Here is a 115,343-nt window from a genome sequence, read left to right on the forward strand (position 1 = left end):
CCTGCGCCCCTCCTCACCCGAGATCGCGCAGATCGCGGCCCGTGCGGTTCGCGCGGCGGGCGCGCAGCCGGTCCGGTTGGGGCCGCTGCCCACGCCCGCCCTGGCGCTGGCGGCCCAGGCGCAGGGGGCCGGGGCCATCATGGTCACCGGCAGCCACATCCCCGCCGACCGCAACGGGCTGAAGTTCTATCGTCGCGGCGGATCGGAGATCGACAAGCCCGACGAGGCCGCCATCGTGACGGCCGCCCGCACCCCCGCCCCGGTGCTCGGGGAGGGGGTGGAGATCGACCGGGCGGCCGCCGCGCGGGCGCTCACGGGCTATCGGGCGCGCTATCTCGACGCCTTCGGTGCGGGCGCGCTGCGCGGCCTGCGGCTTGGCCTCTACACCCATTCCAGCGTCGCGCGCGATCTGCTGGCGGAGATTTTGCGCGCCTTCGGGGCAGAGGTCACCGAACTGGGCCGCGCCACCACCTTCGTGCCCGTCGATACCGAAGCCGTGGATCCTGCGACCCGCGCGCGGCTCAAGGCCTGGGCGGCGCAAGGGCTCGACGCGATCCTTTCCACCGACGGCGACGCCGATCGTCCCTTGCTCGCGGACAAAACCGGAGAGGTCATCCGCGGCGACCTCCTCGGCGCGATCACCGCCCGGCATCTCGGCGCGACCCACGTGGTGACGCCGGTGACCTCGACCACCGCGCTCGACGCGATGGGGTTCGCGCAGGTGCGGCGCACGCGCGTCGGTTCGCCTTACGTCATCGCGGGCATGGCCGACGTGGCCCCCGCACGCGTCGTGGGGTTCGAGGCGAACGGCGGCGTCCTCTTGGGCTTCGACGCGGGCCCCCTGCCTGCCTTGCCGACCCGCGACGCGGTGCTGCCGCTGATCGCCCCGCTTCTGGCCGCGCGCGGCGCGCCCCTCTCCACGCTCGTCGCCGCCTTGCCGCGCCGCGTGGCCCTGGCCGACCGCCTGCAAGGCATCGACCGCACCCGTGCCGCGGCCTGGATTAAGACCTTGACCCAAGACGACCGGGCCCGGGCCGCATTTTGGGACGGCGCGCCTGCGGCGCTCGACGTGACCGACGGGCCACGGATGACCCATGCGTCCGGCGACATCCTGCATTTGCGCCTGTCCGGCAACGCGCCGGAACTGCGCGTCTATGCCGAGGCGGAAGACCCGGAGTTGGCGCAAGCGCTGCTGGACAAAGGGTTGGCACTGGCGCGTGCCGAGGTGGTCTGAGCCCATGCGCGCGGCGTGATCCGGCCCGGCGCCGGAGAGAAAGACCGGTCGCCTAACTCGGGAAGACCAGGCCGGGGCGATCCTTCATGGTCCGCAAGACGATGTCGGATCGCACCTGCGAGACCTGCGGATGCGGCAGCAGGAACGTGTGGATGAAGGTGGCGAAGGCATCGAGATCGGCGACGCGAATGTCCAGGACGTAATCCGCATCGCCCGAGACGGAAAAGGCCATGGCGATCTCTGGGCGTTCGGCGATGAATCTGGCGAACTCGTCCTCGCGCTCCTGCCCATGGTGGCGCAGGTTGATGCGGGTCATCGCCCGCATGCCGAAGCCGAGTTTCTGCGGATTGAGGCGGGCGGCGTAACCTTCGATCACCCCGGCCGCTTCCAGCGCCTGACGGCGGCGCGAGACCTGGCTGGCCGACAGGTTCACCCGTTCGGACAGCGCGGCATTGGTCATCGCGCCATCGTCCTGCAGGGCCACGAGAATCGAGATATCGAATTGATCCATGCGCATTTCGTGCATCCTGGCACCTCAATCGGGCGAAGTCATGCATAAAGGCGCGCCACCGTGCATCACTATACGCGGACCTTGCATGGTGAACCAGCTAAGATCGACCGGAACACTGCGAGGAGACAAAGCCATGGGACCCTTCCCCCACGACGCCCCGAAAGCCACGATCACGCCCGAGAACCCCGCTGGCACCGATGGCTTCGAATTCGTCGAATTCGCCCACCGCGCGCCCGAGCAACTGGACAAGATCTTCCGGCAGATGGGTTTCGCAACCGTCGCGAAACACAAGACAAAGGACATCACCCTCTACCGCCAGGGCGACATCAACTACCTTCTGAACGCGGAACCGGACAGCCATGCGGCGGCCTTCGTGGCAGACCACGGCCCCTGCGCCCCCGCCATGGCCTGGCGCGTTGTGGACGCGAACCGGGCGCTCAAGCGGGCGGTCGACCTCGGCGCCACCGAGTACACCGGCCCGGGCAAGTCGCTCGACGTGCCCGCCGTGATCGGCATCGGTGGATCGCTGCTGTATTTCGTGGATACCTACGGTGACGAAGGCAGCTGCTACGACCGTGAGTTCGACTGGCTGGGAGAGGCCGATCCCCGGCCCGAGGGATTCGGGTTCTACTACCTCGACCACCTGACCCATAACGTAATCCGCGGCAACATGGACACCTGGTACCGCTTCTACAGCGAGACCTTCAACTTCCGCGAAATCAAGTTCTTCGACATCAAGGGCAAGCAGACCGGGCTGGTGTCGCGCGCGCTGACCTCGCCCGACGGCAAGATCCGCATCCCGATCAACGAAAGCACCGACGAACATAGCCAGATCGAGGAATACCTGCGCGAATACAAGGGCGAGGGGATCCAGCATATCGCCATCGCCTCGGAGGACATCTACGGCGGAACCGACAAGATCGCGCAGGCCGGGATGGAGTTCATGCCCGCCCCGCCCGCGACCTACTACGAGATGTCCCACAAGCGCGTTCAAGGCCACACCGAACCGTTGGAGCGCATGCAGAACCGCGGCATCCTGATCGACGGCGAAGGCGTGGTCGACGGCGGGACGACCCGCATCCTGCTGCAGATCTTCTCGAAGACCGTGATCGGGCCGATCTTCTTCGAGTTCATCCAGCGCAAGGGGGACGACGGTTTCGGCGAAGGTAATTTCCGCGCGCTCTTCGAGTCGATCGAGGAAGACCAAGTGCGTCGCGGCGTGCTCAAGGCCGAGCCGGCGGAGTGATGCGGGCAAGGGGCCGGTTCGCCGGCCCCGACTTCGCGGAACCGCCCGTGCCCTGGACCGATTACGCCTCTGCCCCGCCTGCCGGAACCTTTGTCTGCGCAAGCGATGCGGTCATGTCCGTCACGTCCGTCGAGGTGACCAGCCCGAACGGCGCGCTGCCGATGATCCTTCTGCGCAAGGCGGAAGGTCTGCGGGCCTACGTCAACGCCTGCCCGCATCAGTACCTGCCGCTGAACTACCGCGGCGATCAGGTGCTTTCGGCCTGCGGAACCAAGCTTTTGTGCACCGTCCACGGGGCGAGTTTCGACGCCGACAGCGGTGCGGCCGTCGAAGGAGCGCCCTGCGGTCTCGACCCCGTGCCGGTCAAGGAAGAGAACGGCGAGATCCGGATCGCGCCCTGACGGGGTGCTTCCACAGCATTGGCCATGCGCGCGGTGCGACGAATATTGAACCGGGTCGACCTTCGTGTGATCCTGTCGGCAGACCTACGGGATCGGGTCAGGCTTACTGCGGCAAGGACCGGGGGGCCTGCCCATATATCGCAAGATGCCGGTCATCTGCCGTATCTTGTCCGGCGATCCGGCAGACGGGTAAACGGTAAGGAAAGTCCGACGCAAATGGCACATGACCACCATCACGCTAAGACTGCGGACGATCGCTGGAAACACGACGGGATCCGCGTCATCAAGGGCGATCAGCTGGACGACAACACGGCGCAGACGCCGGGCATGTACCGGCAGGCCGCCATCAATCACGCGCGCGTCGGGGCACAGAAGATATGGGCCGGCACGGTCGCCATCGAACCCGATGCCAAGACCGGCGTGCATCACCACGGTGAGCTGGAAAGCGTGATCTACGTGCTGCGCGGCAAGGCGCGGCTGCGCTGGGGCGAGCGTCTGCAATTCGTGGCGGAAGCCGGACCGGGCGATTTCATCTTCGTTCCCCCGTACTGCCCGCATCAGGAAATCAACGCCGAACCGGACAAGACGCTCGAATGCGTGCTGATGCGTTCGGACAACGAAGCGGTCGTGGTGAACATCACCGACGTGGATCCCGTAGAAGAGCCGAGCGAAGTCTACTGGGTGGATCCGATCCACCAGGATCCCAAGGGGTGAAGTGCCCCGACTGAAGTGGTCTACTTCATGGGTTGGGCTCATCCCGTTCTCGGACGGACTGCGGCCGGGGCGAGCGCCCGGGTTACCTTGCGGCCGTGCGAAACGGGATTACCCGGGCAATGGGTGCGCTGTTGTCGTGGATCTGACCGCAGCTCGGGGCAGGTCTGCCGGACCTGCAACAGTCGGTCGAAGTTCGAAATGGCAATCGACCCCGCGGGCATGTGAACGCCCGACGCGTCGCTTGCTTTGGTACCGGACCACCGGCGTATCTGCCTGCTCGACGCAATCAACCAATCTAGCCGCGAAAATACCCCGGCGAACATTCCACCGCGGCGAAACACTCGCCGGGGCAGGCTAAAAAAGATGACTGAAATTCATTCTTTGTTAATATATTATGCATATCATCCGGCGGCTTAAAAAACAATCAAATGCTGCCGTTGCGCCCCATTCCCGACATAATCTGGATAAGTCTTTCGATTCCAATCGGCTAGGCCTGTCGCGCTGGTGACGGTCGGTGCGTTCACCATTGCGCGAGACTTGCGTGTCTTCCCGAGGTTGCAAATTTGAAAGCGAATCACCCGCCCCTGCAGATCGGCACCCACTAAGCAGACGAAAGACGGTGCAACCTTCGGATTAGATTGGTTGTTCTGGATCGTCTGAAAGTTGCGCGCCCGTTCGCCTTGGCTTGCCCCTGCATGTGCAGACCTTCACGACACCGGAGCAACATCATCACTTTCGCGGCAACGCAGGCCCCGCGCCCCGGCCGAATCGTCTGATCGGGATTCACCTTTCCCCCGGGCAAGTTCCTCAGTAGGGCGCGGCCCGGTTCCAACGATGTGTGTAGCAGCGAGGCGAGCTTGCGGGTGGTCCGGGATTACGTGCTGCCGATCGTCTGCTGCATGGGCCGCAACCTGCTTTCGCGCCTGAACCGCAGGTAACGGGCGCCGTCCGCCCAACGCGGTCCGCGCGCCGGGGCAGGGGCCGCGTCCGTCCGAAGGGGCAGGGGGTCCGTCAGCTTGCCTGCGCCGCAAGCGGGGCAGTCCGCTGCCGGGCGGCCAGGATCAACTCTGCCGCGCGCGCGCCGATCGCCATGGCGGTTGCGTTGGTGTTGCCCGACACCGGCGTCGGCATGATCGACGCGTCGGCGACGCGCAGTCCCTTCAGGCCGTGAACCCGCAACTGCGGATCCACCACGTCGCTCGCAGGATCGGGTCCCATCCGGCAACTGCCGTTCCCGTGAAAACCCGACGCGACGGGGACCTCGACCGCGTCGTCGACGCCCGCGACCGATGCGTGGCCCTGTGCCGGCGGGACCTCGGCGCCGAGGAAGGCAGACAGCGCGCGGGTCCGCGCGAAGCGCCGGATCTCGTGGACGATCCTGGCGTGGGCCGCGCGATCTTCGGAATGGGCGGTCCAGTCCATCGCGATTTCGGGCGTCGCGCGGTGATCGGGCGAGGCGATCTCGACCGTTCCGCGCACCTTCGGGCGCAGCAGGTAGCCCAGGAACATGACCGCGGGCCGGGTCGCATTGCGTTTGCGCGACAGGATCCCGCGGCGGGGGTGCCGATCCTCGACCGCGATGGGGACCATGCCAAGCTGGATGCCCGGCCAGAGCGTGTCGCCACCGTCCGACATCATGGCCGTGACCGGCACCGCCCCCGTCGCCATGAACCCCTTCAGTCCGAGGTAATATTGCAAGACCCGCAAGTAGAGCCTGTAAGTGGTAAACTCGCGATGCATCTTCTCGTCGTTGTCGAGCTCGAAGGTGATGGAGACCATCGGGTGATCGCCCAGGTTCCGTCCCACCGCCTCCAGCGGGTGAACCAGCGGAACGCCGGCTTTCGCAAGCACCGCGGCGGGGCCGACGCCCGAGAGTTGCAAGATCTTGGGCGACTGGATCGCACCCGCGGCCAGGATGATCTCTCCCCTCGTGCGGTAGATCCGCTCGCGCCCGCCGTCGTCGCAGACCAGGCCACGGGCGGTGCCGTCCACGATCTCGATGCGCTTGACCTCGATCCCGTGGCGTACGACCAGGTTCGGGCGCGCCTTCACCGGCTTGATAAAGACCGAGTAGCTGGATCCCCGGCGGCCCATCCGGTCGATCGAGAACTGCGAGAGGCCGACCCCTTCGGTATCGGGCTGGTTGATGTCCTCCAGGACGGGCAGGCCCATTTCCGCCCCGGCTTCGAGCATGGCCTCCACCACCGGCGAGCGATAGACGCTTCGCGTGACCTGCAACGGGCCGTCCACACCGCGCGAGGCATGCGCCCCGCAGTCCCTGTAGCTTTCGAGGGATCCATAGACCCGCTGCATGTCGCTCCAGCCCCAGCCCGGGTTTCCCGCCGTCCGCCAAGCCTCGAAGTCGGAGGGCGTTCCGCGCATGTACCACATGCCGTTGACCGCGCTCGCACCGCCGTATCCCTTGCCGTAGCGCCAGGTTTCGGGTGCGCGATCACGGGCGGGCCTGAGCTTGTATTCCCAGAAATAACCTGGCTTGGCCGAGATCCTGTGAAAGCCCCTGGGCATGGCCACGAAAGGGTGGGAATTGGGGCCGCCCGCCTCGATCAAAAGCACGCGGACGTCCGCGTGATCGGACAGCCGTCGGGCAAGCACGCAGCCGGCGGATCCCGCCCCGACAACGATATAGTCGAATTCTTCCAAGAAATTAGTCCTTTTGCAGATCGGAAGACCTGCCTGAATCGATATTGAAATATATCATGCCGCGGCGAAATAATGGCGCGACACCGCCGGAATGCTATGACCCCTGCCCGAAAAGGACAAGTGTCGAGCAGGAACCGCAGCGGGAAACGGGGCAGGGACACATTCCCGGCCCACAGGCGTGATCCGTCGATTGGCGACGGGGGATAAGGCGGCATTGCCAAGCCCAGCATGCATTCGGAACGACACGCCGGGAAGTCCAATGTGTTGCGCCGATCGAACAGGCAGATTTTCGCTATCCGCGTTTTCCGAAGCAGCGCGGCAAATCTGTCCCTCGGCGTGCCTCGGTACGGAATGCCGAAGGCCTATTTGTATTCAATGAGTGACGATCTTTGCCCGATCTTGCGGCGGATGTGGAATTCCGCGATTCCCAGCGTTTCCGGCAATTTCCCCAAGGTCAGGAAGCAGGCGGACACCAGGGCGTTGCGTCCACCGCCGTCGCGTATCGTCATGCGCAGGATCTGCGCGGGGTAGGCCAGAAGCAACAAAAGCGCCCAGGGCGACACCAGCGCTGCACCCGCCAGCGCCACGACGGGCAGGGCACCCCCCCAGAACAGCGTGCGGCGCAGCTCCGCCACCTTGAGCCGTTCGGGACCCGCACCGTGCAGGAAGGCACCTTCCGCAAAGGCATGTCCGCTGCGCTTCGACCGGCGCCACCATTGCGAGAACCGCGTCATGGCGGCGTCGTGGAGCGTCATCTCCTCGTCGATGCGCCAGACCGACCAGCCCGCGCGGGCCAAGCGCATGCACATCTCGGGCTCTTCGCCCGCGATCAGGTCGTCACGGAAGCCACCCACCGCGCGCACCGCGTCCAGGCGGACCAGCGCGTCGCCGCCGCTGGTCTTGGCCTGTCCCACGGGGGTGTTCCATTCCTCGTCGCAGAGCCGATTGTAGACCGAGGCATCGGGCCGCCGCTCGCGCCGTCGACCGCAGACCACCGCGCAATCGGGGTGGGCGTCGAGGAAGGACCGTGCCGCCGGCAGCCAGCCGGGCTGCAAGGCGCAATCGCCGTCGAGCAGCTGGACGTAGCGGATGCGATCCTCCGGCAAGGCCGCCATGCCGGCGTTGCGCCCCCGCGCCGCGGTAAAGGGGCGATCCTCCGCCAGCCGCACGATCTCGGCCCCGGCGGCTTCGGCGATGGCGATGCTGTTGTCGGTGGAACCGGAATCGACATAGACGATGCGCCCGAACTTCCCCTGCAAAGAGGCCATGCAGGCCTTCAGGCGGGCCCCCTCGTTTCGGCCGATGGCAACGGCCGCGATCTGTGCCGTGGTGACAGGCTGCGAAACGGTCTGGCCCACGCGGTCTTCCGCTTTCCGGAACGGCATGATGATCTCGTGCTAAAAAATAATTCAGGTATTCCCGCAATCTGCACGGGCACCGGGCGCCGCGCAAGTTTTCTGTTCGGTAAGATGCACCTTGACGCAGCGAGCGGTGGACGCTGGAATGGTCCCATTCATTCCAGGCGCACTCATATTCTCGCGCCGCAGCCCGCCCGTATTTTGCCAAGGATCTTTTCGATGAAGACGTCTATCGCCCTCGTGTTCGCTCTTCTTCTCACCGCACCGACTGCAGCCGACCCGGTCGACACGGATGGCGACACGCTTTTCATCGGCCATTCGCTCATCGCCTTCGACATTCCGACCATCGTGCAGGCCTTCGTGGCCCATGCGGGCGGGGCCGGTCGCACCGAGGCGCAGATCACCAACGGCGCGCCGATGCTGTACAACTGGCAGCACAGCGCCCAGGCGCAGGGGGTCGACGCGCGGGCCGTGCTTCCCTCCGGCCGCTTCGACGCGGTGGTCCTGACCGAGGCGATCCCGCTGGCCAACCATCTTGCATACAGCGACAGCGTGGGGACCGCGGCGAAGTTTCACGCCCTTGCAACCGGCGCGAACGCCGGCGCGCAGGTGTTCCTCTACGAGACCTGGCACGATCTGCGCAGCGGCACCGGCGTCGACGTCCAGTGGGACGAGGGGGACGACGTGGCCTGGCGCGCGCGGCTCGACGCGGACCGCGGGCTTTGGCAGGGAATCGTGGACGAGGTAAATGCGCAAAGGGCCCCGGGAAGCCCGAAGATGCGCGTCATTCCGGCCGGACAGGCGATGGGCGCATTGGCCGATGCCATCGCGGCCGATCGCGTGCCCGGTGTCGCCGCCATCGACGATCTGTTCGACGACAGCATCCATACCAACGCGACGGGGGCTTATTTCGTAGCCTTGGTCATGGTCGCCAGCATCTATGGCATCGATCCAGTGGGCCTGCCGCATCGTGTCCCGCTTGCCTCGTACAACAGGCACGCGGTGCCACCCGAAACCGCCGCCGCCTTGCAACGGGTCGCGGCCGATGTGCTGACCGACCGAGGCTGACGGCAGGCCGCCCGGCTCAGATCCTGTTGGCCGACGGATCCTCCGGCGGGCATGGGGTCTTGTTCTTACCGGTGCAGCGCCGTCTCAATCCGGAGACGCGGGCCGCCCAGAGTGCGGATCCGATCGCGACGAGCGTGCCACTGGCGACAAGGCCCACAAAACCCGCCGTCCAGCCATATCCCGTGACCACAATCACAAATCCGACGATATACCCGGCGATGGCCCCCAAGATGACGTGTCCCAAAGGTGCATTCTCCAGTCCAGGTTCGCCCCGTTGCGGACGTAACGTCGTCGATAAATCCTTAACGCAACGCTAGAAAGCAAACCCTAACAAAAATTTAACAAGCGCTCGAATGGTGCACCAACCCTTGCCATGCGACAAGAGGCGCGAAGTGTCGCGGGAGGCCGATCGGGCAGTTTCCGCCGTCCCGTTCGAATATCTCCCGCATGTTTCCGCCGATGTTGCGCGTCTGGAGACAATCGCTTGTCGGAGGCCCCGAGAGCCGATTCGAAGAAACTGCGAGATGGCCGGAAATTCGGCCGACCCGACGCCGCTCGTAGAGCAGAAGGGCATCATTGTTGCGCCATACATACTATATGTAGTGATATTAGACACTATGAGCGTAGATGTGGTGCAAGCGAAATATATGTTCTCACGGAAAATTGACCTATAGGTCGTGTCGGATTTATGGTTTAAATACGTCTTATTGAAGGCGTAAGCCGGCATTTTATTTGAGCGACCGCCCTGCCAGGCGGATATTTCTTGGCAGGTCGAGCGACCCATTTTTTCGGGGCGCTCTGCCAAAAAGACTATATTGTGGGGACTATTCGTTTTGGCTGATTTTGAATCTCAGGTGCGCCTGTGTGATTACGGCACGCAGGTCACTGCCTCTCATCCCGACTACCATTCGTCGCTTGCGCAACCGCGCAAGTTCTACGGTCGGTTGGGCAAACCGATCTTCGACATCTTCTTCGTGCTCCTGCTGTTGCCGGTGCTCGTTCCTGTCATCTGCGTTCTGGCCCTGATCGTGTCGCTTGACGGGGCCGCCCCGTTCTACACGCAGCGGCGGGTGGGCCGGAACGGCCGGCTCTTCTGGATCTGGAAGTTGCGGACCATGGTCCCGGACGCCGACGCGCGGCTCGAGGCCCATCTCGCCGCCGACCCCCGGGCCCGCGAGGAATGGAACGACAAGCAGAAGCTGACCGACGATCCCAGGATCACCCGGTTCGGCCGGATCCTGAGGCGCACGTCGATGGACGAGCTTCCCCAGTTCCTCAACGTGCTCTCGGGCCAGATGAGCGTCGTCGGACCGCGCCCGATGATGGCAGGACAGGAAGTGCTCTATCCCGGTCGAAGCTACTATGCCCTCTATCCCGGCGTGACCGGGTCCTGGCAGGTGTCCGATCGCAATGCCACGTCCTTCGCCGCGCGCGCGGCCTATGACGACGCCTACGCACGGTCCGTCTCATTCCGCACCGACCTTGCCGTGATCCACAAGACGGTGCGCGTCGTTCTGCGCGCCACCGGGTGCTGAGGGGCGCGGCCGAGCGCGGTCACGAGGCGGCCGCGCGGATGTGCTGCGCGATCCGCGCCGCTTCGCGGTCGATGTCGTGACGGGCCAGGGCCCTGGCGCGGGCAGCGGTGCCCATCCGGGCCCAGACCTGCGGCCCTGCGGCGGCGATCCGGTCGAGCGCGCTGGCCATCGCCTCCGCATCGGAGGCGGGAACGAGCCACCCCGTCTCGGGCGTCACCAGCTCCGGGATGCCTGCGATATAGGTCCCCAAGACGGGGCGCCCCATGGCCATCGCCTCCATCATGACCATGGGCAGGCCTTCGGCAAAACTGGACATTGCAAGAAGATGCGACCGACCGATCAGCTCCTCGACGTCCCCTTCGGACACCCAGCCCGTCAGGGTGACAGCGTCCTTAAGGGACAGCGTTGCGATCCGTGCCTCGATCAGGGCGCGCATAGGACCGTCGCCGACCAGCGTCAGCGTGGCATGCCCCCCCGCCGCCCGGTGCCGCGCGAGCGCATCGAGCAGCACGAGCTGCCCTTTCTGTTCCACGAAACGCCCGATCGAGATCACGCGCAAGGCGCCTCCGGGCAGGGGCACGGGCTCTTCGAAGCGCGTGGGGTCGATCCCGCAGTGCACGATCTTCAGCTTGTCCCAGCCGTCGGGGTCGGTCCAGCGGCACAGCTGGCTGCGCCCGAAGGCGCTGACCCCGACCGCGAAGGCGCAGTGCGCAAGCTTGATCGGAAGGCCGATACTGGTGGGCGCGTCGAATTCTTCCGGCCCGTGCACCGTGAAACTGTAGGCCGGCCCGCCGAGCTTGTGCATCAACAGCACCACGCTGGTCGAGTTGGTGCCGAAGTGCGCATGCGCGTGGGTCAGCTCCCGTTGCGCGAATCGCCGCAACAGGTAGCTCGCCTCGCCGAGGTAGATCAGATGGCGCAGCACGCCGCGGTCCGAGCGGCGTCCCAGGGTGACCGCCAGCCGCAACGCCTGCGCGAACCGGCGCGGATCCCGCGACAAGGCGCCCAGCAGGGACCGCGCAAGCCCCAGACTTCCCGCGCGTTCCAGGACCAGTTCGGTCTTGTCCAGCTCGGCCAGATCACCGGGATCGACCAGCCGGTCCCGGTCCGTGCGCATCGCGAAACGCGCCACCTCGACGCCCTGCCGTTCCAGCGCGAGGATCTCGCGGCGGATGAAACTGTGCGACGGCATCGGATAGGAATTGATGACGTAACCGATTTTCATGATAAAATCCGATCTTGCAAAAAGTGCTTCAACCCGGACCGCGCCGGACCGCGTCAGCGGCGGATCGGACCGGAAACCCATATTGAATACCGGAATTTCATGACCCGGGACCATACGTAATTGAATTTTCGATAACCCGCGACCGATGACGCATTTCCAGGCACGGGTCGCTTATTTGAAACAGGGCTTTCATGGACCAGATTTCGATCATCCGCGATCTTTTCCGCATGGTGATGCGGCGTTTCTTCCTGTTCTGCCTGATCGCAGGCTTGGGCAGCCTCGGGGCGGTGTGGTACGCGCTGAGCCTCAGCCAGGTGTTCGAAGCCGCGGCGGTGGTGCAGATCCAGCGCCCGCAAATCGCCACCGACCGGGGCGATCCCGGCACGATGCAGACGACCGCCCAGCGGATCCAGCAGATCGAGCAGCAGCTCAGTTCCCGCGACAACCTGCTCGAGGTCGCGAACAAGTACGGTCTCTTCGAGGCTGCCGACATCACCACCGCGGAGCGCATACATCTCATGCGCCTTGCCTTCCGGTTGGAAAGCGTCCCCGGGATGCGGCTGCCCAACGGGCTGGCGGGCGAGCCTTCGGCGCTGATCATCACGACCCGGCTGGCGGAGGCCGAGCAATCGGCACTCGTCGCGAACGAATTCGTGAGCCGCCTTATGGAGCGCAACCTGCGCGACCGGGAAACGCGCACGGCCGAGACGCTGGCGTTCTTCCGGCGAGAGGAGGAACGCCTCGCGCAGCAGATCGCCGATCTCGACACGCAGCTTCTGGAGTTCAAGTACGCCAACGCGAATTCGCTTCCCGAGGGGCTGGAATTCAAGCGCGACGAGATCGTGCGCCTCGACGAAGACGCGCGCGAGATCTCGCGGCAGCTTCTGGCGCTCGACCGGCAGGTGGCGATCCTGGAGCAGGGCGACATCGGCCCGCTGGGCGACACCGGCGCGCCCGATCCCGTGAGCCTCGAGATCAGCCGGCTGAAGATCGACCTGTCGCGCCTGCTGGCCACCGCGCCGGGACATTTCAACATCCCGCGCCTGCGCAACGAGATCGCGGCCCTCGAGGAGAACGAGACCGCCCTGTCGCAGCAACGCACGGACAGCCAGCGCGTGCTGATCGAGGACGAGGTCGCGCTTCTGAACGAACAGATTGCGTCGATCGCCGATCGGCGGGCCCGGTTGGACGAGCAGATCCAGACCACGCCCGGGGTCGAACAGGAGCTGGCCGCCTTCGCCCGCCGTCGCGAGCAGTTGCAGCAACAACTCGACGCCGCGATCCAGGGGCGCGCCGAGGCGGAGGTCGAACAGCGGCTCGAGGCCAACCGCCAGGCCGAACGTTTCGAGGTGCTCGAAAGCGCGCTCGTCCCCGACCACCCGGTCGAACCCAGCCGCAAGAAGATCGTGCTCGCCGGAAGCATCGCCTCGATCGCGCTGGCCTTCGGGGTGATCTTCCTGCTCGAGCTTGCGAACCCGGTGATTCGCTCGACCAGCCGGTTCCAGCGCGCCTTGGGCACAGTGCCCACGATTGCGCTGCCGCATGTGGCGACGATCTGGGAAACACGCCGCAGGCGCCTGGGGCGAGGGGTGGCCCTCTTGTTCGTGATCGTGGGAATTCCCGCGTCCTTGATGCTGATCGACCAGAAGGTGCTGTCCTTCGAGGAGATGGCCGAAGTGGTGGACACCTGGGACCTGCCGATCTTCTGATCGCGGAGGGGATGTTGGCACCGCCCCGGTCCCTCACCGCGCCGCGGTCACGCCAGACGGTCGGCGCGCCCGTCAGGAGCCGGGTCTCGCGCGTCGAGAGCAGGGCGCTGCAAATCTGAATTGCCCGCACGAAAGGGGCATCGTCCATGCCGAATATCTTTGCCTACCTCGTCTTGGCATCATGGCCCGGTGTGTCGCTGTGGCTCTTCGCGCGGTTGAGCGTCGAGCGGGCTTTGATCTGGACTATCGTCGGCGGCTACATGGTGCTTCCCCCGACCGCGAGCTTCGATCTGCCGGTCGTTCCGGCCTTGGACAAGTACGGCATCGCGAACCTCTCGGCGCTGATGGGGTGCCTGATCTACGCGGGACGACGGTCGATCGCCTTGCCCCGATCGCCGCTGATCTGCCTCTTGCTCGCGGCGTTCGTCTTCAGTCCGCTCGCGACCACGTTGACGAATGAAGACGCGCTTTACATCGGGATTGGCGCGCTGCCTGGTCTGAGGCTTTACGATGCCGCCTCGATCCTGGTCTCGCAACTGCTGTTCGTGTTGCCGTTTTTCCTGGCGCAAAACCTCTTGCGCACGCCCGGTGCCCATCGCGATCAGCTGAAGATATTCATCGCGGGCGCGTTGATCTACTCGGTCCCGATGCTGATCGAAATCCGGCTGAGCCCGCAGTTGAATACCTGGATCTACGGGTTTTTTCAGCACAGCTTTGCACAGATGATGCGGTCTGGCGGTTTCCGGCCGATCGTATTCATGCCGCACGGGCTTTGGTTGGCCTTTTTCATCATGACGGCGACCGTCGCTGCTGCGACGTTGTCTCGTGACAATACCGATAATTCCCGTTCTCGTTGGCTGCTGGCGACGGGATATCTGTTCGTCCTTCTGTTCCTGTGCAAAAGCCTTGCGTCACTGGTCTATGCGCTGGTCTTGCTGCCATTGGTTCTCATGGCGCCGGTTCGGATCGTCTTGATGACGTCTCTGGGCTTCGCGGCCGTCGCGCTGAGCTACCCGATCCTGCGCGGGAGCGATCTGGTCCCTGTCGTTCAGCTGTTGAACTGGGCCGAAAGCATCAACGTCGACCGCGCCCAGTCGCTGGCCTTTCGGTTCACGAACGAGGACATGCTTCTGAGCAAGGCAAACGAACGCCCCATCTTCGGATGGGGCACCTGGGGCCGGAACCTGATCTACGATTTGCAGACCGGGGAGAATATTTCGGTCACCGACGGGCGATGGATCATCGTGATCGGAACATTCGGCTGGCTCGGTTACCTGGCCGAATTCGGACTACTGACCGCGCCGATCTTCGCTCTGTTCATGACTTCGCGTCGCAACGCGATACCGGCGGTTGTTGCAGCAACGGCGTTGCTGCTTGGTATCAACCTGATCGACATGCTCCCGAACGCGACGTTGCTGCCGATCACCTGGATGATGGCCGGCGGTCTTCTCGGGTATGTAGAATGCAACGCTGTCGAAGAGCCGAACAGTAGTGCTCCGATCCCCGAAAGATCGGTTATTCGACCTTTGAATTCGATCCTTTGATGGAGTGGGGGGGAGCCTAGTGAGAAGACAGTTTGAGAAGCGGACCTGCGAAACTTACGGCATCGAACTTATAGGGGCTCACGTCGAATTTCATCAATCGAACCTGCTGAAAGCGGCCTTACTGGAAGTGAGAAAATAAATTGGGCCGGAACTATACTCTGAACCCGCCTTTTAGATAAATACCCTTTTTAGCGATGAATTATGCACGATAATAATATCATAAGTCCGAACGAAAATCGGAGTTCGACCGGTGAGCGTTGAGGCCGGCATGGGGCAGGTCGCATCCACGGGGTTTGGCCTACGCGCTCGATTGATCAGAAGTTCCGGATGGTCCGCTGGCGGTTTCCTGATTTCGCAGGGTCTTCGACTTGGCTCCAACCTCGTGCTGACTCGGCTGCTTTTTCCGGAAGCCTTCGGTTTGATGGCACTGATCACGATCTTCATTGTCGGCCTGACCTTGTTGTCGGATATCGGCGTTTCGCCCTCGATCCAGCAAAGCGCTCGGGGCGACGATACCGATTTTCTCGATACCGCGTGGACCATCCAATGCATCCGCGGCATCGTGCTTTGGCTGAGCTGCTTCTTTCTTGGAACCTTCGCGGCCTGGATCTACGACGACACGCGCCTGGAGCTCATGCTGCCCGTTGCCGGATTGACGCTTCTTGTTTCAGGCTTCAATCCCACGCGGATCGAAACGGCGAGCAGGCACCTGATGCTGGGCCGCGTCACGATGCTGGACGTGATAGCGCAGGTCCTTTCCCTGGCCGTGATGATCGGGCTTTCATTTTCCATGCGGTCGGTCTGGGCCTTGATCATCGGTGGGGTGATCGCGGCCGTGATCCGCCTGATCATCATGCAGTATTACCTTCCGGGGCCACGGAACCGCTTTCGTTGGGATCAGTCCGCCGCAGTCGAACTCATCAACTTCGGGAAATGGATATTCCTCAGCACGTTGTGCGGTTTCGCCCTGACACAAGGCGACAAGGCCATTCTGGGGAAATACCTCAGCCTCGAGGTCCTGGGTATTTACAACATCGGGTACTTCATGGCGGGATTTCCGCAGGCGATGATTTCCAAGATCATGTCGCAGGTCATGATCCCACTGCATCGCGAGTGCCCGCCGGGCGCGTCCGACGCGAACTACGCCAAGGTGCGCAAGCTTCGCGCAGTGATGACGGCCCTGGTATTCGCGGCACAGTTTAGCTTGGCGTTTTCGGGATTGTGGATCATCGCGCTTCTCTACGACGATCGGTTCCTTGCCGCGGGTGCGGTTGTGGTCGCCGTCGCCTGCATGAACGTCCCCTTTCTCATAGGTATGACCTATGATTTTTCTGCCCTCGGGCAGGGGGACTCACGCGGTGTCTTCCGGCTTTTGTTGGTCAAGGCCACGGTTCAGACGGTCTTCTTCATTGCGGGGATGGAATATTATGGGCTTCTTGGCGCGTTCGCAGGGCTTTGGGTGTCGCAGGTACTTGTCCACCCATTCGTGATCCAGTTGGCACGCCGGCATGGTGCCTGGGATCCGTGGCACGATCTATCGTATGCCGTGCTGGGCGTGATCCTGACGGCACTCGTCCTTCATGTCCACGGCGATGCACTGCTTTCGTTGCAGTCCTTGACGCTGGACCAATAGCTTTCCCAACGTGCCTGCAGGTCAGGCTTCATCCAGGTCTGAGACCTGAGCTGTTTGCCGGAGAATCGGCTGAAATCCGAGGGATGCGCGTTGGTATCCCGCGTCCCCCACGTGAGCATGGCCAAGCCCGCATCGGCCCAGACGTTTGCCAGATCGGGATCGGACTTCCGATGCGACAGGGCGCTTCGATAGGCCAAGTAAGCATAGCCGAGCTCGGGACCTGCGGCGCGGCGCATCCGCATCGCCCGCGCCGCCACCCGGTGCCGCAGAGCAATCGGCGGGGAACGGCGCAAGGGCGGCAGTGGCATGTCCGGATCAGCGATTCTCTTGCCCTCGAGCACGCCGGGAAACATCCGCTGCATCTGGTAATGGTAATAGGCCCGCGGCCCGTCCCAATAGTGCTCGACGAGATCCTCGCAGGTCGACACATGCCCCTGGTCGAACACCAGGGACGCAGCCAGCTGAACGGCGGTGAACATGTCGGAGGTCGCGCGGATGTCGATCATCGCGGCTTCGACATCGTCTAGACGGTCGGCATCCGACGGACAAAGCCCCAGGATGCCCGCGTTGTACATCACGCTGTCGGGCGTTACGGCTTGCCCGCCCACACGCCCACCGCTGCGGTCGATGAGGGATCGCCATTCGGGCCAGGCATCGCTGTCGCGCAGGGTTCCTTCCCGCGCGTGCATCAGCATCTTTCCGGGGCCGATCCGATCGAAGAGCCTTCGCGGGTGGTCATGAAAGATCGTGTCGCTGTCGACGAGGATCACGGGCGCATCGAAATGGCGAACCGCATGGTGGAGCGCGTAGGCCTGGATGGCGTGATTGTAGGTTCCGCCCATCTGCCATCGATGCAGCATCTCCGGCGTCATGGTCAGCGCCTCGACGGGAAGATCCGGCCGACTGTTGGCCTCGTCAGATGCAAGGACGACGCGGATTCCGGCCTTATCTTCCTTCAGAAAACGAAGGACCGAAAGTATGCTGTATGTCAGCTCCAGGTGATAGACCCGCCGGTTGCCGTAGATTTGAAAGAGAATGATCATCACGACCCTTCCTGTGATCGCGGCACCGGGGGAAACGATTCGTAGAACGTCTTTGAACACGTCAGGAAGTTCTGTTCAGCCAACTGCGAAGCGTCACGGAACCGGTAAGCCTGCTTGCAGGCAAAGCGAAAGGACGAATCTTGGACAACGGCGATCCTGTTTCGATCTTCACCATGCTGCCAGACCTTTTTGGCCACCTGTGCGCGCTCCCGTTCGGCAAAATTTCCCGCGAATTTGTAATGCCGCAGCAAGAGCGTGAAATCCGCGCATCGAATATTGCTGCTGCAATGCGGGTGCGAGTATATCTCGATGTCAGGCGCATTCTTGACCATGCGGTGATTCGTCAAGGCGCAATTTTCGCCGAAGAGCTCTTTCCGAATACCGCCGAATTTAAGGTGGATCTGCGGGTTCGATACTGTGTTGTTACGCAGGAACCAGGAAAACCCGACGGACGGGTCGTGATAACTGAAATCCTTGATCGCATTCAGGCTATATCGATCAAACCGCTGGATCGATTGCGCGTAATCCCAGGTTAGCGTTTCCGACAAGGGCAAGTCAGAGAACAGGTCAAGGCACTGACCTACGACGGCGTCGTATTCGTTGTCGTTGCAATAGCGCGCGTAATCCCGGAACGTTCGGCCCGTCGCATTGACCATGTCGATCAACTCGTCGCTGTCAACGAAGAGGAACCATCCCCCCTTGATGAACCTTCGGGCGATCTGCGAACGCAGGAGTGCCTCGTGGGTCGCGACCGGAAGCGTATTGATCACGACCGTGATATAAGGGTGACCCGCAAGCATCTCTCGGGTTCTATCGTCGGACCCATTGTCGATGAACAGAAAGTTTCTGATGCCGAGCGCCCGGTGATGCGTCAGCAATTCGTCAATATAGTAGGCCCCATTTTTCAACATGCAAACCAAGGCGACATCATCGTCGTCCTGGAGAATGATTCCGGGGCCGGACAGATGGCGAGTATTCCACCGGATACGGAGCCGCGCGTTTATTCCGTCCGCAACGCTTCTGGCTTTTTTTGTCGCGCGGTTGAATTGATGAGAATACATTTTTTTCTAGTGTATAAAACTTATTTATAATTGAGCAGCTTCTCAGGGGAGGATCTGATCGGCCTTTTTCCTAGTTAAATCGTTTGATGTTTTACTGACGCTTCATGCTGAATGGCACGTAAGCGTTGCCGAGGCCTTCAAGGGTATAATACAAATTCGGCGACAGAAGTTCGAATGATTTCTTGAAAAAATCATAACTGATGCTCCTGACGATATCACCGTCGGGCAGTTCGATCCATCATAAATTTCACCCGATCCATTGACCGATATCATTCGGGATGGGGCATTTGAGCTGGTGAAGCAGGCTGCCGAGGCGATGATTCCAACATTGCCGACGGCCCTTGCCGACGACCGTCGGAGGATCGACACGCCCTTGGTATCTCAAAGAGTACAACGTCGTGATCTACGTCTAATCAGCTAAGGTATAGTGACACCTATGCTAACACGCAAATTTACGAAGGAAGGACGACGTCAACGCAGAGCAGACCGATGCAGGAAGTCACTCGAAGAGATGCGGCCTTGGCTCTTCCATTGTCGTATGTCTGCCGGTGAGCTGAGCGAGGCGCACGACGGTATGCTGTAACGGCGCCGATCGCCATGCAAAATGACCCAACAGTCAGCAGAGTTTTCCGAGCAAAGGCGGGAACCGCGAGGGATTTTTTAAAACGGAGCCGCCTGGAAACGAACCCATGTTCCTCCGTCACGTTTTCTCCAAAGCTCGCTTTCAGCTTCACGGAGTAAATACGCGAAGCACCAATTTTTTTCTCGATGGAAGTTGCGCGTTAAAACTGACCGTCTAATCAGAGTTATGTTATATATTTGGCGGGACGGGGTCATACGCAGGCTGGGCTGCGCGTCGTTCGGTCGACGAGGATGAAGCTGAAGAACCGCCTTTCGGTGCGTTTCCTTCGCAGTTTGAATTGCGTTCCGCTTTTATTTGTCCGCGTTTCGCGGCTCGATTAGTGTGTGCAAAGACCCCTGCGAAGCGGACCAGTTGCCGTGAATACGTCGGGTTCAGCCAGGTTTCCGGTCCTGCCGCATTCTCTGCCGGCTACTCAACGAACCACGTGCACGATGGATCTCGGGTCGGAGTTGAGAACGTTTCCGCTTTGCCGCACCATGTCGCCCGACGTGTGCAATTGGCCTGCGGATGGACGTCGGGAAGGCGAAGACATGAAGCGATCCGAGATCAACGAGATTTTGGCCGAGACTGCGGCCACGATCCGGCGGCACGGCTTTGCCCTGCCCCCTTTCGCGGGTTGGTCGCCCGACGACTTCCAGGCCCGCGCGGCGCAGGCCCGGCACGTCATCGACGCCCGCTGCGGCTGGGACATCACCGACTACGGTGCCGGTCGCTTCGATCAGATGGGGCTGAGCCTCTTCACCCTGCGCAACGGCCTGCTCTGCGATCTGCGCGCCGGTGGCGGGATGTGCTACGCCGAGAAGCTGCTGATCTCGAAGCAGGACCAGCTCAGCCCGATGCACACCCATGTCCTCAAGGCAGAGGACATCATCAACCGTGGCGGGGCCACGCTGGTGGTGGAACTTTACGGCTCCGACGACGCCGGGCACTTTTCCGAGGACCGTGGTGGAGAGGTCCTCTGCGACGGCATCCGGCGCGCTTACGCCCCGGGCGAGCGGCTGCGCCTGAAGCCGGGCGAAAGCGTCACGCTGCGCCCCGGCGACTGGCACGCCTTCTGGGGCGAGGGCGGAGAGGTGCTGATCGGTGAGGTCTCTACCGTGAACGACGACGAGACCGACAACATCTTCCGCGATCCAATCGGCCGCTGGGCCAGCATCGAGGAGGACGAGCCGCCCCGGCACCTTCTGGTCAGCGATTACCCTTCCTGGCTGCCTTGATCGCGGGTTCGGCCCCCGCGCCGTCCTGACGGATCTGTTCGGGAAAGCGGTGTTTTGGGCGACCCGACCCCGCCCGTCCCAAAGGCTGCATCGTCAAGGTCGAGGCGGAAAAAGCCCATCGGCGCGCAACGGCTCGTGAGCGCCGAATGCCGGACAGAGATGCTGCAAAGCCCGTGTGATGACACCTGTAGAGTCGAAGAAAGGCAGACAACCGTGATGCCCTATGCCCTGCGAAATGGCGGAAGGTGAATGGGATCGCGGGGTAAAAATGACGTCGGTTCGGCCACGGCACGGATGTTTGGATCAGATTTCTTCCACGCCGTCCGATGCCGAAACAGACCGCAAGAGTCGATTGCCTGCGGATCCCGGGTGCGGTGCGAAACTCCGTCGGGGACGCGGCGCGGGGCAAACATACTCGAAACGACCGCTCATTCGCACTTGTGGCGCGTCGTCCAAGGGTGCTGCGGGTGTCGACGGATTGCTCGACGCCAGGGCTTCGGTTGGAAGATCGCAGCGGAAACCAGCCGTGACTGCATCGCCACTCGAAACCATTTGTGTGGTGGTGCAGCGATCAACGCCGATCACCGCGATCCCGCAAAAGGCATACGTTCACTCTAAGGCAGGTTCCGGAAACCATTTCCGAACCGCCGGTATCATGACCTCGGCTTCGACGTGCCAAGGGATGATCCAAGGTTTGTCCGCACCGCCGGGGCGTGCCGATCGTCGACAAGGCGGGAAAGCCGCGGTCGCGGCTTTCCCTTATCTTGTGATGCACCGGGTCTCAGTCGTCCCAGACCGGAAGGTTTTCCATCTCTTCGGGTGTCATGGCGGTCGTATACTGCCCATTGTCCCAGGTCAGGGCATCCATTTCGACCACCACCTCACGGTCGCCGAGGTCGAGAAAGCCGTCATCCACTTCCACGACGAGTGCGGCGGGCATACCGGAGGCGTTGATAAGGACGGTTTCCACTTCGCCGATCCGTTCGCCGGCCGCATCGACGACCTTGATGTCGTCCGCCTCCATGTAGCCGGACAGATCGGCCGATTGGGCGGAGGCGGCGGTGGCAAGCGGCAGCATCATTGCGCCGATGATCAGATTCTTCATGGGTCATATCCTTCACTGTGTTCAGCGTCGCAACGTTGGCCGAAACAGATCGTTCCAATGAAGGTCATTGCCGGTTCCGAAAGCGGCGGTCTTCCGATGTCCTGCCCTGCCCTGGCGGCATCCGGATCCTGCCCGCGACACACCCTGCATTCGAATGACCGAGGTCTTGAAAGGGGTCTGCCGTGATCTTCTGCGAAGCGTGCGCCTCGACCGAAGGTCAAGACCTCGATTTTTGGATGGCTAGCGCCTGACGCATCTTCTCCGGTACGGCGCCGGGGTCGATCCGCGCTCGACCTTACCCGGCTGTTCGACGTCGGCCCGGAAAGGGCGCGCAGGGCCCGAGGCCCTTGCGATGTCATGCATTTCCGTAGTCCCGCCCTTTCACAAAACTTCGCGCAGAAGATTTTCCGTTTCCGGCAGGAGTTTCAGGCTCGACGCGATGCGCTCTCGCCAGCGCGGCCCCTGCGACAAGGCGTGCGCGAAGGCCTCTGCCAGGTCGTCGGGGCGATCCTGTGCAAGAACCCGGACAAGAAACGCCGCCTGTGCCCGATCCTTGCGGGCTTTCGCCTCGTCGGGTCCGCCGCGGCGCCGGCTGGCCACGATCAGCTTGTGAATCGCGAACCGCTCCGGGCGCGGGATCTGCACCAGAACGCCGGAGCGGTAGAGGGCCAGGGCGGGGATCGGTTCGGCGATCAGGAAGTTGAGGTAGTTCAGGGCCTGCGCGCTGACGCCCAGGGCCGGAAGTTGCTTGATGCCCTCCTCTCCGAACGCGGGCGTCAGGAATTCGACCATGGCCTCGCCGCCGCTCTGACGCCACCGCCAGACCTGCCTGTCCCAGACCCCCGGAACCGCGTCGAACTTCATCGCACGCAGGATATCTCCGGGCGCATCCTCGACCCGGTCGCCCAGAGCCACCGAAAGCCGCTCGAAGCTTGCGAAATCCATGTCCCCGGTCTGCGCGAGCTCATCGGCATCGAAGCGGACGCCAAGCTCTCCCTGATAAAGGGCATAGGCCCCGGTCCCGATCAGGGTGCCGCCCAATCGGAAGACACCGGCGCGTGCGAAGGCCAGCAGCAGCGAGCCGGTTTCGCGATCGGTCGCGATCATGCCTTCGGCCCGCAGCACGCGCGCAAGACGCGACATGCGGGCCTTGCGCTCTTGACCCTGCGCCTTGAGGTTCGCCGCGCGGGCCAGGCGATCGCGCAGGTCGGGGCTGTCCTCACCGAGGTAACGGCTCTTCATCTCGGTCCCGATCCGGAACCGATCGTAGAGATAGGTCCGTCCGTTGCGATGCCGTTCCTCGATGCTTCCCACGATCCCGGACGCCGCCTCGTCGAGGTGCAGGCGCAGGAGATCCTGGTACGCGACCTGAGCCGCGCGCGAGTGGGATGCTGGGTTCATGGAGGGCCTCCGACGCGTGTGTGCATCAAATTTTATATTGATACCCATCTTCGCCAGATGCTGCAACACGTCTGACGCCCCTTGCCCCCAAACGACGGCACAAGGCTGCGGCGGAGAAAGGGGCCTACAGACCGGCGCCAGGCGGCAGCGACGTTCCCAAGGGGCCATTGAGCGTATTGCCCTCATGTGACCAGCCTGCGACGAGCGTTCAGCGGGGCATTGCAGGCCGGACCGGAACCGCAAAGCGACCGCGACGTTCTGTGGTGGCCGGGCCGCCCGGTTGGGCCTGGAGCTCGATGCTTCCGATGCCGAAGCGATTTGCGAGACGGTCACTCGGCCTACCATGCGCTTCGTGCCGGTGAGGTCGGCCGAGCGGCAGGTGGCCTTGCTCGACAACAAAAGTCTGCAAGTCGGATCTCGATGTCGGGCTTACCCATCTGGTGCGCGTAGGCGGACGCAGCGGTTCCGGATCGCTCGAACGCCCGGCGTGCGCCTTGCAAGGCTCGGTGGACCGGGTCGCGCCGCGGAAGGGATGAATGAGGGTCCCGCTGTCAAACAAGTCCTCCCGCGCCGCGCCCTTGAATATCCACGCTCCGGCCCCACCGGATCTGTAGCACATGCGATATTGCGCCTCTCGCGAAAACGCTGGCGCGCCCGGTCGGCCTTTGTCGTCAGAGGGCGATCTTGATCGGTTTGCCGTTCGCGGCGCGTGAACAGCAGCTCATCATGCGGCGGCCTTCCTGCCGCTCGGCCCGTGTCAGCACCATGTCGCGATGGTCGATTTCGCCTTCGACGACCGCGACCTCGCAGGATCCGCAAAGCCCTTCCCGGCAGTCGCAGGGCACGTCGATCCCCGCCGCCTGGATCGCATCGAGCAGCGTTCCGTCGCGCGGCACCGTGACGGTCAGACCGGAATCGACCAGCTGCGCCTCGAACGGCACTTCGTTCTCGGGGTCGAGCCCCGCCGCGGTGCTGGCGAAATGTTCGGACCGGAAGGTGCCGGGCGGCAGATCGGCGGTCCGGTCTTCCAGCGCGGCGAGCAGCCCCCCCGGCCCGCAGGCGTAGATCTGCCCCCCCTCCGGCAGATCGGCGACCAGCCGGGAGAGGTCCATCATCGACCCTTCGTCCTCGGCGTAGAGTGTCAGCGCCGATCCGTGATCGCGGTTGAGCCGGTCGAGAAAGGCCATCGACCGACGCGCCCGCCCGCCGTAGTGGAGCGCGTAGGATTTACCTAGCGCCCGAAGCCGGTCCGCCATGGCCAGGATCGGCGTGATCCCGATGCCGCCGGCGATCAGAAGGTAGTGCGGCGCGCTTTCGTCCAGGCGGAACAGGTTGGAGGGTCCGCGCAGGCCGATTTCGGCCCCGGCCCGCAGGGTGTCGTGGATGTGGGCCGACCCTCCCTTCCCCGCGGCCTCCCGCAGGATCGCGACACGGTAGGTGCCGTCGTCGGCCGGACCGCAGAGCGAATACTTGCGGTCGAAATCCCCGACGCACAGCTCGACATGCGACCCCGGTGTCCAGTCCGGCAAGGCGCGTCCGTCCGCCGCTTCCAGGGTAAGGCCAAGCACGGCCTCTGCCTCCCGCCGCACGTCGGTGACGCGGACGGCGCGCGCGACGTCGCGCCGGTTCGGCGCACCCACGGCGAAGTCGCGGCGCGGGCGCGGTGCGGCGTCGGCCTGGCGCTCGGGATTGCGTGCGGGATCCCAGTGCACCCAAAGCGCCTCCGGCCCCCGGAACGACGTGTTGGGCATGTAGCTGAACGTCTGCTCGGCCAGGCGCAGGTGCGGCAGGCGGCGCGAAACCTCTTCGAGGAAGATCCGCATTTCCATCCGGCCGATGTTCTTGCCCATGCACTGGTGCGCGCCGTAGCCGAAGGTCAGGTGGTCCACGGCATTGTCGCGGTAGATGTCGAAGACCTCCGCGTTCTCGAAGTGTCGTGGGTCCCGGTTGGCGGAGGCCTGGACGATCAGCAGCTTGGCCCCTTCCGGCAGGTCCACCCCATTCAGCGCGGTAGGCGCCGTCGTTTGCCTGCGCCAGGCCACGATGGAGCCCGCGTAGCGAAGGCACTCCTCGACCGCGTTGGGAATAAGCGCGGGGTTGGCACAGATGTCGTCCCAGGCGTCGCGGTGGGTCAGCAGCGTCTTGAACATGTTGGCCGAGGCCAGGGATGTCGTCTCGTGGGCAGCCACGATGATCGCCATCATCATCGAGTGGACGTAGCTGTCGGTCACGATGTCCGGTCGTTCCGCGTTCATCCTGATGGTGTGGTGCATCCAGCCGGTGCCGTCCGGCTCTGACCGCATCCGCTCGATCACCTTGCCGGCATAGGCCCAGAACCGTCCCACATCGTGCGCGACCTGAGCCTGCTTCTCGTCGGAGGGGCGCCCCCAGGTGTTCACCGAATGCGCCAGCGAGAAGGTCCGCAAGGTCTCGACCTCGTCCTCGGGCACACCGAGGAAGTGAAGTGCTACCAGCAACGGCACCTCGTAGAGCATCTCTTCCACCAGATCGGCGCGGCCTTCGTCCACAATCGCGTCCAGCCGCTCCTGCGTCAGTCGCCGGATCATGTCCCGGTGCTGTTCGAGGTTTGCGGGAAGGAAATGGTCCAGAAGAAGGCGCCGCCGCTCCATGTGGGCGGGCTCGTCCTCGTTCACCAGCGTGCGGTCCATCGCGTAGTCGTAGCTGAGCAGGATCTTCATGGCCTCCTCGGTCGGGGGCGAGATCTTTTCCAGCACGTTGCGCGGCGAGAACAGGATCGGGTCGCGGAACACGGCCTTGATGTCATCGTAGCGCGATACGACCCAATAGCCGAGCTTGGGGGCGTAGAACACCGGCGCCTGCGCCCGCGCCCAGGCCAGCGCCTCTGCCGGATCGGCTTGATAAGGGGCGTCGAACGGGTCGAAGTCACGCGCCATCGCCGCGGGATCGCCCATCGGGCAGCCGCCTTGGCCAGTGTCATGTTTTGCCATTCCGCACGATCCTCCCCATCGCTCTTGCCGGTTCTCTAGCAGATCGAGCACGTTCATTCAATCCGATACGCGTCGTATGCATTAATTACAGCGGAGGTCCGGGGTCCTGATTGCAGTGAAATAATCGGATCTAGCAGAAACACCTGCCTCGGCACCCCTCTTGACCAATGTTGCCGACTGTATAATACGATACGTAACGAATATAAATGGAGCGAGTCTATGAAGTTTGGACGGATCGCGAGAGAGACGCCGGACGGCAAGAGGGCACGACTCGTCATGGTCGAGCCCGAAAAGAACCGCGTGGTCGATCTGGCGCGGGCCGCGGCTCTGCACTTCGAAGCGACACGCGACGCCGGAGGCGGCGCGCCGCTACGCCCGGACCGCGTTTCCGGGCAGCATGACCGAAGCGCTTGGGTTCGGGTCGTTCCTGATCGATCACGCGAACGACGTCGTGGCGGCCCGTGGCGACGACGCCGCGCTGGAGATCGACGCCGTCGACTGGCTGCCCGCCAGCGATCCGCCCTTCGTGCGCGACGGGTTGAACTTCCTCGGCCATCTCAAGGGATGGAGCGGCAAGATGGGGCGTCCGCTTCCCGACAGCATCGAACGTATCATCCCTTACACCCATCAGGCCGGATCCATGGCGATCGGACACGGGGCGGAGGTCCCCTGGCCGGGCTATATCCAGAAGATGGACTACGAGCTCGAGCTGGGTTGGGTCATCGGGCGGCAGACCTCCAACCTGACGCCGGACAGGGCGCTGGATGCGTTGTTCGGGGTCACGATCTACAACGATTTCAGCGCGCGTGATCTGCAGCACGACGAGTTGCCCATCGGAATGGGGTGTACCAAGAGCAAGAATTTCGCCCAAGGCATCGGTCCGTGGATCACCACGAAGGACGAATTCGACGACCTCTATGCGATCCCCATGCAGGCGCGCGTCAATGGCCAGGTCACCGCGACGGGCGACAGCGGCGGGGTCCTGTGGACGCTGGACAAGATCCTCGCCTTCGTCTCGCTCGGCGAGCGGCTGATGCCCGGCGACGTCATCGGGTCGGGGACCATTCAGGGCGGATCGGCCTGGGAGCATGACATCGCGCTCAAGCCCGGCGACACGATCGAGTTGGAGGCGGGCGGCATCGGAACTCTGCGCAATACCTTCGGGGCGCGGCAGGAGGGCCTGTGGTGGCCCACCCCGCAGCCTGGAACGATCGTCTGAAATTACCCCGCGCTGTCGCAACCGGGCGGAGGTGACGGCGCGCGCTCGCCGACGAAAAGGCGCGATCGAACCGGCGATCCCCACAGGGGTCACCGAACAAACCAAGGGAGAGAGATCAATGGCCGATATGGCACGCACCGCCCAGGGCGACCCGGTGACGCCCGCTGACGACATCGAGGCGCAATTCACCAGCGCCGACCCCGAGCTGCATCGCAACAAGCAGGCAGCCTACAAGATCTTCACCATCCTCGACGAGGCCGGGAATTGGGACCGCGTGAACGAATTCAAGACCGAACGCTATATCCAGCATGATCCATTCGTGCCCTCGGGCAGCGCGGCAGTCGTCAAGTTCTTCACTGAAACCCATGGCGTGAAGCCGCGTCCGGTCGAGGACAAGTTGCGGATGAAGGTCGTGGCGGTCGTGGCCGAAGGCGACATGGTGACCATTGCCTCGGCGCGATACCTCACGAACCCGCATGATCCTTCCGAAACCTATACGACGACGTGGTTCGACATGTTCCGTTTCGTCGATGGCCGGGCCGACGAACACTGGGATTGCGCGACGCTCGACATGAAGGAAGCGCCGAACCTGGTCGGGGTCTAGCGCACGGCGACGCGCCCCTCGACTGCCCCACGTCCATCAGGGCGCGAGATCCCGGAACCGGGCGTGATGGCAGTCTCGACGAAAACGCCTCCTTCGATTGAAGGAGGCGTTCATGTTCGCAGGCGTTCTCACGGGGCCCGCGCGGCCTGTCGCGGGCCCGCCGCGCCTTGCGTCAAAGCGGTTCCGCCATCAGCTTCAGGATGCTTTGCCGGATACGTCCGAGGTCCTGCTGGCTCTTGGCAGTCTCCAACTCCGACGAGCCGTCGATGATGGCCTTCACGCGGTCGAACCGGCGGGCGTTGAAACCGTCGAGCGCCGTCGCGATGTCATCGGGGTGGCGCGCCACTTCGTCGGCCAGCACGATCCCGTCCTCGATCCCCATGGCGGCCCCTTGCGACAGGGACGGGGAATGGACGTGCGCCGCATCCCCGATGATGACGGCGCGCCCCCTGTGCCACGGCACGGGCAGGAGCATCGTGATGACGGGCCGGCACCAGACATCCTCGGGCGAAGTGATGTGCTGCGACAGCTCGGGTACGAAACCGCCGAAACCCTCCAGCAGCTCGCGCATCTGCACATGCAGCGTGTCGTCGTCGCGACGGGACGAATCCTCGCTGCTCTGGCCGATGTAGATATAGGCATCCGTGTCGTCGAGCGGGACGATACCGACCACGCTCTTGTTCTCGCCAATATAGATGTGAGAGCGGTCCAGCCCCTCGATCCGCGGCGTCTTGGCCCGCCAGACGATGGCGTTCGAGAATTCCGGCTCGAGCTCGGGCAGGAGTCGCTTGCGAGTGGGAGAGGCGACACCCTCGGCCGCCACCAGCAGCGCATACTCCCCCGTGCTGCTGTCCGACAGCGTCACCTGCATCGCGTCGCCGATCTCTTCCCAGTCCGTGACGGTCATGCTGCACCGCATCGTGACGCCTGCGTCCACGGCCGCGTCCACGAGGGCCCTGTGCAGGTTCCGCCGTTTGATGTTGAGGTTCGTGGGCAGGTGCGCACCGCCGATCCGCGGCTGCGGCAGGTCGATGACCAAGGTCCCGTCCTGCGTGTGCACCGCCTGGCTGTCCGCCCAGACCCCGGTATCGAGGCACTTCTGAACCGCACCGATCTCTTCCAACGCCCGCAGCGCGTTGCCGACGAGGGTCAGCCCGATCCCGCCCGCGTCCGACAGTTCCGGCTTGCGCTCGACCAGGTCGACTGAAAGCCCCTTGCGGGCCATCGCCGCCGCGGTGGTGAGACCGGCGATTCCGCCGCCGACCACCAGTATCTTCGTATCCGTCATCTCGCATTCCTCCCTGGATTGGTCCGGCCCCCCAGACCGTCCGGTCCGAGGCCTCGGCGCCTCCCGCGTCGCGACTGAATTTAACATACGATACGTGGCGTATCGATACTATCGACGTCAAGCGGCGTCTCTACCCGCTGACAAGATCCGCGACCGCGACGGGGTTCTGGATGTGGGCGTTGTGGCCCATCCCCTCCAAGGCCGCGGCATCGGGGTCGAACCGACGGTGCGCGGCCAGATCGGCGATCGCGTCCTCGGTCCCGCAGGCCAGGGTGAGCGGGCATCGCAAGGCTTCGAACAAGGGTGCGATCGGGGGGCCTACGGCACCGAAGACACCGGGCACCATGGCGAGAACCGCCGCCTCCGCTCCCCTACGGATGCCGCGGGCGGTTTCGGGGGCATCCTCCCGGACGAGGCCGGACAAGCCAGAGATCTTGAGATGACGTGCGCGCGCCTCAGAGGTCGTGGCGAATGCGCGCGGTGGCTTGGCCGCAACCGCCTGGGCCTGGGCAATCTCCGTCGGGGTCCAGTCGAACTTGACGCCGAAGGCCGCCAATCGCGCAGGCGGCGGCCCGAAAAGCCCGCCCGCCAGGCAGGCGCCGACCACGCCGCCGAAGGAATGCCCCAGAACGGTGATCCGATCGGGATCTTCGCTGCGTAGCAACATCGCGATGTCGGCGGCGTGCATGCCGAACCCGTAGGGCCCCTGCCCGGTCGAGCCGCCGTGGCCGCGCAGGTCCGGCGCGATCCACCGGAGGCCCCGGCTTTCCAGAACGCGGGCGACCTTGACCCAGACGGCCGCGGTCGCCCCAATGCCGTGCAGCAGGACGACGACCCGGCCACCGTGTCCGCCGCTGGCGACCCACAGCGGTCCGTCGCCCCGCGGACGATCCGCGCTCAAGTCCATTCTTCGAACCAGGTCTTGGGCGGCGCGGGTCCCCACATGTTCATGTGATACCAGTGCTCGTGCTCGACCGTCGACGGCGTGTAATCGTGACCGACGTAGGCCATCGGACCTGCGACCTCGATCCGGTTGCCGAAAGGATCGCGCACGTAGGCGAACAGCGACCGGACTTCGTAGTGGCGACCGGGGCCGTATTCCACCGGGATATGTTCGCGCTCGATATGGGTGAGGAAAGCGAAGAAATCGTCCTTGTCCATCGAGAGCGCGACATGGTGAAGCCCCGGCTTGCCGGCCAGGATCGCGAGCTGGTGGTGGTAGTCGTTGATCCGGGTGAACTGGATCATGTGATTGTCGCCATCGGGTGTGGGCACGTAGTTGGTCACGCGAAAGCCCAAGGCGTCCTGAACGAACCGGGAGAGGCCCATGACATCCGGGGTCCGCAGTTGCAGATGGCTGGTGCGGATGTCGAGCGCGCCGGGCGTCAGCCCCCGGGTCGACGGCTTGTCGCGCGGAGCGGCCTGCATGATCTGCTTGGTCTGGCCTTCCGGCAAGGTCAGGCGCAGGGCGCGTTCGGTGTCGGGGCGGGTGCGGTCCGCGCTGTCGTCATAGGCGACGCCCGCGGATTTCATCCGATGCGCCAGCCGATCGAGCCCGTCACCCTCGTGCACGCGAAAGCTCATGTAGTCGAGACCGGTGCCGCCTTCCGCCAACCCCAGCACGATCTGTCCGGAAACGGGGCTTGCAAGATACGCGATCCCACCGCGCCGGTCCGCGACGGTCAGGCCCAGGAAACGATTGTACCAATCCGCCCCCTCTACGAGATCGGGCACCTTGATGACGGTGTGGTCGAGCGCGGCGAGGTTGCCGGCCCAATCCTGCTTCGGGGGCAGCATGGGATCCACGGTCGGGATCATGGTGTCTTGTGACATGGGGTCCTCCTCCAGGGCGTGTGTCGGGGTGCGGGCGGTTCACTCGAACGGTGGTAGCCCGAAATGCGGGGTGCGGGTGGTCTGTTCTGCCACCAGCCGGTTGCGCTGGCGGCCCAGCCCGGTGATCTCGACGTCGAGCGTGTCGCCGGCCTTCAGGAACTGGCCATGAACACCGCCGTTTCCGGGGGGAGATCCGGTCATCACCAGATCGCCCGCAAGGATCGGCAGCCGCTCGGACGCGTAGGCGACATAGTCCTCGGGCGTGAAGATCATGTCGTTGGCGGGCCAGTCCTGCTTGATCTCGCCGTTGACTTTCAACTGGATCTGGAAGCCATCGAGCGTGTCGAAGAATGGCTTCGGGACGACGAAAGGCCCGACCGGCTTGAAGGTCGGCGAATGCTTGGCGATCCAGTCGGCGTTCCACTTGATGTCGCTGCGACTGAACATCTCGCAGGTGTGCATGTCGTTGACGATGCAGTAGCCCGCGATGAAATCCCCGGCTTCGTCCGGGGTGATGTAGCGCGGGCTTCCGCCGGTCAGGACCAGACCCAGTTCGGCCTCTCAGTCGTGTTGGTCCCCCACCAGCGGCAGACGGACATCGTCACGAGCGCCAACGAGGCAGCCATGCGTGGCCATCCAGATGAAGGGCATGCCCGTCGCGCGTTTCTGTTCGACGAACTCCATGTTGCGGGCGAAGAACGCATCGTCGCTCTCTCCCTCCTGGCGGGCCTTCTGGTACTCGCCTTCGTTGTAGGTATACATTTCTGCCGCGTGCTTGCGGTAGTTCGACCCCGCCCCGAAGACCTGCGGTCGTTCGGTGGGGGGCAGCAGGTGCAGGTCGTTGATACCGACGCCGCCCGCCGCCTCGCGTTCGTTTAGATCGACGAGCCTGTCGAAGGCCCGCGGCCAGTCCTCGTAGATGTCGTTGGCCCGCGCGTAGGACGCGGTCAAGTCGAGGACTTCCCCGTTCGGACGCACGAGCGCGGGATAGCTCCGCGTACCGTCGCTGACCCGCGCCAGTCCGAAGGTATCCTTGCCAAGGCCGGTGGTCGTGTCGATGTCCATGATGTCTCCGTTTTCTGCTGGGCCCGCGACGTCTGACCGTCGCAAGGCGGGATTGAGATGGGATCGCCGCGTCGATCCGACGCGAAGGGCAAGGTCACGGCATGTCCAGATCGGCCGACCCGCTGCGCCGGTGATCCTGCATGTCCTACGCATGTCTCCGCGTTAAGTTACGTCCTCCCCGTATTGCGAAGCAATATAGAACGGCACGTTTCGTTTTGTCAACGGCGCGCTGGAAGTCAGGTTCAGCGATACGAGGCCCCGCGCAATCCACCGCACGAGGGCGCGGTCGTGCCGGACGGAAAACGACGGACGGGCATGTTGTGCGCCGGTCGCGCGCCGCTTCAGGCCAGCGTCCGGAACAGCCGGTCGTCGACCAGCATCTCGATGCCCCCATCGGCGCCTGGCAAGCCAAGACGGCGGCGTTGGTCCTGAAAGATCTCGGCATTCCGCGGTTGGAAGCTGTCGGGAATTCCGGCAAGCAGCGTGTCCACGACAGGGGCGGGAACGCCGGTCTCCTCCACGATCGCGCGTGCGGGGCCTGGGTTTTCGGAGGCCCAGGCGCGGGCTTCGTCCATGGCACCCAGCCAGGCGCGGATGGCCGGTTCCGCGCGGGCCATCGCGCCGGTGCGCACGGCCAGCCCCTGCCCCGGCATCCCGGGAAAGAGCGTATCGATCCGGGCCAGCGTGTGAAACCCGGCCTGGACCGCGGCGTCTTCGACGAAGGTCGCGAGCAACGTCGCCTGACCGCGTCCCGCCTTGAACGCCCCGAAGCGTTCGCGCACGCCTCCGACGACGATCATCCGGTAGGCCTCCGCGGGAATGCCTGCGTCGTGAAGCAAGGCACGAAGGGCAATGGCAAAGCCGTTCTCGGCCGAATCCACCAGCAGATCGGACCCAACGAGGTCCTCCACCCGGCCCGCATCCGCGCGCGCGACGAGGATGAATCCGGTCGCGGCTTCAATCTGGGCGACGATCCGAATATCCTCTATGCGCCCGCGCCGGTTCCACATCAGGACGTTGTCCATCGCCGTCACCACGGCGTCCGCCTCGCCTGCGCAGAGTGCTTCGAATTGCGCATCGGATCCCGTCGTGACGGTCGCAAGGACCTCGAGCCCCCGCGCCTGGTCGAACCCTCTTGCCTTCGAAATCAGCGAAAGCGGCGGCGGGACGAACCAGTTGACCTTCAGCTTCATCGCGTGTGCCCTCTCCGGTAGTCGATCAGACCGATCCGTCTTCATCGAGCGCCATCAGCACGAAGGCCATGCGGCACGGTGCGTCGGACCTGTTCGACCAACTCTGGTTCGTCGCACGCTGAATCAGGACGTCCCCGGCGGTCATCACCGTTTCGTCCTCGTCCAGAAGGGCGTGGATCTCGCCCGAAAGGCAGATCGCGTAATCCAGGGATTCGGTCTTGTGGAACCAGAAATGACGTGGCGCATTTTCGTCCCGGACCCCGTGGGTGTCCAGAAAATCGGTGAGCCGGTCCTTTCGCGTATAGGTGTCGTCGGGCGGAAAATCGACGATTCTCAGGATCGACCCCTTCGGAGAGTGAAACCCGAACTTGTGCCCCGCGGGGGCAGGCTCTTGACCCTCTGCGGCGCTTTCGCCGGTGGCCCAGAGCACCTGCACGAAGGACGGCGCGTAATCCGCCATGAAGTGGTTCGGCGCCGGTCCGTCCGACAGGATCGTCGATCGACCCTGTGCGTCTTCGCCTGTCACGATTCGCCTTACGCGGCGAGGGCTTACATCTGGCATATCCGACCCTATTCAAACAATTCGATACGGTCAGTATATAAATATCTATCGCCAGGGGAACTGTAAATTTATCGTTTGGCCCGTTCCTTGCGGTGTGACGCGCCGAATTCAGGCCGCCAGGCGTCCGGCCTCGTCCATCTCAAGACCCAGCAACCGGAAGAAATTGATCGGGAAATTGGCGATGAAATCCGCGTCGACAGGCCGGTGACGCCATGACAGCCGCATGTAGAGCGGCGCATAGAAGAGGTCCATGAACTCCTCGACGCTCATGTCGCCGGAGGGCCGCCATTTCTGGAAGAGATCGTCCACGACCTCGCGCACGACCGCCCGTCGGCCATAGTGGAACCTCTCCCGGAACTCGCGCAGGACCTCCGGGTCGCTTTGCCCTTCGGCCAGGATTTGCGCGACGAGATTTCCAGGCCAGCCGGAGTATTGCTCCGCCAAAAGGCGCCAGTGATGCACCAGCGCCTCCGCGGGATGGCAATCGCGTGGCATAGGCGTGCGGACGATATGATTTTCGACGAAGGCGTCGATCACGACCGAAGCCTTCGAGTTCCACCATCGGTAGATCGTGGCCTTGCTTACGCCGGCCGACTTGGCGATGGCCTCGATCGTGATGGTCTGGACCGAATTTTCCCGTGCCAACTCCAGCGCCGCGGCCAGCACGGTCTCCCGCGCGGCCTCGCTTCGTGGTCGGCCACTTCTGCGCTTCTGAACGACGTCACTCATGCGATTCCCCTTACCGTCTTGCGCCCGGCGGCCCATACGAGGCGACGACCGAGACGTTTCGTATCGCATGACCGCCGTCAGAATGATACCGCTTCTCGTCCCTTGAGATCCAGAAGGACCCGTGCCTCCGTGGGGGTCGCAAGCTCCAATCCCAGCTCGTCCAGGATCCCACGCATCTTTCTCACCTGGTCCGCGTTCGACCGTGCCAGCTCTCCGCGGGATATATAGAGGCTGTCCTCGAGACCGACCCGAACGTTGGCGCCCATCAGCGCCGCGGTGACCGCCACGCGGAACTGGTTCGGCCCGCCCGCCATCACCGACCAGCGCAGATCGTCGCCGAACAACCGATCCGCGGTGCGTCGCATATGAAGGATATCCTCCGGGTCCGCCCCGATCCCGCCGGACAGGCCGAAGATCGTCTGGACGTGAAGCGGTGGCTTGACCAGGCCTTCCCGCAGGAAATGCGCGAGGGTGTAGAGGTGGCCGATGTCGTAGCATTCGAACTCGAATCGCGTCCCGCCCTTCTGGCCGATCTCGGTCAGAATCCAGGCGATATCCTCGAAGGTGTTCTTGAAGACCGCGCCCCGTGTGGCCTCCAGGAACCGTTGCTCCCAGTCGTGTTTCCATTCGCGGTCCCGCTGCGCCATTCCCGACAGGTTCAGGTTCATCGACCCCATGTTCAGAGACGCAAGCTCGGGGCTGAGCATATGGGCGGCGTGGGCGCGCTCGCTCACGGGAACGCCCGGTCCGCCGCCGCCGGTCGAGATATTGATGACCGCGTCCGTCGCCTTCTTGATCGTCGGAAGAAACGCCCGGAACACCTCCGGATCCCCCGAGGGTTTGCCCGTCGCATCATCCCGCGCATGCAGATGCACGATCGCGGCCCCCGCTTGGGCGGCGTCGATGGCCTGTTACGCGATCTGCTCGGAATCGACCGGCAGGTATGGCGACATGGAGGGCGTATGGGCGGCGCCGGTCACGGCGCAGGTCAGGATTATCTTCGGTCGGGGCATCTGGGGGTCGTCCTTCTACAAAGAGCGCAGGCCGGACGGTCCCGTAGCACCGCGGCTGCCGGTCGTCCCAAGCCGTGATGTACGGCAACCCGCAACAAGCGGCACCTTTATAACAATACGTTTCGTATCGTTATTTCTATGGAAGATTTTGCATTGTCGGCCCATGTGAAAAATAAGATTTGCGGGAATGCCCGGATCGCCTGCTTCGCGACGGATCCAGCCGCGTCATGTAACAGCTGCTCCCGCTTCGGCAGGATCGGCCAGACTTCCGGGTTCCCCTCAACGCCGATCCCCTCGCTTTTTACCGGCCCGAGGTTCGTCCGGGATGCCAGGGCAAAGATGCTGAACAAGCGTCAGACACACGGACCGGTCTGATACTCGGCGGCATTGAAAACGCCAAAGTTGACGCTGTTTCAGCGACGCGACGGATGCGCGGTGCTTTCGTGCAGGGCAGGCAATACGATCTGGTCGACGAGGCGCACCAGCAGGTCCTTTTCGATCGCGACCCTCAGGATCAGGGCGCGATAGGCCGCCATCGAGGGGATGATCTGGGCGGCCAGTGCGATATCGGCCGCTGCGGGGATCTCGCCGCGCTTGGCGGCGCGTTCCATCAGGATCGTGTTCGCCGCGATCCACGGCGCGAAGATCGAATAGTCGCCCGTTTCCGCAAGGCCCGGCATCTGGCTGATCATCGACACGACCCCCGCCATGGCGCGCGAGGTTCGATCCAGTTGCGCGCTGTCGGAAGGCTGGAACAGAGCCAGAAGATCGCCCCGCAAAGAGCCGGTATCGGGCAGCGCCTCCAGGTCGATCTGCTGTGCCTTCATGTGCGCGACGGCGTCCAGCACGAGATCGGTCTTCGTCGGCCAGCGGCGATACATCGTGCCCTTGCCGGCCAGGGCGCGATCCGCAACTTTCGCCGTGCTCAGACCGTCGTAACCGACCTCCGCCAGCAGATCGATCGTCGCCTCGAGGATGGCGATGTCGCGGTCGGGATCGCGTTTGCGACCGCGTGGGCTAAGTGGAGGATCAATTTCAGGCATCAACATCACCAATTCGATACTGGAAGGTATCGGAACAAGCTGGTCACGTATCTTTCGAGCGGCCGAATGACAAGCAGAGGATACCTATGCGCGACATGACCTCGGACCGAACCGGCCTCTTCGCGCCCGAGACCCTTGTCGGCACCGTAACCCGTGGCGCAGGTGGCGGCGCCTACGCAACCGTTGGTGGCGTCCCGCTCGACGATGCGACGGCGATCCCGTGCCGGACAGTCGGCGCAAGGGTGCGCGGCGTCGTCCATCGGTCCGCGAGCGACGCGGATCGCCCGTATCGGCATGCTCCGGTTTGCCAGCAAGCATCTGGTCGAGCGCATGATCGCGGCGGGCGCGCTACCCTCGACGTTCTGCGCGCTAGGTAATTCACGCAGACAGACGCCGCAGATGGCCTGGCTGACCGAAATTTGGAAGGATTACCGTCGGTTGCACATGATTGATCACCTTCGACAGGGACGAATGGAAAGAAGACGGGCGTGATGGACGGAACGTTTGACGCCCGTGCGGACAGGAAGGGCGACGGATCCGACAAGCACGTTGTCGTGATCGGCGCAGGTCCGGGCGGTCTTGCCACCGCCATGCTGCTGCGGGCGCCCGCGTCACGTTGCTGGAGAAAGAGCCGCAGCCCGGCGGAAGGACAGGATCACTGGTCCGCGACGGGTTTACCTTCGATATCGGGCCGACGTTCTTTCTCTACCCCGAAATCCCGCGCGAGATATTCGCCGCCTGTGGCCGCGACTTCGACGCCGAGGTCGACCTGATCCGACTCGATCCGATGTATCGTCTGCAGTTCGACGACGGCCGTCGCATCGACGCCACGGCCGATCCCGAACGTCTGGCCGAGCAGGTCGCGCGGATCAGTCCCCGCGATGCCGCCCGGGTGCCTGCCTACCTGGAGGCCAACCAACGCAAGTTCGGCACCTTCCGGTCGATCCTTCAGCGGCCGTTTCTGTCCCTTGCAGATCTCTTGCGCGGCGACATGCTGCGGGCACTGCCGCAGCTGCATCCCTTTCGAACGGTGGACGGCGAATTGCATCGCTGGTTCGACCATCCGGATGTTCGGGTCGCCTTTTCGTTCCAGTCGAAATACCTGGGCATGTCCCCGTTCAAGTGCCCGTCTCTCTACACGATCATCGCCCATATCGAATACGGCTTCGGCGTGTATCACCCGCGCGGTGGATGCAATGCCATCACCGCCGCCATGGCGCGCGTGGCAAAGGAGATGGGGGTCGATATCCGGCTCTGCGAACCGGTGCGAGAGCTGATCCTCGACGGACGACGGCCGGTACGAGGCCGACGCCGTGATGATGAACGCCGATTTTGCCCATGCGATGACGACCCTCGTGCCCGATACCGCCCGCAAGCGGTGGACCGACCGGCGCATCGCATCGAAAAGCTTCTCCTGCTCGACCTTCATGCTTTACCTCGGGATCGAGGGCACACTGCCCGAGATGAGCCATCACACCATCGCCTTCTCACCCGACTACGCCCGCAACGTGGCCGAGATCGATGCCGGCCAGGCGCCCGAGGATCCGACGATCTACATACAGAACGCCAGCGTCACGGACCCGTCCCTGGCGCCCGAGGGACATTCGGCACTTTACGTGCTGGCACCCGTCGGCAACCTGACGGGCGGGGTCGATTGGTCCGCCGAAGCCCCGGGCTACCGGGAGAAGATCCTGGATCGTCTGTCGCGGATCGCCGGGCGCGACATCCGTCCGCTGATCCGGACCGAAGTGATGTACACCCCCGACGACTGGCAGTCCAAGATGGCGGTCTATGAAGGTGCCACCTTCATCCTTGCGCACAACCTGGGCCAGATGCTGACCTTCCGGCCCCGCAACCGGTTCGAAGATCTGGATGGCGTCTACCTTACCGGCGGCGGAACGCATCCGGGCTCCGGCCTGCCGACGATCTTCGAAAGTGCGCGGATCGCCAGCCGGCTTTGCGCCGACGACCTGGGTCTGCCGGGACGACGCAACCTGACAACGGAACTCGCACGGGAGGCCGCGGAATGAGCAAGACGGCAGTAATCGGAGGCGGCCTTGGCGGTCTGGCCGCGGCCTGCACCCTGGCCGCACGCGGTCATCGTGTGGTGCTGTTCGAAAAGAACGACTGGCTGGGTGGAAAGGCGGCGGTGCTCGAGGAAGGCGGCTACCGCTTCGACATGGGCCCCACGATCCTCACCATGCCCAGTGTCTTGAAGCGCATCTTCGGCGAGGCCGGTCGCGATCTGCACGAGGATCTGGATCTGCGCCGGATCGATCCGCAGTGGCGGTGCTTCTACGACGACAGCACGGTGTTGGACCTGCGCGACGACACCGCCCTCGCGGCCGAGGAAATCGGTCGGTTGTCGCCCGAAGACAAAGCGGGGTTCGAGCGTTTCATGGAGGTTGCCCGGCGCCTGTCGGACGTGTCGGACCGCTTCTTCTTCTGGAAGTCGGTGGAGGATCTGCGCGACACGATGGACATGCGTGCGAACATGAACCTGTCGACGCTCTCTGACGTGATGGCCCTGCGGAGGCACCGGACCGTGGCCGGCGAGATCAAGCGCAACATCCGCGACCCGCGCGTCACGCAGATGCTGGAGCACTTCATCCAGTATGTCGGCTCCTCGCCGCTCGCCTCTCCGGCGGTGCTGTGCGGAATCGCGCAGATGCAGCAGGGTGAAGGCGTCTGGTATCCGATGGGCGGGACACGGGCGGTGCCTCTGGCACTTCAACGTCTGGCCGAGTCCCTGGGGGTCGAGATCCGCGAGGGCTGCGGCATCGCCCGGATCGAACTGGAAGGCGGCCGTGCGGCCGCCGTGCTGACGGACGCCGGCGAGAGGGTCGCGGTCGATCAGGTCGTGTCGAACATGGACAGTGTGCGCACGTACCGGGAGCTTGTCGGGGGGGACGCATGGGAGACGTTCCGCAAGTCCCGCAAACGCGAAGCGGCCTGTTCCGGCGTGGTTCTCTATCTCGGCCTGCGGAAGGCCTACGATCATCTGGCGCATCACAATTTCGTCTTCTCGCGCGACCCGAAGGAAGAATTCGCGGCGATCTACGACGACGGCGTGCCCGCCCCCGATCCGACGGCCTACGTGGCCGCGCCCGCGCGAACTGAACCGGGCGTCGCCCCCGAGGGCGGAGAAGCTCTCTACGTGCTGGTCCACACGCCTTACCTGCGGCCCGGGCAGGACTGGTCGCAGATGTTGCCGGACTACCGCCGAACCATACTCGACAAGCTCAAGCGCACGGCAGGACTGGAGGATATCGAGGATCGGATCGCGGTGGAACGCACCCTTACCCCGCAGGACATCCATGACCGCTACCGGGTGCTGGACGGCGCGATCTACGGGCTGGCGAGCCATGGCAAGGTGCTGGGGGCGTTCAAGCCGGGCAATCGATCGCGGCAGGTGCCGGGGCTTTATCTGGCCGGCGGGTCCGCGCACCCGGGTCCGGGAATGCCGATGGCATTGATGTCGGGCTGGATCGCGGCGGACACGCTCGACCAGGACGCGGGCGGCATGACCACCGAGGCCGCGAATGTCGCGGCAGGTTGAGCACGATCCCATCGCTGCAAGGTCCCCGGCGGCCTGCCGCTTCTTCTCTGGCGTGATGCGGCGACAGCTTGCCGCGAATTTCCGCGCGGTGAGGCTCGCCCGTCCCGGCCTGCCGGACCTGCCCGTGGATCGCCCGGTGATGATCTACACCAATCATCCGTCGTGGTGGGATCCGGCGGTCTTCATCGCGTTGCATCCGCGACTCTTTCCCGGCCGGCAGGGCTACGGGCCGATCGACGCGGCGATGCTGGAGCGCTACCGCTTCATGACAAAGCTGGGCGTTTTCGGAATCCGAACGGAGGATGCACGCGGGGCGGTCGACTTCCTGCGGCACGCTTTGCGGGTCACCGAAGCGGCGAATCGCGTGCTCTGGATGACCGCGCAAGGCAGGTTCGCGGACGCGCGCCTCCGGCCCTTGGCGCTGCGCCCGGGTGCCGCTCATCTGATGGCGCGGCGGGCGGGGTTGGTGGCCGTGCCGCTGGCCCTGGAGTATCCCTACTGGTCCGAAAAACGCCCGGAGGCCCTGCTGCGCTTTGGCGCACCCATCGAAGCCGCCCCGGGCGAGGGGGCCGCGGACCTGGCCCCTCGGCTGGAAGCGGCCCTGACCGAAACGGCGGACGCCTTGGCGGAGCTTGCCATCGCGCGCGATCCGGCCCCCTTCGATACGCTGATCAGCGGCGCGCGCGGGAAAGGGGGCGTCTACGGCCTGTGGCAGCGTCTCAGATCCGCCGCCGCCGGACAGCACCCTGCGAAGGATCACGCGCCGAAAGAGCAGCTTTGATGGAGGCGGCATGATCCTCGCGCTTTCGATCGCCGGGCTGGCGCTGGCCGCGTTCTTCGCCGTCATGGCGGCCGTGAACCTTGCCGTGCTGCGTCCGCCGCCTTCCGCGGATGGCAGCCCGTTGCCGCCCGTGTCGATCCTGATCCCGGCACGCGACGAAGCGAGGAACATCGCGGCGGCCATTGAGGCTGCGCTGGGGCAGACGGGCGTGGCGGTCGAGGTCGTGGTGCTGGACGACGGATCGACCGACGGCACGGATGCCATCGTCGCCGCCCGCGCGTCGGAAGACCCGCGACTTCGTCTGATCCGGGGTCTGGACCTGCCGCCCGGGTGGATCGGCAAGACGCACGCTTGCTGGCAACTTGGCCAGGCGGCACGCCACCCGATCCTGCTGTTCGTCGACGCGGACGTGCGGCTTGCGCAGGATGCGGCCGCCCGGCTGGTCGCCGGGATGGAGCAGTCGATGATTGACTGTCTCAGCGGTTTCCCCCGGCAGATCACCGCGACGCTGGCAGAGAAGATCGTCATCCCACAGATCTTTACCACCCTGCTGGGCTACCTGCCCTTGCCGATGGCGCGGCGCAGGCCCGACCCGTCCTTCGGCGTGGGCTGCGGTCAGCTGATGGCGGTGCGGCGGAGGGCCTACGATGCGGCGGGCGGGCATGCGGCCTTTGCCGGGCGGATGCACGACGGGCTGATGCTGCCCCGCAACGTCCGGCGCGCCGGCGGCGCCTCGGACCTGACCGACGCGACCCCGATCGCGGGCTGCCGCATGTACGACAGCCTTCCCGGCATCTGGCACGGCTTTTCCAAGAACGCGACCGAGGGGATGGCGACATCGCGCGCCCTGCCCGTCTGGACGGTCCTGCTTTTCGGCGGCCATGTCCTGCCTGTGCTGACCCTTTCCGCCGCCCTCGCGGCCGGCGCGTCCCTCTCCGCCGGCTTGTCGGCGCTGAGCATCGTCATGGTCCTGCTCGCGCGGGCGGCGATGGCGGTCCGATTGCGCCAGTCATGGCTGTCGGTTCTGGCGCATCCCTTGGGGGTCCTCTTCGTACTGGCGATCCAGTGGACGGCGCTGGTCGGCGCCCGGCGCGGGCGGCCCGCGGTCTGGCGCGGGCGCCGCTACGACCCCGCGCCGTCCTCAGCGGATCAGTGAGCGCAGGATCCGTTCCATCGACGCGCCATAGGGCGGTCTGACAAGACGCGACAGCGACGGGCGGGCCGTGACCACGCTCCGCAGGCGGGTCATGGCGCGGAACCCCTCGTCGCCGTGATACGCCCCCATCCCCGACGCGCCGACCCCGCCGAAGGGCAGCGATTGGACGCCGACGTGCTGCACCGCTTCGTTGATCATGGCCCCCCCCGCGCGGATCTGCGCGACTGTCGCCCGGGCGGCGCGAATATCCTGGCCATAGACGTAAAGCGCCAGAGGTGCGGGCCGGTCGTTGACGAAGCGGATCGCCGCGGCGGTGTCGTCGCAGGGGATGATCGGCAAGACGGGTCCGAAGATTTCCTCGCGCAGGAGGGGATGATCGGTGGGGGGGTCGACAACGGCCCAGCCCCCGATGCGGGGGGCCTGCGGCATCGTCTTCATCAAGGGTCGCGCGTCGAGGCCATCCAGCATCGCCTTCAGCCGCGCGCGGTCGGCGGGGCGCGCCATCGCCGTGTAATCCGGTCCGGAAGGATCGGGATAGAGCGTGGCCGTTGCCCGCGCGAGTGCTGCGACCACGTCTTCGACCATGCCGCGGGGCACCAGCAGATAGTCGGGTGCCACGCAGGTCTGGCCCGCGTTCAGCAGCTTGCCCGCCATGACAGATCGCGCCGCTGCCTCCAGGTCGACATCGCCTAGGAAGACGGCCGGCGACTTGCCTCCCAGCTCAAGCGTGACCGGCACCAGGTTTTCGGCCGCCGCCGCCATCACGCGCCGCCCGGTCGCGGTGGAGCCGGTGAAGAACAGGCCGTCCAGCGGCAGCGCTGACAGGGCGGCTGCCACGTCGGGTCCACCGGTCACGACCCGCGCCCGGTCCGGAACCGCGCCGCCTACGAGATCGGCCAGAAGGTCGGCCGTGCGCGGTGTGTGTTCGGACGGGTGCAAGATCGCCCGATTGCCGCCCGCCAGAGCCGCGACGAGCGGCACCAGTGCCAGTTGCACCGGGTAGTTCCAGGGCGCGTGAATACCGACGAGACCCAGCGGCTCCCGTTCGACCGAGGCGGTCGAGGGCCACATGTGCGGCGGCAGGATCACCCGGCGCGGCCGCATCCACCCGCGCAGGTTGCGCCGGGCGTGGCGCACCGACTGGACCACCATCGCTACCTCGGTCAGCAGCGTCTCGGGCCGGGCCCGGTGGCCGAAATCGGCGCTGACGGTGCGGGCGATGTCCTCGGCCGCGTCTTTCACCGCCCGGCCGATGGCCGCCAGATGCGCATCACGCTCCGCCCGTGCGGGAGCGGGGCGGTAACCGCTGAGCGCCTGGAAGGCCGGGTCCAGCGTGGCCGCGTCGTGCGATGCAGCCTCGTTCCGCGACGAAGGGTCGGGCACGGGTGTCATGCCGACAGAAGATGCCGGTGATCGGCCAGATAGATGCGCAGCCAGGGCACGAAGGAGGCGGGCTCCGCGGCGATTTCTCGCTCCAGCAGGGTCCAGTCGATCCAGCGGGTGTCGCCGACTTCATCCGGGTCCGGGTCGGGCGTCACCTGGGTTGGCATGTCGACGGTGAAGATCTCCACCACCTCGTGCTCGATCAGGCCGCCGCCGACGTCGGCGCGGTAGGTGACCCGGCCGCGGTGGTGCACGGTATCGACGGCGATACCCAGTTCCTCGCGCAGGCGGCGTCGTGCGCAGGCCTCGGGCGCCTCGTCCCAGGCGGGATGGGTGCAGCAGGCATTGGCCCAACATCCCGGAGTATGGTACTTGCCAGCAGCACGCTGCTGGATGAGGGTCGAGGCCCCATGGTTCACGAAGACGGACACCGCCTTGTGACGCAGCCCCTCGCGGTGCACGCGCAGCTTCTCGACCGGTGTCAGTTCTCCATCCACCCAGGCGGGAATCAATATCGTCATGTCGTCTCCATCCGCGTCGTCACGTCGTTGTCTGGCTGCCCGGAGGTCTGATGGAACGGGACGCCCGGCCATGCCCCGTAGATCAGCCTGTTGGAATTGCAGAAGTCCAGCAAAAGCCCCGACAACGGTAGCCGGGTTCCACGCTTGAGCGCCAGTTGCCCCGCAACGGCGCCGTAGATCGCGCCGGTGATGTTGGCGGCCACGTCACCCATCGTATCCCGCAGGCCGGACCGCTGGGCATTGGTGCCGAAGATCGCGTCGATCGAGAACTCCATCAACTCCCAGGCGGCGCCGACCAAGGCGGCGAAGCCGACGGCGAGGATGCTGCCGATCCACAAACCGGTCCGAGGCGGCGCGCCGGCGCTCACCAGCAGGACCAGCGCGTGGCCGACCAACGCCAGCACCGCCGCCGACACCAGGTGCAGCGCGATGTCCCACCACCAGTTCCAGGTGTAGGCCCCGGACCATTCGCCCACCACGAAGGCGGCGAGTGAGAAGGTCAGAACACCGGTGGCGAGGCCGGCAGGCATCACGATCCCGGACAGGCGCGTGTAGGCCGGCAAGGCGAGCGCCATCACCATGGCGCCCAAGGCTCCGACCGCCAGGACGACATCGCCCCTGGCCACGCCACCGATCGCAAGGCCAAGCGCGGCACACCAGACGATCGCCGCGATTATCGCACTCGGTCGGCGTCTCCCCTTGAGGTGTGCGAGCGCGATGTTCGTCATGCCCGAAACAATAGTCCGGAACCCGGCGTGGTCACGTCCCGCCTTGCGCGGATTTCGCTTCATGCAATCCATCTCCCTCGAAATGACGATATCGCGCGCGTGTCTTTCGCCTACGAGCCTCGGGCCGGTTCGGGCAACGTCCCGAGTACGGCCCTCGCACTCGCACGGCCGGACATCACGGCGCCTTCCAGGGTGGACGGCAACGGAGAGACGACATGATCGCCTGCCAGGACCAGATTGCGCAGGCCGGTATGCATCGGAAGTCGGGCAGCAAGGCTCGCCGGGGTCGCGGCGAAGGTGGCCGCGGTCTCGCGCAGGAGCCGTGTCGCGTGTGGTTCGCCCTCGATCCGCAGGACCTGGGCCACTTCGGCCCAGAGGCGCGCGGCGTCCGCCCGCGCGCTGCCATGGGCGTCGGCGGCCGAGACCGTCACCGATACCACGTCACCACGCACGAAGATCCACTGCGCAAGCCCATTCAGCACCCCTATCACCGGCGGCGCACCGGCGACGGCGGCAGCCGGCACGCGGAAATGCGCGTTGAGGATCGGCCGCCCGTCCGTCGGTGCGCTGCGCCCCAGCAACCCGCCCGCAATCTCCGCCGGGACTGCGAGGATCACCGCGTCCTGCGGATCGAGCGGCACCCTGGTCTTGTCGAAGATCAAGGCCTGAACAGTATCCCCCGACCGGTCGATCGCCCGCAGCGGTGCGCGCCAGACGACACGGGCGCCCAACGCCTCGATCATGCGCAAGGCCGGCGCGATCAGCGTCGGTCCCAACCCGTGCGGCATCGTGATCGGACGGCAGGCGCGGCCGCCCTTCAGAAGCGTGCGCCGCAGAACGGCGGCAAGAGGAACGGCAGAGCCCGTGTCGGGCGGCTCGTTCAGCACGGCAAGGGAGAGCGGGTCCCACAACCTGTCCCACGCCGCCCCGCGCCGCCGCAGGGTCTGCGCCACCGTCCGGGTTGGATCGGCCGTCAGCAGGCGCGCCAGATCGGCCACGAGACCGCCCGCCCCCACGTCGGGCGGCAGCGCCATCCGGCCACGTAGCAGATCGACCGGCCCGTCGGGGATCCGCAAGGTCCATTCCGCCCCACCGGCCAGATCGTGGAACGGCAGGGCAGCGTCCTGCGCGATATCCAGAAGATCGAAGGTGCCGATCCGGCGGCAATGGTCCAGCACCGCCCCATTGCCGGAAAGGACAAGGTGATTCCCGTTGTCGATCAATCGGTCGAGGCGCGCGTCGTGAAAGCTCCAGCACCGCCCCCCGGCCCGGCCGGTGGCCTCGTGCAGGTGGACCTCGACCGCGCCGGAGCGGGCCAGGTCCAGTGCTGCGGCAAGCCCGGACAGCCCCGCGCCGACGATGTGCACCCGTCTCACGCGCGCCCGCGCAGGGTGCACCGCAATCCGTCGCGCAGCTTCTGCAAGCCGTTGCGCGGTGGCGGGGGTCGGGTCGGGTCGATCTCGATCGCGGTCAGCATCCGCGCGTAGGGACCCATCATCATCAGCGCCGGAAGCAGCCGCAGCCGATTGTGGCTCGGGACTTCGGCCTCGGCCGCCTCGAAGGCGGTCCGGGCACGGGCGGCGAGCAGTGCCCGCACCTGCGGCAGGCCGTCCGCCCCAGGCACCCGCCGCGGGTCGGTCGGAACGCCGGCGCGTTCCATCAGGTCCGACGGAAGGTAGATGCGTCCAATCGCCGCGTCCTCCTCCACGTCCCGCAGGATGTTGGTCAACTGCAGCGCCCGGGCCAGCGAGAGCGCGAACCGGTGCGAGCTCTCGCCCCGCCAGGCCCCGAAGATGTGCATCGACAACAGCCCGACCGACCCCGCGACACGGCGCACGTAGGCGTCCAGCGTCCGCCAGTCAGGGGCGCACATGCCGCCCACGTCCATGCGCATGCCTTCGATGACCAGATCCAGCTCCGCGTCCGGCAGTCCGAAGTTGCGGATCGCCCAGGTGAGCTCTGCCCCCAAAGGCGTGTCGGCCTGACCCTCGCGCGCGAGGTCCACCTCGCGCTGCCAGGCATCCAGCGCAAGGGTCTTGGCTTCGACGTTGCTGCCGCCGTCCGCGATGTCGTCGACGACCCGGCAAAAGGCATAGACCGCGAAGATCGCCCGTCGCCGGTCGTGCGACAGGCAGCGCATGCCGGCCGTGAAGGAACTGCCCGAGGATCTGACGATCTCGGCCGCAGGGCGCTGCATGTCCATGTCCAGCGCCATCAGTACCGGTTCCCCGATGGCATGGCGACGAGCCGCAGCAGTCCCGCCGCACCGGCCCGCGCGGCATCCCGTCTGCGCGGGGCAATGCGATGGGCAAGCGGATCACCCACGGCCAGTCTGCGCCTCAGGGACCGGGCCAGCGACAGGATCACCCGCGCTTCGGCTGCCAGCCGACGCGAGCCGATGACCGCGGGTAGCGGTGCAGCCCGATCCAGCAGGCCGTCCGTTTTCGCCAAGGCGCAGTCGAACGCACCTCGCAGACCGGGTGTGAGGGCGGCACGGTCCAGATCCTCGACCCCGCTGCCTGCAGCCTCGATCATGCGCAGCGGCAAGTAGACCCGCCCAAGCTCACGCCGGTCCGCGCCCATGTCCTGAAGGTGATTCAGAACTTGCAGGGCCGAGCAGAGCGCGTCCGACGCATCGGTCGCATCGTCGCCCTCGCCGTGCAGCTCCAACAGGAAGCGCCCGACCGGATTGGCCGAAGCGTGGCAGTAGCGCATCAGGTCGTCCCAGTCGCGGCAGGGTTCGGCCCGGATATCGCTGCGGAAGGCGTCGAGCATATGCAGCGCGTGTCGTGCAGCAGACCGCTGGCCGATCGCGCTCAGCACCTGTAGCAGCGTCAATGCACGCGCGTCGCCTGCCGGATCGCCCGCCAGCCCCGCCTCTATTTCGTTCAGCCGCCGGGCCTTCGTGGCGGCTGCAAGCTGCGGGTGGTCCGCAATGTCGTCGGCGGCGCGCACCACGTCATAGAAAGCGCGCACGGACGGTCGCAGAGGGGCTGCGATCAGGACGGAGGCGACGGGGAAGTTTTCCCGCACGGGCGCTGGCGCCAAACCACCACCAACGTCACCGGCATCTGGATCGATCCGCACGGCGCGCAAGTTTTTCGTGGCCTCAGTCATCCGCGTCCAATCTTTCCTCTCGTTCGGGGATAATCCAAGCAATTAGCACGATATCCGCCGTGGCGAGGATCTCGTGGACGGTCCCAAGTGCACGCCATCGTGAGGCTGGCAGATCGCCCCCCAACGGTCCGGTATTTGGCAACGCCGTCCGGTCGTGCTGTTTTGCAATTATCTGCCCGAGTGCGTCCACCGCGAGATCGGTTCTCGTCGGCCAGACCCTGTCCTCGCTCGGGATCGCGCGCAAGGGCGTGGTCCTGTCGGCCAAGTTCGAGCACGGCACCAGCGCGGGCCCGAACAGCGATCTTGCAGAAAGGTCTGCTTGCGACCGTCCTGAACGCGACGCTCTATGCGTTCGCGCACCTGATGTTCTGGAACTGGGTCGTCCTGTTGGTGTCGTTCCTGGGCGGGCTCCTCTTCGCGCGGTCCTACCGTCAGCGCGGCCTAGTCGAGGCATGGGCGCTTCATGGCGTGACGGGCTTCGTGCTCTTCGCCGTCGGCATCGGCTCGTATTTCACATCAGAGGCGTCGGCGCGACCGTTCGGACCCTTCTCTTCCATATCGAGTTGTGTCGTCAGGAGGTTGATCCGAGCTACTCACCGTCTCCCGAACGGGATTCGAAGTAAATTAGGCGACTCGCTGCAACGGCCGATCGGGTTGGTTGCCATTATTTTCTTGCCAAAAGACCAACGTCAAAGGCTTCTCGCCGAGGGGTGAGTAAGGGCCCAATGAACAAAGAGGGTCATCCATTTCCGGATGATTGCTGCTGTTCGAGCGGCATCTTCCAGTGCTGCAATGCAAAGATCTTCTGCTCGACCACAATAGTCACGGCGCATAAAGTTCCCCGAGGCAATGCAAATGCAGAGATTCACCGAAGGGTTGGCACAGCGGATTTTGGGGACAGCTTATCAAAGGTCTGGATTGGCTTCTCCGGCCATTATCTGACATGCGCAGACGGTTGACCCGGCTCTCAATCAAAGAAGCTTCCGATCTTCAGTCGCCTCTTCACCACAGAATTCGCCTTATCTGACTTGCAGGAGCTGCGCCTTTCAAGCTTTGGGCCAAGCTCGCGCAAACCGGCTATCCGCTCCGCCCTAGCCGCCGTAATAGGACGCGGTGCTGGCGTCCTCCGCCTCGTTGAGGACGGTCGCCAGGATCGGCAACTCGCCGTCCAGCAGGGCTTCGGTGTTGCGGACCTGCTGCGCGGTCGTCTTCTCGCCGTGGCTGACCAGGACGACCGCGTCGAGCTGGTACTTGAAGGCCAGGATGTCGTCGCAGACCAAGGCCGGCGGGAGATCGTAGATCACGACATCTGGCCGAAGCCGGGTCATCACCTGGCCCAATGCGGCGCGGGTCTGCGTGGCGTGAAGCGTCTCGGCCGGGCTGTCCGAGACGGTATCGTTGGGCATCACCGCGAAATTGTCCGCCAGCCGCACCACGCGCCGCAGGAGGATCGCTGCGTTGTCCAAGGCGCTCGCGAGCGACCCCGCCTCCGGAATTTCGAGCGCGCGGGTCAGGCCGGGATTGCGCAGGTCCATGTCGCACAAGAGCGTGCGCAGGTGGGCCTGGCGGGCCAGGCTGAAGCCCAGGTTCGCGGCCAGGAACGTCTTGCCGCAGCCCCCCGTGGGCGAGGTAATTCCCAGGTGCGTCCAGCCGCGCTCCTCCATCGCGTTGAGCAGCCGCGTGCGCAGCAGATCGATGCCCACCGCAGCGGGATCGCGGCGGGCCTGCGTCACGATCCGGTTACGGTTCAGGCGGGCGGGCCCGGGTTCGAACCTGCGAAGATTGAACCAGGTCGCATCCGGGTCGGCGGCACTGGCGGGGCGCGCGTAGACTAGCGCTTTGGTGTCACGGGAATCTTTGAGCATCTGAACGGCTTCCATGGCGCCCGGTTGCGATCATGCGGGCCCGCGACGGAAGAAAAAACCGTCTTTCGGGTAATCACCGGGTCAGGCAAAATGAATTTGGAGTCTTGATCTTTCGAATATTTGACCAGTCTATTTCAGAACATGCCACATCGCAAGAATTTCGGTCCCGCCTCGCTGGTGGCGCGCAGCCTGCGTGCTCCCGCGGTCCGGCTTGCGGATTGGCTGACCGAGCCGCCACAAGAGGCCGGCCCCGATGCACGGCTCGATCGCGCGCGCGCCGCTCTGTCACGGCCTTCGCGCGAACCGGACCAGCCGATCGGGCGCGTGGCGATCCTGTTCCGGAAGCTGCACATCGTCCCGGACGAGGCAGCGCTTGCCCGCCTCCTCGACGACTTGGCGGAATCGCCCGCGGGTTTGCGAATCGGTTTTCTCAACGCGCATGCGATCAACCTGGCGTGGCGCGATTCGGAGGCGGCACGGGCGTTTTGCGATCTCGACCTTCTGCTGCGCGACGGGATCGGAATGAAGATCGCCCTGCGCGCGATGAAGTTGGACCCGGGGCTGAACATGAACGGCACCGATCTCATTCCCCGGATCCTGAAGGCCAGGGGCCATGACCGTGTGGCGATCTACGGGACGGAGGATCCCTGGCTTTCCCGCGCGGCCGACCGGCTGCGCACGCAAGGGGTGCAGATCGTGGACACACGCCACGGTTTCGATCCCGAGGGCCACTATGCCGAACGGCTGGCCAGAACCCCGGCAGACGTGGTGCTGCTGGCCATGGGAATGCCCAAGCAGGAACGTGTCGCGGCGGGCCTGCCGGCGGGGGAGCGGCGACTGATCCTGTGCGGCGGTGCGATCGTCGACTTCATGGCCGGACGTGTCCCCCGCGCGCCCGCCTGGATGCAGCGCGGAAACCTGGAATGGCTGTTTCGCCTGTGGTGTGAGCCGGTGCGGCTGTTCGACCGCTACGTGATCGGCAACGCGGCCTTCCTGGTGCGGACCGCGTTCCTGCCTGGGCGGCGCCCGGCCAGGATGACGCTGGCGCTGCTGGACTGGATTGTGGCAAAATTGCGTTAACAAAATGTTGACGGAATCACGACCCGCGGCTACGGTCAGCTTGCGTATAGGCACTCAAGATTCTCCCTATTTCAAAGAATCGCGCAGTTCTATTTTCAAAACGAGGGCCGGAGTTTTCCGGTATTTGCATTATGAATTTCAGACTACCCGGCCTTCTGGCCGCTCTCGCCGTATCTGTCGGTGGAATTCTCTCCTCCGGATCGGCACAGGCACAGGCGGCGACCTGGCCCACCTTCGAACTCGACCTCGCCGCGTCATCCATCTCCGTTGAAGCGGAAGGATGCGTCGTGTCCTGCACGGGGTTCAACGGCGCGTTCGGTCAGGGCGCCCATGACTTCTCCTGGACGCCCGCCTCCGCGCGGGAGTCGCACTACGTGGACGATTTCTTCACCTGGTCCACGAGTGATCGCGGGTTCGGGACGGAGCTTTACACCGTCTCCACGGAACTCGTCTTCTCGTCGCCCGACTTGCAAACCGCCTCCACCGCCAATGGCGGCGGCCTGGTGGTCCAGCTTTGGGGCGATTTCTCGGCCGGTGTGCTGCACTGGACCGACGCGGCCTCCGTGACGTTCCAGCAGGGCTCGACGCTGGACGTGGTCTTCGACGGGCTTGCGGGCATGTGGAACGGCTCGGTCGAAACCGGCGTGCGCTTCATGGGCAACCTGATCCAGGCCGGCACCGGCGGGGGCGACGGCGTCTCCTCCGTTCCGCTGCCGGGATCGCTCGTCCTGCTGCTGTCGGCCTTCGGGGCCTTTTTCGGCGGGCGGCGCCTGATGGGCGCGGGCGCGACCGGCGACACGCCAAGGGCCGCTTGATCGCGACCTGATCCAGCCGCCGGGGTCTGCGCACGCAGGCGCCGGCGGACCTTTCTCATCCTCTACCGGCAAGGCCCGCGGCGCGCATTTCGCGTCCGCGCCTTCGGGGGCGGTCGAACGATGGTCACAACCGATCTCACGATACCAGGGACAGGCCCGACCGGGGTCCGCCGCGTCGCGGTCGCGGGGCTTGCGACCCTCGTCGCGGTGGCGGCCTTCATCGTGTTCCGCGACGGGCTTACGCTGCTGTGGTCTTCCTGGGCGCTGCCCGAATACGCCCACGGCCCGGTCATTCCGATCCTGTCACTCCTGCTTCTGCACCGTCAGGTGGCGCGGGCGGGCGATGCCGACACCTGGGGCGGCGCGCCGCGACCGACCGTCGTCGTGGCGGTCGCCCTGTCGCTTCTCGCCGTGCTGCTGGGGATCTTCGGCTCTCTTTCCGGCCTGACCGAGGTTTCGGCCTACGGCCTTCTGCCCTTCGCGATGGCACTGGTGGTCGTCGCCACGGGCTGGCCCGCCGCCGGCCACTTCTGGCATGCCATCGTGCACCTGGGCTTCATGCTGCCGCTGCCCGGCCTTGTCTACTACGCCACCACGACCGCCTTGCAGGCCTTCTCCTCCGAGGCGGGCGTGATCCTGATCCGGCTCTTCGACATCCCGGTCGTCCTCCAAGGCAATGTGATCGACATGGGCGCGGTGAAACTTCTGGTGGCCGAGGCCTGCTCGGGCCTGCGCTACATGTTCCCGATCCTCAGCTTTTCCTACATCTTGGCGATCTTCTACCGCGGTGCCTTCTGGAAAAAGCTCGCGATCCTGGCCATGGCGGTGCCGATCGCGGTGGCGGTCAACGCGCTGCGGATCGCCACGATCGGCGTGGCTTACGGGCTTTACGACATCGCCCCGGCGGAAGGCTTCGCCCATCTCTTCGAAGGCTGGGCCGTCTTCCTGCTTTCGATCCTGCTGATCCTGGCCGCCGCTGCGGCCCTGTCGTCGGGCGGGCGGATGTCGTTCGACACCGGGTTGGGCCAGACCCGCGTCGTGATCGCGCGCCTGCGCCGGGCGGGCTCTCCCGCCGCATTCGGCGCCGTCGCAGCAGTCTTCTGTCTCGGGGCCGCGATCCTTCTCGCCCTGCCCGAGCGGACGCATACCCCCGTCGCGCGGGTGCCGTTCTCGCTCCTGGACGACACCCTCGGCCCCTGGACGCTGGAGTCGCGCACCACCCTCGACGCCGCCACGCTGGCCGAACTGGCCGCCGACGACGTGCTGGCCGCGAATTTCACCCGCGACGCGGCCGAGAGCGCCCCGGTGGAGCTTTTCCTTGCCTACTACGCCGACCAGCGCGCGGGCGGCATCCACTCGCCCGAGATCTGCCTGCCCGGCGCCGGGTGGGAGATCGAAACCCTCACCCCGATGACCCTGACGGACGTGCAGGGCACCAACGTCCCCGCGTTGCGGGCGGTGATCCGCCGCGACCTTGAGCGGCGCGTCGTCGTCTACTGGTTCGACCAGCACGGACGGCGGACCGCCCGCGACTACGTCGCCAAGGCCACGCTCGTCTGGGACAGCCTGCGTCACCAGCGCACGGACGGCGCGCTGGTTCGGCTGGTCACCTCCGTCCGGCAAGGCGAATCGCCCGAGGCGGCCACGGCCCGGCTGACCGATATGGCACGCCACCTCGGGCCCGCGCTGCCGCCGCATCTGCCGGGCCTTGGCCCCGCGACCGCCGCCTCCCTTTCCGTTTTCCCCAAGGACACCTGATTTCGCCATGTTCCGCATCCTAGCCATCCTCGTCACCCTCGGCGTCGTAGCCGTCCTTGCCGCCCCCGCCGCCCTGCGCCTCGCCGGCGGCACCGGTGGCATCGCGCGGCTGATGCAGGCCGGGGACGACCAGGCGGCGGATGGCGACTGGGTCGCCGCGCGCCTGCGCTACGAACAGGTGCTCTCCAACGATCCCGAGAACCTCGACGCCCGCCTCGGGCTGGCCCGTGCCCTGCGCGACGGCGGCCTCTTCGAGCTTTCGGCGACGCATCTTCTCTACATCATCGGCAAGGATCCCGAGATGCCCGCCCCGCGGATCGAGTTCGCCGAGATGCTCTTCATGGCCGGTGAGCTGTCCGAAAGCCGGATGCACCTCGACCGCGCTGGCGTGACGGAGGGCGCGCTGCTGCCGCGGGCGCAGGCGCTGACGGCGGCGCATGCCGCGGCCGAGGGCGACGATGCCCAGGCGCTCGCGCAGGCCCGCGCGGCGCTCGCCGCCGATCCGGGCCTGTCGCATGCCTACGCCACGCAGGCCGCCGTCGCGTTGCGGGCAGAGGACTTCGACACCGCGCTCGCGGCGCTGGATGCGGCCCGGACGGCGCAGGCGGAGACACTGTCGCACGGGCTGATGCGCCTGGGCATCCTCGAGCGGCAGGGGCGCACCGACGCCATCGGCTCCGAGTTGCGCGTGCTTTCCGAAACCTACCCCGACGTGCCCGAACTGCGGCTGGCGCTTGCACGCTGGATCGCAGGTCGGCACCCCGACCGGACCGAGGACGCGCGCGAGATCCTCATCTCCTTGGTGCGCGACAGCGCCGACGATGCGGCCGCCCTGTCCAGCCTTACGAGCGACGCGGTGGCACTTCTGGGTAACGCGGCGGCGTTCGACGTGTTCAACACCGCGGGCGCGGACCCCGCGCTTTCGGGTCAGCTCGAACAGCAGATCGCCGTCCTGGAAGGGGCCGCAGGAGACACCGCCGCCGCCCGGGCACGGCTGTCCCGCGAGATCGAGAACGCCCGCACCCCAGAAGCGCGCAATTCCGCGCGCATCCTGCTGGCGCGGCTGATGGACCCCGTGACCGAAGGGGCGGCGCGCCTGGCGCTTGCCGCAGCCGTGCTCGAGGACGATCCGCAGAACCCCTCCGCCCACCTGTTGCTGGCCGACGCAGAAACCCGTCGCGGCGCGCCGGAGGCCGCGATCTCGCACCTGCGCACCGTGCTGAGCGTCCGGCCCGACGATGCCGGCACGCTGATGGCGCTGGCGCGGGCCCACGCGCTGGCGGGGTCGCTCGAACTGGCGCTCGACCGGTTGTCGAAGGCGGTTCAGGTATCGAACCACGCCCCGGACCTCGCGCTGACCCACGCCGGGCTGATCGAGGGACGACAAGGGGCGGCACCGGCGGCAGAGCTCATCGACATCGCACTCGAACAGCATCCGCAGGACCTTGACCTGCTGACCCGGCGCGCCGCCCTTGCACTGCGCGCGGGCGACGTGGCGACCGCGCGCGGGCTGCGGTCGCGGCTCGCAGACCTGCCCGGCGGTGCCGACACCGTGCCGGAGCTGGACCTGGCCATTGCCGCCCAATCCGGCACGCTCCAGACGGACATGGACGCGCTCGCCCGCGACGACAGCCCCGAGGGGCAACTGCTGCTGGCCCGCGGCGCATTGCGTGCGGGCCGTGCCGCCCAGGCGGCGGAGATCCTGGACGCGCGTCTCGCCGCCGCCCCGGGGACCGTCGACGCCCTCTTGCTGCGTGCCGATGCGGCCCTCGCCTTGCAGGACACCGACGCCGCGGTCGCGAACCTGGACGAGGCGATGCGACTGGCCCCCGAACGCCCCGCGATCGCGGCGAGCCTCGCCCGGCTGCTCCTGGCACTCGACCGGCCAGAGGCCGCGGACGAGGCGATCGCGGGCGGCCTGGCCCATGTGCCGCAGGACTACGAACTCGCGGTGCTTCAGGCCTACCGGCTGGACCGCACAGGGCAGACCGACGCCGCGCGCGACGCCTTCGACGCGCTCTCGCGCCGCGCCCCAGGCGATCCGCGCGTGGCCTTCCGCCTCGCCCGGCTGCTGACGCGGCCCGGCACCTCCGCCGCAGAGGTCGACCGGGCGCTCCAGCTCACCGCGCCGCACGACCTCTCGGACGACCCCGAGCGGCAGGCGATCCGCGGATGGGTGCTGCACCGGGCCGGGTCCTCGACCGCGGCGCTGGATCTGTTGCGCGACGCAGCACCCCGGCGGGTGGAGGATCCCCAGACCCAGGCCTGGCTGGGCCTTGCGGAACGCGGCGCGGGCAACCCCGAGGCCGCGCTGGCGGCGGTGTCGCGGGCGCTCGACCTCGCGGCGGGCGGCGCCGCCTTCGACGACGACGAGGTGCGCCGCGCCACGCGCCGGGCCCACGACGAGATGCGCGAGGCCTCGCACTCGGCCCGTTCGAACTAGTCCGCACCAAGGGGAAAGGGATCTTCGTGACACAGTCGACCGCCACCGCGACGTCCCCCCGCCACCGCCCCGTCCGGGCGCCGGCGCGCACCTCCCGGTCCGGACCGCGCCCCCGGATCAGCGTCATCATCCCGGCCCACAACGAGGAATCCTACCTCGGGGCCTGTTTGTCCGCGCTGCTTTGCTCGGCGCCGGTGCTGTTTCGGGACGGGCAGCCCGTCCCGGTCCAGGTGGTCGTGGCCGCCAACGGCTGCACGGATCGCACCTGCGCCGTCGCGCGCGGCTTCGGGTCGCGCATGACGCGCCGCGGCTGGAAACTCGTGATCCTCGACATCGCGCAAGGCAGCAAGATCGGCGCGCTGAACGCGGCCGACGCCCGCGCCTCGGGCGACGTGCGGATCTACCTCGACGCGGACGTGAACGTGGGACCCGACCTGCTGCGCCAGACGTGGGAGGCCCTGCAAGGCCCCCTGCCCCGCTACGCCAGCGGCCGAATGGACATCATCGAACCGGCCTGCTTCGCCAGCCGGGCCTACCGCGAGATCTACCGCCGCGTGCCGTTCCAGACCCGCACGATCCCGGGGGCGGGCTATTTCGCCGTCAACGCGGCAGGCAGGGCGCGCTGGGAAATCTTTCCCGACGTGATCGCCGACGACCTGTTCGTCCGGCTTCAGTTCGACAAGAACGAGCGCATCCAGCTCAGCGATTCGTTCCGTTGGGAACTGACGGAAGGCTTCCGTGCGCTGGTGCGCGTGCGCCGGAGGCAGGACACCGGCACCCGTGACCTGCTGGCCCGCTTCCCCCGCCTCGTCGCCAACGAGGACAAGCCCCGGTTCGAGCCGGGCGAACTGCGGCGCCTGGCACTGAGATTTCCCGTGGGCATGGCAGTTTACTGTGCCGTTGCGCTGATGTCGCGGCTTCCCGCCCGCTCGGAGGCCTGGGCCCGTGGGCGAAGTTGATTGCTGCAAGGCCGATACCGAAACCCCCGGGCCACGCACGCGGGTTTCAATTGATTTTCGCGACCGGAAAGATAGAATGGCGCCTGATTATTACCATAGGCCTCGGGGCATTTTTTCCCGGCACTTGGCCGCATTCTATTTTAGCGACGCCGCCCTGCACGGGGAATTCGCGGCAAAGACATTGGATTGATGAATGTTTGATCATGATCGCCAGAACGATCGTGTCGATACCGATATTGCGATCGTCGGCATGGCCGCTCATTTGCCCGGTGCGGCGAACGTTGCCGAATTCTGGAAAAACCTGACCGCCGGCAAAAGCGCGATCCGCGAATTGACTGCCGCCGAACTGGAGGCCGCCGGCGAACGCCCCGAGCGTCTTTTGGATCGCAATTACGTCCCCTTCGCCGCCGCGCTGGACGATTTCGACCATTTCGACGCGGAGTTCTTCGGCTTCTCGCCCAAGGAAGCCGCGATCATGGACCCCCAGCACCGCCAGTTCCTCGAAGTGTGCTGGGAAGCGTTGGAGAACGCGGGCCGCATGCCCGAGACCCACCCCGGCCCGATCGGCGTCTTCGCGGGTTGCGGGATGGGCAGCTATTTCTATTTCAACCTGTGCTCGAACCCCGGTCTGGTCGACGACGTGGGCATGTTCCTGCTGCGCCATACCGGCAACGACAAGGACTTCCTGGCGACCCGGGTCAGCCATGTCTTCGACCTCAAGGGGCCCAGCATCAACCTTCAGACCGCCTGCTCGACCTCGCTGGTCGCGGTGCACTACGCGGTGCAATCCCTGCTGAACGGCGAATGCGACATGGCGCTGGCGGGGGGTGTCACGATCGAGTTGCCGCACCGGCGCGGCTACATCTACGAGGAGGGAGAGATCCTGTCCCCCGACGGGGCCTGCCACGCCTTCGATCACCGCGCGCAAGGCACCGTCTTCGGCTCGGGCGCGGGGGCCGTGGCGCTGCGCCGGCTGGAGGACGCGCTGGCCGACGGAGACCACATCTGGGGCGTGGTGAAGGGAACCGCGATCAACAACGACGGGGCGGCCAAGGCGGGCTACCTCGCCCCCAGCGTCGAAGGCCAGTCCCGTGCCATCCGCGAGGCGCAAGCGGTGGCCGAGGTCGACGCGGGCAGCATCGGCTACGTCGAATGTCACGGCACCGGCACCTACCTGGGCGACCCGATCGAGGTCGCGGCCCTGACCGACGCCTTCGGCCTGGACCCCGCCGCGCGCGGCACCTGCCGGATCGGGTCTGTGAAGACCAATATCGGCCACCTCGACACCGCCGCGGGTGTGGCCAGCCTGATCAAGGCCACCCTGTCCGTCCACGAAGGCCGTATCCCGCCTTCGCTGGGATACGAGAAACCCAATCCCGCCATCGACTTCGACACCAGCCCCTTCCGCGTGAACGATCGGTTGCACGACTGGCAGTCCGAGCGGCCGCGGCGCGCGGGAGTGAATTCCTTGGGCGTCGGCGGCACCAATGCCCACGCCATCGTCGAAGAGCCGCCGCAGGTGGCCGCGTCCGAGCGGGGCGACTGGCCCTTTGCGCTGCTGTGCCTGTCGGGGCGCAACCTCAAGGCGCTGGACGCGAACGCGGGCCGTCTTGCCGCCCACCTGCGCGACCGGCCCGACCAGGCGCTCGACGACGTGGCCTGGACCCTGAAGAACGGCCGCCGCGCCTTCGAGAAGCGCCGCGTCATTGTCGCCGAAACCCATGACGAAGCCGCGGCAAAGCTCGAACGGGGCGACCGGCGCGAGGTCTTCACCCATACTGCCCTGGGCGACGATCCCGGCGTGGTCTTCATGTTTCCCGGCGGCGGCGCACAACACGTCGGCATGGCACGCGACCTCTACGAGACCGAGCCGGTCTTCCAGGACTGGATGGATCGCGGGTTGGACATCCTGCAGCCGCAGATCGACTACGACGTCCGTGCGCTCTGGCTGGCGAAAGGCGCGGAGGCCGCCCGCGCCGCCGAGAGGCTGAAGACGCCTTCCGTCCAGTTGCCGCTCATCATGATCGTCGAATACGCGCTGGCGAAGCTCTGGATGTCCTGGGGGGTCGAGCCGGAGGTCCTCGTCGGGCATTCCATGGGCGAGAACACCGCCGCCTGCCTCGCCGGCGTGATGTCCTTCGAGGATTGCATCGGCCTGGTGCTTTTGCGCGGGCGTCTTTTCGACACGGTGGCGCCGGGAGGCATGCTCTCGGTCCCGCTGTCGGCGGATGCGGTGGCCCCCTACCTCGGCGGCGATCTGGACATCGCCTGCGTCAACGCCGCAGAGCTCACGGTCGTCTCCGGCCCGGTCGCGGGATTGGAGCGGGCGCGCAAGGCCCTTGCCGCGGACGAAATCGACGCGCAGCGCATCGCCATCGACATCGCCGCCCATTCGCGGATGCTCGACCCGATCCTGCCGCGCTTCCGCGACTACCTCGCCGGTATCGATCTGCACGCGCCGCGGATCCCCATCGTCTCGAACCGCACCGGCGCGGTGCTGACGGATGCGCAGGCGCAGGACCCCGACTACTGGGCAGGCCACCTGCGCGGGACCGTGCATTTCGCCGAATGCGTGACCGGGCTTTGCGAGGATCCCGACCGTGTCCTGCTGGAGGTCGGACCGGGCAAGGCGCTGGGATCGCTGGCTCAGGCCAATGCCCGCGTGACGCCGAACCAGGTCATCAACACCCTGCGTCACCCCGATCACGACGTGGCCGACGACGCTTACTTCCTGGCCACGCTGGGGCGGCTCTGGGCCACGGGGGTCGAGATCGACTGGGACCAGATCTGGGGCACCGCCCGGCGCCGCCGCGTGCCGCTGCCGGGCTACGCCTTTCAACGGCAGCGCTACTTCATAGAGGCCGGCACCCCCGCCACCGCCACCCCGCCCGCGCCGCCCCTGCAGCGCATGGAGGATATCGCGGACTGGGGCTGGCAGCCGCGCTGGATCAAGAGCGTGGCGCCCGGCGCCCCCGATCCCGCTCATGACCTGCCCCGCGCCCGCCGGGACGTCTGGCTGATGTTCTGCGACACCCTCGGCGTGGCGGACCGCGCCGCCGACCGGCTGGCGGCGGCGGGCGAGCGGGTGATCCGCCTGCGCACCGGCGACGTCTTCGAACGCACCGGCCCCGACAGCTATACCCTGCCGCTGGACCAGGGGCGCGCGGGCTACGACCAACTGGTCGCCGGGTTGGTGGCGGAGGGCATCGTTCCCACGCGGGCCGCGCATTTCTGGACCCTGACCGGTGCCGCCCCCGAAGGCCGCGACATGGGCAGCTTCAACGCCACGCAGGATCGCGGGTTCTATTCCCTGCTCTACCTCGGGCAGGCCATCGCGGGCGAGGACCTGCCCGGCGCGGTCCACGTCACCGTCTTCACCGACGGCGCGGCCAGCGTCGCCGGAGAGCCGTTGCGCGCCCCTGCCAAGGCCACCCTGGCCGGTCCCGCCCAAGTGCTGCCGAAGGAGCGCGAGGGTTTGACGATCCGGCTCGTGGATCTCGACACCCCCGCCTCCGCCCCCGCCCGGCGGCGCGGCAAGGTCGCCGCGGCCGACTGGACCGCCGGGACCGAGGCGCTGGACGACGCCATTCTGGAGGAGCTGCTCGCCACCCCCGGCAACGAGATCGTGGCCCTGCGCGGGCGGGCGCGCCACACCCGGACCTTCCGAAAGACCCCGCTCGCCCCCGTGGCGGACCCGCGGGATCTGCCCCTGCGCCGGGGCGGGACCTACGTGGTGACCGGCGGGTTCGGCGGCATCGGCCTCAACGTGGCAGAGACCCTGTGGCACAATTGCGCGGCCAACATCGTGCTGGTCGGCCGCAGCCCCATGCCCCAGCGGGACGACTGGGACGCGCACCTGCGCCGGGCCGGACCCAACGATTCCGTCTCGCGCCGCATCGCCGCGGTCCGTAGACTCGAAGGCCTGGGCGCGCAGGTGCTGGCCCTGAGCGCCGACGTGGCCTCCCTGCCGGAGGTCATGACCGTCGTGCGCCGCACCGAAGAGCGTTTCGGCCCGATCAACGGCGTCGTCCATGCCGCGGGTGCGATCGACGACGCGCCCTTCATGACCAAGTCGCAATCCTCGGTCGAGGCGGTCTTCTCGCCCAAGATCCGCGGCGCGCAGATCATCGAGGAATGCCTGCCCCGCGCGGATCTCGACTGGCTGGTGCTGTTTTCGTCCACCTCGACCGTCACGGGCCCGGTGGGCCAGGTCGACTACGTCGCGGCCAACGAATACCTCAACGCCTTCGCGCAATCCCACGCCGCGGGCCCGATGCGGGTCGTGTCGCTGAACTGGGGCGTCTGGAACGAGATCGGCATGGCCGTCGAGGCGCTGGCCGATCGGACCGGCGCGCGCGCGCCCGCCCCGGTCGAGCCGCTGGACCTGCCGCTGTGGGACAGCCGGACCTTCGACGACAAGGGCCGCAGCGTCCTTTCGGCGACCTATGACGCGGGCAGGGACTGGATCCTGGACGGTCACCGGACGCGGGCGGGCGACGCGCTGATCCCCGGCACCGGCTACATCGAGATGATCGCCCAGGCGATGACGGCCCAGGGCGAAACCGGTGCCTTCGAGATCCGCGACCTGATCTTCCTGCGGCCACTCTCGATCGAGGACGGCACCCCTCGGCCCGCGCGCCTGCGCCTGTCGCGCACCATCGACGGCTACCTTTGCGACATCCAGAGCGGCGTCCGGATCGACGGGCGGGAGGGTTTCGTGACCAACGCGCGTGCCAACTTGTCGCTGATGCCGCTCGATCCGCCCCGGCGCCCGGACCTGGAGGCCGTACGCGCCGCCTGCGACCGCGTCGCGCGCGCGCAAGACGGCGGCAGCCTCGTCTCGCCGCAGGAAGCGCACCTCGATTTCGGCCCACGCTGGCGGGTGCTGCAATCGACGGCCTTCGGGGACGGCATCGGCATCGCGGAACTCGCGTTGCCCGACGCGTTCCGCGCCGACCTGCGCGACGGATGGCTGGCGCATCCAGCCCTCCTCGACCTTGCGACCGGTTGGGCCATCGAGCTGATCCCGGGCTATACCGCGGCCGACCTGTGGGTGCCGGTGTCCTACCAGTCGATCCACGTCCATGCAGCCTTGCCCGCCCGCCTCGTGTCGCTGGCGCGGATCCGCGACCGGGCCGGTGCGGAGGGCGATTTCGCCAGTTTCGACATCCTGCTGACAGACCCCGACGGCGCCGTCGTGATGGAGGTGACCAATTTCACCATCCACCGCATGACCGACCCGGCCTTTACCCGGCCCGCCGCACCGGGATCACGCGACGTCGAGTTCACCGCAACCGACGCCACGGCCCCCCGCGCCCTCTCCCCCGAGGAGGAGCGGATGCAGGACACCATCGCGCGCGGCATCCGCCCCGAGGAAGGCTCGGAGGCCTTCTTGCGCGCCTTGGCCGGGGGCGCGCCGCAGATCGTGGTGACCTCCGTCGATCTCGACGCGCTCGTGGCCTCCGCCGCGGCGAACCGCGCGACGCGCGACGACGGCGCGGACAAGTTCGACCGCCCCGAGCTCGACACCGAATTCGTGGCCCCCGAGACCGATGTGCAACGCATGCTCGTGAAGATGTGGGAAGACCTTCTGGGCGTGAACGGCGTGGGCATCGCCGACAGCTTCTTCGACCTCGGGGGGCACTCGCTGATCGCCGTGCGGCTCTTCTCGCAGATCAAGAAGGCCTACCGCGTCGAATTTCCGATCTCGACCCTGTTCGAGGCCCCCACGATCGCTGCCTGCGCCGCCTTGATCGAGGACCGGATCGGCCCCGCCGCAGCCCCCGCCGGCGACGACGGTGACACGCCGCCTGCCGCATCCGCTGCCCCCGCGCGCCGCAGCCGTCACCTGGTGGCGATGCACGACGACGCCTGCGGGCACGGCACGCCCTTCTTCTTGGTCGCGGGCATGTTCGGCAACGTCATGAACCTGCGCTACCTCGCCTCGCTCCTGCAGTCGGACCGCCCGGTCTACGGCCTGCAGGCGCGCGGCCTTTTCCGGGGCGATGCGCCGCATGAGAGCTTCGCGGAAGCCGCGCGCGACTACATCGCCGAGATCCGACAGGTCCAACCCAGGGGGCCCTACACGCTCGGCGGCTATTCGGGCGGCGGGCTGATCGCGTTTGAAGTGGCGCAACAACTCACCCAGGCGGGGGAAACCGTGTCGGCGCTGGTCTTCCTCGACACGCCGCTGCCGGTGCGCCCGCCGCTTGCGGCGCGCGACAAGACGGCGATCAAGCTTCAGCAGATGCGCGAGAGCGGTCCCGGCTTCCTTGCCCGCTGGGCGCGTGATCGCGTGGTGCAGCGGCTGACCGGACGCATCGATCCCGCGCAGGCGCCGCGCGGCGGCTCCGTCGTCGAGAACACGCAGATCGAGGCGGCCTTCCATCGCAGTCGCTTTGCCTATGACCTGCGCCCCTACGACGGGCCGGTGACCTTGTTCCGGCCGCCGGTCGCGGCGCGCTGGACCGCCGCCGACGGGACCGCGATCGACGAGGATCGCCATTACGTCGCCGAGGACAATTTCTGGCGCGGCCACCTGCCGCAGATCGACGTGCGGATCACGCCCGGCGATCACCACTCGATGGTGCTGGAGCCCAACGTCCGGGCCCTTGCGCTGGACTTGCGCGCGGTTCTGGGCCGGGCCGACCGCCAGGCCGAGGACGCCGCCGTCTGGCCGCACCTGCAGGCCGCGGAATGAGGATGATCCCATGACCCCTGCCCTGCCCCGGGTGCTGACCAGCATCCTGAACTACCGCACGCCGGAAATGACGATCCGCGCGGTCGCGGCGGCCCGCACCGCGATGGAAGGAATCGCGGGAGAGATTCTCGTCGTCGACAACGCCAGCGGCGACGGCTCCTTCGAGGTCCTGCGCGACCACGTGGCCACGCGCGGGTGGGACCGGGACGACCGGGTGCGCGTGCTCGCCTCGCCGGTCAACGGCGGCTTCGGCGCGGGCCACAACATCGCCCTGCGCGCGGGCCTGTCGGACGGGGCGCGGCCCGACTACCTCTACCTGCTGAACTCGGACGCCTTTCCCGCCGCGGATGCCATCGCGACGCTGCTGAAGGAGATGGAGGCCGAGCGCGGCATCGGCATCGCGGGCAGCTATATCCACGGGACGGACGGCGCGGCGCATTGCACCTGCTTCCGCTTCCCCTCGATCCTGGGGGAATTCGAATCCGCCCTGCGCTTCGGCCCCGTCACGCGCCTGCTGAAGTCCCATGTCGTCGCGATGGAGATTCCCGACCGCACCATCGACCTCGATTGGACGGCGGGGGCCAGCATGATGCTGCGCCGGTCGATGCTGGACCGGATCGGCGGCTTCGACGAGACGTTCTTCCTTTATTTCGAGGAGACCGAGCTGTGCAGGCGTGCCCGGGACGCGGGCTGGCGCGTGGCCTACGTGCCCGCCAGCAAGGTGGCGCACGTGGGCTCTGCCTCCACCGGGATGAAGCGGTGGTCGCGGATCCCGGGCTATTACCTCGATTCCCGGCTGCGCTACCTGACGAAGACCCACGGGCGGGCCTACGCGGCCTGCGCGACGCTCGCCCATGCGGCGGGCGCGGGTCTGGACGGGATCCGCGGCCTGGCGCAGCGGCGCGCGCGGACGCGCCCGCCCCGCTACACCCGCGATCTGCTGATCCACCACCTGCGCGCCCTGGCGGGTCCAGGACGCCGACACCCGGCCCCCTCCGGCCGGCCCGCGCCGAACGAAAGCTGACGCGATCCTGCAATCCCTTCGAAGAAGGCCCCTTTTCATGACCCAGTTCTCCTGCATCCTGATCGGCAACGAAGCGCTCGCGATCCAATGTCTCGACATGCTCCAGTCCCGCGGACACCGCGTGACGGCCTTCGTGACCCGCGACGCGGAACTGGCTCGGCTGGCGCGCGAGCGTGGCGTGCGGGACATCGCACAGGGCCCCGGACAGGCGGCCGAGCTGGGTGGGGATCCGGTCGACTGGGTGTTGTCGGTGGCCAACCTCAACCTGGTGCCGGACGAGGTCCTCTCGCTGGCCTGGCAGGGCGCGGTGAACTTCCACGACGGGCCGCTGCCGCGCTACGCGGGGCTGAACGCGCCGGTCTGGGCGCTGCTGGCCCGAGAGACGGACCACGCGATCACCTGGCACCTGATCGAGGGCGGCATCGACGAAGGCGACATCCTGCTGCAGGAGCCCGTCGGGATCGCCGACGACGACACCGCCATGACGCTGAACGCCAAGTGCTACGCCGCGGCGCTGAAGAGCTTCCCCGCCCTGATCGACGCGCTGGAAAGCGGTGCCCCGGACCGGCGCGCGCAGGATCTGGCGCAACGCAGCTACTTCGGGCGCGAGGATCGGCCCGCCGCCGGCGGCCTGATCGACCCCGGGGACACCGCCGCCGGGATCGCGCGGCTGGTGCGCAGCTTGGATTTCGGCGCCTACGCCAACCCGGTCGCGCGGCCCAAGCTGCGCATCGCGGGCGTGCCCTATGCCGTGGCGCGGTGCGAACCCTTGGCGCAGGGGGCGCAGGCCGCCGCGGGCACGGTGCTGTCGGCGGGCGACGACAGCCTCGATCTGGCGGTCTCGGACGGGGCGGTGCGGCTGTCGGGCCTGACCGATCTGGCGGGGCAGACGATGCTGCCCGCGGCCCTGGTCCGGCCCGGCGACGTGCTCTTCGGTCCCACGGCGGCCGACGCCGCGGCGATCAACCACGCGCTGCGCAAGGTCTCGGCCCGCGAAGGGGCCTGGCGCGCGCGGCTGCGCGGGTCCGCACCGGTCGAGCTGCGCCTCGCCGCCCCGCCGCGCCCGGGCGGCGACACCGGCGAGACCCTGTCGCGACCCTTGGCGGACAGCCCGCTTCCCTTGCCCGAGCGGCTGGCCGTGACCGCCGCCTGGGCGCTGGCCGCCAACGGGGCCGCGGCGGGCGACATCGCCTTCGCGGACGACCGGGTGCGCGCGGCGGGTCGTGGCGCCCACGGGCTGATCGCGCCTTACGTGCCGATGCGCGCGACGCGCACCGATCCCTACCGCGCGACCGTCGCACGGCTGGCGGAGGATCTGGCCAATCTCGATCGCCGCCCGGCCTTTGCCGCCGACCTCGCCCTGCGCTGCCCGGGCGCCGATGCGCGCGTCCCCGCGGTGGGGCTGGCGACAGGGGATGCACCCCAGCGCATCCCCGGCACCGCCGTCACCGCCTGGTTCGGCCCCGAGGGTGCTACCCTTCTTTGCGACCCCGCCCGGGTGAGCGACGCGGCCGCGGCCCTCCTGGCGGCCCGGTTGGAGCAGATGCTCGCCGCCGCCGCCACGCTGTCCGATGACGCCACCCTTTCGGACCTGCCGATCCTGCCGCCCTCCGAACGAAAGACGCTGCTGGAGGATTGGAACGCGACGAAGACGGACTACGACGACGCCCGGACCCTGCATGGCGCGATCGAGGCGCAGGTCGATGCCACCCCCGACGCACCTGCGGTGGTGTTCGAGACGACGACGCTGAGCTACGCGGACCTCGACCGCCGCGCGAACCGCATCGCGCACAGGCTTATCGCCATGGGGGTGAGGCAAGGCGACCACGTCGGGCTGAACCTGCGCCGGTCCGACGAGCTGGTGGCCGCCGCCCTGGGCATCCTGAAGGCCGGGGCGGCCTACGTGCCGCTGGACCCCGCCTATCCCGCCGACCGTATCGGCATCTACGTGGCCGACAGCCAGGCCGCGGCCATCATCACCAGCGCCGATCTGGCTGATGACCTGCCCGCCAGCCGCGCCCAGCTTTTGACCGTCGAGGATCCGCGCATCGCACAGGCCCCCGATACCCGGCCCGGGCTGGATGTGCCTTCGGACGCGCTGGCCTACATGATCTTCACCTCCGGCTCCACCGGGCGGCCCAAGGGCGTCATGCTCGAGCACCGCAACGTCGCCAACTTCTTCGCGGGCATGGACGAGCGCCTGGATGCTGGGCAGGGCGGCACCTGGCTTGCGCTGACCAGCCTGTCGTTCGACATCTCGGTGCTGGAGCTGTTCTACACCCTTGCGCGCGGGTTCCGCGTCGTGGTGATGGGCGACGGGGATCGGGCGCTGGCCTCGAAGGGGGCGCGGCCCACCACCGGGCGTGGCATGGACTTCAGCCTGTTCTACTGGGGCAACGACGACGGCGTCGGTCCGAAGAAATACGAGCTGCTGCTGGAAGGGGCGAGGATCGCCGACGCCAACGGTTTCTGCGCTGTCTGGACGCCCGAGCGGCACTTTCACGCCTTCGGCGGGCCCTACCCGAACCCGTCGGTCACCGGGGCCGCGGTGGCGGCCGTGACGCGGAACCTCGAAGTGCGGGCAGGCAGTTGCGTGGCCCCGCTGCACCATCCCGCCCGCATCGCAGAGGAATGGGCCGTCATCGACAACCTCACCAACGGGCGCACGGGGCTTGCCATCGCCTCCGGCTGGCAGCCCGACGACTTCGTCCTGCGGCCTCAGAACACGCCCCCCGCCAACAAGGACGCGATGTTCGAAGCGATCGACACCCTGCGCAAGCTCTGGCGCGGCGAGGCGGTCGGCTTTGCCAGGCAGGACGGCACCCTGCACGAGGTGGTGACCCAGCCGCGCCCCGTCTCCCCCGAGCTGAAGGTCTGGGTGACAACCGCGGGGAACCCGCAGTCCTGGATTCAAGCGGGCGAGATCGGTGCGAACGTTCTGACCCACCTGCTGGGCCAGAGCATCGCCGAGGTGGAGGAGAAGATCGGCCTCTACCACGACGCGCTGCGCAAGGCGGGCCGCGATCCGGCGGATCACAAGGTGACGCTGATGCTGCACACCTACCTGGCCCCGGACCGCGAGACCGCCCGGGAGGTCGCCCGCGCGCCGATGAAGGATTACCTGCGCAGCGCCGCCGCGCTGATCAAGCAATACGCCTGGGCCTTTCCGGCCTTCAAGAAACCGGCGGGGGCCACCAACCCGATGGAGATCGACCTGCAGGGTCTGTCGGACGAGGAGATGGACGCGATCCTGGACTTCGCCTTCCAGCGCTACTTCGAGGAGTCGGGCCTTTTCGGCACGGTGGAGGACGCCCAGGCCCGGGTCGAACAGCTCAAGCGAATCGGCGTGGACGAGATCGCCTGCCTCATCGACTACGGCATAGCACCCGAGACGGTGCTGGACGGGCTCGCGCCGTTGTCGCGGGTGCGCGCGCTCGCCAATGCCGGGACCGGGATCGCGGAGGACGATTTCTCGATCGCGGCCCAGATCCTGCGCCACGACGTCACGCACATGCAGTGCACCCCGTCGATGGCGCGCATGATCGCCATGAACGACGAGGCGCGCCTGGCCCTGTCGCGGGTGCGGCACCTCATGCTCGGCGGTGAGGCGCTGCCCGATTCGCTGGTGCGTGATTTGGCACAGGCCACATCGGCGCGGATCCTGAACATGTACGGGCCGACCGAGACGACGATCTGGTCCTCGACCGCGCAGGTCACGGCCGAGGACGGGATCCAGTCCATCGGGCGGCCCATCGCGAACACCACGTTCCACGTGCTGGACGACGCGGGCCAGCCCGTGCCCATCGGCTGCCCCGGCGAGCTTTACATCGGCGGCGACGGCGTGGCGCGCGGCTACTGGCAGCGCGACGACCTGACCGCGGAGCGCTTCGTCCCCGATCCCTTCGCGGGGGGCGCGGCGCGGATGTACCGCACCGGCGACCTGGTCGCCTGGCGACCCGACGGCAGGATGGAGTTCATCGGCCGCGCCGACACCCAAGTGAAGATCCGCGGTCACCGCATCGAGCTGGGCGAGATCGAGGCCGCCCTCGCCAACGGGCCGGGCGTGCGCGACTGCGCCGTGCTCGCGCGCGAAGACGTGCCGGGCGATCTGCGCCTCGTGGGCTACGTGACCGGCGAAGGGCGGCTCGACCTCGACGCGCTGCGGGCCCAGGTGGGGGCCGCCTTGCCCGGCTTCATGGCACTGGCGCAGGTGATCCAGCTCGACAGCTTCCCGCTGACGCCCAACCGCAAGATCGACCGCCGTGCCCTGCCCGCCCCCGCCGAGATCGCCCCGCAGCCACTTCAGACCGGGTCCGCCCCGGCCCCCGTCGACGACGTGCAGGCCGCCGTCGCCGCGATCTGGCAGCGCATCCTGGGCGTCGGCACGGTCCACGCGAAGGCGAATTTCTTCGACCTCGGCGGGCACTCCCTGCTGGCGGTGCAGGCGCATCGCGACATCCGGCGCGAGCTGGGGGCGGAGCGTCTGGCGATCACCGACATCTTCCGCTTCCCGACGCTGGAAGGGCTCGCCGCTCACCTGCGCGGCGCCACGGCCCCGAAGGCCGCCGCACCGGCGAAGGCGGACACGGCACGCAGCCCCGACGCCCGCGCCGACGCCATGGCCCGCCGCCGCGAGATGCGAAGCCGTCGCAACCGCTCGGACGCCTGAGCCGTGGCCCGTCCGCGCCCAAGCCATCATCCCGATCCCGGCGCGCTCTTCGCCGGTGCGGGGGACGTCGCGGTGGCGATGCTGCCGATCGAGGCGACCCTGCCGCCCCTCTTCGAGGCGGAACGCAGGCTGATGCCGTCGATGGTGTCGTCCCGGCGGCGCGAGTTCGCCTGGGGTCGGGCCGCGGCGCGCACGGCGCTGGCGCGCCTCGGGGTCGACCCGGTGCCGCTTCTGCCCGATGCCGACCGCGTACCGGTCTGGCCCGCGGGCACCCAGGGCAGCATCAGTCACAGCGGCAGCCTCTGCGCGGCGGCCGTGGCGCGCGGTACGAGGACCATCGGCTTCGATCTGGAGACGGCGCGCGCCGTGGATCCCGACCTCTGGCCCGCCCTCTTCACCGCCGCCGAGATCCGCAGCTTCGCCGATACCCCCCGCCGCGCCGTCGTGCATTTCTCGGCCAAGGAGGCGGTGTTCAAGGCCCATTTTCCCCGACACAGGCAGATGTTCGATTTTCATCACCTGGAAATCGAGTTGCAGGAGACCGGCGCCTTTCGCGCGGTCTTCACCCGGCACCGAGGGCTTGCCTTCGTGCCGGTCACGGGGCGCTGGCAGCAGACCCCCGACGTCACCGCCTGCGGTGTCGTCCTCGCCAGGCCTCCGCAGGTCCTGCGGTCCCCTCCGCGGGACCTGCACCCCGCCCCCGGTCCGCATCCCGGGCGCCCCGCCCCGATGGGCGCATGATCCTGTCGCGCAAGAAGGTGCTCGCCGGTCTGCTAGGCGGCGCCGGGATCGTCGTGCTGTCGGGCGCCGGCCTGCGAAACAGCCTGTCTTGGCGGTTCCTGCCCGCGCCGGAGACGACGTTCACGCCCTACGCCGGCCCCTCTCCTGCCCATGCGCGAGGCCGCCGGGTCTTTCACCTCGGCCATTCGCTGGTGGGCCGGGACATGCCCGCGATGCTGGCGCAGCTTGCCGGGGGCACGCACCGCTTCGATACCCAGATCGGCTGGGGCACCTCGCTCAAGGCGCACTGGGAGGAGGGCACGCAGATCCCCGGGTTCGATCCCTCGGACCCCCATGCACGATCCGCAACCGAGGCGCTGGCGGACGGGACGTACGACGCCTTCGTCCTGACGGAGATGGTCGAGATCCGCGATGCGATCCGCTACCACGACAGCGCCGCCTACCTTGCCCGCTGGATCGAACGGGCGCGCGCCGATGCACCGCGGATCGAGATCTTTCTCTACGAGACCTGGCATTGGCTCGACCACCCCGACGGCTGGCTGGACCGCATCGACCACGACCTCGACCGCTACTGGCTGCATTCCGTGCTGGGGCGCGCGCTGGACAGGATTCCGGCGGCGGAACGCCCTGCCGTCCACCTGATCCCCGGCGGGCAGGTCATGGCGGCGGTCGTGCGCCGGATCGAAGCCGGTGAGACGGGCGGCACCCTGTCGGACCGGACCGATCTTTTCGCCAAGCATCCCGACGGGACGCAGGACAGCATCCACTTCAACGATCACGGCGCCTATCTCATCGCGCTGACGCATTGCGCGGTGCTCTACGCGCGCTCGCCCGAAGGGCTGCCCCACGATCTGCGGCGCGCGGACGGCACGCCGATGACGCCTCTGTCGGCGCAGGATGCCCGGTTGATGCAGCGCGTGGTCTGGGACGTGGTCTCGGGTCGATACGTGACGTGAGGGCACGACGGCCTCGTCTTCGACCCCGATGCGTACGGCCCGGGATCAAACTAGGTCATCGATGAAATACGGTCGATTGTGCCTCGCGCGCCTTGCCTTGGGCTACAGGACAGGCCGCGCGCCTTCTGACAAGTGGTCTACGCAAACACACCGTCCAACCTTGCAAACGGCACCTTCGCAACCTGGTCCTCCAGGGTCGGCGATCCGGACGTGGCCGGTTGGGTCGCCACCGGTCTCCCGTCGCGAAGTTGCCGGTTTCAGAACGGTCGTTGATGCGTCAGCGGTGTCGATGGGTTGGACGGGGACTTGTGGCGTGATCAATTTCAAGGGCGTACATTATCCGCAGCCCGTGATCCTGCACCTGGTGAACCTTCCATGTTCGCCATGACCTTCACGACCGAGACCTCCAGGAGCTTCCAGGGGAGCGCGGCGTCGCGACGGCCCGCGTGATCCGCGAGCGTCAAACCCTTGAAAGTGGGACCACTGCTTTCCCGACCTTCGCGGTGCGGACCACATAATTGCATCCGCCGGTCGGTCCCATTCAGCCAGATACGCAACTGCGATACGCAGGTCGGGCGTGGCGGTTTCCTGCAACCCTGATGGAGCGACCGGCGCATCGGGCCGGGGCGACCCGTTCGAACGGGCTTACTTGGAAGCGACAGGCTCGACGAAGGTCCCCGTGGAGTGCGGCGTCGGCTTCAGGCGCCGATCACCTTGGTCCAGGCCGCGATCTCGACGCTTTCGAACAGGGACGCCCTTGCATAGGGATCGGTGGCGGCCCAGTCCCGCGCCACTTGCAGGTCGGCATGTTCGACGACGAGCAGGCTGCCTTCCGGTACCCCGTCGGCGGACAGAAGTGGCCCGGCGATATAGACCCCGTCGGTCTTCTCCAGCCAGGCCAGATGGTCAGATCGGGTCGCCTTGCGAATGTCGAGGGCGTTCGGCTTGTCCTTGCAGATGAAAGAAAACAGCATGGGTTTCTCCTTTGAGGCGCGTGTCGGTCGGATGATGGGGTGCGAAGGCGTGGTGTCGATATTGCGGGACTGCTCAGATGCGGATGGGATGCAGCAGAGCCTCGCCGCGCGCGAAACGGCCTACGTTGGCCGTGATCACGTCGGCGATCCGTCGTATCGCCAGGTCGGATCCGGCGGGTGCGATGTGCGGGGTGACGATGCAGTTGGGCGCGGCCCAAAGGGGATGGGCGTCGGGCAGCGGCTCGGGATGCACCACGTCCAACCCGGCGCCCCCGATCTGGCCCGCGTTCAATGCCGCGCAGAGGGCGTCCGTGTCGACCACCGCACCGCGCCCGACATTGACCAGGAGCGCGCCGCGCTTCATGCGCGACAGCAAGGCGGCGTCGATCAGGCCGCGAGTCTGATCGGTGAGCGGAAGGCAGACCACGACGGCGTCGCTTTCGCCAAGCGCGTCGGCCAATCCGGTCATGGGGCGGACGTCCGCTACCCCCTCGACCGGCCGGCCAGAGCGCGTGATCCCGGTGACTTTCATGTCGAAGGCGTTGGCCCGCGCCGCCACCGCCCGACCGATGCCGCCCAGTCCGACCACCGCCAGCGACGCACCTTCCATGGGCCGTAGGCCGGGCAGGACGCGGTCCTTGTTCCAGCGCCCGCCATCCGACGCCAGCGCAGGAACGATGCCCCGCGCAAGCGCCAGCAGCAGCGCCATGGCATGTTCGGCGACCGGCACGTTGAAGGCGCCGCCGTTGCCGGTCGCGACCACCGCCTCGGGAATCCCGTTCTCCTGCAGGGCGTCGAAGCCCGCGGAGGTCACCTGGATCCAGCGAAGACGCCGTGCCCGGGCGCGAAGCACCTGCGCCACGGCGCGGGAATAGCTGTTGTGGTTGCCGCCGCAGACCAGCCCGTCGAGCTGTTCGGCGTGACGCTCGACCAGGTCCGCGTCCGACAGCACCACCAGCCGTGCCGCGGGAACGGCCCGGATGGCTGCCGTAAACGCATCATCCGCGAAGGCGGGAAGATAACCGATCGTCGGGCGGTCACGCGTCGTCATGGTCAGGCGGACGTCAGGGCTTTTTCGAGGAACGGCAGGGAATCCTGTCCCCAGAACAGCTCGCCACCGTAGCGGAACGTCGGAGAGCCGAAAACGCCGGCGGCCTCGGCGGTGGCGATGTTGTCCCGCCATGTCTCCTCGACGTCGGTGTCGGATTCCCGCGCCGTCAGATGTGCGCCGTCCAGTCCCGCCTCCTGCGCCAGCGATTTCCGGACGTCGGCCCTGCCGATGTCGGCCTTCTCTTCCCAGAAGGCCCGTTGCAGCCGCTCGGTCAGCGAAAACCAGTCCGCCCCGTCGCGTGCGGCGGCGATGACCGTGAAGGCTGCCGGATCGGGTGGAGAGAGTGCGGCACGACCTTCCATCGCCAAGGTCTTGCCCCGCACGTCCGCCCACCGGGCCAGATCCTTGAACCAGTAAGCCCGGCGGGCGTCCGGCCGGTTCTTGGCGTAGATGCCGCCGTTCGCCTCTATCAAGGGGATCGGTTTGGGATCGAAGCGCACGTCGTGGCGCTCTGCCAGATCGCGCATCGGGTCGAGACCGATGTAGGCCCAGGGAGACCCGATGGAGAAGAAGAAATCGACAGTGCGGGTCATGTGCTTGGACCTTTGATTTGTTGCTGGTGTGAAACGGATGCCTTTGCGGGGAAACGCCGGTTCAGGCGGCCCGCAGGCGCGCCATCCGTGGCTCCGGGCCGATCAGGACGCCTTTGTCAGGATGGGCCCGACCGCGCCGGTGCCCCATTCCGCCCAGGACCCGTCGTAAAGGCGTGCCCTCCGTCCGATCCGGGCCAGCCCCAGCGCGAGGACGCAGGCCGTCATGCCCGACCCGCAGGTCACGACGGGCTCGGGCGCGTCGAGCCCACCAAACAGCGAGTTCAGCGTGGCCTGATCCTGGAAGCGGCCGGCGGCGTCGGTCAGCGCCGTGAAGGGCAGGCATTGCGCGCCGGGCATATGTCCCGGTGCAACCCCCGGGCGCGGTTCGGGCGCCGTGCCGTCGAACCGGTCCTGCGACCGCGCATCGAGGATCGGTCTGCCGTCCTTTGCCGCCCGCGCGACATCGCGCGCGGTCAGGATCCGCCCGCCTTCGCGGGACCAGCTTTGCCGCGGCACGGGGGACGCGGCCTCCTGCCCCGTCGCAACGGGATGGCCTTCGGCCTGCCAGGCGGACAATCCGCCGTCCAGCACCGCGGTCTCCGTCATCCCGTAGCTTTGCAGGGTGAACCAGACCCGGGGGGCGCTGAAGTGATTGGCGCTGCGATCGTAGACGACGACCCGTCTGCTGCCGTCGATACCCAGTCCGGCCATCGCTTCGGCGAAGGTGTCGGCATCCGGCATCATGTGCGGCAGCGGGTGGTCCGGATCCGCGACCACGTCGATCTCGAACAGCTGCGCGCCGGGGATATGGGCCTCTTGATACTCTTGCCGGACGCGCGCCGGATCGGGCGGCAGGAAATAGGTCGCATCGAGCACGATGACATCGCCCAGATGTTCGGAAAGCCAGCCGGGCGTGACGATGGGATCGGTCATTCCGCGGCCTCCTTCAACGGCAGCAGGATCTTCTCGGGGTTCATCAGGTCGTCGGGATCGAGGGCGGCCTTGATACGGCGCATCAGCGCAAGCGTCGGGCCATGCTCCGCCTCCAGGTACTTGCGTTTTCCAAGTCCGACCCCGTGTTCGCCGGTGGAGGTGCCATCGCTGTCGAGCGCCTTTTCGACCATCGCGGAATTAATCCGCGACACGATCTCGAGCTCTTCCGGCGCGTTCGGGTCGACGCAGAAGACCACGTGGAAGTTTCCGTCCCCCACATGTCCCATGATCGACGCTGGCACCGGGCAATCCGCCAGCAGACCCTTGGCATGGTTGATGCAATCGGGAAGCGCCGACAGCGGCACGCAGACGTCCGTGGCCCAGCCCTTCGCCCCGGGGCGCTGGTTGACCGTCGCGGGATAGCCGTTGTGCCGGGCCTTCCACAGGCGGTTGCGGTCCTCCTCGCGCTCGGCCCAGCGGAAGCTGCTTCCGCCGTTGCCGTCGGCCAGCTCGGCGAAGAGCGCGACCTGTTCCGCCACGCCGGCCTCGGACCCGTGGAACTCGACGAAAAGCGTATCGGCCTCGGCCTCGTCCATGTTCGAATAGGCGTTGACCGCCCGGATGCAGCCTTCGTCGAGGTATTCGACACGGGCCAGCGGCAGCCCCACCTGGATCGCCTCGATCGCGGTGCGGCACGCGGATTCGGGGTCGGGAAAGGTGCATACGGCGGATCGCACCGCTTCGGGGCGGCCGTAAAGCTTGAGCGTGACCTCGGTGATGAGGCCAAGCGTGCCTTCCGAACCGATGAACAGATGGGTCAGATCGTAGCCCGCGGACGATTTGCGCGCGCGGCGGGCGGTCTTCACGATATCGCCTTCGGGGGTGACGACGGTCAGCGTCAGGACGTTCTCGCGCATCGTGCCGTAGCGGACCGCGTTGGTGCCGCTGGCGCGCGTCGCGGCCATGCCGCCGATCGTGGCATTGGCGCCCGGATCGATGGGAAAGAACAGCCCGGTATCGCGCAGGTGCGTGTTCAGATCCTCGCGGGTGACGCCCGCCTGCACCGTGCAGTCCAGGTCGTCGGGACGGACCGCCAGGATCGCGTTCATGCGGGACAGGTCGACGCAGACCCCGCCCCGGACGGCGCTGGTGTTGCCTTCCAGCGAGGATCCCGCCCCGTGGCCGATCACCGGCAGACGGTTGGCGCGGCAGATGCGCACGATCTCGGCTGTCTCCTCGTTGGTCAGGGGCCAGACGACGGCGTCCGGGGGGGCCGGGGCGTGATGGGCTTCGGTTCCGGCGTGGTGATCGCGGTCGGCCTGTGACACGGACAGGCGATCGCCCAGAAGGGCGCTCAGCGCGGCATGGGCGTCGGGGTTCAGGGTCATGACGGTCTTTCCTTGCGGGCACGGTACCGTTGCAGCAACGGCGCGATGATCTGGGCCACCAGCACCATGACGATGCAGGTGAAGAGAACGGCGCTGATCGGCCGGGTGACGAAGGTCGAGAAATCGCCGTCCGACAGCATCAGCGAGCGGCGGAAGTTCTGTTCCATCAGCGGCCCGAGCACGAGGCCCAGCACCAGCGGTGCGGCGGGAAAGGCCAGCAGGCGCAGGACGTATCCCAGAAGGCCAAAGGCGAGCAGCTGGTAGATGTCGAAGATCGAATAGCGGATCGAATAGGTGCCGATCACCACCAGAACGAGGATCGCCGGGTAAAGCAGCTTGTAGGGAATGCGCAGCATCGACACCCAGACCCCGATCATCGGGATGTTGAAGACGAGCAGGATCAGGTTCCCGAGCCAGAAACTGGCGACGAGGCCCCAGAACATCTCTGGCGCTTCGACCAGCATCTGCGGGCCGGGGTTGACGCCGTGCACGATCATCGCCCCCAGCAGCAGCGCCATCACCGCATCCCCCGGCACGCCCAGCGTGAGGGTCGGGATGAAGGCGGTCTGTGCCGCGGAATTGTTCGCGGCCTCGGGCCCTGCGACCCCCTCGACGATGCCCTGGCCGATGCGCGCGCGATTGCGGGCGACCTTCTTCTCGGTCGCGTAGGAAAAGAACGATGCAATGGTCGACCCGGTCCCCGGCAAGGTGCCGAAGAACGACCCGATCGCCGATCCGCGCCAGATCGCGGGGAAACTGTCGCGCAGTTCCTTGCGCGTGGGGATCATCGAGCGCATCGTGACCTTGCCGGAGGGGTCCGGGCGGCTGCCGCGACCGATGTTGGACAGGATCTCGCTCAACCCGAACAGCCCCATGGCCGAGGCGACCAGCGACACGCCGTCCATCAACTCGAACTGACCGTAGACAAAGCGCATCGACCCGGACGTGATATCGAGACCGACGATCCCGAGAAGCACGCCGAAGACAACCATCGCCAGGCCACGCACGGCGGATCCTTCGGACAGGGTGGAGGCCGCGACAAGGCCGAGCGCCATCAGAAGGAAATACTCCTGACTTCCGAACCGAAGTGCGAAATCCGAAAGCACCGGCGCGAAGCCCGCCATCAGGAAGATGCCGATGCTGCCGCCGATGAAGCTCGAAAGGGCGGACAGGAACAGGGCGGCGCCTGCGCGCCCGTTCTTCGTCATCTCGTAGCCGTCCATGCAGACCACCGCGGAGGAGGCCGTCCCAGGCAGACGCATCAGGATCGAAGCGACCGATCCCCCGTATTGCGCGCCGTAGTAGATGCCGGCCAGCATGATGAGCGCATCGGTCGGAGAGATGTAGTAGGTGATCGGAAGCAGCATCGAGATCGCCGCCAGCGGCCCGACGCCCGGCAGGACTCCGATGAACATGCCGATCGACACGCCGAGGAAGCAATACATCAGCGTCTGCCAGGACAGCGCGACCTGAAAGCCGAGGATCAGGTTGTCGATCATCGCAGCCACCGCGGCAAAGCATCGAGTTGCAGATCGAGGGCGATGACGAACACGACCCAGACCGCGACCAGCACGACGCCCGTCAAGGCGGCCAGTTCGCGCCAGGTCCGGCCCGGTTCGGCGATCGCCGCCACCACGATGAGGACCGCGATGGCGACCACGCCGCCCGCGATGGGATAGAGCAGGCCGAACAGCACGATCGCACCCAGCAGGTAGAGGACGGGCGCGATCTGTCCGACCTCCACCCGCTCCTGGGGTTTACGCCAGCCTTCGACGAGCAAAATCAACCCGAACACGATGAAGAAGCCGCCGAGGATCGCGGGGAAATACCCCGGTCCCATGGCGCTTGGGGTTCCCAAATGCAGCTTGGCAACCTCCAGATAGGTCACGGCGGCGCAGGCAAACAAGAAGAGCGCGCCGAGGCCCGACTTCGATGTCAGGGCGGCGAGCGGGCGGTTTTGCATGGCGGTCTCCTCCTCCGCTACGACGTCCCCGGGTGTCTCAACGGCCCTGGAAGACCGGCTTTCTCTTGTTTCGGAACGCCTCCAGCGCATCGGCCGCATCCTGGCTGTTCATCACCTTGTCGACGCGCAAGGTGGCGTCGTACATCGACTGGATCGGCGTATCGCCCAGGGTGTCGAGGCTGAGCCGCTTGAGCATCTGCATCACCAACGGCGCATTGTCGGCAAGCTGGCGCGCCATGCGGCGGGCTTCCTCGACGTGCTGGCCCGCGGGCGCCAACCGGTTGACCATACCGACCTCGTGGGCGCGCCGGGCGCTCAACGGATCACCCGTCAGCATCATCTCGAGCACCACGCGCATCGGCCCGCGGTTCATCAGGGCGGTCACGCCGCCCTTTGCGACGCCGATGCGGGCCTCAGGGTAGATCAGCTCGGCGTCCTCGGACACCACGACGAAATCGCACATCATGGCCAGCACGAGGCCCGCGCCGATCGCCTTCCCGCTGATGGCCGCGATGATGGGCTTGTCGCAGCGAAAGCCGAATTCCGGCACGCCGTGCCAGAAGGTTTCCGGCGGATCGGTCAGGTCCGCGCCGGCGCAGAATACCTTGTCGCATTCGGCCTTCAGGATCGCCACGCGGGCGTCCCCGTCGGAGAACCGGTCCCAGCACGTCCGCAGATCGGCGAACATCTGGCCGGTCATGGCGTTGCGCTTCTCGGGCCGGGCGATGGTGATCTCGGCGATCCCGTCCGCTTCTTCGTATCTGATGTGGTCGAAGGTCATGACATGCGTTCCCGGTCAGGCAAGGGACGTCGGGCCGCCGCACCGATGCGGCGGCCCGATCTGAAGTCGCGATCAGTTGATCGAGATGCCCGCGGTATCGCGGATCTGCGTGAACACTTCGGTGTCGCTTTCGACGACCGCATCGGCCGTGGCCGCATCGCGGTAGGCCGGCAGCAGGCCCATGGTCAGCACCTGCTCCTGGTAGCTGTCGCTGGCGACCATCTCTTCCAGCGGAGCGCTCATCGCGGCGATGATCTCGGGATCGGTCCCCTCGGGCGCGAAGACGCCGAACCAGCCGGTCAGGGACAAGTCATAGCCCTGCTCGGACGCCGTGGGGACATCCGCGTAGGCCGGATGACGCTCTTCGGACATGACCGCCAGCACGTTCATGTCGGGGTTGTCGATCTGGCTGGTGACCGCGGGGTCGACCATGAATTCGATCTCGCCCGACAGGATCGCGGTGACGGCGTCGTTGCTGCCCGGATAGGGGATATGCGTCGCCTCCACGCCGGTTTCCTGCAGGAAGTAGGTCGCGGAGAACTGCCCCATCGAGCCCACGCCCGCGGTCCCGTACTTCGCGCTGTTCTCGCCGAGGTAGGCGACGAGGCCGTCCAGGTCGGTGACGCCGGTTTCCGATCCCACGCCGACGAAGACGGCGGCATCCGCGGTCGTGGCGACGGCGTCGAAACTGTCGATCGCGTCGAAGGTGACGGCCGGGTTGATCAGCGGCTGGACGACATTCGTGGCATTGTTGCCGAAGAAGATCGTGTAGCCGTCGTTGTCCGCGCCGGACGCCAGCGTCGCGCCGACGACACCACCGGCGCCGGGCTTGTTCTCGACCACGACGGGCTGGCCGATGGATTCGGCGATCGCCTCCGCCGCGAGGCGGGCCAGAATGTCGGTCGTCCCGCCGGGATTGTAGGGGACGATCATCGTCACGGCCCGGTCGGGCCAATCCTGTGCGACCGCGCCGCCTGCCATCACCGACAGACCGGCGGCCGCCACTGCGAGTTTCGTTACTTTCATCGTAAATCCTCCCACTCAACACGCGCGGCAAGCCTGCCGCGTCTTCCTCCATGAAAAACGCTAGCATGAGGAATTTTGTTTCTCAATAAATTGTTTTGTTCTACTATTCAGAACGAAAACGGGCTAAGATCAAATTGCTCCGAAGGTCTTGGATGGTAAAAATGGACAGTACTCTGTTGAAAGGACTGACACTTCTGGAGGCGATCGTGGCCGAGGGGCATCCCATCGGCATCAGCGCGTTGGCCCGCCGGGTCGATCTGCCGAAAAGCAACGTGCACCGCAGCATCTCTGCCTTGCGGGAAGGGGGCTACGTCAATTTCGACGCCGAGTCGCGACGCTATTACCCCTCGCTCAAGCTGGCGCAGATGGGGCGGCGGGTGAACGCCGGTTTCCCGTTCCGCATGGCGATCCTGCCCGTCCTGCGGGAGCTCGTCGCCGCAACGGGCGAAAGCGCGCATTTCGTTCTGCTCGATGGGGACAGCGTGGTGTTCGTCGCAAATGCGCGCCCCGACACGACCGTTGCGTCGGTCATCCCGGACAGCCTGTCCCTGCGTTGGGAAGACACGGCATTGGGGGTGGCCCTAGTCTCCGCCCTGCCCCCCGAGGACCGCGCGCGGCTGCTGGCAAGGACCGAGACGCCCACGATCCGCGACTGGCTGGCGCGGACGGAGCGGGACGGCATAGCGCAGCTCCCGCGGCACGCGACGCGACGGATCTTCGAACTCGCGGCCCCGGTTCGGTCGGGGTGGGACACGGTGATCGGCGCCATCGGCATCACCGGTCCGTCCATGCGCTTCGACGACGCGAAACTGCCGGACCGGATTTCCGCCGTGACGTCCGCGGCGCGGATCGCCTTCACCGCGCACGAAGGCCTTTCGGCAGGGCCGGATCACGGGTAGGGGACGGCCATGATCAAATCCGTCGACAAGGCCCTGCGGCTTCTGGAAATTTTGTCCCAGTCGGACAGGCCCATGCGGCTGCGCGACATCGCCGAGGCCTCCGAGCTGACGCGGTCGAACGCCTTTCGGATGCTGCAGACCTTGCGCGACCTCGGCTACGTCGCGCAGGTCGGCGACGGATCGCATTATGATCTGACGCTGAAGATCTTCGAAATCGGTGCCCGCAAGGTGGCTTCCAACGCCCTCGTCTCGGTCGCGCATCCCGTCCTGCAACGCCTGTCCGAGCGTGTCTCGGAGAACGTCATGCTCAGCGTGCGCGAAGGGCTGACGAGCGTCGTCCTCGACCGGATCGAAAGCCGCGCCTTCGTGCGGACCTTCGCCTACCTGGGCGCGCGCGCCCCGCTGCACGCCGTATCCGGCGGAAAGGTCCTGCTGGCCTGGGCGCCGGACGAGGTGATCCGGGCGATGGCGGCCGATCTGCCTCGGTTCACCGAAGCGACGATCACCGATCCGGACCGCCTGGCGCAGGAGGTCGAGACGATCCGCGCGCAAGGCTATGCCACCGCCATTCACGAGATCAACGACGCCGCGCGCGGCGTCGCCGTGCCGATCCGATCCCTGCACGGCGACGTCGTGGCGGCCCTGAGCATTTCCGGCCCGATGGAGGACATGGACGCGGCGCTCATCGCCCGTTTCGTGGCCGAATTGCAGGACCACGCCGCCCGGATCGAACGGACCTGGACCGGCGCGGCCTAGCTCAGCGTACCCCGTCCATCCAGCGCATGGGCGCCGTCCTCGGTGATGCGGAAGGGATTGATCTCGAAATCCTGCAGGCGATCGCCAAGGTCATCCCCCAGCCAGGACAGGCGCGAGATCGCCTCGCAGGCCGCGTCCACCGCCATGGGGGCCTGACCGCGCGCACCATCGAGCAGGGGCCAGATCCGAAGATCCTGCAGCATGTCCCGCACGTCTTCGGACGACAGGGGCGCCCGGCGCTGCACCACGTCCCGAAGCAGTTCGACGTGTATGCCACCGGCGCCGAGCACCAGCTGCGGCCCGAAGCCCGGCTCGCGGGTCAGTCCCACGATCAGCTCGACCCCGGCGGGGATCATCTGCTGCACGTCGATCCGGACCGGCGCGCCCGGCGCAGCGGTCTCGATTGCCCCGACGATATCCGAGAAGGCCGCCCGCACCGCTTCGGCGTCCGCCAGCCCCACCTTGACGAGGCCGAGGTCGCTCTTGTGGACGACATCCCCGACCACGCCTTTCAACACGACGGGATAGCCGCAGGATTCCGCCGCCTCGACCGCCGCCTCCACCGTCGTGGTCAATGTCGCGGCGGGGATCGACACGCCGTAGCCGGCGAGGATCGCCTTGGCCTCGGGTTCGGTCAGGAAGCCCGTCGCCTCGATGGTGGGCGCGCTCAGGTCCGCGGGACGTTCGGGCATCTGCACACGCGGCGACATCGTCGATAGCTCACGGTAGACCTGCAGGACGCGGTAAAGGTCATCGGTCCGCGTCAGGAAGGGCAGTCCGGCCGCGAAGGCCTGATCGCGTTGTTCCGCCCCGAACCGCGACAGGTTGAGGACCAGCACCACGGGCTTGCCCTGTCGCCTCCAGACCTCGATGACGTGGTCCAGCGTCTGCGGCATCATCGGTTGCGGCGTCATGACATAGGCGGTCAAACCGGTTTCGGGATCGGCGTGGACGGACTCGATGGCCCGTTCGAAGATGCCGAACTCCAGGCCCCCCTTGTGGCCGCCGAGGTCGAGGGGATTGTTGGCGTGAGTGGCGGGGTAATCCTGTTCCAACCGCCCTTGCGTCTCGGCGGCAAAGGGCGCGGCGGACAGCCCGCGAGAGGCCAGTTGATCGGCCATGATGGCCGCACCGCCCCCCGAGGCGCAGATGAGTCCGGTGTTCGTGCGCCCGGGCCGCGGATTAGCCGAGATCACCCCGGCGGCCAGGATCATCGCGTCCGGATCGTCGAGCAGGACGACACCGCAATCGCGGCACAGCGCCTCGAAGGCGGAATAGGACCCGGCAAGGCTCGCGGTGTGCGATTTCGCCAGTTGCGATCCCGCTTCGGTGCGTCCCGCCTTGACCGCCAGCACGGGCTTTCCCGCCGCATGGGCTTGCAGGCAAAGCTCGCGGAACCGTTCGGGCGATTTCAGCCCCTCGATATACAGGCAGACGACCCGGGTTTCGGCATCGGCGATGAAGGCTTCCAGAAAGTCGCAGAGTTCCAGATCGGCCTGGTTGCCGATGCTGACCATGCCCGACAGACCGACGCCGTGGTCGTGACTTTGAAGGAACAGGGTGCCCATCATGGCGCCGCTCTGGCTGACGAAGGCCACCCCGCCTTTGCGCATCTGGCCCGCGTAGCGCAGGGTGGGTGTCGACGACAGCGCGAGGTTCGCCTGCGGCACGATCATCCCCATGCAGTTGGGGCCGATCAGCCGCATGTTGTAGCTGCGCGCGATCTCCACGATCCGACGCTCCAGCGCGGCCCCCTCCGCGCTGAATTCGCCCAGTTGCGCCGTGATGATGACGCAGGCCCCGACGCCGGCCTTGCCGCAGGCCTCCACGGTATCGGCAAGCGCTTTTGCGGGAACGGCCACCAGTGCAAGGTCGACGATCTCGGGCAGATCGGCCACGGAAGGATAGCAGGTCAGGCCGAGCACGTCGCTACGCTTGGGATTGACCGGGTAGATCTGCCCTTCGTACCCGTGATCGACGAGGTGATGCAGAATGCGCCCCCCGAACTTCGCGTAATCCTCCGAAGCCCCGATCAAGACCAGCGACTTGGGCGCGATGACACGACCCATTTCGATAGGTTCGGTCCGTTTCATGTATTCCCCTCCACCTGTTCCGTTATTTGGAACGTACTTGCATATTGTGATACAGGTCACTTGGTTTGGATGGTTCTGTCAAGTCGGCGTGGCAGAAGACCCTCCAAGCAACCCTCGGTTTCGCTTCGAAGACGCCCGGGTCCTGGTTCAACTGCGATCGCTAATAGCCGCGGACCCTCGCCCATGGCTCAGTCGCGATTTCTGGAATTGTTATAGTATCACCTTGCCTACGTCCCGGCGCGCGCTGCGGGGATCGCGACGCCGTAATCCTGCATTTGGTCGGTCACGGACGGCTTAGCCTGCATCGTGCGGGCGATCGGAACTTGCCCCCCGTGCCCAACCCCGAAGCGGTGGAAGACACCATCTCGATGCAGATCGAAACCCTGCACGCGCAAGTTCGGCACCACCCGGAGCGGTTCACGCCCTGGCTTGCGATCTATTTCGAAAATCACCGCGACAATATCTTCGGTGGGCGCGAGGTGCCCTGACGCCCCCCCAGGACCCGCGCCAATCCCTGATCGGCCCGCATTTTAATCGCATTCTCCTGCTTACCCTTCGGCAACGATTTCCTGCCACCCCGAACGGAACAGGATATCGGAAGGGTCGCGACGATGGTCGAATTCAGGGTCGAACAGGGCGCCAAGGCGCCGAACGCGGCGCGTGAAGGTGATCTTGCGGCGCGCGGACCTGCACCGCAGACCGTCAACGCCTGGGAAACGGAAACCCAGATCGACACGGTGGAGATCGCAGCCGACGCCGCCGCGATGCAAGGCAGCGGCGCGACGCTCGCCTCGCTCTCCGGCCTGCTGAAGCCGGAAGAGACGCGGGTCGAAAGCGCCATGGTCGAAACGCCAGGGACCGGGATCCACCCCGCACCTCCCTCCGCCGACTTGGACGAGACGCCTCCACCACCACCGGCCGGGGCCGTCCCGGAAGGCGCGACACCGGGCGCCGTGCCCCCCCTGCCCCCGGGCGCGGGCGAGGACGCAGGGCGCGGACCGGCGACGCCGCTCGCCGCATCTGCCGAAGCCCCCGTCGCGGTGGCCTCCGGCCCGGACCTCTCCACCCCCCAGACCGCGATGCCGCCTCAGATCACCCTGGACGGGGTCGATCCGCCGGGCGATCCTGCCCCCCTCCCCCAAAGCGTGGTCCTGGGCACGTCGGAGGATGACCCCGACACGACGCCAGCGGCGTCCCCCTCGGAAAGCCCGAACCCGCCGCCCCCCTCGCCGGGACCCGCGTCGCCCGAGGCCCCGCCCACGGACCCCGCGACGCCGGACGTGATCCCGCCCGTGGCGGAGAGTCCCGGCGACCCGTCCGTGATACAGGATGCGCCTTTGCCCGAGGATGCGCAGGGGCCCCTCACCGTCGCCCGGCTGGACCTCGACGGTGCCGCCGACGCCGTCTTCGAGATCACCGATGCGCAGGGCAACCCGCTGGTGCATCCGCTCTTCGCGATCGACGGCGATCGGATCGTGCTGCGCGCGGGCGCCACCCCCGACTTCGAGGCGGGTGGCACGGTCCCGCTTTACCTGCGCGCGATCGAGGGAGACACCACCTTCGACCCCGTCGCCGTTCAGATCGACCTCACCGACGTGGCGGAGATCGTCACGCTGGGTGACGACGGCGTCACCTTCACCGACACCGGCGTGACGGAAATCGCGCTGCGCGGCGGGACGGGCTCCGACACGATCACCGGCAGCGCCGGCGACGACCGGATTTCAGGCGGCGGCGGCGACGACCTGATCGACGCCGCCGCCGGGCTGGATACGGCGGGGTTCTCCGGCAGCTGGGCCGATTACGACATCACCCGCACCGGCACGGACCTGCGCGTCGGCGACACGCGGGACGGGACGCCGGACGGGATCGATACGCTCAGCGGTGTCGAGCGGCTCGCCTTCTCCGACCGGACCCTCACGGCCGAGGAGGCCCTGAACCGTGCGCCCGACCTCGCGGTCACCGGCGGCACGGCGACCGAAGGCCAGGAGGGCGCGCAGGTCGCTACCCTGAAGGCAAGCGATCCCAACGCGGGCGATGCGCTTACCCTCGCAGTCGAAGATCCACGGTTCGAGATCGCGGAGGACACCCTGCGGCTTCGCGACGGGATCGCCCTCGATCACGAAACGGACGGGGCCGCGATCGACGTGACGGTGACCGCCACCGATCTCAAGGGGGCGACCACCGAACAGGTCGTCCGCGTGGAGATAGAGGACAAGGCAGAGCGTATCAGTCTCCCCGACGGCGGCGCGGCATTCACCGACACCGGTGTCACGGAAACCGCTGTCGCGGGCGGCAACGGCGCCGATGCGATCACCGGCAGCGGCGGCGCGGACACCCTGTCGGGGGGGTCGGGGAACGACCAACTGGTGGGCGCCGCGGGCGACGACGATCTGACCGGCGGACAGGGCGACGACCGCATCGACGGGGGCGCGGGCCTCGACGTCGCCCGCTGGTCCGGCGATCTGTCGGGCTTCTCCGTGGCACTCGAGGACGGGACCTTCACGATCACCGACCTGCTGGGCCGCGCGGGCAGCGACCGCGTCACCGGGGTCGAACAGTTCGACTTCGCGGGGACCCTGCACGATCTGGCGCAGTTGCGCATCGTCGCGGCGCGGCAGTCCGACACCCCGCCGGACGCCCCCTATCTCGCCGGGCCCGGCACGGTGGCCGAGGATGCGCCCGCGGGCACGGTGATCGGCCGACTGCTGGGCGGCGATCCGGACGGCGACGCCGTGACCTACCGGCTGACCGACGCGGCGGGCACGCCGCTCGACGACCCCCGCTTCGAGATCGCGGGCCAGGCGTTGCGCATCCGCCCCGGTGCCGATCTCGATTTCGAAACAGCACCCGTGCAAGAGGTCCATGTCACCGCCCGAAGTGCTGACGCGGGCTCCGCGCCGACCGCGATCACGGTGACGATCGCGGATCGGGCAGAGGTGGTGCAATTGGCCGATGGCGGACAGATCTTCACCGATGAGGGCCTGGCCGAAACCCGCGTCATCGGCGGCGACGGGGCCGACCGGATCACGGCGGCGGCGGGCGGCCTCGACATGGCGGGGATGGACGGCGACGACATCCTGACCGGCGGCTGGGGCGACGATCGCCTGGACGGCGGGGCGGGTGACGATACGCTCTTCGGTGGCGGGTGGGACGATACCCTCCTCGGCGGTGACGGTGACGATACGCTGCACGGCGGCACGGGGTTCAACCGGATCGACGGTGGCGCGGGTCAGGACACCGCCACCTGGGACCGCGCCCTGTCCGAGTTCGAGGTGAGCCATGATGCCGCGACCGACAGGTTCTCGGTCGTGGACCCGGTCGCGCTCGACTATTCGGACAGCGTCACGGGGGTCGAGGTCTTCGACTTCGCCGGGACCGTCTACACAGCGGCGGAGCTGCGGGACCACGCCACGCGCGGCGACACGCGACCCGCCGGCCCGATCGATGCGGGCTCCGACCTCGGGCCGCCCGATCCCGCGGACCCGGTCGCACCGTCCGAAGAGGGGGCCTCGCCCACCCCGGACGATCCCGCACCGCCCCTTACCCCGGACACGGTCCCCCCCGCCCCCGGCACCGCGTCGCTGAGCGGAACCGAAGGCGCAGACACGCTGATCGGCGGCACAGGGGCGGACCGGATCTTCGGTGGGGCGGGCGACGACCTGCTCTTCGGCGGAGAGGGTGCGGCAAGCGATACGCTGTTCGGTGGCACGGGCGACGACGAGCTGGATGGCGGCGCGGGCGACGACACCTACGTCGTGGGCGCGGGCGAGGATTGGACCATGATCAGCGACGGCGGCCAGGGCTGGACCGATACGCTGCTGCTCGACGGGGTCACGGGCCCCGCCACCGTCCTGGGCGACACGGCGACGGGCCAGGGCTGGACCATGATGCTCGACAGCGGCGCGGTTGCCGATCAGCGCCCCGGCGTGCTGGACCTGACCGACGATTCCGCGGGTCTGCTCAGTTTCGACGACGGCAGCGCGGTGGATTTCATCGGCCTCGACCGGGTGGCGTGGTAGGCGACCTGCGGATCTTCTTAACCTGAATTTTCCATTGCGAGTCTATTTCGCCCCTCGACCGGACGAGGACAGAGCATGGACGTCTCGCACACCCAACCGCGCCGATTGACGCGCGACCCCACGATCCTTGCGGCGGGTCTGACCTCGAACCTGCTGGGGCTGGCCCTGCCGCTGGCGATCATCCAGGTCTACGACCGGATCATCCCGCGCGAAGGGTTCCAGACGTTGACGGTCCTGGCCTTCGGGTTGGTCACCGCCGCCCTCGCGGACTTGGCAGTCCGGCAGGCCCGCAGCCGCCTCATCGCCGCCGCGGGCGCGCGGTTCGAACTTGCCGCCTATACCCGCGCCTTCCGCGCCCTCCTGCAACGCGACGCGCGCTTCGACGCGCTCGATCCCGGCACGCTGCATGACCGGATCGCCAGTATCGAGCTGATCCGCCGTCACAACAGCTCCGAGATGACGGCGGCAATGCTCGACGTGCCGTTCATCGCGCTTTTCATCGGGGTGATGACGCTGATCTCGCCGGTGATGGGCGGGGCGATCTGCGCGCTGGCCGCTGTCTCGATCACGGCGATCTGGCTGCAACGGCGGCAGGTGCTGCGCCTGAACGCCGACCGGCGCGACCGCGACCGGCGGCGGCACTCCTTCCTGGTCGAGACGCTGCGCGGGATCGAGATGATCAAGGGCCTCGGCATCGAGGCGCAGATGCAGCGCCGCTACGAAAAGCTGATGGCCGTGAACGCCTGGATCACCGCGCGGCTGAGCGGGCGGATCAGCCTGACGCAGGGCACTACCGCCGCCATCGGCCTGCTGGCGCCCGCGCTGATGTCCTGCGTCGGCGCCGCCCTCGTCCTGCGCGGAGAGATGAGCGTGGGCGCCGTCGCCGCCATCGTCTTGCTGACCGGCCGCGTGATCCAGCCGCTCCTGCGGATCGAGGCGCTGGTGGCCGGCGGTCGTGACCTGCGCACCGCCCAGGCCCACGTGGCAGAGCTGACCCGCGACCACGACGACCGACTGTTTCCCGTGACGCCCGGGCGGATCGACCGGATCGACCTGCGCCGCGTCGCGCTCGCGGCGGACCCCGACGCCGCCCCCCATCTGCGGGGACTGACCCTGAGCTTGCAACGCGGCGACTGCGTGGCGCTGTCGGGCGACGACGGCTCGGGCCGGTCGCTGCTCTTGCGCGCCCTGGCAGGGCTCGTCCCCCCGGCAGAGGGGCGCATTATGGTCGACGGCATCCCGATGGGGCGCATCGACCCCGACGCGCTGGCCTCTCGCGTGGCCTACCTGCGGTCGGATTACACGATGCTCGACGGCACCCTGCTCGAGAACCTCACCGGGTTCGAGGTCGAAGCGCATCGCGACGCCGCCCTCGCGCTGACACGCGAACTGGGGATCGACGGGTTCCTGGCGCAGCACCCCGCCGGGCTGTCGATGAAGCTGGCGGCGAACGCGGCCGGCGCGCTGCCCGCATCGGTGCACGACGCGGTCTTCCTGATCGCGGGCCTGGCAAGGCAGCCCGACGTGATCCTCTTCGACGAGGCGAACGCGAACCTCGACCACCAGATCGACCGCGCGATGATCGAGGTCCTGCGCCGCCGCATCCCCGATGCGATCACCGTCCTCGTCACCCGCCGCCCGTCCTACCTTGCGCTCGCCGGACGGCATCTGGCCGTCACGAAGGGCGGGCTGATCGAAGCCGTGCCGGCGGACCTGTCCCCGCGCGAGACCGACCGATGACCGCGGCCCGCCCCGGCATCTTCCGGCTGCGCAACCGCAGCGATTCCTCCCGTCCCGACGACGAGGCGCGGATTGACGCCACCGCCTGTCCTTACGCGCCCCTGCTGGAGGCGTTCCGCACCGGCCGCTTCTGCGGCACCCCGCAGGATGGGCCCGGCCCCGCCGTCCTGGTCGAGGTGCTGCGACGGCACGGCTGGCGCATCGACATGCGTCGGCTGGCCGCCGCGGTACCGCATTTCCCGAACCACTTCGGGCTGGACGCGGTGCGCAACACCCTGCGGCGGGTGGATGTGGCCACGACGCTCGACCGGGTGCCGGGGCGCGACCTTGCCGCGCTGCCCGCGGGGTCGGTGGTGCTGTCGCGCAGGCGCGGTTACCTCTTCATCGACCGCGACGAGGCGGAGACGCCCCACCTGTCGGAGCACCAGACCGGGCGCCGCCGCCGCATCCGCGCGCGCCGGACCTATAAATGCCTCGTGCCCCTGCCCGCCGATCTTGCGGAGGCCGAACCCGCCGCACCGCGGACCGGCTGGACCGGCCAGCTGGTGCAACGCTTCGCGCCGCAGAACCGTGCGCTGCTGGCGCTGACGCTTCTGTCGAACCTGCTCGTGGTCGTGGGCTCCCTGCTGGTGACCTTCGTCTTCAACACCGTGATCCCCGGCGGCGCGATGGAGACGCTCGCCGCCCTCGCCGCGGGGATGGTGCTGCTCCTGGCGATGGATCTGTCGCTGCGCCGGGCCAAGTCGCGGCTCATCGCCCATGTCTCCGGGCGGCTCGACTACATCGTCAGCACAGCGCTCTTCGACAAGCTGCTGTCCCTGCGGCTGGAGATGCTGACCGCCGCCCCGATCAGCGACCAGATGAACCGCCTGCGCCAGTTCGAGACATTGCGCGATGTCTACGCGGGCCCCGTGGTCGCCGTCCTGTTCGAGCTGCCTTTCGTCGCCATGGTCGTGCTGGGCCTCTATTTCGTCGACCCCGCCATCGGCCTTGTGCTGACGGCGGCGGTGGCGGCGCACGTGGGCCTGGGGCTTGCCGTGCTGCCCCGGATCCGGCGCGCCTCGGCCCGGATGGTGGGGCTGCGCGACGAGGTCATGCGCCTGCAGGAGGAAACCCTGAGCCAGCGCGCCCAGATCGTCGAACGTGGCCTGGGCCGGGTCTGGGCCGCGCGGCTCGCCCCGCGCTACGCCCGGCTCGGCCGCGCCCGCCGCGAGGTGGAGCAGGTCTGGCGCGCCTTGGGCAACCTCGTCGCGGTGCTCTCGCCGCTTTTCGTGGGGGCCGTGGTCTTCGTCGGCGCGGTCCGGGTGACCTCGGGGGCGCTGTCGGGCGGGGCATTGATCGCCTGCATGATCCTGTCGACCCGCGCCCTGGGCCCGGTGCAACAGGCCCTGCTTCTGGCCGTGCGTTCGCCGGAACTGTCGAGCCTGCTGCGCCAGATCTCGGCCATGATGCGGCTGCCCGCGGAGGACGCGGGCGCGGCCTCCGACGCGACGCTGGCGCTGCAATCCTACGATGCGCCGCCGCAGCTGCGCTTCGACGGGGTGGTCCTGCGCTACGGGTCGGGGCTGGCGCCCGCCTTGCGGGGGGTGAGTTTCACCGCCCCCGCGGGGTCCTTCACCGCGATCACCGGACCTTCGGGCGCGGGCAAGACCTCCCTTCTGCGCTGCGCCACGGGGCTTTACCGCGCGCAGACGGGAACGGTGCTGATCGGGCCGGTCAACGTGGGCCAGCTGGACCGCGACCGCCGGGCGCGCCTGATGGGCCACCTTGGCCACGATGCGCTGCAGTTCCACGGCACGCTGGCCCAGAACCTCGCGCTGACCGCCCCCGAAACCTCCCGCGCGCAGATGGAGCGGACCTGCGCCCTCGTCGGCCTGTCGGAGGTCATCGCAGCCCTCCCCGAGGGGCTGGACACCCGCTTCGACCACCGCAACCGGCACCGGTTCTCGCCCGCGTTCCGCACCAAGTTCGCGCTGGCGCAGGTGATCCTGAAACGGCCCCGGGTTCTGATCCTCGACGAACCCGAGGCGAGCCTCACCCCGGCGGACGAGCGGCACCTGATCGACGTGATCCGCGGAGCGGCGGGGCCGATGACGGTCCTGATGGTCACCCAGCGTCCCAGCCTCTGGCGCCAGGCCGACCAGCTGGTCGAGCTGCGCGCGGGCCAGGTCGCATTCGCAGGCCCCCCCCCAGTCATACCTTCGAAGGAGTGCATGATGCCCAGACGTACCGATCCCCTCGCCCCCGCGACCGAAGCCGATGCGCTGACCGCCAGCTACCAGATCGGCGAGACCCACGACACCGGGCACGCGGGCACCGTGGTGCGGATCATCTGCGCGGGCCTGCTCGCCTTCCTCGCCTGGGCCGCCCTCGCCCCGGTGCACGAGATCGTCAGCGGCGAAGGGCAGATCCAGCCCGAAGGCCGCACCACCCGGATCGAGCATCTCGACGGTGGGATCGTCGCGCGCCTCCTCGTGGCCGAAGGCGACCGCGTGGAGGCCGGCCAGCCGCTCCTGCAGCTCGACGGGACCGACCTCGCCGCCGAGGCGCGCAAGCTGGAAGGGCGGCTGGCCTTCCTGGACGCGCGGATCGCGGGGCTCGACGCCCTCTTGGCTTTGGACCTCGCGCAAGACCTGCCGACCGGCGACCTCGTCCTGTCCGAGGAGATCGGCTTTCACCTCGCGCGTGTCGCCACGATCCGCGCGCAGGCCCGCGTGGCCGAAGCGCAGCACGGCGCCTTGCAGGACCGGATCGCCGTCGCCCGCGACGAGGACGGGTTGCTGGCGGCCAAGGGCGTTCGTTACGCGCAGGCCCGCGACGGCAGTGTCAGCCGCAACGCCCGCGAAGCGGTCCAGCGCGAGGCGCTCGCCGCCCGCGCCACCCTCGCGGGACTGGAGGGAGAGGTCGCGATCCAGGAGGCTTCGATCGCACTTCTGGCCGCGACGGAGCAGGAGCTCGTCGGCCAGATCCGCCACGATGCCAGCCAGTCCCGCGCCGCCCTGATCGACGAGCGCGACCGGTTGTCGGGCACCCTGTCCCAGATCGCGGCGCAGCGCGACCGGCTGATGCTGCGCAGCGACCGCGCGGGCCGCGTGGGCGACATCGCCGTGCGCCATTCGGGCGAAGTGCTGGCCCCCGGCGAGACGGTGCTGGAAATCGTCCCCCGCGACGCCCGCCCCCTGGCGGAGGTCGAGATTCCCGCCGACCGGATCGGCGGCATCGCCGTGGGCCTGCCGGCGAAACTGAAGGTGCTGACCTTCGACTTCACCCGCTTCGGAGAGATCGAGGCCCAAGTCGCCCGTATCGCCCCGACCTCGACCCCGCGGGCGGATGGCACCCCGGTCTACCGCGTGGGGCTGGATCTTGCCGCCACGCGACTGGCCAGCGGGCAGCAGATCACGCCCGGCATGACCGTCGTGGCCGACATCCGCACCGCGCGGCGCACCGTGCTGTCCTACCTTCTGAAACCCATGCGCGTGCTCAAGGACCGGGCCTTCACCGAAGGGTAGAGTGCTGGACCTCGGCGGCGATCCGGGGCAGGTTGGCCGGGTTTCCACCGGGGGTGCGCCGCACCTCGTTTCAACAGGAGTCCTGCCCATGCGCACCCGTGCCGCCGTCGCCCTCAAAGCGGGCCAGCCCCTCGAAATCATGGAGGTCAACCTCGAAGGCCCCAAGGCCGGTGAAGTGCTGGTCGAGATCAAGGCCACCGGCCTGTGCCACACCGACGAGTTCACCCGCTCGGGCGACGACCCCGAAGGGGCCTTCCCCGCGATCCTGGGTCACGAAGGCGCCGGCGTGGTGGTCGAAGTGGGCGAAGGGGTGACCAGCCTCGAAGTGGGCGATCACGTGATTGCACTCTACACGCCCGAGTGCCGCGAGTGCGACTACTGCCTGAACCCCAAGACCAACCTGTGCCAGTCCATCCGCAGCACGCAGGGCCAGGGCGTGATGCCCGACGGGACCTCGCGCTTCTCGATGCTCGATGGCACGCCGATCCTGCACTACATGGGGTGCTCGACCTTTGCGAACCACACCGTCCTGCCCGAGATCGCTCTGGCCAAGATCCGCAAGGACGCGCCCTTCGACAAGGTTTGCTACATCGGCTGCGGCGTCACCACCGGCATCGGCGCCGTCATCAACACCGCCAAGGTCGAGATCGGATCCACCGCGATCGTCTTCGGCCTGGGCGGCATCGGTCTGAACGTGATCCAGGGCCTGCGGCTCGCGGGCGCAAGCCAGATCGTGGGCGTCGACCTCAACCCCGAGAAGAAGCAGATGGCCGAGCATTTCGGCATGACGCATTTCGTGAACCCCAAGGAGGTCTCGGGCGACATCGTGGGCCACCTGGTCGAGGTGACCGGCGGCGGTGCGGATTACACCTTCGACGCGACCGGCAACGTGAACGTCATGCGCCAGGCGCTGGAATCCGCGCACAAGGGCTGGGGTGAATCCATCATCATCGGCGTGGCCCCCGCGGGTGCCGAAATCAGCACCCGCCCCTTCCAGCTGGTCACGGGGCGCAGCTGGCGCGGCACCGCCTTCGGCGGCGCGCGCGGCCGGACGGACGTGCCGAAGATCGTCGACTGGTACATGGACGGCAAGATCGAGATCGACCCGATGATCACCCACACGATGCCGCTCGACGACATCAACAAGGGCTTCGATCTGATGCACAAGGGCGAGTCGATCCGCGGCGTCGTCCTCTACTGAATGCCTCGCCCCGAACCGGTCCGCCGGTTCGGGACACCCGACCGCGGGGTGGGCCTATCCGGCCCCCGCGGTCCCTGCCCCTTCCGCCCCATCGCCGCGCCTTCTCTCCGACGTGGGTGATTCGCGCCGGTCGGGTGGCAGCCACCCCGGAAAACAACCTATTGTTTCTTCTGCCTGAACAATGATCGTGTTCGAGGCCGATTGGTCACGTACCGACTGCAAAGAAATGAGGCAGAATTGTGCCGAAATCGGAGCAAAATCAAAAACAATGCGGTGAGACGTCGCGTGACGGATGCAAACCGCCGCCCCGATGCAGCGCCTTTGATAATTGTTCTATTTCATTGACTTAGCCAATAAACAGCGCCATCGATCCAACCCGTCGAACGGCAGAAATGCGGGCGAAATGTGGCCATGCTGCCCAGAAAGACAGGTCCCGGAGGCACGGAAGCCTCTTTTAGCACTTCGATAATGAAGTATAAACGCCGTGCCGACACGTCGGTGGCCGTTGGGGGACGGCCTGCCCACCCGGGCAAAAAGTCTGCAACAGGTGATCTTAACACCTTCGCGCATGGCGAGCGTTTCGGTCCGTTTTCCGGGCCGTCAACGTGCGGTGCCGCTTCGGCGGTTCCGTCCGGCGGTCTGTCCTGCGCGCTCGTTACATGGCCGGGCGCCCGGCCACAAAGTTCAGGGTCTGGAGGCCAGGATGACGCTTTCGATTTACACAAACATGCTGTCGCATAGCACCACTACCACCAAGACATCCTCTGGCGATGGCGTGGTGAACGGCACGGCCGGAAACGATGCCGCCATGGTGCTGGGCTACACCGATACCGATGGCGACAAGATCACCAACGGCGCCGACATCATCGACGCGGGCTCCGGCAATGACGTGGTCGACGGTGCGGGCGGCGACGACCTGATCCTGGGCGGCGCGGGCAACGACACGCTCAAGGGCGCGGACGGCGACGACGCGATCTTCGGCGACAGCGCGCTCGACACCCCGCGTGAGCGCATGGACGGCCACGACACGATTTACACGGTCGGCGTCTGGGACCTGTCCGACATCCACACCTCCGAAAGCCGCTACAGCCACGATTACCCCTTCCCCGACTCCCCTTACGGCGAGCATGACGTGAAGGGCCAGACCTTCACCGTCAAATCCGGCGAGACGGCCAAGCAGATCGACGTGCGCGACAACGACGCCTACTTCAACGACGGCGACACCTCCCAGGTGCTGGCGGGCCGCGAGACCGTCAACGGCAACACCGAATACGCCGGCGACCGGATCACGCCCGAGTACGGCTATTCCGTCACCGACAGCCACGGCGAGACCATCAACATCTACGTGGTCGAGTTCGATCACAACGACGCCGTGGGCCTCGTCTCCGACAAGCCGCTGGTCGCGGGCGAAAGCTACACCTTCGTCCAGAAGATCACCAACTGCCCCTCGATCAAGTACAGCGACCTGTCCAGCCAGCTGCCCGGCGGCACCGACGGCGGTCCGGCCGGCGACGACGTGCTCTTCGGCGGCAAGGGCGACGACCTGCTCGTGGGCGAGGGCGGCAACGACAAGCTTTTCGGCGGCGAAGGCAACGACACGCTCTACGGCGACAACTTCGAGACCACCGCCCCGGCACCGCGCGAAAGCTTCGAGTGGATCGACCAGTACCAGAACGGCCAGCACGCCTACGGCTTCAGCCAGGACACCGGCAAGATCGAGGTGACCTACAACAAGCACATCGAAGGCCATGTCGAATCCAATGTCGAGAACCATTCCGTCGAATACGACGGCGTGAAGACCGACAAGGAATACGACGGCGAGAATTCGGCGCTGTCCTCGGTCATCGACCGCGGCGAGAAGGCCACCTATTCCTTCGAATTCTCGGAGCAGGTCAACGATCTGCAATTCTCGATCACCGACCTCGACGGCAGCAGCCGGGTGAACATCATCGCGCAGGACGCGGACGGCAACCCGGTCGACATCCAGCTTGTCGCAGGCGACCGCATCGCGACCGACGGCAGCACGGCCACGTCCAAGGGCGGCTACGTCGACAGCTCCAACCTTGCCAGCCAGATGGTCGTGAAGGTCGCGGGGCCCGTGTCCTCGCTGAAGATCGTGCACGACCTCGACGGGCACGACCGCTCGGGCATCTCGATCTCCGACCTGTTCTACGATCCGATCGGCGATCAGACCATCGGCGGCGTGGGCGCGCCGGGGGATGACTACCTCGACGGCGGCGTCGGCGACGACGTGCTCTACGGTGGCGCGGGCAACGACACGATCATCGGCGGCGAAGGTTCCGACACCGTCTATGGCGGCGCGGGCGACGACGTGATCGACACGTCGAACGGCAAGGACCCGGCCACGGACATCGACTACCCCGGCAACGGCTCCCCGATCTTCGGCATCGGCGACAACGACGCCGATCCCTTCGACGATCGCGACGTGGTCTACGGCGGCGCGGGCAACGACAAGATCAAGACCGGCGACGACGCCGACACGATCTTCGGCGGCGACGGAAACGACTGGATCGACGCGGGCATCGACGACGACTTCGTCAGCGGCGGCGCGGGCAACGACACCATCATCGGCAGCCAGGGCAACGACATCCTGGAAGGCAACGCCGGTGACGACCTGATCTACGGCGGCCTCGTCACCGACATCGTCGACATCCCCGACGACAAGGGCGACCCTTCCGCGTTCGACAACCGCGACACGATCTACGGCGGCGATGGCAACGACACGATCTATGGCCGCGACGACGACGACCTGATCTACGGTGGCACCGGTAACGACACGCTTTACGGCGGCGTCGACGACGACACCGTCTACGGTGACGCCGGCGACGACGTGATCTACGGTGGCCAGGGCGACGATCAGCTCTTCGGCGGCAGCGGCAACGACACCATCTACGGTGACGAAGGCGACGACACGATCCGCGGCAACCGCGACGACGACGTGCTCTTCGGCGGCGACGGCAACGACACCATCGGCGGCGCGGACGGCAACGACTACATCGACGGCGGCAAGGGCGACGACGTCCTCAACGGCGGTCGCGACACCGACACCATGTTCGGTGGCGAAGGCAACGACAGCATCGTGGGCTTCGGCGGCGACGACACCATCTTCGGGGGCGACGGACACGACCGCGTCGCGGCCGGTACCGGTGACGACATCGTCTCTGGCGGCAAGGGCGACGACTACCTCGAAGGCGACTACGGGCAGGACTACATCGACGGTGACGAAGGCAACGACGTCATTCTCGACGGCTCCGCCGGCGAGGTCTTCGATAACAAGCCCGCCAGCGGTGCCCGTGCGGCCGACGATTACGACAATGCCTTCGCCGGTGGCGCGGGCGACGACGTGATCCGGGGCGGTGCCGGTGACGACATCCTGACCGGTGACGACGACAGCCGCGTCAGCGCGCGCACCGACGGTGTCTTCGACGCCCATGCCGACGGCTCCGACACGATCTTCGGCGGGGCCGGCAACGACGAGATCCACACCGGGTCCTGGGCCGACAGCGAAGAAGGCTTCGACAACACCCAGACCGGCACCAAGGGCGACCTGGCCTACGGCGGCGACGGCGACGACATCATCCGCGGCGCGGGCGGCGACGACACGCTCTACGGCGATGCGGGCGACGACAACATCGGCTCCGGCGGTGGCGCGGACAAGGTCTTCGGCGGGTTCGGCTCGGATGTCTTCGTCGACGCCTCCTCGGGCGATCACATCGTCGGCGGCGAGGATCCCGACGACGGCGACATCGACCGCTTCGACTTCGACCAGGCGACGCTCGACCGGATCGAAAGCATCAAGCGCAACGGTGGCGCGGGCGACAGCGAGGAGTTGCGGGAATCCGGCACGATCTTCTTCAAGGACGGCACCACCGCCACCTTCGAGGAAATCGAGGCCCCCTGCTTCACCCCCGGCACGATGATCGCCACCCCGCGCGGCGAAGTCCCGGTCGAGGACCTGCAGGTCGGCGACAAGGTCATCACCCGCGACAACGGCATCCAGGAAATCGTCTGGTACGGCCAGAACGAGCTGACCGGACGCGATCTGGCCGCCCGTCCCCACATGAAACCCATCCTGATCAAGGCGGGTTCGCTGGGTCACGGCCTGCCGGAACGCGACATGATGCTCTCGCCCAACCACCGTGTGCTGGTGGCCAGCGACAAGACCCAGCTCTACTTCGAAGAGCACGAGGTGCTCGCCGCTGCCAAGCACATGATCGGCTCCAAGGGGATCCACACCCTCGACGTGATGCGGACGACCTACATCCACTTCATGTTCGAACGGCACGAGGTCGTCCTGTCGAACGGCGCCTGGACCGAAAGCTTCCACCCCGGCGACTACTCGCTCAACGGGTTGGGCAGCAGCCAGCGGAACGAGATCTTCGAACTCTTCCCGGAATTGCAGACGGCCGAGGGGATCGAATCCTACCAGGCCGCCCGCAAGGCGCTCAAGAAGTACGAAGCCCGCATGCTCTTCGCCTGATCGAAGGTGTCCCCGGCGCGCGCTCCAGACCGCGCCGGGGGCAACGAGGGCGATATGGAAACGGCGCGCAAGTCATCCTGCGCGCCGTTTTTCTTTTTCTAAATGGTATTGCGCACGAACGGACCGCCCGCCGCTACAGCCCGCCGATCTCGCGGATGAGGGCGATGATCTCCTCGATCCCGTCGCCCGCCTTGAGGCTGGCGAAGACCGTGGGCCTGTCGCCCCGGGCCGTGGCCGCATCCGCACGCATCCGGTCTAGGTTCGCGCCGACATAAGGGGCAAGGTCGGTCTTGTTGACCACCAGGATGTCGGACCGGGTCAGCGCAGGGCCGCCCTTGCGGGGAATGTCCTCGCCCGCGGCGGTGTCGATCACGTAGATCGTCAGATCCGCCAATTCCGGGCTGAAGGTGGCCGAGAGGTTGTCGCCCCCCGATTCCACGACCACCAGCGCAAGATCCGGATGCCGCTCGCGCATCCGCGCGATGGCGGCAAGATTGATCGAGGCATCCTCTCGGATTGCCGTATGCGGACAGCCCCCCGTCTCGACCCCCATCACGCGGTCGGCGGGCAGGATCTGCATCCGCATCAGCGCCTCGGCATCCTCCTGCGTGTAGATGTCGTTGGTGATGACGGCGAGGGAGACCTCGTTCTTCAGCGCCTCCGCCAGGCGCGCCGTCAGCGTGGTCTTGCCCGCGCCGACAGGGCCGCCGATCCCGATCCGTAGGGGTCCGTTCATGTGGTGAATAGCCTTGGTTGCAGGGTTTCGTGCCGCATCGCCGCGATCTCCGAGCAATGCGCGCAGCTCAGGATATCGTCCAGGCCGCAGCCTTCCGTTTCGGCCGCGACCGACAGGCAGGTGGCGTGCAGATCCGCGTGGACCCGCTGCGCGCCGGTCTGGCCCAGGGGCATCAGCCGCTGCGCGCCCGCGATCAGGTTCGACACGAAGCCCGACAAATAGACCGCCGCGACAGCGCCCACTTCCATCTTCAGCGCGGCCGCCGCACGTCCCACCGCCAGCGGCAGGAGCGTATCGGCCACGTCCAGCCCCCAGACCTCCCGCGCGAGCCGCGCGAAGGCCGCGCCTTGCCGCTCCGCCTCCATCAGGCGTTCGGCGCCGATCAGGTAGCTGCGCGCCAGCGCGTCATCCACGAACCCCGCCGCGGCGAGCCGCAGCCAGATCGCGTCGGACCGGCCCGACCCGTGCCGCAACACGTCCTCCAGCCAGTCCCGCAGGCTGTCTGCGTCGGTGATCCAGCCATCGGCCACCCCCTGCTCGACCCCGTGGGAATAGGCGAAGGACCCCAGTGGATAGGCGGGGGACAGCCATTGTACCAGCGTCAGCAGGCGCGCGTCAGTCATGGGCGCTGTGTCCATGCGCGTGCGCATGGGTGCGCCCGTGCCCGTAGGCCCCGCCTTCCGGCGTGAAGGGCGCGCGCGCCGCCTCGATCTCGGCGCCCAGGTGTTCAAGCATATGTGCGATGACCGGATCGGCCGCGATCACCACGTGATCGGTCTCGATCTGGCAGGGGGTGTGCCGGTTGCCGATGTGCCAGGCCAGCCGCGTAAGGTTCGCCCCCCGCACCCGCAGCACATCCTCTTGCGCCGCCATCACCCGGATGCGCGGCCCGTCGTCCAGGACCAGCGCGTCACCCGCGTTGAGCGACGTGGTCTGTTCCAGATCGACCAGCACGCGCTGACCCGTATCGGTGGTCAGCACCCGGCGCCGCAGGAACCGGGCGGCGTAATCCAGCGTCACGCTGTCGCTGGCGGAGCCGCCGAAGGGCTCCACGTGTCGGGCGGTGGGCAGCGTGGTCATGCCGCCCTCCGCCGTGGGGGTATTATTGGAACATCAAGTCCCGGAAGACGTGCATCGGGATGTCGGCGCGCGTCAGGCCCATCTCGGCCAGTTCGGCGTCGGACTTGGCGTGCATCTTCTCCAGCTGGGCGGTCCGGCCACGGACCTCGCCGTAGGCTTCGATGCTGCGCCAGATGCTCTGGCCCAGGTCGGCCAGACGGTGCCGGAATGCGGTGAAGACGCTGTCGCCGCTGCGCAGGTCTGTCAGTTGATATGCCATGTCTTACCTCTTTGGGTGTTCGCGTTGGTTCGCTCCCTCGCCCATAGAAGTAAGTGGATCCGGCCATGCTCACCACGCACAGCTTTGCAATGCCGCGTTGCAGCAAGCGGGATGCTGCAGGCGCATTCAAAACAGGAAATAGCGCTGCGCCATGGGCAGCACCTCCGCTGGCTGGCAGGTCAGCAACTCTCCGTCGGCGCGCACCTCGTAGGTTTCGGGGTCGACTTCGACCACCGGCGTCGCGTCGTTGAGCTTGAGGTCCCGTTTGCCGATCGCCCGCGTGTTCTCCACCGCTAGCGTCTGCTTGGCCAGCCCCAGCGTCTCCCGGATGCCATCGGCCTGTGCGGCGGCCGAGACGAAGGTCACCGCCGAATGCTCCACCGACCGGCCGTAGGCCCCGAACATGGGCCGCGAGTAGACCGGCTGCGGCGTGGGGATCGAGGCATTGGGGTCCCCCATCTGCGCGCAGACGATCGTGCCGCCCATCAACACCATCTCGGGCTTCACGCCGAAGAAGGCGGGATCCCACAGCACGAGGTCCGCGCGCTTGCCTTTCTCCACCGACCCGATGTGGGCGCTGATCCCGTGCGCGATGGCAGGGTTGATCGTGTATTTCGCGATGTAGCGCCGAACGCGCAGGTTGTCGTTGTCGCCGGTCTCCTCGGCCAGGCGTCCGCGCTGCTTCTTCATCTTGTCGGCGGTCTGCCAGGTACGGATCAGCACCTCGCCCACGCGTCCCATGGCCTGTGAGTCGCTCGCGATGATCGAAAACGCGCCCATGTCATGCAGGATATCCTCCGCCGCGATGGTCTCGCGCCGGATGCGGCTTTCGGCGAAGGCGATGTCCTCGGGGATCGACTTGTCGAGGTGATGGCACACCATCAGCATGTCGAGGTGTTCTTCCACCGTGTTCACCGTGAAGGGCCGCGTCGGGTTGGTGGACGAGGGCAGCACGTGATCCTCGCCGCAGATCTTGATGATATCGGGCGCATGTCCGCCGCCCGCACCCTCGGTGTGGAAGGCATGGATCGTGCGGCCCTTCATCGCCTTCAACGTATGCTCGACAAACCCCGATTCATTCAGCGTGTCGGTATGGATCATCACCTGCACGTCCATGGCGTCGGCGACGCTCAGGCAGCAATCGATGGCCGCCGGCGTCGTCCCCCAATCCTCGTGCAGCTTCAGCGCGCAGGCGCCCGCGCGGACCTGTTCCTCCAGCGCGGCGGGCAGCGAGGCATTGCCCTTCCCCGCGAAGGCCAGGTTCATCGGAAAGGCATCCGCCGCCTGCAGCATCCGCCCGATATGCCAGGGTCCCGGCGTGCAGGTGGTGGCGAGCGTACCGTGCGCGGGTCCGGTGCCCCCGCCCAGCATGGTGGTCACGCCGGAATGCAGCGCGTCCTCCATCTGCTGGGGGCAGATGAAGTGAATGTGGCTGTCGAAGCCGCCCGCGGTCAGGATACGCCCCTCGCCCGCGATGACCTCAGTGCCCGGTCCGATGACGATATCGACGCCCGGCTGCGTGTCGGGATTACCGGCCTTGCCGATGGTCTGGATCAGCCCGTCGCGCAGGCCCACGTCGGCTTTCACGATCCCCGTCCAGTCCACGATCAGAGCGTTGGTGATGACCGTGTCGACCGCCCCCTCGGCCCGCGTGCGCTGGCTTTGACCCATGCCGTCGCGGATCACCTTGCCACCGCCGAACTTGACCTCCTCGCCGTAGCGCGGCGCGTTGCCGTCCCCGGCCAGGGCGGTCAGGTCCCGCTCCACCTCGATCCACAGGTCGGTATCGGCAAGCCGCACCCGGTCACCCAGGGTGGGTCCGAACATGGCGGCATAGGCCGCACGGGTCATTTTGGCCGACATCGGGATGTCCTTTCAGGTCAGGGTTCGCGGAACTGCCGCAGATCGTCTGTGCGGCGAAGGGTCAGCCGCTCGATACAATTCGCGTGCACCAGGGGTTGCAGGCTGCCACCGTCGTACCGCGCCGCCTCCGCCGCGCACTGCGCGTCGCGGAAACCCAGCCAGGCGCGCTGTGCTTCCAGAAGCACCTCCCCCAGCCCCCGCGCCTTTGCGAAGGACTGCGTCACGCGCCATTCGGCGTTCAGCAGGTCATCCGCCCGCGCGGCGGCCTCGGCGGCACAGATGTTCATGTCGGTCTGCGTTTGCGGATCGCTGCACGCGACCTCCTGCGCCGCCGCCGACGTGACCATGAGCGCAAGGCCGCCCGACAGGACCGCGGAAATCATCGCGCCCAACTACAGGTCCCCCATGACGGACTGGTTGAACCCGTAGACCCGGCGCGCACCGCTCAGCGCGATCAGCTCCACCTCGCGGCGCTGGCCCGGCTCGAACCGCACGGCGGTGCCCGCGGCGATGTTCAGCCGGTGCCCCCGCGCGGCCTCCCGATCGAAATCGAGAGCCGGATTGGTCTCGGCGAAATGGTAGTGGCTGCCGACCTGCACCGGGCGATCGCCGGTATTGGCCACCATCAGCGTGATCGTCGCACGCCCTTCGTTCAGGACGATATCGCCTTCTGCCGCTCTCACCTCGCCGGGTATCATGGCGCGCGCTCCCTCATTCATCTGGCCAAATAAACTCAAAACTCAACGGATCGGATCGTGCACCGTCACAAGCTTGGTGCCGTCGGGAAAAGTCGCCTCGACCTGCACGTCGTGGATCATCTCGGCCACGCCTTCCATGCACTGATCGCGGGTCACCACCTCGGCCCCCGCCTGCATCATCTCCGACACCGAACGTCCGTCGCGCGCGCCTTCGACCACCGCGTCGGTGATGAGCGCGATCGCCTCGGGGTGGTTCAGCTTCACGCCACGGGCCAGGCGCTTGCGCGCGACCTCTGCGGCCATGGCGACCAGAAGCTTGTCCTTCTCGCGCGGGCTCAGGTTCATCCTACAATCTCCAACTGGGCGGCAGGGGCGATCCTGCCAACAAAGACATGGCCCCCGCAAGGGCCGCGCGTAGCGCGTATCCGTCCTCCGCCAGGACCCGGGCGACGAGCAGTCCCGCACGCGGCGCGCTCACCCCGCCTGCCTCCCCGAGGGCGGCGCGCAGCGGCGCGACCAGCGCCGCGGCGGCCTCGTCCACCACCACCAGCGTGGCCATCGCGCCGGCCCCCGCCGCGACCCCGGGCCGCGCCAGCGTGTCCGCACCGTCAATCCGCGTGGCGTCGGTCAGCAGCGGCACACCGTCCCGCGTCACTTGGATCCGGTCGGTGAAGGTCACGCGGTCCAGCCGCTCGCCCGAAAGCTTGCGCCCGAAGACCACCGCCTCGGCAAGGAAGAGCCGCCCACCGGGGGCCACCTCGGCCTGCAACCGCCGGTCGAGCGCTGCGCCGTCGAACAGGATCGTCTCCTGCGGCACCCAATCGAGCCGCGCGCCGGGGGCCACGGTCAGGCGGTTCCGGGTCCGCGCGACACCTTCGCTCGCGCGGTAGATCCGCTCGGCCGCCTGGGTCGTCAGCGCCAGCGCGGCCCCGGGCGCGACCTCCAGCGACACCGCCAGCCGGTCGCCCCCCGTCACCCCGCCGGAGGTGTTCAGCAGCACCCCGGTCAGCGGATCGTTTCCCTTCGGAAACAACAGCTTCAGACAACCAAAGGTTCGCAATCGCCCGATCCCCGTGCCCGCCCCGCGCGGCCGTACCTCGAGCTCCGCCTGTCCGAGAGATCGAACGGCGGGACCTGTCACGGGCCGGATGTCGGTGAGCGTCGCGATGGGAGTCGATCCTTGAGAGGAAGCCGCAAGACTGCCCCCCGCCCCCGTAAAGTCAACCGGACCACGACCGCCCGCGCCGCCCCCTTTCGCCAATCGCCCAAAGTTTCGGCACGAAGACGCGATGTCGCGCGGTTTTCAAGCCGCTCCGGTCCGACCCCGCTCCACGACCCGCGCGAGGGCACGGCGCGCGCACCCCAAATGCGGATGCCGCGACACTCTATTACCGCCCCCTCTCCGTCCAAAGGCCTTACAAGAGGCCTTCGACCCAACGCCGTCGATTTTTGGCCCCGCGGCGCTTTTGCGCGTCCGGTTCCTCTCGCAAAGGCAGCCGCAATTTGCTAGCCACGGCGAAACCACCCCAACGAAGGTGATCTGACCCCTTGTCGCTTTTCCTGATCGCTTTGTTGCCGTTCCTCGGCGCGCTCTTGCCCGGTCTGATGATCCTCGCCGGACGACAGGCGTGCTTCGGGGCCACCTTCCTCGTCACGCTGACGGCCCTCGTCGGCCTGCTGACCCACGCTCCCGCCGTCCTTGGGGGGGAGGTCGTTCAGGCGCAACTGGCCTGGATCCCGGCGCTGGGGCTGAACGTGAACCTCTTCCTCGATCCCCTTGGGCTGTTCTTCGCCGGGCTGATCCTAGTGATCGGCCTGCTGGTCATCTACTACGCCCGCCACTACCTGTCGCGCGACGACAACATGGGCGAGTTCTACAGCTACCTGCTGCTGTTCCAGGGTGCCATGATCGGCATCGTCCTGTCCGACAACATCCTGATGTTGCTCGTGTTCTGGGAACTCACCTCGCTGTCGTCCTTCCTGCTCATCGGTTTCTGGAAGCACCTGCCCGCGGGCCGCCAGGGCGCGCGTATGGCGCTGGCCACGACCGGCATGGGCGGGCTTGCGCTGATCGGCGGCATGCTGATCCTGGGTCAGATCGCGGGCAGCTACGACCTCACGGTGATCCTCGAGAACCGGGAGGCGATCCAGGCCTCGCCGCTCTACCTGCCCGCGCTGGTGCTGATCCTGCTGGGCTGCTTCACCAAGTCCGCGCAGTTCCCGTTCCACTACTGGCTGCCGCACGCCATGGCCGCCCCCACGCCGGTGTCGGCCTACCTGCACTCGGCCACCATGGTGAAGGCGGGGCTCTTCCTGATGGCGCGCATGTGGCCCGTGCTCGCCGGGACAGAGGCCTGGACCTACATCGTCTGCACCGCGGGCCTGCTGACCATGGTGATCGGCGCCTTCATCGCCTTCTTCAAGCACGACCTGAAGGCGCTGCTCGCCTTCTCCACGATCTCGCACCTCGGGCTGATCGCCTTCCTCCTGGGCACCGGCACGCCCTTCGGCGCGATGACGGCGGTGTTCCACATCCTCAACCACGCCGCCTTCAAGGCCGCCCTCTTCATGACCGCGGGCATCGTCGATCACGAGGCGCATACCCGCGACATCCGCCGCCTGGGCGGGCTGCGTCACCTGATGCCGATCACCTTCGCCATCGCCACCTTCGCGGCGCTGGCCATGGCGGGTTTCCCGCTGCTGAACGGCTTCGTCTCGAAAGAGATGTTCCTCGAAGAGGCGCTGCACACGACGCTCTATTCCAGCCCGCTGCTTGCCGCGGGCGTGGCGACGGCGGGGGCGATCTTCTCGGCGGCCTACTCGTTCCGTTTCCTGGGCCACACCTTCCTGGGCCAGGAGCGTTACGACTACCCGCACAAGCCTCACGATCCGCCCGCCGGGCTGTGGCTGTCGCCCGCTTTGCTGATGATCCCGGTGATCGGGCTGGGCCTGGCCCCCTTCCTGGCCGAGCCCTTCGTGAAGATCGTCACCGGCGCCGTGATCGGCGATCCCGCCCTTGTGCCCAACTACCACCTTGCGATCTGGCACGGGTTCAAGCCGCCGCTCTACCTGTCCGCCGTGGCCATCCTGGGCGGCCTGCTGATGCTGCTGGCCTTCAACCCGCTGATGCGCGCCTGGGACGCCACCCCCCGGCCCGAGGCGAAATCGATCTTCGACGGGCTGATCGCCATGTCCGTGCGCGGCGCCAATGCCTTTGCCGAGCGGCTGCACGACGGCACCTTCACCCGCTACGCGGCGCTCATGATCGTGACCACGACGGGCGTGGGCTTCTACGCCTGGGTCACCGGCTCGACCCTGACCACCAGCCGCGAGATGCTGCCCCTCTCGCCCCCCGCGGTGGCGGGCTGGGCGATGCTGATGGCCGCCACCGGCTTCATCATCGTGGCCCACCACAACCGCCTTGCCGTGCTGATGCTGATGGGGATCGTCGGCCTGATGGTCTCGGTCGGCTTCGACTACTTCTCGGCCCCCGACCTCGCGCTCACGCAGATCTCGGTCGAGGTCGTCACCATCATCCTGCTCTTGCTGGCGCTGAACTTCCTGCCCAACGAGACCCCGCGCGAGACGTCGGGTATGCGCAAGACCCGCGACGCGGTGATCGCGGGCGCGGGCGGGCTTGCGGCGGGCGGGCTGATGTACACGATCCTGCGGTCGGACTTCCCGGCGCCCTCGATCTCGGATTACCACCTGGCCAATTCCTACAAGGGCGGCGGCGGCGACAACGTCGTCAACGTGATCCTCGTGGACTTCCGGGGCTTCGACACCTTCGGAGAGATCATCGTCCTGGGCATCGCCGCCGTCGTGATCTACGCCATGACGGAGGCGCTGCTGCGCTCCTCCGTCCGGGCGCGCCTGCTGAACCGCGGCTACGAGAGCGAGCGCGCGGGCGACGCGCACCCGTTGATGATGGTGGTGCTGACCCGCGTGATGATGCCCATCGTGCTGATGGTCGGCGTCTACGTCTTCCTGCGCGGTCACAACGAACCGGGCGGCGGATTCATCGCCGGCCTGATCGTCGCCATCGCGGTCCTGATGCAATACATGGCCAGCGGCTTCGCCTGGGCTGCGAACCGGCAGCGTTATCCCTACCACGGGATCATCGGCGCGGGCGTGCTGATCGCGGGACTGACCGGCATCGCCTCCTGGTTCACCGGGCATCCCTTCCTGACTTCGGCCTTCGGCTACTTCCGCATCCCGCCGCTCGAGGAATTTGAACTCGCGACCGCCATGGGGTTCGACCTGGGCGTCTTCCTGGCCGTCGTGGGCGCGGTGATGCTGAGCCTCGAATCCTTCTCGCGCCTGGCCCGGCGGCAGGACGACGAGACTTCGGACTACGCGATGGACATCGACCCCTCGCGCCCGGAAGAGCCGGAACCGCTGGGCACCCTGCGCCAGACCCCACGAGAGGACAGCTGACATGGAAGCACTCGTCGCCAGCGCCGTGGGGCTGCTGACCGCTGCCGGAATCTACCTGGTGCTGCGGCTCAGGACCTTTCCGGTGATCATCGGCACCTCGCTTCTGACCTATGCCGTCAACATCTTCCTCTTCGGCTCGGGCCGCCTGCTGCCCGACGCGCCCGCCGTGCTGCGCGACGGGGTCGATGTCTATACCGATCCGCTGCCGCAAGCGCTGGTGCTGACGGCGATCGTGATCTCCTTCGGGATGACGGCCGTGGTGGTCATCATCGCGCTGGGGTCCTGGCTGTCCAATGACGACGACCGGGTCGACGCCCCGGCCCTGCAACAAGAGAACGAGACGGTGGACCCGCGCGCATGACCCACTGGATCGTCCTTCCCGTCGTCTTGCCCGCGATGCTGGCCGCCGTCCTGGTGCTGGTCACGCGCTATCACCCGGTGCTGCAGCGCACCTTCAGCATGGCCGGCACGCTGGGCCTGCTCGCGCTGGCGCTGGGTCTGTTCTGGCGCGCCTCCGACGGGACAATCGACATCTACCAGCTGGGCCATTGGCCCGCGCCCTTCGGGATCGTCCTGGTGGCGGACCGGCTGTCGACGCTGATGGTGCTCATCACCGCCACCCTCGCCCCGCTGGTGCTGCTCTACGCCATAGGTTCCGGCTGGGACAAGCGGGGTTGGCATTTTCACGCGCTCTTCCAGTTCCAGCTGATGGGGATCATGGGCGCATTCCTGACGGGCGACTTGTTCAACCTCTTCGTCTTCTTCGAGGTTCTGCTGATCGCCTCCTACGGGCTGATGATCCACGCGGGCGGGGCCGCACGGTTGCGCGCGGGCGTGCAATACGTGCTCTACAACCTTCTGGGCTCGACGCTCTTTCTCTTCGCGCTCGGCACGATCTACGCCCAGACCGGCACGCTGAACATGGCCGACCTCGCGTTGCGCGTCTCGGTCCTGTCGGCGGACGACACCGGCGGCATCCGCGTCGCGGCGGTCCTGCTGCTGCTCGTCTTCGCGATCAAGGCGGCCCTTCTGCCGCTGCACTTCTGGCTTCCCGCCTCCTACGCCGAGGCCCCTGCCCCGGTCGCGGCCCTCTTCTCCATCATGACCAAGGTCGGCGCCTACGGGATCATCCGGGTCTACACGCTGATCTTTCCCCCCACGCTGGAGACGACGCAGGGCCTGATGGGCACATGGCTTCTGCCCGCGGCCGTGCTGACGCTGGCCATGGGCATGATCGGCGTGCTGGGCGCGGCGCGGCTCGACCGGCTGGTGGCCTTCTCGGTCATCGGCTCCATGGGAATGCTGCTGAGCGCCGTAGGCGTCTTCACCCCCGACGGCATCTCGGCCGCGCTCTACTACGCGGTGCATTCGACCTTCGCCGCCGCCGCGCTGTTCCTGCTGGTGGACGTGCTGCGCGACCGGCGCGGCGACGTGGGCGCGCACCTGCGCGACGCCGGCGTCATCACCGGCGGGCCGCTGATCGCGGGCCTGTTCTTCGTCGCCGCCATCGTCATGACCGGACTGCCGCCGCTGTCGGGCTTCGTCGGCAAGCTTCTGGTCATGCAATCGGCCTGGGGCCACGGGTTGCACTGGTGGGTCTGGGGCGCGGTGCTGGGCGGATCGCTGATCGCGGTGGTGGGCTTCGCGCGCGCGGGCTCGCAGATCTTCTGGCGCAGCCACCAGGTCATGGTGGCAGAGGTTCCCGACGGCGACACGCTCCCCCCCGTCGAAGCGGAAGAGAGCAATCCCGACCTGCCCGCCCCCACGCCGCCCCGGACCCCCGTGGTCGCCATCGGTGGCGTGATCGCGGTGATCGTGGGCCTCACGATCTTCGCGGGTCCGGTCACGGCCACGATGCAGGCCACCGCCGACCAGCTCTTCACGCCCGCGCCCTACATCGACGTGGTGCTGAACACCGAAGGCAAGCAGATCCCGAGCGCCGATTACGCCGACACCCCCGACGTCGACCTGGAAGAGGAGGGTTACTGACATGCCCATGCGCCTGTTCTACCGCGTCTTCCCGCACCCGTTCCTGACGCTTCTGCTGATCGTCGTCTGGTGCCTCCTGGTGAACTCGATCAGCTACGGCACCGTGGTCATGGGGCTGATCCTTGGCTTCCTGATCCCGATCATCACCGCCCCCTACTGGCCCAACCGGCCGCCCCTGCCGAAGCCCTGGCTTCTGGTGAGCTACTTCTTCGTCGTGGTCTGGGACATCCTCGTGGCCAACGTCGAGGTCGCGCTCGTGGTGCTCTTCAAGCCCAATTCGCGGATGCGTTCGAACTGGGTCGTGATCCCGCTCGAGCTGCGTACGCCCGAGGCGATCAGCATGCTCGCCGGCACCATCACCCTGACCCCCGGCACGGTCAGTGCCGATCTCTCCGCCGACGGCACGGCGCTGCTGGTGCATGCGCTGGACGCCGACGACCCGGAAGAGGTCGCCCGCGACATCAAGGCCCGCTACGAATCCCGGCTGAAAAGGATCTTCGAGGCATGATCGACATCGCCCTTTACATCGCCATGGCCGTGGTCGGCCTCAGCCAGGTCATGGCCATGGTGCGCCTGCTGAAAGGCCCCATGGTCGGCGACCGGATCCTCGCACTCGACACGATGGTCGTGAACGCCATCGCGATGATCATCCTCGTCGGCATGCACTGGGGCACGCAGATCTACTTCGAAAGCGCGCTCATCTTCGCCATGCTGGGCTTCGTCTCGACGGTGGCGCTCTGCCGTTTCGTGCTGCGGGGGGACATCATCGAATGACGCTGATCCTGGACATCCTGATCGTCGTGCTGATCGGCATCGGCGCCACCTTCCTGCTCATCGGAAGCTACGGGCTGATCAAGCTACCCGACCCGATGTCGCGGCTGCACGCGCCGACGAAATCCTCCACGCTGGGGGTGGGGTCGCTGCTCATCGCCTCGATGCTGAACGCATGGGTGCACCACGATCCTTCCGTGCACGAGGTGCTGGTCATGGCGTTCCTCTTCGTCAGCGCGCCGATCTCGGGCAACTTCATCTCGAAGACGCACCTGCACATGCGGCGCAACGACACCGATCTGCCCTGCCCCCCGGAAGAGAAATCCTGGGCCAGCACGGCACCGGTGAAAAACGACTAACCGACTGATTTCGCAGCAAGATCGGCCCGATTGCCAATTGGCAATCAGCCTTTTCGCGATTTGAGGTATTCCTCGACCGCGGCCCGAAGCGCCTTGTCCGGCAAGGTGGCCGAGAAGCGCAGCGCGTGAACCTTGCCCTGCTTCTTCAGGGACACGTTGCCAAGCGGATGGGTGAAAAGCTCGTCGTGCGCGCGCCGCTTCCGGGGCGCCTTGCCCGCCGTCTTGAGCGCGCTCATCACCTCCGCGGCGGTGGCCCCCTGCCCCGCCAACCGGTCGGCTTCCTCCAGCACGCGGGTCGCGGCATCGCTGTCGACCATCACCGCCCGCAACTGCCGCGCGTGCACCTCTCGCAGCTCGCGGATCGAGGGGAAGGCCGCGACGATGCGCGGGTCCAGTTTCGCCAGTTGCAGGAACCGCGACAAAAACCCGGGCGAGACTTGAAGCCGCTCCGCCATGACCTTCTGCTGCCCGCCGTAATACATCTCGCAGGCGCGGGCGTAGTCGCGGGCCCGCTCGAAGTCGCTGATGTCCTCGCGGTCGCGGTTTTCGATATCGGCGAGGCGGAAGGCTTCCTCGTCGGTCAGGTCGCGCTCCTCGATGAGGTAGCGGAACTGGGGGTAGTTGTTGGCCCGCAGCCAGCTGACCGCGAAGTGCCGCCGGGCACCGCAGATGACCTCGTATTCCGCATCGCCGCCCGAAAGCCGCCGCACGATGGCGGGGAATTCCTGTTGCCCTTGCGCCTTCATCCCCTCGATGAGGTCGGCGCAATTCTCTGCCGTCAGCAGATCGTAGGCGCGGTTGTGCCCCTCCCACATGACGCAGGTCGCGGGATCGACGAGACGCAGGACCTTCTCCTGCCGCCCCCCCGCCGCCTGTTCGGCCATGGTGGTCGAGCGTTTCAGAAACCGGGCGGAGCCGCGCGGTTCGGGCGTCTCGTCGGCCCCGAGGTCCGACAGGATGTCGTCGAAGATGGCGTCGTGTTTCTTGCTCACAGGATCCCCTCCTTGCGCAGGCGTGGCAAATGACTGGGCCAGGTCTTGCGGATCTCGGTTTCGATCTCGCGGCCCACGGCGTCCAGGTAGACGCGGCAGCGCTTGTGCGTCTCGGTCCGCGTGGCGGCACCGGTCAGCTCGTACACCGTCATCAGGTTGGCGGCGGCGTTGTCGATTTCGGCACTGTCCTTGAGGACCGCGTTCAGCATGTCCTGCGGGAACACCGCATCCATCATCCGCTTGATCGCCTGATGCGCGCTTTTCTGGTCATTCATCTTGGTCGCGAGGATCTTAACGAAGTCATACCCCCGCGCACCCCCGTGTTCGGCCAATTCCCCAAGGGTCGAGGACATCATCCGCAGGAAATGCGCCGTCGACCCGAAGTCGATGTTGTTCGGCGGGGCCGGCACGACGATCGCATTGGCCGCCCGCAACACCGAGAGAGAGATCATCCCGAGCGCCGGCGGCGGGTCCAGCAGGATCACGTCGAACTGGTCGGAAATCGTCTCTATTCCCGTGCGTAGTCTATCAAGGACGAAATCCTGCTCGCGCACCATGCGGGCCGCGAATTCGTATTCCGCGTCGTAGAGCCCAAGGTTCGCCGGGATCAGCGCGATCCCCGGCCAGTAGGTCGCGCGCAGGGCATAGTGCAGCGTCGCGGGCCCTCCATGACGAAAGAACGGGTAGAGCGTGTCCTCCTCCTCGTCGACGTCCACGTCCGGGTTCAGCCCGAAGACGCTGGTGGTCGACGCCTGGCTGTCGCAATCCACCACGCAGACGCGGTAGCCCTTCTGCGCCAGATACTGCGCCAGGTGCGCCACGACGGTCGACTTGCCGACGCCGCCCTTGAAGTTCTGCACCGCCAGAACCATCGCCGGATCGTCCGCCGCACGGTGCGGCAGCGTGCCGAAGACCTGGCGCATCCGGTTCACGTCTTCCAGGCTGTAGCCGGTGCGCCGGTTGGTGTCGGGGTCCTTGTCCGGTGCCGGCAGGCGCCCGTCGCCTTCGGCATCGCGGATCGCCTTCTCGGTCCGGCCGACCATCTCGGCCGCGGTGCGCACGTTGTAGCGCACGTCCAGCGTCTTCGCCGTGCCGGGAGAGAAGACGCGCGCGCGCAGCTTCTCGATCACCCGACCGGCGCGACTGGCGAGCGCGTCGATTTCGGGCAAGGCGATGGGGTAATCCTGTGGCATGGTATCCGCTCTTGTTTTGCTTGCAGGATGCCGAATGCGACCTGTGCTTACAAGTACGGAGTTTGAAGGTGGGGCCATCAAAAAGCGAACCTTTGGGCAGCGTGTCGTAGAGACCGCACTTTTGGCGTCGCAGTCGTGTCTGCGGTCAAGTTTGGGCGCACCATCAACGCTTGCCTCACCCAAATCGACCTAAAAATCCAAAACCCCGCTGTTCAGATATTCGGATTCTCCTGTTCGGGCGCGCCACCCCCCTGCCCCGCTTGGCGCCATCCCGCTTGACGCTTACGCTTCGGGACGGTTTGCCTTACGGGTCGGGTGAGGTGGCGATACCTTTGGGGTGATCTGTCCTTACGCCCCGGGTGGCCGAAAACTTACGGATCGGGTGGGCCATCTCGCGCGAATCGGGGCCTGCCAGAAACCCCTGTTTTAGTGCCTTTGCCGATTCGCGCCGGGCCTTGGTCGGCGTCTGAAACCTTACGAACCGGGTGCCCTGCCCCAAACTTGACTTACGCGGCTGTCCATACAAAAGTAAGCGCAAGCACGTAATCAAAAGGTGCACCTTGGCGAAGTCGACGACACCCTACCGCACGCTCGATGCGAAACCCAGCGCCGAGACGCTGATCAAACCGGGCGAACTGGTGGACCTGGTGGAGGTCACGCCGCTGACGTTGGCCGACCGGCGGATCTACAACCAGCTGCTGGAAAATGCCTGGGAGGCGATCGACAAGCCCGTCACCCATGTCATCGCCAAGTCCGAATTGCGCGGCAATCACAACTCCAACGATCGCATCGGCGAGTCGATCGAGCGTCTGATGTCCTCGATCGTGAAGATGGAGGTGCTTTGGGACGGCAAGCCCGCGATCGAGCGGGTCCAGCTTCTGGGCGGCAACGTGGAGATGGCGCGCGGCGACGGGCTCTTCGAGTACGAGATCCCTGCGCGCCTGCGCAAGGTCATCCGCAACTCCACCGTCTTCGCCCGCCTCCAGCGCGAGGTGATGTTCGCCCTGACCTCGAAATACGCCCTCACGCTTTACGAGATGGTGCAGAAGCGCGGGAACCTGCGCTGGAAGTCGTCGGAGAAGTTCACCCTCGACGCCATCCGCGGCGTGCTGGGGGTGCCGAAGGGCAAGCTCACCTCCTGGTCGAACCTGCGGTTGCGCGCCATCGAGCCGGCGGTGGAGGAAGTCTGCGCGCTGTCGGATTACATGGTCGAGATCAGCCCCATCAAGACCGGTCGCAGCGTGACCCATGTGGAGTTGCGCTGGTGGCGCAAGGATGGTGACGCCACCGGCGAGGCAGCCCGCGCGCTCAGCTTCGCCAGCACCGGACGGCGGCAGAAGGCGGCGGAGGGGCGGCCCCGCCCCGGGCACCTCGACACCAAGGGGGCGGCCTTGCAGACCCAGACCTACGAGACGGCGCGCATGCGGTTTCCGGGCTACGACATCTACTACGTCGAAGGCGCCTGGCGCGACTGGGCCAAGGGCCGCGCCCCGGCGGAGGACCCCGACCGCGCCTACCTAGCGTTCTTTCGGAAATTCGCGGAAGCCAATCCGATCTAAGTGGCTGATTGCTCGTTATAAAAGACCCGATTGCCAATTGGCAATCGCGGTTGCCAAGCCGCCCCTCTATCTTGCGGCAAAGCAATGTCCGCGTGATTTGCCGCTCGCTCTCGGAACTGGACCCCGCGGGCGGGGTTGTCTGGGAAACCGGACCGAGCGGAGACCCCCCGAGATGAAGACCACCCTGACCGTCAACGGCACGACCCACGAAGTGGAGGCCGATACCCGGACCTCGCTTCTGGACGCGTTGCGCAACCACCTCGACCTGACCGGCAGCAAGAAGGGATGCGACCACGGTCAATGCGGGGCCTGCACCGTCATCGTGAACGGCCGTCGGATCAACTCCTGCCTGACGCTCGCCTGCATGCACGACGGCGACGAGATCACGACGATCGAAGGCATCGGCACCGCCGAGCAGCTGTCGGAGATGCAGGCCAATTTCGTCAAGCACGACGGCTATCAGTGCGGCTACTGCACGCCCGGGCAGATCTGCTCGGCCACCGCGATGCTGGACGAGGCGAAGGCCGGCTGGCCCTCGAACGTGAGCGGCGACCTCACCGGCACGATCGACCTGACCGACGACGAAATCGCCGAGCGCATGTCCGGCAACATCTGCCGCTGCGCCGCCTACCCCAATATCGTGGACGCGATCCGCGAAACCGCGGAGGGCCGCAAATGAGACCGTTCGACTACATCCGCGCCGAGGCGCAATCCGACGCCACTCGCGCCGGGGCCGAGGGGGCGACGATCATCGCCGGCGGCACTAACCTGCTCGACCTGATGAAGCTTGAGGTGATGGCCCCCGACAAGGTGGTCGATATCACCCGGCTCGACCTGGGCGAGATCGGCGAGGCCCGCGACGGCGGTCTGCGGATCGGTGCGCTGGTTACGAACTCCG

90 protein-coding genes and 2 pseudogenes (1 of these 92 running past the window's edge) are annotated in these 115,343 nt (G+C 66.8%); 45 read left to right on the top strand and 47 right to left on the bottom strand.

The window, feature by feature from the left end:
• On the top strand, positions 1-1,234 hold a 1,234-nt coding region (locus tag EU805_RS14505), incomplete at its 5' end, for a phosphomannomutase (protein WP_129764715.1).
• Positions 1,235-1,286: 52 nt separating this feature from the next.
• Here EU805_RS14505 and EU805_RS14510 read toward each other — a convergent pair.
• On the bottom strand, positions 1,287-1,745 hold the full coding sequence (locus tag EU805_RS14510) for an Lrp/AsnC family transcriptional regulator (protein ID WP_242494182.1): 459 nt from the start codon (positions 1,743-1,745) through the stop codon (positions 1,287-1,289).
• A gap of 133 nt (positions 1,746-1,878) precedes the next feature.
• Between EU805_RS14510 and hppD the strand changes: the two genes are divergently transcribed.
• The 3 genes from hppD to EU805_RS14525 all read left to right on the top strand — a co-directional run bounded on the left by hppD (position 1,879) and on the right by EU805_RS14525 (position 4,106).
• Positions 1,879-2,991 carry a 4-hydroxyphenylpyruvate dioxygenase gene (gene hppD / locus EU805_RS14515; RefSeq protein ID WP_129764717.1) on the top strand — a complete coding sequence of 371 codons (1,113 nt, stop codon included), beginning with the start codon at positions 1,879-1,881 and terminating at the stop codon, positions 2,989-2,991.
• A gap of 113 nt (positions 2,992-3,104) precedes the next feature.
• Positions 3,105-3,392, top strand: coding sequence for a Rieske 2Fe-2S domain-containing protein (locus EU805_RS14520; RefSeq protein WP_242494183.1), 288 nt, complete (start codon positions 3,105-3,107; stop codon positions 3,390-3,392).
• Between the two features lie 216 nt (positions 3,393-3,608).
• A complete protein-coding gene (locus EU805_RS14525; protein ID WP_129764719.1) occupies positions 3,609-4,106 on the top strand; it encodes a cupin domain-containing protein in 498 nt (165 codons plus the stop codon).
• 1,011 nt (positions 4,107-5,117) lie between these two features.
• Here EU805_RS14525 and EU805_RS14530 read toward each other — a convergent pair.
• The gene (locus EU805_RS14530) at positions 5,118-6,767 is read right to left on the bottom strand and encodes a GMC family oxidoreductase (protein ID WP_129764720.1); all 1,650 of its coding nucleotides are present in this window, start codon (positions 6,765-6,767) and stop codon (positions 5,118-5,120) included.
• 362 nt (positions 6,768-7,129) lie between these two features.
• A complete protein-coding gene (locus tag EU805_RS14535; protein ID WP_242494184.1) occupies positions 7,130-8,125 on the bottom strand; it encodes a glycosyltransferase family 2 protein in 996 nt (331 codons plus the stop codon).
• A 219-nt stretch (positions 8,126-8,344) separates the two neighbouring features.
• On the opposite strand from EU805_RS14535, the gene EU805_RS14540 reads away from it, so the two are divergent.
• Both EU805_RS14540 and EU805_RS14545 read left to right on the top strand, forming a co-directional pair.
• On the top strand, positions 8,345-9,193 hold the full coding sequence (locus EU805_RS14540) for a hypothetical protein (protein WP_129764722.1): 849 nt from the start codon (positions 8,345-8,347) through the stop codon (positions 9,191-9,193).
• 833 nt (positions 9,194-10,026) lie between these two features.
• Positions 10,027-10,728, top strand: a complete 702-nt coding sequence (locus EU805_RS14545) for a sugar transferase (RefSeq protein ID WP_242494185.1) — start codon at positions 10,027-10,029, stop codon at positions 10,726-10,728.
• A gap of 19 nt (positions 10,729-10,747) precedes the next feature.
• Here the strand turns inward: EU805_RS14545 and EU805_RS14550 are convergent, their stop codons facing one another.
• Positions 10,748-11,953, bottom strand: coding sequence for a glycosyltransferase (locus tag EU805_RS14550; protein ID WP_129764723.1), 1,206 nt, complete (start codon positions 11,951-11,953; stop codon positions 10,748-10,750).
• A 191-nt stretch (positions 11,954-12,144) separates the two neighbouring features.
• Between EU805_RS14550 and EU805_RS14555 the strand changes: the two genes are divergently transcribed.
• The 3 genes from EU805_RS14555 to EU805_RS14565 all read left to right on the top strand — a co-directional run bounded on the left by EU805_RS14555 (position 12,145) and on the right by EU805_RS14565 (position 16,839).
• Positions 12,145-13,662, top strand: coding sequence for a Wzz/FepE/Etk N-terminal domain-containing protein (locus tag EU805_RS14555; protein WP_129764724.1), 1,518 nt, complete (start codon positions 12,145-12,147; stop codon positions 13,660-13,662).
• 146 nt (positions 13,663-13,808) lie between these two features.
• Positions 13,809-15,206, top strand: coding sequence for a hypothetical protein (locus EU805_RS14560; protein ID WP_207208112.1), 1,398 nt, complete (start codon positions 13,809-13,811; stop codon positions 15,204-15,206).
• Positions 15,207-15,456: 250 nt separating this feature from the next.
• Entirely contained in the window at positions 15,457-16,839 is a 1,383-nt protein-coding gene (locus EU805_RS14565; RefSeq protein WP_242494186.1) for an oligosaccharide flippase family protein, read from the top strand.
• Here the strand turns inward: EU805_RS14565 and EU805_RS14570 are convergent.
• Together EU805_RS14570 and EU805_RS14575 are read right to left on the bottom strand one after the other, a co-directional pair.
• Positions 16,785-17,885: a hypothetical protein gene (locus EU805_RS14570; protein ID WP_129764725.1), complete on the bottom strand. Its 1,101-nt coding sequence runs from the start codon at positions 17,883-17,885 to the stop codon at positions 16,785-16,787. The two genes, EU805_RS14565 and EU805_RS14570, sit on opposite strands and share 55 nt — an antisense overlap.
• Complete coding sequence (locus EU805_RS14575) at positions 17,882-18,943, bottom strand: glycosyltransferase family 2 protein (protein WP_129764726.1); 1,062 nt, start codon at positions 18,941-18,943, stop codon at positions 17,882-17,884. The genes EU805_RS14570 and EU805_RS14575 overlap by 4 nt, the downstream gene beginning before the upstream one ends.
• 1,173 nt (positions 18,944-20,116) lie before the next feature.
• Between EU805_RS14575 and EU805_RS14580 the strand changes: the two genes are divergently transcribed.
• On the top strand, positions 20,117-20,803 hold the full coding sequence (locus EU805_RS14580) for a D-lyxose/D-mannose family sugar isomerase (protein WP_129764727.1): 687 nt from the start codon (positions 20,117-20,119) through the stop codon (positions 20,801-20,803).
• 781 nt (positions 20,804-21,584) lie between these two features.
• On the opposite strand, the gene EU805_RS14585 is transcribed toward EU805_RS14580, so the two are convergent.
• From EU805_RS14585 to EU805_RS14600, 3 genes are all read right to left on the bottom strand, one after another.
• The gene (locus tag EU805_RS14585; protein ID WP_129764728.1) at positions 21,585-21,908 is read right to left on the bottom strand and encodes a PRC-barrel domain-containing protein; all 324 of its coding nucleotides are present in this window, start codon (positions 21,906-21,908) and stop codon (positions 21,585-21,587) included.
• A 381-nt stretch (positions 21,909-22,289) separates the two neighbouring features.
• On the bottom strand, positions 22,290-23,309 hold the full coding sequence (locus EU805_RS14590) for a GSU2403 family nucleotidyltransferase fold protein (RefSeq protein WP_129764729.1): 1,020 nt from the start codon (positions 23,307-23,309) through the stop codon (positions 22,290-22,292).
• 671 nt (positions 23,310-23,980) lie between these two features.
• Positions 23,981-26,278 (bottom strand): cytochrome P450/oxidoreductase, encoded by a 2,298-nt coding sequence (locus EU805_RS14600; RefSeq protein WP_129764731.1) that lies wholly within the window; start codon positions 26,276-26,278, stop codon positions 23,981-23,983.
• Between the two features lie 397 nt (positions 26,279-26,675).
• Between EU805_RS14600 and EU805_RS14605 the strand changes: the two genes are divergently transcribed.
• Positions 26,676-27,497: a fumarylacetoacetate hydrolase family protein gene (locus EU805_RS14605; RefSeq protein ID WP_207208113.1), complete on the top strand. Its 822-nt coding sequence runs from the start codon at positions 26,676-26,678 to the stop codon at positions 27,495-27,497.
• A gap of 118 nt (positions 27,498-27,615) precedes the next feature.
• Entirely contained in the window at positions 27,616-28,101 is a 486-nt protein-coding gene (locus EU805_RS14610) for a nuclear transport factor 2 family protein (protein ID WP_129764732.1), read from the top strand.
• A 172-nt stretch (positions 28,102-28,273) separates the two neighbouring features.
• Here the strand turns inward: EU805_RS14610 and EU805_RS14615 are convergent, their stop codons facing one another.
• From EU805_RS14615 to EU805_RS14655, 10 genes and pseudogenes are all read right to left on the bottom strand, one after another.
• Positions 28,274-29,389 carry an FAD-dependent oxidoreductase gene (locus EU805_RS14615; protein ID WP_165351969.1) on the bottom strand — a complete coding sequence of 372 codons (1,116 nt, stop codon included), beginning with the start codon at positions 29,387-29,389 and terminating at the stop codon, positions 28,274-28,276.
• Positions 29,390-29,519: 130 nt separating this feature from the next.
• The gene (locus tag EU805_RS14620) at positions 29,520-30,290 is read right to left on the bottom strand and encodes an alpha/beta fold hydrolase (RefSeq protein ID WP_165351970.1); all 771 of its coding nucleotides are present in this window, start codon (positions 30,288-30,290) and stop codon (positions 29,520-29,522) included.
• Positions 30,287-31,222: a VOC family protein gene (locus EU805_RS14625; RefSeq protein ID WP_207208114.1), complete on the bottom strand. Its 936-nt coding sequence runs from the start codon at positions 31,220-31,222 to the stop codon at positions 30,287-30,289. Before EU805_RS14625 ends, EU805_RS14620 begins: the two co-directional genes overlap by 4 nt.
• Positions 31,223-31,261: 39 nt before the next feature.
• On the bottom strand, positions 31,262-31,774 hold the full coding sequence (locus EU805_RS17590; RefSeq protein ID WP_207208122.1) for a fumarylacetoacetate hydrolase family protein: 513 nt from the start codon (positions 31,772-31,774) through the stop codon (positions 31,262-31,264).
• Positions 31,775-31,783: 9 nt separating this feature from the next.
• The gene (locus tag EU805_RS17595) at positions 31,784-32,287 is read right to left on the bottom strand and encodes a hypothetical protein (protein WP_207208115.1); all 504 of its coding nucleotides are present in this window, start codon (positions 32,285-32,287) and stop codon (positions 31,784-31,786) included.
• Positions 32,288-32,628: 341 nt separating this feature from the next.
• On the bottom strand, positions 32,629-33,480 hold the full coding sequence (locus EU805_RS14635; RefSeq protein ID WP_165351971.1) for an ABC transporter substrate-binding protein: 852 nt from the start codon (positions 33,478-33,480) through the stop codon (positions 32,629-32,631).
• Between the two features lie 25 nt (positions 33,481-33,505).
• Entirely contained in the window at positions 33,506-34,006 is a 501-nt protein-coding gene (locus EU805_RS14640) for a cupin domain-containing protein (RefSeq protein ID WP_207208116.1), read from the bottom strand.
• 144 nt (positions 34,007-34,150) lie between these two features.
• The gene (locus tag EU805_RS14645; RefSeq protein ID WP_129764737.1) at positions 34,151-34,771 is read right to left on the bottom strand and encodes a TetR/AcrR family transcriptional regulator; all 621 of its coding nucleotides are present in this window, start codon (positions 34,769-34,771) and stop codon (positions 34,151-34,153) included.
• Positions 34,772-34,848: 77 nt separating this feature from the next.
• Positions 34,849-35,784 (bottom strand): annotated as a pseudogene (locus EU805_RS14650) (3-keto-5-aminohexanoate cleavage protein).
• 413 nt (positions 35,785-36,197) lie between these two features.
• Entirely contained in the window at positions 36,198-36,827 is a 630-nt protein-coding gene (locus EU805_RS14655; RefSeq protein WP_207208117.1) for a TetR/AcrR family transcriptional regulator, read from the bottom strand.
• 616 nt (positions 36,828-37,443) lie between these two features.
• Between EU805_RS14655 and EU805_RS17745 the strand changes: the two are divergent.
• The 5 genes and pseudogenes from EU805_RS17745 to EU805_RS14675 form a co-directional block, all read left to right on the top strand.
• A pseudogene (locus EU805_RS17745) lies at positions 37,444-38,061 on the top strand (FAD-dependent oxidoreductase); the annotation flags it as partial.
• A 109-nt stretch (positions 38,062-38,170) separates the two neighbouring features.
• Positions 38,171-38,857, top strand: a complete 687-nt coding sequence (locus EU805_RS17750) for a hypothetical protein (protein WP_242494191.1) — start codon at positions 38,171-38,173, stop codon at positions 38,855-38,857.
• Complete coding sequence (locus EU805_RS14665) at positions 38,854-40,386, top strand: NAD(P)/FAD-dependent oxidoreductase (RefSeq protein WP_129764739.1); 1,533 nt, start codon at positions 38,854-38,856, stop codon at positions 40,384-40,386. The genes EU805_RS17750 and EU805_RS14665 overlap by 4 nt, the downstream gene beginning before the upstream one ends.
• Positions 40,370-41,167, top strand: a complete 798-nt coding sequence (locus EU805_RS14670) for a lysophospholipid acyltransferase family protein (protein WP_129764740.1) — start codon at positions 40,370-40,372, stop codon at positions 41,165-41,167. Before EU805_RS14665 ends, EU805_RS14670 begins: the two co-directional genes overlap by 17 nt.
• A gap of 10 nt (positions 41,168-41,177) precedes the next feature.
• Positions 41,178-42,323 (top strand): glycosyltransferase family 2 protein, encoded by a 1,146-nt coding sequence (locus tag EU805_RS14675; protein WP_207208118.1) that lies wholly within the window; start codon positions 41,178-41,180, stop codon positions 42,321-42,323.
• Here EU805_RS14675 and EU805_RS14680 read toward each other — a convergent pair.
• Genes EU805_RS14680 through EU805_RS14705 form a run of 6 tightly spaced genes read right to left on the bottom strand, consistent with a single transcriptional unit; the run spans position 42,309 to position 48,072 of the window.
• Positions 42,309-43,706, bottom strand: coding sequence for an aldehyde dehydrogenase family protein (locus EU805_RS14680; protein WP_242494187.1), 1,398 nt, complete (start codon positions 43,704-43,706; stop codon positions 42,309-42,311). The genes EU805_RS14675 and EU805_RS14680 overlap by 15 nt on opposite strands.
• A gap of 5 nt (positions 43,707-43,711) precedes the next feature.
• Entirely contained in the window at positions 43,712-44,227 is a 516-nt protein-coding gene (gene idi, locus EU805_RS14685; RefSeq protein ID WP_129764742.1) for an isopentenyl-diphosphate Delta-isomerase, read from the bottom strand.
• Positions 44,224-45,018 carry a hypothetical protein gene (locus EU805_RS14690; protein WP_207208119.1) on the bottom strand — a complete coding sequence of 265 codons (795 nt, stop codon included), beginning with the start codon at positions 45,016-45,018 and terminating at the stop codon, positions 44,224-44,226. Before EU805_RS14690 ends, idi begins: the two co-directional genes overlap by 4 nt.
• A 47-nt stretch (positions 45,019-45,065) precedes the next feature.
• Complete coding sequence (gene hpnE / locus EU805_RS14695) at positions 45,066-46,331, bottom strand: hydroxysqualene dehydroxylase HpnE (RefSeq protein ID WP_129764743.1); 1,266 nt, start codon at positions 46,329-46,331, stop codon at positions 45,066-45,068.
• Positions 46,328-47,170 (bottom strand): squalene/phytoene synthase family protein, encoded by an 843-nt coding sequence (locus EU805_RS14700; RefSeq protein WP_129764744.1) that lies wholly within the window; start codon positions 47,168-47,170, stop codon positions 46,328-46,330. Before EU805_RS14700 ends, hpnE begins: the two co-directional genes overlap by 4 nt.
• Positions 47,170-48,072, bottom strand: a complete 903-nt coding sequence (locus EU805_RS14705; protein ID WP_129764745.1) for a squalene/phytoene synthase family protein — start codon at positions 48,070-48,072, stop codon at positions 47,170-47,172. Before EU805_RS14705 ends, EU805_RS14700 begins: the two co-directional genes overlap by 1 nt.
• 303 nt (positions 48,073-48,375) lie before the next feature.
• Here EU805_RS14705 and EU805_RS14710 point away from each other — a divergent pair, with 303 nt between their 5' ends.
• On the top strand, positions 48,376-48,786 hold the full coding sequence (locus tag EU805_RS14710; RefSeq protein ID WP_165351972.1) for a hypothetical protein: 411 nt from the start codon (positions 48,376-48,378) through the stop codon (positions 48,784-48,786).
• A gap of 377 nt (positions 48,787-49,163) precedes the next feature.
• Here the strand turns inward: EU805_RS14710 and EU805_RS14715 are convergent, their stop codons facing one another.
• Positions 49,164-49,937, bottom strand: a complete 774-nt coding sequence (locus tag EU805_RS14715; RefSeq protein ID WP_165351973.1) for a CpsD/CapB family tyrosine-protein kinase — start codon at positions 49,935-49,937, stop codon at positions 49,164-49,166.
• Positions 49,938-50,261: 324 nt separating this feature from the next.
• On the opposite strand from EU805_RS14715, the gene EU805_RS14720 reads away from it, so the two are divergent.
• The 10 genes from EU805_RS14720 to EU805_RS14765 all read left to right on the top strand — a co-directional run bounded on the left by EU805_RS14720 (position 50,262) and on the right by EU805_RS14765 (position 71,082).
• Complete coding sequence (locus tag EU805_RS14720) at positions 50,262-51,017, top strand: WecB/TagA/CpsF family glycosyltransferase (protein WP_207208120.1); 756 nt, start codon at positions 50,262-50,264, stop codon at positions 51,015-51,017.
• 131 nt (positions 51,018-51,148) lie between these two features.
• Entirely contained in the window at positions 51,149-51,832 is a 684-nt protein-coding gene (locus tag EU805_RS14725) for a hypothetical protein (RefSeq protein ID WP_129764749.1), read from the top strand.
• 120 nt (positions 51,833-51,952) lie between these two features.
• Positions 51,953-53,590: a VPLPA-CTERM-specific exosortase XrtD gene (gene xrtD / locus EU805_RS14730; protein WP_129764750.1), complete on the top strand. Its 1,638-nt coding sequence runs from the start codon at positions 51,953-51,955 to the stop codon at positions 53,588-53,590.
• 7 nt (positions 53,591-53,597) lie between these two features.
• Positions 53,598-56,033, top strand: coding sequence for a tetratricopeptide repeat protein (locus EU805_RS14735; protein WP_129764751.1), 2,436 nt, complete (start codon positions 53,598-53,600; stop codon positions 56,031-56,033).
• 26 nt (positions 56,034-56,059) lie between these two features.
• On the top strand, positions 56,060-56,992 hold the full coding sequence (locus EU805_RS14740) for a glycosyltransferase family 2 protein (RefSeq protein WP_207208123.1): 933 nt from the start codon (positions 56,060-56,062) through the stop codon (positions 56,990-56,992).
• A 193-nt stretch (positions 56,993-57,185) separates the two neighbouring features.
• Positions 57,186-63,692 (top strand): type I polyketide synthase, encoded by a 6,507-nt coding sequence (locus EU805_RS14745; RefSeq protein WP_129764752.1) that lies wholly within the window; start codon positions 57,186-57,188, stop codon positions 63,690-63,692.
• 10 nt (positions 63,693-63,702) lie between these two features.
• On the top strand, positions 63,703-64,716 hold the full coding sequence (locus tag EU805_RS14750; protein WP_129764753.1) for a glycosyltransferase family 2 protein: 1,014 nt from the start codon (positions 63,703-63,705) through the stop codon (positions 64,714-64,716).
• Positions 64,717-64,753: 37 nt separating this feature from the next.
• The gene (locus tag EU805_RS14755; RefSeq protein WP_129764754.1) at positions 64,754-69,385 is read left to right on the top strand and encodes a MupA/Atu3671 family FMN-dependent luciferase-like monooxygenase; all 4,632 of its coding nucleotides are present in this window, start codon (positions 64,754-64,756) and stop codon (positions 69,383-69,385) included.
• Positions 69,386-69,388: 3 nt separating this feature from the next.
• Positions 69,389-70,126: a 4'-phosphopantetheinyl transferase gene (locus tag EU805_RS14760; RefSeq protein WP_129764755.1), complete on the top strand. Its 738-nt coding sequence runs from the start codon at positions 69,389-69,391 to the stop codon at positions 70,124-70,126.
• Complete coding sequence (locus tag EU805_RS14765) at positions 70,123-71,082, top strand: hypothetical protein (RefSeq protein ID WP_129764756.1); 960 nt, start codon at positions 70,123-70,125, stop codon at positions 71,080-71,082. The genes EU805_RS14760 and EU805_RS14765 overlap by 4 nt, the downstream gene beginning before the upstream one ends.
• A gap of 698 nt (positions 71,083-71,780) precedes the next feature.
• On the opposite strand, the gene EU805_RS14770 is transcribed toward EU805_RS14765, so the two are convergent.
• From EU805_RS14770 to EU805_RS14810, 9 genes are all read right to left on the bottom strand, one after another.
• Complete coding sequence (locus EU805_RS14770) at positions 71,781-72,056, bottom strand: YciI family protein (RefSeq protein WP_129764757.1); 276 nt, start codon at positions 72,054-72,056, stop codon at positions 71,781-71,783.
• 73 nt (positions 72,057-72,129) lie between these two features.
• Positions 72,130-73,107 (bottom strand): D-2-hydroxyacid dehydrogenase, encoded by a 978-nt coding sequence (locus tag EU805_RS14775; protein ID WP_165351974.1) that lies wholly within the window; start codon positions 73,105-73,107, stop codon positions 72,130-72,132.
• Positions 73,108-73,109: 2 nt separating this feature from the next.
• Positions 73,110-73,700 carry a 2-hydroxychromene-2-carboxylate isomerase gene (locus tag EU805_RS14780; protein ID WP_129764759.1) on the bottom strand — a complete coding sequence of 197 codons (591 nt, stop codon included), beginning with the start codon at positions 73,698-73,700 and terminating at the stop codon, positions 73,110-73,112.
• A 102-nt stretch (positions 73,701-73,802) separates the two neighbouring features.
• Positions 73,803-74,633 (bottom strand): sulfurtransferase, encoded by an 831-nt coding sequence (locus EU805_RS14785; protein ID WP_129764760.1) that lies wholly within the window; start codon positions 74,631-74,633, stop codon positions 73,803-73,805.
• On the bottom strand, positions 74,630-76,021 hold the full coding sequence (locus EU805_RS14790) for an FAD-binding oxidoreductase (protein WP_129764761.1): 1,392 nt from the start codon (positions 76,019-76,021) through the stop codon (positions 74,630-74,632). The genes EU805_RS14785 and EU805_RS14790 overlap by 4 nt, the downstream gene beginning before the upstream one ends.
• On the bottom strand, positions 76,018-77,520 hold the full coding sequence (locus tag EU805_RS14795; RefSeq protein WP_129764762.1) for a tripartite tricarboxylate transporter permease: 1,503 nt from the start codon (positions 77,518-77,520) through the stop codon (positions 76,018-76,020). The genes EU805_RS14790 and EU805_RS14795 overlap by 4 nt, the downstream gene beginning before the upstream one ends.
• Positions 77,517-77,984: a tripartite tricarboxylate transporter TctB family protein gene (locus tag EU805_RS14800; protein ID WP_165351975.1), complete on the bottom strand. Its 468-nt coding sequence runs from the start codon at positions 77,982-77,984 to the stop codon at positions 77,517-77,519. The genes EU805_RS14795 and EU805_RS14800 overlap by 4 nt, the downstream gene beginning before the upstream one ends.
• Before the next feature lie 37 nt (positions 77,985-78,021).
• Positions 78,022-78,765, bottom strand: a complete 744-nt coding sequence (locus EU805_RS14805) for an enoyl-CoA hydratase/isomerase family protein (protein WP_129764764.1) — start codon at positions 78,763-78,765, stop codon at positions 78,022-78,024.
• Between the two features lie 72 nt (positions 78,766-78,837).
• The gene (locus tag EU805_RS14810) at positions 78,838-79,791 is read right to left on the bottom strand and encodes a tripartite tricarboxylate transporter substrate binding protein (protein WP_129764765.1); all 954 of its coding nucleotides are present in this window, start codon (positions 79,789-79,791) and stop codon (positions 78,838-78,840) included.
• Between the two features lie 161 nt (positions 79,792-79,952).
• On the opposite strand from EU805_RS14810, the gene EU805_RS14815 reads away from it, so the two are divergent.
• Both EU805_RS14815 and EU805_RS14820 read left to right on the top strand, forming a co-directional pair.
• Positions 79,953-80,690, top strand: a complete 738-nt coding sequence (locus EU805_RS14815) for an IclR family transcriptional regulator (protein WP_165351976.1) — start codon at positions 79,953-79,955, stop codon at positions 80,688-80,690.
• 9 nt (positions 80,691-80,699) lie between these two features.
• Complete coding sequence (locus EU805_RS14820) at positions 80,700-81,446, top strand: IclR family transcriptional regulator (RefSeq protein WP_129764767.1); 747 nt, start codon at positions 80,700-80,702, stop codon at positions 81,444-81,446.
• Here EU805_RS14820 and EU805_RS14825 read toward each other — a convergent pair.
• The gene (locus tag EU805_RS14825; protein WP_129764768.1) at positions 81,443-83,539 is read right to left on the bottom strand and encodes an acetate--CoA ligase family protein; all 2,097 of its coding nucleotides are present in this window, start codon (positions 83,537-83,539) and stop codon (positions 81,443-81,445) included. The genes EU805_RS14820 and EU805_RS14825 overlap by 4 nt on opposite strands.
• A 332-nt stretch (positions 83,540-83,871) precedes the next feature.
• Here EU805_RS14825 and EU805_RS17495 point away from each other — a divergent pair, with 332 nt between their 5' ends.
• The 6 genes from EU805_RS17495 (at position 83,872) to EU805_RS17895 (ending at position 98,509) form a co-directional block, all read left to right on the top strand.
• Positions 83,872-84,027 carry a hypothetical protein gene (locus tag EU805_RS17495; RefSeq protein ID WP_165351968.1) on the top strand — a complete coding sequence of 52 codons (156 nt, stop codon included), beginning with the start codon at positions 83,872-83,874 and terminating at the stop codon, positions 84,025-84,027.
• 123 nt (positions 84,028-84,150) lie between these two features.
• Complete coding sequence (locus EU805_RS14830) at positions 84,151-87,558, top strand: calcium-binding protein (protein ID WP_129764769.1); 3,408 nt, start codon at positions 84,151-84,153, stop codon at positions 87,556-87,558.
• Between the two features lie 75 nt (positions 87,559-87,633).
• Positions 87,634-89,298: an ABC transporter transmembrane domain-containing protein gene (locus EU805_RS14835; RefSeq protein ID WP_129764770.1), complete on the top strand. Its 1,665-nt coding sequence runs from the start codon at positions 87,634-87,636 to the stop codon at positions 89,296-89,298.
• Positions 89,295-92,807: an HlyD family type I secretion periplasmic adaptor subunit gene (locus EU805_RS14840; RefSeq protein ID WP_129764771.1), complete on the top strand. Its 3,513-nt coding sequence runs from the start codon at positions 89,295-89,297 to the stop codon at positions 92,805-92,807. The genes EU805_RS14835 and EU805_RS14840 overlap by 4 nt, the downstream gene beginning before the upstream one ends.
• Positions 92,808-92,895: 88 nt before the next feature.
• On the top strand, positions 92,896-94,008 hold the full coding sequence (locus EU805_RS14845; protein ID WP_129764772.1) for an S-(hydroxymethyl)glutathione dehydrogenase/class III alcohol dehydrogenase: 1,113 nt from the start codon (positions 92,896-92,898) through the stop codon (positions 94,006-94,008).
• 703 nt (positions 94,009-94,711) lie between these two features.
• Complete coding sequence (locus EU805_RS17895; RefSeq protein WP_305000494.1) at positions 94,712-98,509, top strand: Hint domain-containing protein; 3,798 nt, start codon at positions 94,712-94,714, stop codon at positions 98,507-98,509.
• A gap of 133 nt (positions 98,510-98,642) precedes the next feature.
• On the opposite strand, the gene ureG is transcribed toward EU805_RS17895, so the two are convergent.
• The 9 genes from ureG to EU805_RS14940 all read right to left on the bottom strand — a co-directional run bounded on the left by ureG (position 98,643) and on the right by EU805_RS14940 (position 104,178).
• On the bottom strand, positions 98,643-99,245 hold the full coding sequence (gene ureG, locus EU805_RS14900) for an urease accessory protein UreG (RefSeq protein ID WP_129764773.1): 603 nt from the start codon (positions 99,243-99,245) through the stop codon (positions 98,643-98,645).
• The gene (locus tag EU805_RS14905; RefSeq protein ID WP_129764774.1) at positions 99,242-99,868 is read right to left on the bottom strand and encodes an urease accessory protein UreF; all 627 of its coding nucleotides are present in this window, start codon (positions 99,866-99,868) and stop codon (positions 99,242-99,244) included. The genes ureG and EU805_RS14905 overlap by 4 nt, the downstream gene beginning before the upstream one ends.
• Positions 99,861-100,325: an urease accessory protein UreE gene (locus EU805_RS14910; protein WP_129764775.1), complete on the bottom strand. Its 465-nt coding sequence runs from the start codon at positions 100,323-100,325 to the stop codon at positions 99,861-99,863. Before EU805_RS14910 ends, EU805_RS14905 begins: the two co-directional genes overlap by 8 nt.
• Before the next feature lie 22 nt (positions 100,326-100,347).
• Positions 100,348-100,584, bottom strand: coding sequence for a hypothetical protein (locus tag EU805_RS14915; protein WP_129764776.1), 237 nt, complete (start codon positions 100,582-100,584; stop codon positions 100,348-100,350).
• A gap of 126 nt (positions 100,585-100,710) precedes the next feature.
• On the bottom strand, positions 100,711-102,447 hold the full coding sequence (ureC, locus tag EU805_RS14920; protein ID WP_129764777.1) for an urease subunit alpha: 1,737 nt from the start codon (positions 102,445-102,447) through the stop codon (positions 100,711-100,713).
• 17 nt (positions 102,448-102,464) lie between these two features.
• Positions 102,465-102,830: a lysozyme inhibitor LprI family protein gene (locus EU805_RS14925; protein WP_242494193.1), complete on the bottom strand. Its 366-nt coding sequence runs from the start codon at positions 102,828-102,830 to the stop codon at positions 102,465-102,467.
• A gap of 9 nt (positions 102,831-102,839) precedes the next feature.
• A complete protein-coding gene (locus EU805_RS14930; protein ID WP_129764778.1) occupies positions 102,840-103,145 on the bottom strand; it encodes an urease subunit beta in 306 nt (101 codons plus the stop codon).
• Positions 103,146-103,187: 42 nt separating this feature from the next.
• Complete coding sequence (locus EU805_RS14935) at positions 103,188-103,490, bottom strand: urease subunit gamma (protein ID WP_129764779.1); 303 nt, start codon at positions 103,488-103,490, stop codon at positions 103,188-103,190.
• A 1-nt stretch (position 103,491) separates the two neighbouring features.
• Positions 103,492-104,178, bottom strand: a complete 687-nt coding sequence (locus EU805_RS14940) for an urease accessory protein UreD (RefSeq protein ID WP_242494188.1) — start codon at positions 104,176-104,178, stop codon at positions 103,492-103,494.
• 515 nt (positions 104,179-104,693) lie between these two features.
• Here EU805_RS14940 and EU805_RS14945 point away from each other — a divergent pair.
• From EU805_RS14945 to EU805_RS14970, 6 genes are read left to right on the top strand one after another with little or no spacing between them, the layout of a single operon-like run.
• Complete coding sequence (locus EU805_RS14945; RefSeq protein ID WP_129764781.1) at positions 104,694-107,582, top strand: monovalent cation/H+ antiporter subunit A; 2,889 nt, start codon at positions 104,694-104,696, stop codon at positions 107,580-107,582.
• 1 nt (position 107,583) lies between these two features.
• A complete protein-coding gene (locus EU805_RS14950; RefSeq protein ID WP_129764782.1) occupies positions 107,584-107,943 on the top strand; it encodes a Na+/H+ antiporter subunit C in 360 nt (119 codons plus the stop codon).
• Positions 107,940-109,571, top strand: a complete 1,632-nt coding sequence (locus EU805_RS14955; protein ID WP_129764783.1) for a monovalent cation/H+ antiporter subunit D — start codon at positions 107,940-107,942, stop codon at positions 109,569-109,571. Before EU805_RS14950 ends, EU805_RS14955 begins: the two co-directional genes overlap by 4 nt.
• A 7-nt stretch (positions 109,572-109,578) precedes the next feature.
• Positions 109,579-110,079, top strand: coding sequence for a Na+/H+ antiporter subunit E (locus tag EU805_RS14960; RefSeq protein WP_129764805.1), 501 nt, complete (start codon positions 109,579-109,581; stop codon positions 110,077-110,079).
• Entirely contained in the window at positions 110,076-110,345 is a 270-nt protein-coding gene (locus tag EU805_RS14965; RefSeq protein WP_129764784.1) for a K+/H+ antiporter subunit F, read from the top strand. The genes EU805_RS14960 and EU805_RS14965 overlap by 4 nt, the downstream gene beginning before the upstream one ends.
• Positions 110,342-110,701 (top strand): Na+/H+ antiporter subunit G, encoded by a 360-nt coding sequence (locus tag EU805_RS14970; RefSeq protein WP_129764785.1) that lies wholly within the window; start codon positions 110,342-110,344, stop codon positions 110,699-110,701. The genes EU805_RS14965 and EU805_RS14970 overlap by 4 nt, the downstream gene beginning before the upstream one ends.
• A 44-nt stretch (positions 110,702-110,745) precedes the next feature.
• On the opposite strand, the gene EU805_RS14975 is transcribed toward EU805_RS14970, so the two are convergent.
• Both EU805_RS14975 and EU805_RS14980 read right to left on the bottom strand, forming a co-directional pair.
• Positions 110,746-111,693 (bottom strand): ParB/RepB/Spo0J family partition protein, encoded by a 948-nt coding sequence (locus tag EU805_RS14975; RefSeq protein ID WP_129764786.1) that lies wholly within the window; start codon positions 111,691-111,693, stop codon positions 110,746-110,748.
• Positions 111,690-112,886 carry an AAA family ATPase gene (locus EU805_RS14980; RefSeq protein WP_129764787.1) on the bottom strand — a complete coding sequence of 399 codons (1,197 nt, stop codon included), beginning with the start codon at positions 112,884-112,886 and terminating at the stop codon, positions 111,690-111,692. The genes EU805_RS14975 and EU805_RS14980 overlap by 4 nt, the downstream gene beginning before the upstream one ends.
• A 560-nt stretch (positions 112,887-113,446) precedes the next feature.
• Here EU805_RS14980 and EU805_RS14985 point away from each other — a divergent pair.
• From EU805_RS14985 to EU805_RS14995, 3 genes are all read left to right on the top strand, one after another.
• The gene (locus EU805_RS14985) at positions 113,447-114,445 is read left to right on the top strand and encodes a replication initiation protein (protein ID WP_129764788.1); all 999 of its coding nucleotides are present in this window, start codon (positions 113,447-113,449) and stop codon (positions 114,443-114,445) included.
• A gap of 172 nt (positions 114,446-114,617) precedes the next feature.
• Positions 114,618-115,124, top strand: coding sequence for a 2Fe-2S iron-sulfur cluster-binding protein (locus tag EU805_RS14990; RefSeq protein ID WP_129764789.1), 507 nt, complete (start codon positions 114,618-114,620; stop codon positions 115,122-115,124).
• Positions 115,121-115,343 carry the 5' end (the start) of a xanthine dehydrogenase family protein subunit M gene (locus EU805_RS14995; protein ID WP_129764790.1) on the top strand. The gene runs 764 nt beyond the window's last position, so 223 of the gene's 987 nt are visible here — the first part of the coding sequence; it begins with the start codon at positions 115,121-115,123; its stop codon lies off the right edge, out of view. The genes EU805_RS14990 and EU805_RS14995 overlap by 4 nt, the downstream gene beginning before the upstream one ends.

It is taken from the genome of Salipiger sp. IMCC34102, assembly GCF_004145405.1.
GTDB lineage: Bacteria > Pseudomonadota > Alphaproteobacteria > Rhodobacterales > Rhodobacteraceae > Loktanella.

Coding starts and splice junctions, on each gene's coding strand:
- EU805_RS14965 (WP_129764784.1), top strand. CDS start 110,076: ATGATCGACATCGCCCTTTACATCGCCATGGCCGTGGTCGGCCTCAGC.
- idi (WP_129764742.1), bottom strand. CDS start 44,227: ATGACGATATTGATTCCCGCCTGGGTGGATGGAGAACTGACACCGGTC.
- EU805_RS14960 (WP_129764805.1), top strand. CDS start 109,579: ATGCGCCTGTTCTACCGCGTCTTCCCGCACCCGTTCCTGACGCTTCTG.
- EU805_RS14970 (WP_129764785.1), top strand. CDS start 110,342: ATGACGCTGATCCTGGACATCCTGATCGTCGTGCTGATCGGCATCGGC.
- EU805_RS14980 (WP_129764787.1), bottom strand. CDS start 112,886: ATGCCACAGGATTACCCCATCGCCTTGCCCGAAATCGACGCGCTCGCC.
- EU805_RS14825 (WP_129764768.1), bottom strand. CDS start 83,539: ATGAAACGGACCGAACCTATCGAAATGGGTCGTGTCATCGCGCCCAAG.
- EU805_RS14735 (WP_129764751.1), top strand. CDS start 53,598: ATGTTCCGCATCCTAGCCATCCTCGTCACCCTCGGCGTCGTAGCCGTC.
- EU805_RS14955 (WP_129764783.1), top strand. CDS start 107,940: ATGACCCACTGGATCGTCCTTCCCGTCGTCTTGCCCGCGATGCTGGCC.
- EU805_RS14575 (WP_129764726.1), bottom strand. CDS start 18,943: ATGTATTCTCATCAATTCAACCGCGCGACAAAAAAAGCCAGAAGCGTT.
- EU805_RS14820 (WP_129764767.1), top strand. CDS start 80,700: ATGATCAAATCCGTCGACAAGGCCCTGCGGCTTCTGGAAATTTTGTCC.
- EU805_RS14905 (WP_129764774.1), bottom strand. CDS start 99,868: ATGACTGACGCGCGCCTGCTGACGCTGGTACAATGGCTGTCCCCCGCC.
- EU805_RS14780 (WP_129764759.1), bottom strand. CDS start 73,700: ATGACCCGCACTGTCGATTTCTTCTTCTCCATCGGGTCTCCCTGGGCC.
- EU805_RS14755 (WP_129764754.1), top strand. CDS start 64,754: ATGACCCAGTTCTCCTGCATCCTGATCGGCAACGAAGCGCTCGCGATC.
- EU805_RS14830 (WP_129764769.1), top strand. CDS start 84,151: ATGGTCGAATTCAGGGTCGAACAGGGCGCCAAGGCGCCGAACGCGGCG.
- EU805_RS14655 (WP_207208117.1), bottom strand. CDS start 36,827: ATGCCTGAAATTGATCCTCCACTTAGCCCACGCGGTCGCAAACGCGAT.
- EU805_RS14525 (WP_129764719.1), top strand. CDS start 3,609: ATGGCACATGACCACCATCACGCTAAGACTGCGGACGATCGCTGGAAA.
- EU805_RS14725 (WP_129764749.1), top strand. CDS start 51,149: ATGAATTTCAGACTACCCGGCCTTCTGGCCGCTCTCGCCGTATCTGTC.
- xrtD (WP_129764750.1), top strand. CDS start 51,953: ATGGTCACAACCGATCTCACGATACCAGGGACAGGCCCGACCGGGGTC.
- EU805_RS14585 (WP_129764728.1), bottom strand. CDS start 21,908: ATGAAGAATCTGATCATCGGCGCAATGATGCTGCCGCTTGCCACCGCC.
- EU805_RS14610 (WP_129764732.1), top strand. CDS start 27,616: ATGGCCGATATGGCACGCACCGCCCAGGGCGACCCGGTGACGCCCGCT.
- ureG (WP_129764773.1), bottom strand. CDS start 99,245: ATGAACGGACCCCTACGGATCGGGATCGGCGGCCCTGTCGGCGCGGGC.
- EU805_RS14785 (WP_129764760.1), bottom strand. CDS start 74,633: ATGACCGATCCCATCGTCACGCCCGGCTGGCTTTCCGAACATCTGGGC.
- EU805_RS14700 (WP_129764744.1), bottom strand. CDS start 47,170: ATGGCGCTGGACATGGACATGCAGCGCCCTGCGGCCGAGATCGTCAGA.
- EU805_RS14715 (WP_165351973.1), bottom strand. CDS start 49,937: ATGCTCAAAGATTCCCGTGACACCAAAGCGCTAGTCTACGCGCGCCCC.
- EU805_RS14605 (WP_207208113.1), top strand. CDS start 26,676: ATGACCGAAGCGCTTGGGTTCGGGTCGTTCCTGATCGATCACGCGAAC.
- EU805_RS14635 (WP_165351971.1), bottom strand. CDS start 33,480: ATGAAGCTGAAGGTCAACTGGTTCGTCCCGCCGCCGCTTTCGCTGATT.
- EU805_RS14790 (WP_129764761.1), bottom strand. CDS start 76,021: ATGACCCTGAACCCCGACGCCCATGCCGCGCTGAGCGCCCTTCTGGGC.
- EU805_RS14775 (WP_165351974.1), bottom strand. CDS start 73,107: ATGACGACGCGTGACCGCCCGACGATCGGTTATCTTCCCGCCTTCGCG.
- EU805_RS14520 (WP_242494183.1), top strand. CDS start 3,105: ATGTCCGTCACGTCCGTCGAGGTGACCAGCCCGAACGGCGCGCTGCCG.
- EU805_RS14580 (WP_129764727.1), top strand. CDS start 20,117: ATGAAGCGATCCGAGATCAACGAGATTTTGGCCGAGACTGCGGCCACG.
- EU805_RS14745 (WP_129764752.1), top strand. CDS start 57,186: ATGTTTGATCATGATCGCCAGAACGATCGTGTCGATACCGATATTGCG.
- EU805_RS14560 (WP_207208112.1), top strand. CDS start 13,809: ATGCCGAATATCTTTGCCTACCTCGTCTTGGCATCATGGCCCGGTGTG.
- EU805_RS14835 (WP_129764770.1), top strand. CDS start 87,634: ATGGACGTCTCGCACACCCAACCGCGCCGATTGACGCGCGACCCCACG.
- EU805_RS14510 (WP_242494182.1), bottom strand. CDS start 1,745: ATGGATCAATTCGATATCTCGATTCTCGTGGCCCTGCAGGACGATGGC.
- EU805_RS14990 (WP_129764789.1), top strand. CDS start 114,618: ATGAAGACCACCCTGACCGTCAACGGCACGACCCACGAAGTGGAGGCC.
- EU805_RS14625 (WP_207208114.1), bottom strand. CDS start 31,222: ATGTCACAAGACACCATGATCCCGACCGTGGATCCCATGCTGCCCCCG.
- EU805_RS14615 (WP_165351969.1), bottom strand. CDS start 29,389: ATGACGGATACGAAGATACTGGTGGTCGGCGGCGGAATCGCCGGTCTC.
- EU805_RS14910 (WP_129764775.1), bottom strand. CDS start 100,325: ATGACCACGCTGCCCACCGCCCGACACGTGGAGCCCTTCGGCGGCTCC.
- EU805_RS14950 (WP_129764782.1), top strand. CDS start 107,584: ATGGAAGCACTCGTCGCCAGCGCCGTGGGGCTGCTGACCGCTGCCGGA.
- EU805_RS14810 (WP_129764765.1), bottom strand. CDS start 79,791: ATGAAAGTAACGAAACTCGCAGTGGCGGCCGCCGGTCTGTCGGTGATG.
- EU805_RS14815 (WP_165351976.1), top strand. CDS start 79,953: ATGGACAGTACTCTGTTGAAAGGACTGACACTTCTGGAGGCGATCGTG.
- ureC (WP_129764777.1), bottom strand. CDS start 102,447: ATGTCGGCCAAAATGACCCGTGCGGCCTATGCCGCCATGTTCGGACCC.
- EU805_RS17595 (WP_207208115.1), bottom strand. CDS start 32,287: ATGGACATCGACACGACCACCGGCCTTGGCAAGGATACCTTCGGACTG.
- EU805_RS14770 (WP_129764757.1), bottom strand. CDS start 72,056: ATGCTGTTTTCTTTCATCTGCAAGGACAAGCCGAACGCCCTCGACATT.
- EU805_RS17750 (WP_242494191.1), top strand. CDS start 38,171: ATGACGACCCTCGTGCCCGATACCGCCCGCAAGCGGTGGACCGACCGG.
- EU805_RS14590 (WP_129764729.1), bottom strand. CDS start 23,309: ATGAACCCAGCATCCCACTCGCGCGCGGCTCAGGTCGCGTACCAGGAT.
- hppD (WP_129764717.1), top strand. CDS start 1,879: ATGGGACCCTTCCCCCACGACGCCCCGAAAGCCACGATCACGCCCGAG.
- EU805_RS14600 (WP_129764731.1), bottom strand. CDS start 26,278: ATGGCAAAACATGACACTGGCCAAGGCGGCTGCCCGATGGGCGATCCC.
- EU805_RS14670 (WP_129764740.1), top strand. CDS start 40,370: ATGTCGCGGCAGGTTGAGCACGATCCCATCGCTGCAAGGTCCCCGGCG.
- EU805_RS14930 (WP_129764778.1), bottom strand. CDS start 103,145: ATGATACCCGGCGAGGTGAGAGCGGCAGAAGGCGATATCGTCCTGAAC.
- EU805_RS14690 (WP_207208119.1), bottom strand. CDS start 45,018: ATGAAGCGAAATCCGCGCAAGGCGGGACGTGACCACGCCGGGTTCCGG.
- EU805_RS14925 (WP_242494193.1), bottom strand. CDS start 102,830: ATGATTTCCGCGGTCCTGTCGGGCGGCCTTGCGCTCATGGTCACGTCG.
- EU805_RS14800 (WP_165351975.1), bottom strand. CDS start 77,984: ATGCAAAACCGCCCGCTCGCCGCCCTGACATCGAAGTCGGGCCTCGGC.
- EU805_RS14915 (WP_129764776.1), bottom strand. CDS start 100,584: ATGGCATATCAACTGACAGACCTGCGCAGCGGCGACAGCGTCTTCACC.
- EU805_RS14550 (WP_129764723.1), bottom strand. CDS start 11,953: ATGAAAATCGGTTACGTCATCAATTCCTATCCGATGCCGTCGCACAGT.
- EU805_RS14645 (WP_129764737.1), bottom strand. CDS start 34,771: ATGAGTGACGTCGTTCAGAAGCGCAGAAGTGGCCGACCACGAAGCGAG.
- EU805_RS14845 (WP_129764772.1), top strand. CDS start 92,896: ATGCGCACCCGTGCCGCCGTCGCCCTCAAAGCGGGCCAGCCCCTCGAA.
- EU805_RS14555 (WP_129764724.1), top strand. CDS start 12,145: ATGGACCAGATTTCGATCATCCGCGATCTTTTCCGCATGGTGATGCGG.
- EU805_RS14805 (WP_129764764.1), bottom strand. CDS start 78,765: ATGACCTTCGACCACATCAGATACGAAGAAGCGGACGGGATCGCCGAG.
- EU805_RS14795 (WP_129764762.1), bottom strand. CDS start 77,520: ATGATCGACAACCTGATCCTCGGCTTTCAGGTCGCGCTGTCCTGGCAG.
- EU805_RS17895 (WP_305000494.1), top strand. CDS start 94,712: ATGACGCTTTCGATTTACACAAACATGCTGTCGCATAGCACCACTACC.
- EU805_RS14750 (WP_129764753.1), top strand. CDS start 63,703: ATGACCCCTGCCCTGCCCCGGGTGCTGACCAGCATCCTGAACTACCGC.
- EU805_RS14765 (WP_129764756.1), top strand. CDS start 70,123: ATGATCCTGTCGCGCAAGAAGGTGCTCGCCGGTCTGCTAGGCGGCGCC.
- EU805_RS14840 (WP_129764771.1), top strand. CDS start 89,295: ATGACCGCGGCCCGCCCCGGCATCTTCCGGCTGCGCAACCGCAGCGAT.
- EU805_RS14540 (WP_129764722.1), top strand. CDS start 8,345: ATGAAGACGTCTATCGCCCTCGTGTTCGCTCTTCTTCTCACCGCACCG.
- EU805_RS14705 (WP_129764745.1), bottom strand. CDS start 48,072: ATGACTGAGGCCACGAAAAACTTGCGCGCCGTGCGGATCGATCCAGAT.
- EU805_RS14665 (WP_129764739.1), top strand. CDS start 38,854: ATGAGCAAGACGGCAGTAATCGGAGGCGGCCTTGGCGGTCTGGCCGCG.
- EU805_RS14935 (WP_129764779.1), bottom strand. CDS start 103,490: ATGAACCTGAGCCCGCGCGAGAAGGACAAGCTTCTGGTCGCCATGGCC.
- EU805_RS14675 (WP_207208118.1), top strand. CDS start 41,178: ATGATCCTCGCGCTTTCGATCGCCGGGCTGGCGCTGGCCGCGTTCTTC.